The following is a 115,343-nucleotide window of genomic DNA, read 5'->3' as shown; positions in this document are numbered from 1 at the left end:
TAGGCGGTACCGAAGCATTGGATGAGCCCTATCTGGATACCTCTATTTTCAATCTGGTTAGAAAAAGGGTAGGTTGGTTAGCGATTTTAATGCTTGGAGAAATGCTCACCGCAACAGCCATGGGTTTTTTTGAAGGACAGATTCATAAAGCTACGGTTTTGGCTTTGTTTATTCCATTGATTATTTCATGTGGGGGAAACAGTGGTTCACAAGCCTCCACCTTAATTATACAGGCCATGGCGCTTGGAGAAGTAACCATTAAAGATTGGTGGCGGGTAATGCGTAGAGAACTTACTTCTGGCTTTTTATTAGGTTTTTGTTTAGGTATTATTGGTTTTGCAAGAATCTTTTTCTGGCACTTAGCCTGGCCTAATGCTTATGGCGAACATTGGGTATTAATTGCGCTTACCATTAGCGTTTCACTGGTTTTCGTGGTGCTATGGGGATCTTTAAGCGGATCAATGTTGCCAATCATCTTGAAAAGACTTGGCGCCGATCCTGCAACTTCATCAGCCCCTTTTGTAGCAACGTTGGTAGATGTTACCGGCCTGATTATATATTTCAGTTTTGCTTTACTATTTTTAAAAGGCGTTTTACTTTAAACTCATATTATGCAAAATAAAATCACAACCCTGTTTACTGATATTGGTGGCGTATTATTAACCAATGGATGGGATAGACATGCCAGGGGAGAGGCTTCTGTATTGTTTAATCTCGATTCTGTAGATCTCGAAGAACGTCATCACCTCACTTTCGATACCTATGAAGTTGGAAAGTTAACGCTCGATGAATACCTGGAACGCATTGTGTTTTTTAAGGAACGCACATTTTCTTATGACGATTTTAAAGAATTTATGTTCAAAAAATCATTGCCTTATCCGGAAATGATCAGGTTGATCTGTGATTTGAAAAAGAAATATAACCTGAAAGTTGCTGTAATTAGCAATGAAGGAAGAGAACTGAATCAGTACCGCATTAATACTTTTAAGTTAAATGAGTTTGTTGATTTTTTTGTTTCTTCAAGTTTTGTGCACTTCCGTAAGCCAGATGCAGATATTTTTAAGGTAGCTATTGATATCTCACAAAGTGATGTGGAAACGAGTTTGTACATTGATGACCGGATGCTTTTTGTTCAGGTAGCAGAAGGTTTGGGCTTAAAAGGAATTCACCATACCACTTACGAAGATACGAAAGCGCAGCTGGCATCTTATGGATTAGAGGTTTAACAGATAAGAGTTGTTAAATTTATCGAATAAGAGTTACTAACTTTCTGTGCTATCGTGCCATAAAAAGTTAGTAACTCTGGATTTTATTTAAACATTAAACCTGAAGTGCATGATGTCTCCGTCTTCCACTACGTAAGTTTTACCTTCAACACCTAATTTACCAGCATCTTTACATGCATTTTCAGATCCTAAGGTTACGAAATCATTGTATTTAATTACTTCCGCACGGATAAATCCTTTCTCGAAATCAGTGTGGATAACTCCAGCAGCCTGAGGCGCTGTAAAACCTTTCGTAATCGTCCATGCACGAACTTCCTGTACACCTGCCGTGAAGTAAGTGTAAAGATTTAATAATTTATAGGCCGCACGGATCAGTTTATTAACACCAGATTCATCTAAACCTAAATCAGCTAAAAACTCCTGGCGCTCTTCGTAGCTTTCCAGTTCTGCAATTTCTGATTCAATTTTAGCAGAAATTACCAAAACTTCGGCACGCTCATCAGCCACGCTTGCTTTTACCAAATCCACATATTTGTTGCCAGTTACTACAGAAGCCTCATCTACATTACAAACGTACATTACAGGCTTTTGAGTTAATAAACCCAAGTCTTCAATAAAGTCAAAATCATCCTGTGCCAAAGCAGCCGTACGGATCGATTTACCGTTTTCTAAATGTGCTTTAACAACGGTTAAAATTTCGTAGGTACGTTTAGCATCTTTATCACCACCCGTTTTAGCCATTTTCTCTACTTTTTGAATCCGTTTATCAACGGTATCCAAATCTTTAAGCTGTAATTCTGTATCAATAATCTCTTTATCACGAATCGGATCTACAGAACCATCAACATGGATTACGTTTCCATCATCGAAACAACGCAAAACATGGATAATGGCATTTGTTGCACGGATATTTCCTAAAAACTGGTTGCCTAAACCTTCACCTTTTGATGCACCTTTAACTAAACCAGCAATATCTACAATCTCAATGGTATTCGGTTGTACTTTATTTGGCTTAACCAATTCTGCCAGTTTAGTTAAGCGGTCATCAGGAACTGTAATTACGCCAACATTTGGTTCAATAGTACAAAAAGGGAAGTTTGCCGCTTGCGCTTTTGCGTTTGATAAACAGTTAAAAAGTGTCGATTTCCCTACGTTTGGTAAACCAACTATACCACATTGTAATGCCATTTATATTATAGTCTATAGTGTTTTGCAAAAATTAATTATTTTTAAGCGTTTCTAGTCCGTCGTTGTTCGTTTTTCGTCGATCGTTGTTCGTCCAGCGTTTTTCGTTCATCGTTTATGGTTGTCCATTTTCCCTTCCCCATTCTCCATTTTCTTTCCGCTTTCCGCTTTCCGCTTTCCGCTTTCCGCTTAAAAATCGGGCAAAGATAAGCTTTTAAACTGTTTAATTAAAGCTGCTAATTTGTCGTAAAGGGATATTTTATCTAAGTTTATCGAAAATTACAGATTATAAATATGGAAGATTTAGAAAACGAAGTGCCGCAGGAAGTGAAATTGATTGTAACGGAGGAAATGCGGAGCTATATTTATGATATCACCAAATGGGCAAAATTTTTGTCGTTTGTAGGGTTCGCGCTCGCCGCGCTGTTGGTTTTAGTTTCATTTAGCGTTTCATCACTTTTAGGAAGTAATCCTGCATTGGCAAAACAGTTTGGTGCGTTAGGGCAAAGCGGCTCAATAGCAATAACAATTATATATTTATTATTGGGTTTATTTTACTTCTATCCAAGCCTATTACTTCTCAGAATATCTAATCACGGTAAGCAAGGTGTGTTATTTGGAAGTCAGGAGAGTTTAAACACTGCATTACAAAATGTGAAATCGCTATTTAAATTTTGGGGAATCATTACCATTGTGGTAATTGTTGGTTATTTTTTCTTGATATTTCTGGTTGGAGCCGGAATGGCCGCTGTTTAACCTTTCCAAATAGCCGATATAAAATCATCGCATAACAAAAAAGCCTTTGTTTTTAGCAAAGGCTTTTTTGTTATATTTCTATTTAGAACGAAAAATCGTCGTTTGCTTTTGTATTGTGCTCACCATTTTCAACATATTCATAGCGTTTTTCAACAACATCCTGGTGAGATTTAATGTAATCAACAGTTTCATTTAAGCCTTCGGTAAATTTCTCAAAGTCTTCTTTGTATAAGAAAATTTTGTGCTTTACAAATACGCCGTCTTCTAATCTTTTTTTACTTTCGGTAACTGTTAAATAATAATCACCTGAGCGAGTAGCCTTCACGTCGAAGAAATAAGTTCTCTTGCCTGCTCTTACTTTCTTTGAAAAAACTTCTTCTCTTTCCTTGTTGTCGAATTCTCCCATGGTTGGTATTGATGTTGGTTTTTGGTTTCGGTAAATATAAAGCAAATATTTAAAGTTCAAAATACAATTTCATACAAATTAAATACTTCGTCCTTCTTCCTCCAAAAGTTGATTGTTATAAAGTTCCGTATAACGTGCATTTAGGCTAAGTAATTCACTGTGTGTACCTTGTTCGATGATTTTTCCATTATCCAATACCAAAATCTTATCTGCGTTTTTTATAGTGGAAATTCTGTGTGCAATCAAAATACTGGTTTTTCCCTTCATCATTTTTCCCAGATTTTGCAGAATTTCTTCCTCCGTTTTCGTATCTACAGCCGAAAGGCAATCATCAAATATTAAAATTTTAGGCGATTTTATGAGTGCTCTCGCAATCGATACCCGCTGTTTTTGTCCGCCAGACAACGTTATTCCGCGTTCTCCGAGCATGGTTTCAAACTTTTCATCAAAATCAATAATGTTATGGTAAACCGATGCATTCTTAGCCGCATCATAAACCTCGTCATCCGTAACCTGATCTAAACCAAAGGCAATATTGTTTCTAATGGTGTCAGAAAACAGGAAAACTTCCTGTGGAACAAAGCCAATCTGGGTTCTAAAGTTCTTTAAATTCAGCGACTTCAGGTTTTTTCCATCGGCGGAGATGGATCCATCCTGAACGTCGTACATCCGCATCATCAAATTAGCTAAAGTAGATTTTCCAGACCCGGTTTTACCGATAATGGCTACAAATTCTCCTGCTTTGATCTCAAAATTTAGATTTTTCAGTGCCTGGATGCCGGTATCAGGATAAGTAAAACTAACATTTTCGAACTTTAAATTACCCGTTATTTCTGTGTCGTCTAGTTCGTTCGATTCAATGTCTGATGGAATGTCTAAAAATTCGTTAATTCTTTTCTGTGAGGCAGCAGCCCGTTGAATGAGTGAGGTAACCCAGCCCAGCATGGTAACCGGGAAGGTAAGTTGGTTAATATAAATGATGAATTCTGCAATATTTCCGGTCGTGATGCTCCCATTCATTACCTGGATACCGCCGATATAAATGGTTAAAATAGTACTTAAGCCAATTAAAAGTAACATGGTTGGATAAAACAACGCAGAAACTTTTACCAAACTCATCGAGTCTTTCTTGTATTCGTTGCTTTGAATCTCGAACATGTTCCTGGTATAATCTTCCCGAACATAAGATTTTATAATCCTAATCCCCGAAAAGCGCTCTTGCACAAAACTGGAAAGCTCAGAAAGTCGTTCCTGAATTTTACCACTTTTCTTAAAAATCAATGTGTTTACATAATATATGATGATCACCAGAAAGGGGAGGGGCAATAAACAATAAATTGCCAGTTTGGAGTTTACATCAAACATAGACCAAACAATCAGTACTGATAAAACAAAAGTATTGATGGTATACATTATGGCTGGGCCAACATACATCCTAACCCGGTTTACATCTTCAGTTGCCCGGTTCATCAGGTCGCCTGTGTTATTCCTTCTGTAAAAACCTAAACTCAACTCCTGGTAATGCTGATAGATATCGTTTTTCATGTCGAATTCGATATGCCTCGACATTAGAATTATGGTTTGACGCATAAAAAACAGGAATAAGCCCCTCATGATATAAAGTGCAATCACTAAAAAACCAAAATAAAGAAGGTTGCTGCTAAATATACTGTAGATGATTTCTTGTCGCTCAAAGCCCTGAAAAAGGTTATAGATCTGTACATTTTCAGTAATTAAATCTACCGCATAACCGATTACCTGTGCTGGTACAACGCCAAAAATATTGGAAATGATCACAAAAATACTTCCAGGAATAATCCACCATTTATATTTTAGAAAATATTTATTTAGTCTGCGCAGATGTTTCATGTAATACAAACTTAGATAATTTTGTTATTTCAACCCGAATAATTATTCAATATACAGGCTTATAAAACTGAATAGGTTTACAGTAGCTTCTTATAAGGCTAAAGTAAATATCAAATCGATTAATTATTGCCAGATATGCTTTTGATAAATTAAAACTTGATTAGCGAAAGATTAGAATGAAATTAATTTCGTTATAGTTACTGAAAATACACGCATTAATGGTTTTTTTATTTTAATTTTGTAGCAAGTTAGCCGAACGTTCATATGCCAGCAAATTCTTCGTCAGATTCATCAATTTTAGAGCAATTAAGTGCTTATGGGCACAAGAAATTGGTTTTTTGTAATGATCCTGACACAGGTTTAAAGGCAATCATAGCCATTCACGATACCACTCTGGGGCCAGCTTTAGGCGGAACACGCATGTGGAGTTATGCTACTGAAGGAGAAGCTTTAGAAGATGCCTTGCGTTTATCCAGGGGAATGACGTATAAGGCTGCTATTACAGGATTGAATCTGGGTGGTGGAAAGGGCGTAATTATTGGTGATTCCAGAAAAGATAAAACTGAAACACTAATGCGCAGCTATGGCAGGTTTATTAAAAACCTGAATGGCGAATTCATTACCGCAGAAGAAATGGGAACCAATACGAAGGATATGGAATATATCCGGATGGAAACCAATCATGTTACCGGCGTGCCCGAGTCTATTGGCGGTGCCGGAAATCCTGCTCCATTTACTGCTCAAGGTGTTTATTTAGGAATCAAAGCCAGTGTTAAAGAGGTTTTTGGAACAGATATGCTTGCCGGAAGAACCATTGTAGTGCAGGGAATAGGAAACGTTGGAGAACATTTGGTTGCACTGCTTAGAAAAGAAAATGCCGAGGTATTAATTAGTGATATTAACCAGGAGCAACTTACCTATGTTGCACGAAAGTACAAAGCGAAACCAATAGAAGCGGATAAAATTTTCGGTATCGATGCCGATGTTTATGCACCTTGTGCAATGGGGGCCACCGTGAACAATAAAACCATAGCGCGGATGAAATTTGCAATTATTGCAGGTTCTGCAAATAATCAGCTTAAAGATGAGGTTCTGGATAGTGAATTGTTATTGAAAAAAGGAATTTTGTTCGCGCCTGATTACCTTATTAATGCAGGAGGACTAATTGCCTGTTATTCTGAGTTAACAGGTTTTGGTAAAAAACGAACTGTTCAGCTTACTGAAAATATTTACGATGCCACAAGGAGCGTAATTAAGTTGAGTAAGTCTGAAAAAATATCAACAAACATTGCTGCAAATCGAATTGCTGAAAAACGAATTGCCGACATTAAAAAAATTAAATCATCATATTAATAATTATTAACAACAGGTTTTATAAACCGCACTCGTTCTTACATTCATGTTAAACAGAAGGCACTTAAGAATCAAAGCTTTGCAAAATATTTTTGCTTGGCAGATGGCAGACAAAAAAGACATTAAAGGAGATTTAAAACTTTTAATGCAAAGCATCGACAGCGTGTATGAAATGTACATCTGGATGTTATCGCTCATGGTAGAAGTGACCGAGTTCACTGCCAACGACGCCGCAGAGCGGGCGAATAAACACTTAAAAACAGCAGACGATTTAAACCCAAATTTGAAATTGTTGCATAATAAGTTTAGTGTTTTAATGCAGCAAAACCCTGAATATGTATCAGCGGTTAAGAAATACAAAGTTGATTGGGGTTTCGATCCGGAGATTCGTAAAACGGTATTCAATTCTTTAAAAGCATCTAAAGAATATGCGGATTATCTGGTAGATCCTAACGAAAGTTTGGAATCATCGAAAGATATTATTAAATATATTTTCAGAAAAATCATTCTGAAAAACCAGGCTATTATTCAGGTTTTTGAAGAGAAATTTATCAACTGGCAAGTTGATCACGAAGTGATGAAAGGCATGGTTGCTAAAACGTTGAAAAATTTCACTTTTGATGATCCTTTCAAAAATAAGTTGACTGAAATTAGTGCCGACTGGACGGAAGACAGCAAATTTGTACAAGATTTATTTGTACATACTTTGCAAAATGACGTGAAGTATCAGGAAATGATTGCGGAGAGAACTAAAAACTGGGAATCTGAACGGATAGCTTTAATGGATACAATCTTAATGAAAATGGCTATTTGTGAGCTGCTTAATTTCCCCTCAATTCCGGTTAAAGTAACCATCAACGAATATTTAGAGTTATCAAAAGATTACAGTACACCGAAGAGTAATTCGTTTATAAACGGTATTTTGGACAAAATTTTAGGCGATCTGAAGAAAAACAATACCATCAAGAAAATTGGTCGCGGGTTAATAGAAGAGTAATTATGAAAAAGGTATTCATTCTCGCCATTGCTGCATTGTCTTTTACAGCATGTCGTAATGCAAATAATTCAACTGCAGAAGTTGCTGGTTCGAACAATAAAACAGTTGTTTCACCTGATGCACCTGTAATCGTATTTGAAAGAGAGATTTTCGATTTTGGGAAGATAGCACAGGGAGAAAAGGTAAATCACGAATTTAAATTCAAAAACACTGGAAAAAGTCCGCTGATCATATCAAATGCAACGGCAACTTGTGGTTGTACTGTTCCAGAGTTTCCAAAAGAACCAATTTTGCCTGGTAAAGAGGGTGTAATCAAGGTGACCTTTAATAGCCAGGGCAAAGAAGGAATGCAGGATAAGGTGATTACTGTAAATTCTAATGCAAACCTGGCAACAGCAAGCGTACACTTGGTAGGCGATGTTCGTGTGGCAAAATAAAAAGTAAGGCTAATTTTTAGCCGATTAAATGTTAACATACAAATCAAATAAATAAGAAATGACATCAACAGTAATTTTACAGGCAGCAGGTGGAGGCAACATGCTAACTACGATTGTACCAATGGTTTTAATCATGGTAGTATTCTACTTTTTCATGATCCGCCCGCAAGTTAAAAAAGCTAAAGAGCATAAAAAATTAGTAGCTGAATTGAAAAAAGGCGACAAAATCATCACTACTGCTGGTATCCACGGACGTATTGCAGATATGAATGATACTACGTTTTTAATAGAAGTAGAAGGTGGTGTTAAAATTCGTTTTGATAAATCAGCAGTTTCTTTAGATGCAACCAAAGCAGCAACCGCACCTGCGAAAGTTTAAAACATTCACTTACAATGGAAAACCGTCGTTCACCAGAGCGACGGTTTTTTTGTTTAAACTTTAATGAGAAATGTACAGCATTTTCTGAAAATGTAAAACTTCAAGATCAGGAACTTCTTTTAAGTCTTTGCATCATTTCTATTTGAGCACCTGTTTACTTTTGCTACATTTGGCAATATTGTTGTAAATTGTTTCGCATCGATAGTCAATTAGATCATAAAATATGCCTTTTATTAGATTAACCCAAATAGAGAAAAGACGTGTGTTTACACTCTTGGCTTGTTTGTTTCTGGCAATTGCAGCATGGCTTTTTATGGCATTAAACAACAAATATATTTATACAGCCAAAACAGTTTTGGTTTTTAAAAATACGCCCATCCGCCGAGCATTTTATCCTTTACAATCAGATACTGTAGATTTGCAGGTAGAGGGAACTGGTTGGCAATTATTGTTTTCACGCTTAAGGATCAGCCCACCTTCCATATCGGTTAGCCTTAGTCAGCTCAATACAAAAGATTTTATTACGTTCTCCGATCAATTATATAACGTAAACCGGCAGCTTGAAAGCACGCAAAAAGTGATTTCTGTAAAGCCGGATACCCTGTATTTTGATTTTACTAAGAGAACGGTTAAAAAGGTTCCTATAAATCTGATAAGTAAATTGGATTTTATTAGCCAGTATGGAGTATCGAGTGATATCATTTTGAACCCAAAATACGTAAAGGTTGCAGGGCCTGCCGAAGAATTAAGTAAAATAACTTTCTGGCCAACGGATACTTTGAAATTGAGTAAAATTCAAGGTAGTACTACCGTTCGGGTAGGTTTGCAACATAGCATTCATAAAAATGTGAGTATTTATCCATCATCCGTTGAAGTTAAATTACCTGTAGATGAGTTTACGGAAAAAACGATTGAAGTACCATTAAAGATTAGTAATAATAAGAATTACAACAACATCCGGTTGTATCCTAAAAAAGTAAAGGTTACTTTTTTAGTTGCATTGGGTAACTATAGTCAGGTGAATGAAAATTTTATCTCTGCAATGGTAGACGTTAACGAATGGCGGGATCTGGCTCATAAGCAGTTTACGGTAAAGATCACTGCATTTCCCGATTATTGTAAACTGATTAGTATCAATCCATCAAAGGTAGATTTTGTAGTAGAAAAATAATGTATAAAGTAGGTATTACAGGTGGAATAGGCAGTGGCAAAACAACAGTATGCAAAATTTTTGAAGTTTTAGGCATCCCGGTATTTTATGCTGATACTGCAGCTAAACAAATCATGGTATCAGATCCATTGCTGGTTGCAGGCATCACGTCCACGTTTGGTGCAAAAAGCTATACTCCAGATGGTAAACTCAATAATAAACACCTGGCTGAAATTGTTTTCAATAATGAAGCAGAACTGGCTAAACTCAACGCTTTGGTTCATCCCGCTGTATTCAGGGCATTTGAAAATTGGGAAAATCAATTTGATTCTACAGTACCTTATACATTGAAAGAAGCCGCGCTACTATTCGAAAGTGATTCTTATAAAATGTGTGATACTTCTATTCTTGTTACTGCCCCCTTTGATTTAAAGTTAGCCAGGGTAATGCAACGGGATCAGGTTTCTGCAGATCAGGTGAAAGCCAGAATGGATAAGCAAATGACCGATGAAGAGAAAGCAAAAATGGCCGATCATTTTATCTTTAATGATGAGAAACAATCTATCATTGAGCAGGTTTTGGCTTTGCACAAACAATTTCTAAAACAAGCAACAGATACGCTGATTTCAGAATAAAAAGTACCTATTTAATAATGAAATTTAAAAATATAATCTGCGATCTTTGGCATCTTTTTATCATAAAATTCTTACCTATTCTTAAATCTTATAAATGATTTTAGACGATTTTATCACCATCACACCAACTGGTTTATATTGTGTATATGGAGATTTCTATTTAGATCCACAACAGCCGGTAACAGAAGCTGTGGTTTCTCACGCACATGGAGATCACGCTATTGGTGGAAGTCAGAATGTGTACTGCACAGCGGCCACCGAATCATTTATGAAACACCGTTACCGAAAATTTGCAGCTGTAGATTTTCACATCAAAACCTATCATCAGTCATTCAAGATTAAGGATGTTATCATTACTTTCTACTCTGCCGGACATATTTTAGGTTCTGCACAGGTGCTGATGGAGTATCAGGGCATAAAGTACCTTTATACAGGAGATTATAAAATTGAACCCGATCAAACCTGCGAACCTTTTGAGTTTGTAAAGGCTGATGTTTTAATTACAGAGAGCACATTTGCGAATCCCGATACCAAACATCCATCACCAATTGATGAGATTAAGAAGTTAAATGCAACCAATGCCAATATCATGTTGGGTGCTTATGCATTAGGGAAGAGCCAAAGAATTATTCAATTACTTAATCAATATTGTCCGGAGAAAAATGTGATGGTTCACCACAGTATCATGCCTTTTGTGAAAATTTATGAAGATTATGGAATGAAACTGGGGAACTATAAAATGTACGACAGAAAGGTGATGAAAAATATTCATGAGCAGCAGGTTTACATTGTTCCGCCTATGGTTTTCCACAGTTATCATAAAGCTATTAATGTGGTTCGTGCTTTTGCTTCCGGGTGGAAAAACCTGCAACAGCAAAATGGCATTTCATTGTATATTTCTGATCATGCCGATTGGGATGCAATTCTGGAAACCATAGAAAAAGTTGCACCACAACAAGTATGGACATTGCATGGTGATGGCACACAACTAAAAGACCATTTTAAAGATCGGTTGGAGGTTAAAATATTGAACTAAGTGACAGGATTTGATAGGAATTTCATCATTTTCAAGATAAACAAATAGCTAGCAACCAATCATTCATTCATTTACACATCAATAATCCACACATTCAAAACTCACTCATTCATTCAATCCCCCACTCATTCAAAATTTAAACATGAAAGAAGGCGAAGATTTTTATTTCAATGAAGATGGCCTGATGGTTTTTACTGAAGCTTACCATTTAAAGCGTGGCTCTTGCTGCAAGAATAAATGTAAGCATTGCCCATGGGGATATGGGAAAAAGAAAGAGAAAAAATAAGTGATTGCTTATATCTGTCAATAGCTAAACCTAACATACTGGTAGATATCTTTTAGCTTGACATTGAAACCGAGGCTAAAAAAGTTTAAACTTTCATCTACATTTTTATATTCATTTAGTTCCCAGTTTTGATTCTCATTGATGTGAAAAGCTTCAACCGAAACGGCTGTAGAATCGATCATGATGTATTCTTTTAGTGATGGAATATCTTTATAGAGGTTAAATTTTTTACCCTTGTCGTAATTTTTGGTTGAAGGAGATAGAATTTCTATGATTACTGTCGGCAGAATTGAGGTGTCTTCGTCAAATTCGCTATGTATTAAGCCATTACAATAGATAGATGTGTCAGGATAGGTAAATAACGTATTCTTTGGAATAGTCATCCTTTTATCACTCCCATAAGGTCTGCAGGGTTTTTCTTTAAGTTTATTAACAATTTCCCCGAAAACATTACTAAAGATTTCATTATGATTATCACCAGCACCCGACATCGCAAATATCTCACCCTCAAAATACTCGTGTTTTATTGATGATGTCTTTTCCATTTCCAGGTATTCCTCAACGGTATAACGTCTTTTTTGATAGGCTATAGCCGGTTCATTTACAATTTTATCCATGTACTAATTTAAATGATTTATTGTTGAGGTTGAAAAAATTAAACGATTAAACGTTTAAAAACGGATAGTGTTGTAACTGTTTGTTATACAGTTTTTTTCGTGTTGTTGTTTAGCTGTTTAAATGGAGAATAAAATTTTGGTGCCTGATTTTAGATAATAACATGCTGATAGATATCTTTCAGCTCGACATTAAAACCTAGGCTAAAAAAGTTCAGACTTTCATCTATATTTTTATATTCGTTTAACTCCCAATTTTGATTCTCATTGATATGAAAAGCTTCAACCGAAATGGCTGTAGAATCAATCATAATGTATTCTTTCAATGATGGAATTTCCCGGTAAAGTTTAAATTTATGACCTCTATCATATTCTCTCGTAGAGGGCGAGAGAATCTCTATGATAACAGTTGGTAGCAGAACTGTATCTTCATCTTCCTCCATGTGTTTCATTTCGTTGCAGTAAATGGATATATCAGGGTAGGTGAAAAGTGAGTTTTCAGGAATGTTCATTCGCATATCGCTACCAAAAGGCATGCATTTCGAGCCTTTTAGTTTATTGGCTATTTCGGTAAAGAGTTGCGTAAAGATAAAATTATGATTCATCCCGGCACCAGACATAGAAGTAACATCCGGTCTGTGAAGTGGAAAAATCTCACCCTCAAAATATTCGTGCTTTTCTTGTGAAACTTTTTCCATTTCCAGGTATTCCTGAACGGTGTAACGTCTCTTTTCGTAGGCTACAGCAGGCTCATTTACAATGTCATCCATAAAGCAAGATAATCAAAATTATAGATTCTTTTACTGCTATTTTTCCACCGGATAATGATAATTTTAGTGGTGACCTGCAAAAAAACCAATTAGTGCAACACCAATTCCCAATAAAACAGCGATCATTTTACGGAGATTAATTTTATGATCTGCACTGGATTCGAATAATATAGTTGTAGAAATATGGAGGAAAATCCCAATAACCACACCCATAATTTTATTAAAGTAAGCCTCAACGCCGCCGATGCTTCCATTACTTAAGCCCAGGCTCACATAAAATCCCAGCGGTGCCATTATAGCAAAAACGCCAAGGTAGATGATAATGCTACCTTTTTTGAAATGATTTTGCAGTAAAATGCTTCCTAGTGCAAATGCCGCAGGGATATGGTGTAATGATATACCAAAAATTAATTCATTATGCTGTTCTTTTGCCAAAGGCATGCCCTCTAAAAATGCATGCAAACAAAGGCTGATCATGATCCCAAAAGGGAAGATATGCCCGTCGTGATGTTTATGGATATGGCCATGTTCCACCCCTTCAGAAAACTGTTCCAAAAATACCTGCAAAAGAAAACCTACCAGAATAAAGATTCCAATTTCTCTTTTATCTGGTCCGCTGAAGGCATCCGGAATTAAATGCAAAACAGTAATGGCAAATAAATAGGCGCCACTAAAAGAAAGAATCAGTTTAAGCAATTTTGATTTATCACTTTTCACCAGGAAAATTGTGGCTCCCCCCAGGAAGGCACAAAAAAATAATACACAAAATTTCCAGATTTCCATAGCTTAAAAATCAGGTTGTAGTTTTTTAAACATTTTTGAACAGATAAACCCAATTAAGGTTCCGAGTAATGCGCCTGCGGTAACATCTACAGGGTAATGAACACCAACATACACTTGTGCAAAACTTATTATAAAAGCCCAAAATATACCAATTGGTAAAATAGGTTTCCATCGGCTATAAAAAATGCCAATCAGAAAAACAGCAATGGCAAAATGATTGGTGGCATGTGCAGATGGAAAGCTCATGCCTGTACCACAGGGTACACGGTGAATAATCTCGTTGGCCAGACTAAAATCATTGCATGGACGAACTCTTGATACTAACGGTTTGATAAGCCTGGCAGAAATTAAATCACCTGCTGCAAAGGTGAAAAGAAGCATTGCGATAATATAATAGCCTTGTTTTTTATACTGCCTGATGCAGAAGATAACAATAAAAGCGTATAGTGGCGACCAGAAATAGCGATTACGCATAAGTGGCATCAGCCAATCAAAAAAGCCATTGGAAAGCCCACGGTGAATTTTAAGAAACAATTCCAGGTCAAATTGCTGTATGCTCTCTATCATGCTTTTTTACAAATTAGAATCAACCTGTCTGATGTGCATTCATCGAAATCTTCCAATTCATAATTGCCAAATGTTTTATGAATGGTCATTCCTGCTTTCGTCATCATGCGTTCAAAATCTTCAAAGCTAAAGGCCTGCACCCGCTCTTCGAAATTGTAAATCTTTCCTTTATCATCAAAATTAATTTTTTTAATGATTTTTCCTTCAACTACGTTTTTGGTAATATTGAAAGTGATTCCGTCTAATGACTTCACCTCGCAAGAATTGAGATTCCTGATGATTTTTCCGGTGTTGAAATAATCAATAACTAAAATCCCCTCAGTTTTAAGGCACTTTCTGAAAGTTTTCAGGGCATTTACATGCTCTTTCTCTGTGTCGAAATAGCCAAAACTGGTGAAAAGGTTTAAGGCAATATCGAAATAATTGATATAGAAAAGCTTGCGCATGTCGTGCACCAGAAAATGAAGTTTATTATTTTCAAATTGTCTGGCATACTTAATACTTTGTTCTGAAAGATCGATTCCAGTTACATCAAAGCCTTTTTTGTTGAGGTAAATGGAATGCCGGCCTTTTCCACAGGCAATATCCAGCATTTTTGAATCGGTATCCGGATGAAGAAATTCCGTTAGCTTATCAATAAAAAATTCGGCTTCAGCATCATTTCTTTGTTGATAAAGAATATGATAATATGGCGAATTAAACCAATATTGAAACCATTTGCGCTGCATAAAAAAGCTGTTTGTATTTTAAAAAGTTGCAAACTTAGATAAAATTGGATTAACCGCAGAACATTAAATTCACAACCGAAGCCGTTTTAACACTCTTTGAGCAATCATTAAAATAACCAAATTTGCGCAAATATAAGATTTTACTATTGCTTAGAAACGAGTATCATGTTTTTATGCAACAATATTGCAATATTATTGATGTTAAAAAGTAAAATCCACTGAGATGATTTTCAAAAACCATATCAAATTGGCCGAAGTTGGTAAAGTATTTCTACTAAATACATCGTATAAATAGATATAAACTAAATGTAAATTAAGTTTAGTAAGGGCGCTAAAATGGCTGTCGTCTTGTTTTTTTTCTTATTTTTGATGCTTATCATTAAATATAATAAGTGACTTTAATAAAATCGATTTCAGGAATAAGGGGAACAATAGGCGGGCAGGCAGGAAATGGCTTAACGCCGATTGATGTAGTGAAATTTACTGCTGCTTTTGGAAGTTGGGTTATTCAGAAAACAGGGATTAAAAGAATTGTTTTAGGTCGTGATGCCCGTATTTCCGGCGAAATGATTAATCATTTAGTGATTGGCACTTTACAGGGCTTGGGTATAGAGGTGATTGATTTAGGTTTATCAACCACACCAACTGTTGAAATTGCGGTACCAGATGAAAATGCAGGTGGCGGGATCATTTTAACGGCCAGCCATAACCCTAAACAATGGAATGCATTAAAGTTATTAAATGCAGCCGGTGAATTTATCAGCGATGCTGATGGAAAAGAGGTTTTAGACCTTGCCGAAAGTGGTGCATTTGAGTTTGCTGATGTAGATAAATTAGGGAAGGTAATCAATAACGACACCTACCTTCAAAAGCATATAGATAAGGTTTTAGCATTGCCATTGGTAGATGTTGAAGCTATTAAAAATGCAGATTTCAAGATTGTTATCGATTGTGTGAACTCTACCGGTGGTATTTTCATCCCCGCTTTATTAAAAGCGCTGGGTGTTAAAAGAATAACAGAATTGTATTGTACGCCGAATGGTCACTTTCCGCATAATCCGGAGCCACTGCCAGAAAACCTGGGTGATATTGCCAAAGAAGTGCAGAAGCAAAATGCAGATTTGGGCATTGTTGTAGATCCTGATGTTGACCGTTTATGTTTCGTAAACGAAGATGGCAGCATGTTCGGCGAAGAATATACTTTGGTTGCCGTAGCAGATTACGTATTAAAGAATACACCCGGAAATACGGTATCAAATTTATCGTCTACCCGTGCACTACGCGATGTTACTGAAAAGGCAGGTGCTGAATATCATGCTGCTGCAGTAGGCGAGGTGAACGTGGTTAATAAAATGAAAGCTTGCAATGCCATCATTGGCGGCGAAGGGAATGGCGGTATTATCTATCCGGAATCTCATTATGGCAGAGATGCATTGGTTGGAATTGCCTTGTTTTTAACGCATCTGGCTAAGTTCGGTAAGTCGATTTCTGTTTTGAGAGGCAGCTACCCACAATACTATATCTCTAAAAACAAAATTACGCTTACGCCAGAAATGGACATCGACAATTTATTAAAACAAGTTGAAGAGAAGTATAAGAAGCAGCCGCACAGCACAATAGACGGCTTAAAAATTGAATTCGATAAAACATGGGTACATTTGCGACGTTCAAACACAGAGCCAATTATCCGGATTTACAGTGAGGCTGAAAACGAAACCGTAGCAGAAAGCCTGGCAAATAAAATTATTTCTGATATCAAAGAAATACTGCATTTGTAAAATAACATTAAGATCGCTCCAAAAAATAGAATAAAATTAATTCATGAGATCATCTGCAGGGATGAAATCATTTAAATGGTTAGAACACATATGAAAAGGGTTTATTTAGATAATGCAGCTACAACACCATTAGATAAAGAAGTAATTGCAGAAATGAGTAATGTAATGGAGAATTATTTCGGTAATCCCTCTGCCATTCATGCACTTGGACGTGAAGTAAGAACTTTAGTAGAAAAAGCCCGTAAAACTGTTGCTAACCTTTTGGGTGCTTCTCCATCAGAGATTTTTTTTACTTCAGGCGGCACCGAGGCAGATAATACCGCTATTCGTTGTGGCATTTCTGCTTATGGAATTAAACATGCCATTACCTCTAAAATAGAACATCATGCGGTAGAGCAGACTTTAAATATAATGCTCAAAAATGGTGAAATAGATAAGCTGAGTTTTGTTAATATTGATGAAAGGGGCAATATTGATTATGCACATTTAGAGGAATTGTTGCAGAATAATGATCGTACTTTTGTTTCTTTAATGCATGCTAATAATGAATTAGGTACGCTTACCGATATGATTAAAGTGGGTGATATCTGCGAAAAATACAATGCAATTTATCATGCAGATACGGTTCAAACTATGGGCCATTATGTTCATAATGTTCGCGAATTAAAAGCGCATTTTATTGTTTGCGCAGCTCATAAACTTCATGGTCCGAAAGGCGTTGGTTTCTTGTTTGTAAACAGTAATGTTAAAATCCCACCGATGATTTATGGTGGTGCACAGGAGCGTAATATGCGTGGAGGAACTGAAAATGTTTACGGCATTGTGGGTTTGGCAAAGGCATTGGAAATTGCTTATTCAGAAATGGATGCGCATCAAAACTATATTCAATCTTTAAAAGATTATTTAAAAAATCAACTTATTGCTGAAATTCCAGGGATTACGTTTAATGGGGAAACTGATGCAGATAAAAGCCTTTACACCGTTTTAAACGTATCATTTCCAGAAATGGATATGGCAGATATGTTATTGTTTAATCTGGATATAAATGGTATTTGTGCATCAGGAGGTAGCGCTTGCTCTTCAGGATCGAATATTGGTTCGCATGTTTTAAATGGTATTCACGCCGATCCTAATCGCCCTTCCGTGCGTTTTTCTTTCAGTAAATACACTACTAAAGAAGAATTGGATTACGTTATAGAAAAAGTTAAAATGGTGGTGAAGCAAAATGCATTAGCCTAAAAATATCAATAACCAAATAGAATAGTCCCGATGAGAGTCGGGATTTTTTTTTGAATAAGTTTTTTGCTTTTAGAAAGCAAATGCAGTTCCCTGCTTATTGTTAGTCCTGCTTTTCGTTTCAAGTCCTCACCTGATAAAAAATCGGGTTTGCGGGCTTTCCACTACAATCAGGTTTAAACTCTGCAAAACTGTGGTGCTATTTAAGGCCGTTCCGTTCTATAGTTTAGAAATATTTATTATCTCATTCGTAATAAATAAGCAAGAAATTAAATTTATAGCGCTTGTAAATCTGAAATTAAAACCTTAGATTTAATTAAGACAAAGGCAAACCAAAAAGCCAATACATCCTGTTCCTCAACGATACCTTATCAAATCCCATGGTATAAGGTGAAGCAAATTTTAAAATAACTTTTTTGCAGGTTCTCTGGCAGAGAACTTTAATCACGTTTGAAATTTATCTAACCATGGGGGTGTAAGCTTCCTTTAAACCCGTAGCTATGGAAACCAATCAAGTCACCCAAAATCAAGACAATGTTCAATCAGAAAGTAAATTGATTGAAGAAAGAAAACACATTTACAACTCATCTAAATTTTCTTTCGAATCCTCTCATCATTTTGATAAAGTCCATAAAAGAAAATTTCATTCTTTTGGTTCAATACATGAATTAGTAAAACTCCCGGGAGCGATGTTTTAATTAATTTAACATACTTTAATGTTTTGAAACTTCCCTCAAAAGGGGAGGTAGAACAATGTTATTGTTCAAGCTAAAACTATTCCCAAAACAGCTATCAAAAACAAAATAATTTTTTGCTTGTTCCTTAAATACATCAATATTAAAAACTATGGGAACCGATAAAGAAAAAGGCAAAATCATTGAGAATGAATTGCTTGATAAAACTGCTGAAGATATTAAAGAAAATAGAAACCTTGATGATAATAAATCATCAAAGGTGGCAACAAATCTATTCAACAAGGATAAAGGCAGGAAGAATAATGCCTTTGGTCCAGGACATGAGCCGGGTACAACTCCAGGATCAGGGATTTAAGAAGTTAATTCTTCATCAGAAATTATTAAATTTAAGCCACAGCACGCGTTGTGGCTTTTTAGTTTTAGCTTAAATATGGAAAGAAGAACATTTATTAAAAATTCTGCACTGGCAATGGCCTTGCTGTCGGTTTATAAAACCGATGTTTTTGCTCAGCAGGAATTATTCAGGGCTTATAATTTTAAAGCCTTGAGAAACAATGTAGGCATCTTTACCGAGCAAGGTGGAACAATTGGCTGGTTAAATTCATCGAGTGGATTTGTAGTGGTAGATGCCCAGTTTCCCACTTCTGCGCCACATGTTATAGAAGAATTAAAAAAACTTGGCGAAAAACCTTTTAAATATTTAATTAATACGCACCATCACGGTGATCATACTGCAGGTAACATTGCATTTAAAGGATTGGCAGAGAAGGTAGTATCACATCAAAACTCTTTAGTGAATCAGAAAAGAGCAGCAGAGAAAGCCAACAACCTGGATAAACAATTATTACCCGATACCACTTTTGGAACGGGATGGAAAGCACCTGTTGGTGGTGAAAAAATAAGTGCTTATTATTATGGTTCTGCCCATACCAATGGTGATGCCATTTATCACTTTGAAAACGCCAATACAGTACATGTTGGTGATTTGGTATCCAATCGGAAATATCCATATATCGACAGAGAAAATGGGGCGCACATTGGTAATTGGATCACTGCCTTGGATAAAATTCATAACCAGTTTGATAATGATACCCTGTTCATCTTTGGGCATAGCCGAGAACCTGAGAAGGTAACAGGAAACAAAGCAGATGTAAAGGCTTTTCAAAACTATCTTCAAAACTTACTAACCTTTGTTAGTACAGAAATAAAAGCCGGAAAAAGCAAAGAAGAGGTTTTAAAGGCAACTACCATCCCGAATGCACCGGAGTGGCAAGGTGAAGGAATTCAAAGAAGTTTAACTGCCGCCTATGATGAATTAAAGGGGAATTAAAATTACGCTGTAGATCATCAGACTATTGAAATACAAAATCTGCGAATCTGCGGTCAATATCTTGTTATAATTAATGGCCACAGATTCGCAGATTAATATTTATCAATATATAATTAGCTGCCTAACTTCAAATCTATTTTCAATTTATAAACGTTCCATATTTAAAATAAACCTTGCCAGTGCGTTAAAATTGACACTAACTCCATCCATATCTTCTATATTTGCGATACACCAAATCCAATATCAGATATGGATGATTTTTTAGCGGCACGATCCCAAATGGCCTTATCATTAGGCTTCCACATTGTTTTTTCCTGTATTGGTATGGTAATGCCTTTTTTTATGGCAGTATCGCATTATAAATGGTTAAAAACTAATGATGAGGTGTATAAAAACCTGACTAAAGCATGGAGTAAGGGTGTGGCCATTTTCTTTGCTACGGGTGCCGTATCAGGAACAATGTTGTCTTTCGAACTGGGGTTGTTGTGGCCAAAATTTATGGAGCACGCCGGACTGATTTTTGGAATGCCCTTCTCTTTAGAAGGAACAGCTTTCTTTATCGAAGCCATAGCCCTAGGGTTTTTCCTTTACGGATGGAACAAACTAAATAAATGGTTCCACTGGTTTACCGGAATGGTGGTTGGAGTAAGCGGATTGGCATCAGGAATCTTAGTTGTTGCCGCTAATGCCTGGATGAATAGTCCGGCGGGATTTGATTTTGTAAACGGACAGTATCTCAACATCGATCCCATTCAGGCCATGTTCAATAAAGCCTGGTTCTCACAGGCACTACACATGTGTTTGGCAGCATTTACGGCAACTGGTTTTGCTGTAGCAGGGGTGCATGCCTTGATGATTTTAAGAAATCAAAATAAGGAATTCCATTCGAAAGCCTTTAAAATAGCGGCCATATTTGCATGTATTGGCGCTATATTACAACCACTAAGTGGCGATATTTCTGCAAAGGATGTGGCTAAAAGGCAACCAGCAAAACTTGCTGCAATGGAAGCGCTTTATAAAACAGAAAAGCCAGCTCCCTTACTTATCGGTGGAATTGTAAATGAAAAAGATAAAACGGTAAAGGGGGCTATTAAAATTCCTGGTGCATTAAGTTTTCTTGCGCATGGCGATTTTAAAGCCGAAGTGAAGGGATTAGATCAAATCCCTAAGGATGAGCAACCATCAGTAGCCATAACACATTATGCTTTCCAAATCATGGTTGGAATAGGTACGTTGTTGGCGCTCATTTCATTGGTGTATTTTATTAATCTTGTTAGAAAGAAATCTATTTTAGAGAAACGTTGGCTCCTGAAATTATTTGTGCTCGCCATTCCTTTAGGTTACGTAGCGTTGGAGGCAGGTTGGGTAGTTACAGAAGTTGGCCGTCAACCCTGGATCATTTATGGCATTATGCGAACCAAAGATGCCGTAACTCCGATGCCGGGAATTGCTTATTCATTTTACATTTTTTCAGCGATTTATTTGTCTTTAAGTATAATTGTAACTTTCCTTCTTTACCGGCAGATTAAAATGGTTCCGGTATTGTATAACGATTCTGCATCCGAAACCTCAAATCATTAATTATGGAATATGTTGTAATTACTTTTTTATGTTTGGGCATATTGCTGTACTTTTTACTTGGAGGAGCAGATTTTGGTGCCGGAATTATTGAACTTTTTACCTCCACCAAGAATAGAAGCAGAACCCGAAAAACCATGTATCAGGCCATTGGCCCGGTTTGGGAAGCCAACCACATGTGGCTCATTATTGCCATTGTAATTCTTTTTGTTGGTTTTCCGCACATTTATACCACCATGTCAGTTTATCTGCATATTCCTTTGCTCATTATGCTTGTTGGAATTATTGCCCGGGGTACAGCATTCGTATTTCGCCATTATGATGCGATAAAAGATGATATGCAGTGGCTTTACAATCGCATTTTCAAGTATTCCAGCTTTATCACGGCTTTATTTTTAGGTATTATTGCCGGCAGCTTAATTTCCGGGCATATTGATACGGAGGCTAAGGATTTCGTTTCTGCTTATATCTACAGCTGGCTCAATTGGTTTTCCATTGCGGTAGGCTTATTTACGGTTTCGCTTTGCGGTTTCCTGGCGGCTATTTATCTGATTGGTGAAACTGATGATACCCACGATAAGGGCAGGTTTATCAAAAAAGCCGAATACATGAATATTGCAGCGGTAGTATTTGGAGCTATGGTTTTCATTGCCGCACAGCTTGATAAAATTCCATTAATTGATTGGGTTTTTAAAAATCCTGTAGGCTTAAGCGCGATTATATTAGCAAGTTTATCGTTGATTTTACTTTGGTATCTTCTAATTAAGGGAAAAACCAAAGTGTTGAGGATTTTAGCAGGTTTCCAGGTTACGATGATTTTGGTAGCCATTAGTTACGCACACTTTCCCAATTTTATTCGCTTAAAAAACGGAGATGCGATTTCACTTTTCGAAACCGTTGGACCCGAGAAAACCATTTATAGTTTAGGCTTAGCGCTGTTGTTAGGGAGTATTTTGATTTTACCTTTTTTAGGTTATTTATTTTATAAGTTTCAGAAAAAGGAAGAATAGGTATCAGAAATTCGTCACTGCGTACTTTAATTTTTCATTAAAGTGTGGCAATCTAATTTCCTGAATTTTCTGAAAAGCAATTGCCATAGTTCTATTAAATATTTAAAAATCAAATAATTACAATAACTTCACTTATATTGATTTTTATGAAATAAATTATCCCCTCTAGATGATAGCAAGGTGGGAGAGTTATTTCATCCCTGGATTAGCACTTTGCTCTATGCCCCTGCTTCTGGCGTAGGAAATGATGGAAGGAGAAAAAGCCCCTATCCGCCTGATGGCACCTTTTCCCGGAAGGGAAAGGGCGAAAGATAAAACCATTTTTCGCACTCTGCAATTGGCACCTACTATTTCCACCCTGTTATCCGGCATAGGAGATGATGGAAGGAAAAGCCGTTGAAATTTTGCACCCACTTTCAAATACTTCAAACCCAAGGTAGCGCGAACGGCTCTTAAAATAAAATCTCTATTAAAACAAATCGAGTCCTTGTGCTACCGCCATTTAAATTTTGACGAGCTAATCCGACGTCAGATCCAAGCCTTGGGTTTTTGTTACTTTTGGGCCAAGCCAAAAGTAAAAGCCCTTCGGCGGCCAGCCGAGGCAAGGATAAAAGTGGTTGGTGAGCCACCAACCACTGGGTGGTTGTAGATGACAAGAAGCTATATCAATCTTGGGTTCTTCGTATTCTATTAATGTCTCTTAAATGGAAAAATAAATAAAGTACATACGTGACTAAGAATAGTACAGTAGGATAGATAAATGCCGGATAATTGTAAGCATTAAACGGTATATAAAATAAAGGAATTGTTATAGGTAATAAGATTAAGAAAAAAGCAATAACTTTTGAATTGATTTTTAACTGCTTCAATTCGTGTTTAATTAAAATTAAAACTAGACCCACAATTGCCAAAACTGATAGCAATTGATTTATCGTTCCTAAATCAAACAAAGAAAAAAGCAGGTAGAAAATAAGTGGAATGCCAATAATTTGACCTTTGATAATAATAAAACAATAAAAAATTACTGTTATAAATTTAAATATTGAGCTCGTTTTCAAAATTTTAGTTAATAACTAAATTTTAAAAAAGGAGCATCTGTTTCCAAATGCTCCTTTTAGAATATGTTCAATTGTTATTTATAATCCACCTTTTCTGGTTGATTTTCTTTGTACAGGCCAGGTTGCTGGTTTTCCAGTACGCTCATTGACTGGCAAATCTGTGGCTTTTTCTGTGGAAGTTTTTTCAGGATCTTCGCAAGCCATATAAACCATAATCGCTGCTAAAATTACATTGCTACGAATTTCATCAAAAACTAATTTGTCATAGCTATCGCGATTGGTGTGCCAGGTATAAGTTCCATAATCCCAGCTGGTAGAACTTAAGGAATAACCTAATGCACCTGCTGCTACAAAAGAAGCAAAGTCAGATCCACCTGCACCCGGCATGCCGGGGAAGCTTGTTTTAATCTGATTTTTAATTGTATCCGGAACGGCAGCTAACCAACGGGTGATGTAGTCTTTTGATTTCGCAAAACCTTGTCCACCGATATTAACCACGCGACCTGTTCCATTATCCTGATTAAATAAGGCTTGTAGATTTCCAACAATTTCCGGATGATCTTCAACGAAAGCTCTTGAACCATTTAACCCTTGTTCTTCGCTCCCCCAATGTCCTACTAAAATGGTACGTTTTGGATTCGGATAAAATTTCTTTAAAATACGCATGGCTTCCATCATCATAATGGTTCCAGAACCATTATCTGTAGCGCCACTTGCACCATCCCATGAATCGAAGTGAGCCGATAACATTACATATTCTTTGGGTTTCTGCTTTCCTTTTATTTCTGCAATGGTGTTGAAAGTTGGTACAGCACCTAGTTTTTTAGATTCTGATTCGATTTTAAGCATTGGCTTGTCACCATTTAAAGCCAGGCGGTACACTAAACCATAATCTTCCACTGATAAATCTAATGTTGGTACTTTAGTGGTATTGGCTCCAAATATTTTATCTACGCCAAATCCTTGCGACCAGTTATTAATCACCACGGCAACTGCCCCGGCATTTTCCAATGCCACAGGAAGTGTTTTTGCATTGTAACCCGTTTTAGCTATACCTGCTGTCCATAATTTCAATGCATCAGCTTTTTCTCTTTTGAATTTTTCGAACAAATCTTTTGTCGCAAATTCTTCCCAGTTCTTTTCCGGTCGGCCAGAAAGTTGGTTCATGGAAATCAGAACGATTTTACCATTTACACTTGGCAACCATTTCTGAAATGCTACCGAATCGGTAATTGTTGGAAGAACTATGGCTTCTGCATTGATCGTTTTTCCATTGGTAGATGGACTCCAGGCCAATTGTGTGCCTTCTAAAGTGCGTACTCTCGGGCTTACTAAATCAATATGTGTAATGCCGCGTTCCCAGCCAGCCCATTCGCCCCATTTCTCATTTTTGGCAGAAATTCCCCAGTCGCTGTATTTTTTTACCGCCCAATCATTGGCTTGTTTCATTTGTGGAGAACCCACTAAACGTGGCCCGACTACATCTAAAAGTTCGTGAGCGAGTTTTTCTAACTGGGTGTTTTCGTTTACTTCTTTTACAATGTTATCGATTACTTTTTTGTCTTGCGCAAAAGTGAAAGCGGAGGTAAATAGGAGTAAGGTTGGTAAGAGTAGTTTTTTATTCATAATAGGTTAGTTAATGATGTGCTAATTTAATGAATAAGCACCGTGGAAATGGATGTTAATGGAAATGTTGCAGATGGCACAAAATAAACCTATAAGGTCTTAAAGATCTTATAGGTTTTATATGGAAACAAAAAGCAGGACTGAATTAACCGAAGTTATTCAAGCCCTGCTTTTCTTATTATAGTTAGGGTTCATTTTGTCATTTGTTTATTAGGAGATTTGCACTAATGAACAAATGACTATTGAACTACTGAACCAATCTAATTATTCATCATTTTAATAAAAGCGCCAATTTTAGCCTTCATGGCTCTTCTATCCACAATAAAATCCAGGAAACCATGTTCAAGAACAAATTCTGAAGTCTGGAAACCTTTTGGTAAATCCTTTTTAATGGTTTCTTTAATTACCCTTGGGCCGGCAAAGCCAATTAATGCGCCTGGTTCTGCAATATTGATATCACCAAGCATCGCGTAAGATGCCGTAACGCCACCAGTTGTAGGATCAGTTAATAAAGAGATGTAAGGAATTTTAGCCTGACTCAATAAGGCAAGTTTCGCCGAGGTTTTAGCCATCTGCATTAGTGAAAATGCAGCTTCCATCATTCGTGCGCCACCTGATTTGGAAATCATTAAAAATGGAACCTTGTGTTTAATGCTATAATCGATTGAACGGGCAATTTTTTCACCAACTACCGAACCCATAGAACCACCAATAAATGCAAAATCCATACAGGCAATTACCAATTCCTGCCCTTCAATTTTACCAACGCCAGCACGAATGGCATCTTTTAAACCAGTTTTAGCCTGGCTTTCTATGATTCTTTCGGTATAAGGTTTATTATCATTGAAGTTTAAAGGGTCGCCAGATGTGAGGTTGGCAAATAACTCTTTAAATTCGTTGTTGTCAAATAGAACTTCAAAATATTCTTTAGAACCTACTCTCAAATGGTAATCGCAGTAATGACAAACGTATTTGTTTTCCTGCAATTCTGTTTGATGTAGCGGTTTTTTGCAATTGGGACATTTATTCCACACACCATCCGGTGCCTCTTTTTTCTCTTCTGTTGTGGTGATGATACCTTTATTTTCTCTCTTAAACCAAGCCATATAATTTTTTAAAGAATTGGATTGCAAAGAAACGAAAAATATAATAAAGTAGACCCTTATTATCAGTAAAATAGTCATTGGCCAATAGTTAACTTGCAATTAGAGAAATGATCCGTATTTAATTAAAAGCTGCCCTCTCGGTTTGCGAACTGGAAATTGCCGGCAAGAGTGTGTAGTTTCTACACTAAGGATAATGTGATTTTTACACTAAACAGCCTCTATTTAGTTGTTAAGCAAATAATTCTGTTGTTACAAAAGCTTGGAATGTTATTTTTTTTTATAACTTCGGACTTAATAAAATTAACAAGAGATGAGTTTAAAAGGCTACAAAGGCGTAATTTACGGAGATGCCGTTCAAGAATTATTTGAACAGGCTAAAAAACATCAGTTTGCTTTACCAGCAGTAAACGTAACCGGTACAAATACGGTTAACGCGGTATTGGAAACTGCTAAGGCAGTAAATTCGCCTGTTATGATTCAATTATCTAATGGTGGTGCGCAATTTTACGCAGGTAAATCTTTAGATAATGAGAAATTACAGGCATGTATTCTAGGTGCAGTATCTGCAGCTAAACATGTACATTTATTAGCAGAGCATTATGGGGTTGCTGTGGTTTTACACACAGACCATGCTGCAAAAAAATTATTGCCCTGGATTGACGGCCTTTTAGATCACGGTGAAAAATTCTTCGCTGAAACAGGAAAGCCTTTGTTTTCTTCGCATATGTTAGATCTTTCTGAAGAATCTATCGAAGAAAACATGGAAATTTCTGCGAAATACCTGGAACGCATGTCTAAAATGAACATGACGATCGAAATTGAATTAGGTGTTACCGGTGGTGAAGAAGATGGTGTGGATAATAGCGATGTTGATAGTTCAAAATTATATACTCAACCAAGTGAAGTTGCTTATGCTTACGAAGAATTGAGCAAAGTATCGCCACGTTTTACGGTTGCTGCGGCATTTGGTAATGTTCATGGTGTTTATAAACCAGGTAACGTGAAATTACAGCCTGTTATTTTGAAAAACTCTCAGGATTTCGTGAAAGAGAAATTTGCATTAACGGCTGAGAAACCAATTAACTTTGTATTCCATGGTGGTTCTGGTTCTTCTCAGGAGGAAATCAGAGAGGCAATTTCTTATGGCGCCATTAAAATGAATATTGATACAGATATGCAATGGGCATTCTGGGAAGGTATTTTAGAATATTACAAAAAGAACGAAGCTTTTCTTCAAGGCCAGATTGGTAACCCTGATGGCGATGATAAACCAAATAAGAAATATTACGATCCACGTGTTTGGTTACGTAAAGGTGAAGAAACATTTGTAAAGCGTTTAACTGCAGCATTTGAAGATTTAAACTGCATCAACGCAAACGATAAACTGTAAGTAAATTTGATTTTTGATATTAAATAATCTTATTCAATCATTCAAAAATCATTCATTCAGTAATTAAATAAAAGCGCCATTGGTTGGAAAACTTATGGCGCTTTTGTTTGTTTTTATAATTACATTTAAGGAAACGAAATGTGATGATAAAACCTAAAACCAACGTTAAAAAGAATAATTTTTTCGAGAAATTTGCTAATGCAGCAACCAAATTCACAGGCAGTTCTTTTGCTTTTATTGCGGCTACCTTAATCGTCTTAATATGGGCGGTAACAGGTCCGGTATTTCATTATTCGGAAACCTGGCAGCTGGTGATTAACACCGGAACAACAATTATTACTTTCCTGATGGTTTTTCTGATCCAGAAAGCGCAAAATAAAGATGGGAAAGCCATTCAGTTGAAATTGAACGAACTCATTGCTGCTCAGCAAGGTGCGAGTAACCGCATGGTTGATATTGAAGATCTGAGTGAGCAGGAACTGGATCAGTTACATAAATTTTATGTTACGATTGCTACACTTGCCAAAAAAGAGGCCGATATTCATTGCTCACATTCCATTGACGTTGCAAAGGAATTGAATGAATCGAAATTAGAAACAAATAAACATTTTAAACACCATAGACCATGAGTTTACAGGTTCAAAAAGTTATCCACCCGGAAGAGTTAGATAAAGTATTCGCCATACGTAAAATTGTTTTTGTTGATGAACAAAGTTGTCCGCCAGAATTGGAATGGGAGCATGAAGAGGAATCTATCCATTTTTTAGCCACTCATAATGGTCAGCCATGTGGTGCCTGCCGTTGGAGAAAAACTGATGCAGGTTATAAATTAGAGCGTTTTGCCGTGCTCAAAGATTTTAGAGGGCAGGGTGTAGGAAGGGCTTTAATTGCCGAAGCATTATCTGATTTACCAGAAGATGCTCATTATATTTACTTGAACTCGCAGCTTGATGCCATGAGCTTATATGCTAAATTTGGCTTTGTTGCGGAAGGAGAGCAGTTTGAAGAAGCGGGGATTCAGCATTTTAAAATGGTGAAGAAGGTTTAACTTTTATTAGCCACGGAAACACGGAATACACAGAATTTTTTCCGTGAAAATCTGTGTTTCTGTGGCAAAAGAAGGAGGCTACCTAAATACCTTCCCTGATAAAACCATTGCCTCATTCCATTTATCCATATTCAGATTTAAGTTCTCGCCTTTAGAATTTAAAAAACTTATTACCTCTTCTGTTGCAATGTTTCCGGTTAAATCATCTGCAGCCATCGGGCAACCACCAAAGCCCTTCAATGCACTATCGATTCGTTTGACGCCAGCATGATAAGCTGCTTCGATTTTTTCGAACCGCTCGGCAGGGGTGGAGTGCAAATGGATGCCAATTTCTGTATGGCTAAATCTTGATAAAAGCTTTGGTAAAATTTCGTTTATTTTTTCAGGGGTTGAAATGCCCACCGTATCTGCGAGAGAGATAATTTCCACGCCTTTATCTACCAAAACATCTGCCCATTTTTCTACAATTTCATAATTCCATTCATCGCCATAAGGATTTCCGAAACCCATAGATAAATAAACAACAGCCTTTTTGTTGTGTTTAACACATAAAGAAAGCATTTCTTCTGCGGTTACTAACGACTGCTTAATGCTGGAATTGGTATTTCTTTGCTGGAAGGTTTCTGAGATAGAGAAAGGGAAACCCAGGTAGCTAATCTCCTGATGTTTGATAGCTGTTTCTACCCCCCTCAAATTAGCAACTATAGCTAAGAGTTTGGTGTTGGTAGCATCCAAATCCAGATTAGCCAGAACCTCAGCTGTATCTGCCAACTGTGGAATTGCTTTCGGGGACACAAAACTGCCAAAATCGAGCGTATCAAATCCAACCTGCAAAAGCAAATTCAGGTATTGAGACTTTAATGCTGTAGGCACAAAATCGTGTAATCCCTGCATGGCATCACGCGGACATTCGACTAATTTGAATTCGGTTTGGCTCATTGTTTCAGGATCGTTTAACGGCAAAATGCGCAAAGTTTTTCGCAAAGAAAAGAAGTAATGGTAAAATTAAAGTATAATATGTGAGTTGCCTAAAGACTAAAGCTATGCTAACGATCTCTAATAAACGAAAAACGACTTGCGAAAAACGTTCAACGCCCTCCCTAATTAACTTCCTTCACACGCTCTGCTTCCTGACGGTAATCAACACTTCTATCCTTAACAAATGTTCTGATGATTAATCTGGTTCCTCGATCGTAACTAAAATAACTCCAGAGCCAATTTACGAAAACAATAATTTTATTTCTAAAACCAACTAAACTCATCAGGTGGACAAACATCCAGGTAAACCAAGCAAACACACCTTGAAAACGGATTTTACCAATATCTACAACCGCTTTATTTCTGCCTACGGTAGCCATAGAGCCTTTATCAAAATATTTAAAGGGTTCTAAAGGCTTGTTCTCCTTGATGTTAACCAGGTTTTTAGCCAGTTGATGTCCTTGTTGTATGGCAACAGGCGCTACTCCGGGATGGCCATTTGGGGTTTCATCATTAATGATTGAAGCAACATCTCCGATAGCATAAATATTTTGATAACCTACAATAAGGTTTTGAGTATCTGTTTTCAGGCGACCACCACGAACAACTTCAGCACGCTCTAAACCAGCGACTAATTCACCTTTCACTCCTGCACTCCAGATTACGGTTGAAGCCATAACAGGGGCTTTATCTTGTAAGGTGAGTGTTAATCCATCGTAACCCAAAACCCGGGTTTCATTCATCACCTGGACACCCATTTTAATTAAAAATTCTTTGGCCTTTACTTGTGCCTGCGGCGACATGGGACCTAATAATTCCGGTGAATTTTCAATCAGATAGATATTCACTTTGCTTAAATCCATCTCTGGATAATCATTTGGAATCACATGCTTTTTAAGTTCTGCAATGGCGCCAGCAGTTTCAACACCAGTTGGTCCGCCGCCCACAACAACAAAGTTTAACAAGGCATTTTTTTTAGTTACATCAGTTTCAATGAGCGATTTTTCGAAGTTTTGTAAGATCATGCTCCTTAAATCCAGTGCTTCAGGAATAGATTTCATTGGCATAGAGTTTTGTTCAATCTCTTTATTGCCAAAAAAGTTACTTGTAGAGCCAGTAGCGAGCACCAGATAATCGTAACACACATCGCCGATATCGGTCTTTAAACAATTTTTCTCCGAATCGATTTCAGTAACCTTCGTTACCCTGAAAATAAGATTTTTTTGTCCCTTAAAGATTTTACGAAGCGGGAAGGCAATAGATTCTGCTTCCAAACCTCCGGTAGCTACCTGATAAAGTAGCGGTTGAAAAGTATGGTAATTATGTTTATCTAACATCACTACTTGGAAAGGTTTGTTTTTCAGTCGCTTAGCAAGCTCAATTCCGCCAAATCCACCACCAACAATTACTATTCTAGGGTATTCACTTTTAGGAAGCTGTAGATCCATTCTGTATCGGTTTATTCTTTTGCTAATCTAACAAATAGATATTGAAAAGGTTTAATGAATGAGGTTCAGAGAGTTTTCTATCTTCTCTTAGGCCCGATGGTAGGGGGTGATAGATGTAGGGGCAGTTTTTTCCGCTGCGCTGGCATGCCGCCGAAGGGCTTCTTCTTTATCCTTTATGATAAAGAAGCAAACAATCAAGGCTTGGATCTGATGTCGGATGAGCTCGTCGAAATTTAAATGGCGGTAGCACAAGGGCTCGATTTGGTTTGTAATAAAGATTTGTTTTAGGAGCCGTTCGCGCTACCTTGGCTTTGAGGTATTTGAACGTTTGTGCAAAAATTTCAACAGCTTCTCCTTCCATCATCTCCTAGGCCGGATAGCAGGGTGGAAATGGCGGTGCCGATTGCAGGGTGTGATAGATGTAGGGGCAGTTTTTTCCGCTGCACTGGCTTGCCTTGGCTAGCCGCCGAAGGGCTTCTTCTTTATCCTTGATGATAAAGAAGCAAACAATCAAGGCTTGGATCTGATGTTGGATGAGCTCGTCGAAATTTAAATAGCGGTAGCACAAGGGCTCGATTTGGTCTGTAATCGAGATTTGTTTTAGGAGCCGTTCGCGCTACCTTGGCTTTGAGGTATTTGAACGCTTGTGCAAAAATTTCAACAGTTTCTCCTTCCATCATCTCCTAGGCCGGATAGCAGGGTGGATATAGCAGGGTGCCGATTGCAGGGTGTGATAGATGTTTTTTTCTTACGCATTCTCCCTCCCGGGGAAAGGTGCCGAGAGGCGGATAGGGGGCCGGCTTCTACTTCCATTATTTCCTATGCCATAATAAATCCCCTAAAACTTAAACAGAATGAGGCGCATAAAAAAAGCGTCCCGATTACTCGGAACGCTTTTTTTTAAGGATCTTAATTTCTTATTTTTTCTTTTCTGCAGAACTACCTAAATCAATTACGATAGGAGTAGAGATGCATAATGATGAGTACGTACCAATAATACGACCGATCAATAAGGCAAAGATAAACCCGCGGATACTGTCTCCACCGAAGATAAAGATTACCAATAACACGAAGAACACCGTTAACGAAGTTAAAATGGTACGACTTAAGGTACTGTTCAATGCAAAATTGATTAAGTTATTACGCTCTTCGCCATGTAAATCTTCTTTACCAGATTCTTTTAGTTTCTCACGGATACGATCGAATACCACAACTGTTTCTGTCATGGTGTAACCCATTACAGTTAAAATCGCTGCAATAAAATCCTGACCGATTTCTAATGAGAATGGCATCACGCCATCTAAAATCGTGTAGAAAGACAATACCATTAAAACATCATGCGCCAGTGCAATTACTGCACCTAAACCATACTGCCATTTTTTGAATCGAACAACAATGTAGATAAACATGAAAATACATGAAATCAACACGGCATAAAATGCACCGTTTACAATATCACTGGCAATAATCGGGGTAACTTTTTGAGAACTTACCACTTCATATTTGGAACCAGCTAAGCCTTTATTCAAGGCATCTTCAACAACTTTATCCGTTTTAACATCCTGATCTTCGATGTGGTAAGTGGTCGTGATTTTTACCTGATTATCTTCACCAGCAGTTTTAACCTCTGGGGTTTCATCTCCAAAAACAGATGTTAATTTTGATTTTAAATCTTCAGTATTTACTGCATTATCGAAGTGAACTAAATAAGTTCTGCCACCTTTAAAATCAACACCAAGATTTAAACCGCCATTTTTGAAGTACATCCCGATACCTGCAATGATAATTACAGTAGAAATGATGTAATAAATTTTACGACGACCTACAAAATTGAATGCTAAATTTTTAAATGCATTACGGGTGAAGTTATTATCGAAACTGATTTCGACTTTACGATCTAACATCCCCTCAAATACCACTCTTGAAATGGCAACTGCTGCAAATAATGATGAAAGAATACCAATACATAAGGTAGTTGCAAAGCCCTGAACCGGACCGCTACCAAATACGTAAAGAATAGCACCTAATATGAATAATGTAACGTTCGAATCGATAATAGAAGGCATTGCATGCTTGAAACCTTCTTTAATTGCTAACGAAACTGTTTTACCGTGGGCAAGTTCTTCACGTACACGTTCGAAAATCAGGATATTCGCATCTACTGATAAACCAATCGTTAGTACGATACCAGCAATACCAGGCAATGTTAACACTGCACCAAGTGATACTAAAATACCAATGATGAAGAATAAGTTGATTAACAAAGCAAAGTTAGCCACCCAGCCTGCACGGTGGTAATATAAAGCCATGAAGATCAGGATCACAATAAACGCAATCACGAAAGAGATTAAACCATCGTGAATAGCTTGTGCACCTAAAGTAGGACCAACCACGTAGCTACCAGCAATACGTGCCGGAGCTGGTAATTTACCTGCTTTTAAGATGTTAGATAAATCTTTCGTATCTGCTTGAGTAAAGTTACCAGTAATTGAAGATACACCACCAGCAATTTCATTCTGAACAGTAGGTGCAGAATAAACCTGATTATCTAATACAATAGCGATAGATTTTTTATTGTTTGCATCAGCAGCAGCTTCAGCAGTAATTTTTTTCCATTTCGCAGCACCTTCGCTGGTCATGTACATGGTTACCTCTGGCTTACCTTTTTGATCGAAATCATCTTTCGAATCACTAATGGCCTCGCCACCTAAATCAGGTTTACCATCAGCACTTACTGCTTTAATAGCATAAAGTTCGAAAACTTTAGAACCTTCTCTTGGTTTAACGCTCCACATAAATTTCATCGTAGATGGAATTGCAGCAGCAACCTCAGGCAATCTTAAATATGAATTAACTTTAGCAGTATCTTTTTGTAAAGACATACCCACAACAGCACCTGGCATTAATTGTTGTTGTCCGTTTTCTCCCTGGTAAACAGGAAGGCTAAGCACAGCATATAATGGGTTAGATTTTGCTAACTCCGCTTTTACAACAGTAGAATCTTTTTTACCTAAACCAGCAAGCTTACCACCTTTAGCAGTAGTATCTTTCGTTGCTGCTTTTTCTAAGCCAGCCAATTTGCCACCAGCAGGAGCTGCTGTGGTATCTTTAGCTGTTGCTGGCGCATCAGCTTTTAAAGTGGCCGCTAATGTTTTGTTAATGTTTTCAAGCAAAGGAACAACTTCCTGAACCTGGTATACTTGCCAAAATTGTAATTCGGCAGAACCTTGTAGAAGTTTAGCAATACGCTCTTTATCTTGTACACCTGGCATTTCGATTAAGATACGGTTACTACCTTCTTGTTTTTGCATGTTCGGGCTTACTACGCCGAAACCATCAATACGAGAACGTAAAACAGTAAATGAACGATCAATAGCGCTGGTTGCTTCTTTTTCTAAGAAAGATTCAACTTCGTTATTGCTTGCGCTGGGTTTTAACTGAGATGCATTGTCTTGATTAGAGAAATAATCTGCAAGCTTAACACCTGGGCTTAATTTTTCGAATTCATCAACAAAAATTTTGATGTAATCTTTACCACCGGCGTTTAATTGGATTTGTGCATTTTGAACCGCTTTGTTAAAGTTAGCATCAGTAGGGTTGCCCGCTAAAGATTTAACCAATTCTGCTAACGATATCTCCATCGTTACGTTCATACCACCTTTTAAGTCTAAACCTAAATTAATCTCTTTAGCTTTAACTTCCCCGTAAGTAAACCCAACAACTGGATACACTTTCTCGGTACTCATCGAATCTAAATAAGCTTTTTCTTTAGCTAGATCACCCTTCGCATAGTCTTTGGCGGCTTTTTCTACATTGGATGCTACCAAAGTAAAAGAGAGCGCATACGCACAAACGATAGCTAAAACTATCGCTATAAACTTAATAAAACCTTTTCCTTGCATTGTTTGTTTAAAATAATTTGTCTTTCGCTGTTTTTTAACAAGTCGGCAAATCTAATTAAATTTTTAAATTATAGAACCCCTTAACTGATAATTTATTAAGATTAATTTCCATTAGCGCATAATACCAATGCAATCGTTACGTTCCATCCATTTTAATGATCAAATTATACCAGTTGATTCATTTGGAAAGCAAGAGCAGCAGCATTTGGTTTGGGTTCGGTCCCGCTAAACGCTGTAGCCCGGTAGAAAAAACCGGGGCTGCCGCTTATATCGGGTTTAGGTGGCACGAAAGGTATTTCTATTTTCGGCTAAGTGGCCCAGGGCTATTGCGAAAATTACTTCCGCTTTAAAACCTCAAATGTATAATCGTACTTATTTTTTTCATCCGCCTTGTGTGAATCTGAACTTACCACATCCCATTCATTTCTATTAATTTCAGGGAAAAAGGTATCTGCATCAAATTGATGATGGATGGTAGTTAAATAAAGCAGATCAGTCTTTGGTAAAGCCTGACGGTAAATTTCGGCACCACCTACAATGAAAACAGGTTTTTCTTCCTTTTTGGTAATTTCTAAAGCTTCCTCAAAACTATTTACCACCTCAACGCCTTCAATTTTTAAAGAGGCATCCCGGGAAATTACAATGTTCCGGCGGTTAGGTAATGGTCTGCCGACAGAATCAAAAGTCTTGCGGCCCATTATGATGGTATGTCCCGATGTAGTTTGTTTGAAAAATTTTAAATCAGCTGGCATATGCCATAAAAGCTGGTTGTTTTTGCCTATTTCTCTGTTTTCTCCTGTGGCAACAGCAATGGAAAGCGAAGGGCTTTTTTGTTCATTAGTCATTGGTCATTTGTTTATTAGTGTTTGCATGGTGTATTAAGCACTGTTTAATAGGCCAGATTCAAACATGCATTCGTAGATTATTATGAATCAGGTCAGATTTTTGCCGATATATTTAATGTAAGCATTAAGCTTCAAATGAATGGTTTGTAGTTCGGTATAGAGTTCTAAATAACATTCTTCAGATATCAAATTCCTGTTTTTCGATTTCCTTAAGAAAGATTTTACTTCCAAAATAGAACCTCTGCTGTAATAGCAAAAGTTTTTATTCTCTTTAAAATGGTATCGGCCATATCCTTCTGCAATGTTAGCACTGATAGAATCGGCAGCCCTACAAAGTTGCTTACCTATGGTATCTTTTGCAAAATATTCCCATCTGGTAACTATATTCCAGATTTTATCTGAGATTATTTCTGATAAATTATACACGTCCAAATCCTCTAATTTATAATTCATTCTCTATTAAATTAATTGAAATTAAATAAGGGATGTAATAAAATAGGTTATTTAGGTATGCGCCCAAACAAATGAACCAATGGCTAATGACCAATGAACAGAAATCTACACCGCTACTATACCTTTAATATGCGGATGTGCTTCGTAGTTTTCTAAAGTAAAATCCTCAAACTTGAAATCAAAGATGCTTTTTACATCTGGATTGATTTTCATGGTAGGCAACTGTTTTGGTTCTCTGCTTAATTGAAGGTTAGCTTGTTCGATGTGATTATTGTATAAGTGTGCATCGCCCAAAGTATGTACAAAATCGCCCGCTTCTAATCCGCAAACCTGCGCAACCATCATGGTTAATAAAGCGTATGATGCAATGTTAAATGGAACACCCAGGAAAATATCCGCACTGCGTTGGTATAATTGCAAACTCAGCGTGCCTTTAGTTTCTCCCTTTAGGGGGTTAGGAGGTGCTACATAAAACTGAAAAAAAGCATGACAAGGAGGTAAAGCCATATGTTCAATCTCAGCAACATTCCAGGCCGAAACAATAATTCTCCGCGAATCAGGATTATTTTTAATCGTATTGATGATATTGGTAATCTGATCGATGTGTTGTCCATCAGGCGTTGGCCAGCTTCTCCACTGAGAACCATAAACCGGCCCCAGGTTTCCGTCTGCATCTGCCCATTCATCCCAAATGCGGACGCCGTTATTTTTTAAATATTTGATATTGGTATCGCCCGTTAAAAACCAGATCAGTTCATGAATAATTGATTTTAAATGCAATTTCTTTGTCGTCACCATCGGGAAACCTTCCTGCAAGTTAAAACGCATTTGATAGCCAAAAACGCTGATGGTTCCTGTTCCTGTACGATCATGTTTTTGAGCGCCGTTATCCAGCACATGCTGCATTAAATCTAAATATTGTTTCATATACCCCGAAACCCGAATAATCGGGATTTTAAATTTTAAGAAAATAATCTGTTGCAAATATGTGAAAAATCTTAATCCCGAAATCTTTTAGTTTTCTACAATAACGGATTTTTAAACAAGCCTGACTTTTGTATGTTTGCATCAGAACCGTATTTGGCTTTGAGGGAAAATCTCAAATCTCAAATCTCAAATCTCAAATCTGAATGTTATCTTTTCCAAACGCAAAAATAAACCTGGGTTTAAACATCACCGAGAAACGGGCAGATGGTTATCATAACCTCGAAACTGTTTTTTATCCGATCCAAATTAAAGATGCGGTAGAAATTGTGGATGCAACAGAAACATCTTGCAAAATTCATGGTATAAACATTCCCGGAGATGCGAATGATAATCTCTGTTTCAAGGCTTATCAATTAATTAGAAATGACTATGCTATTCCCGCGCAGCAGATTAATCTATTGAAAAATATCCCGGTGGGAGCGGGTTTAGGAGGCGGTTCTGCAGATTGTGCCTTTGTACTTAAACTAATAAACGAAAAATTCAGTCTGGGTTTATCCGTTAATCAAATGGAAAATTATGCCCGCAGGTTAGGTGCTGATTGTGCTTTCTTTATCGAAAATAAGCCTGTATATGCTTTTAATAAAGGTGATGAATTTGAAAAGTGTGAGGTTGATTTGTCGGGTTGGTTTATAGTTTTGGTAAAACCACCTATACACGTGAGTACCGCTGATGCTTATGCCCTGGTAAAACCTCAAAAGCCTTTGCAATCTTTAAAAGAAATCATACATTTGTCTCCAACAACATGGAAAGATAAGGTTATCAACGATTTCGAGCAATCGGTATTTGTAAAGTATCCCCAAATTCATCAAATAAAAACCAGTTTATACGATGCAGGCGCAACATTCGCTTTAATGAGTGGCAGCGGCTCGTCTGTTTTTGCAATTTTTAACGAACCTGTTAAATTGCCCGAACTGGAAAAAAACAACTTAGTTTATTATAATATTTAACAAAGGTAGAAGGTTATAGGGTAGAAGGCGTAAGGTCTTGATACTCGATACTAAATACTCGATACTAAAAAATTGAATTTACATGGTTAGCGTAAAGTCTTAATACTCGATACTAACTACTTGATACTAACAAATGAATATAAATCTCATCCGCAAGAGCGGGAAATTTAATTTTGAAGCAGAAAACGAAAGCGGTTTTACTGTAGAATTAGATGCAAAAGCTACTATTGGTGGCGAGGGCAAAGGTTTCAGGCCAATGGAAATGCTATTGGTTGGACTTGGAGGTTGCAGTGGAATCGACATGGTGAATGTGTTAACCAAACAGAAAGAACCCTTAGATGATATTAAAATTGCCATCAACGCCACCCGAAAAGACGAAGAGATGCCACCCATCTTTGATGAGATTGAAATTCACTTTGAGTTGTTCGGTGATTTAAACACTGGAAAAGTAGAACGTGCACTTGCCCTTACTTTTGATAAGTATTGCTCTGTGTCGAATATATTAGGACGATCTGCAAAAATTAATTTTACTTACGAAATAAAAAAATAGCGGGATGTAAGTATATAGTAGTGAGTATCAGGTATCAAGTCTGGGAGGCGAAAATACATGATGCCAATTTTATACTCCATACAAAATCTTGATACTTGATACTAAAATCTCGATACTCAAAATCAATACTCAAATCTTGATACTTTAAAAATGAAATCCGAAAACTTTGAAACCATAGCGATCCGCACGCAAACCGAACGAAGCTTACATAAAGAACACTCTGCGCCAATTTATCTTACTTCGAGTTATAAGTTTGATGATGCAGAGGAAATGCGTGCCTTATTCGCCAATGAAAAAGAGGGGAATGTTTACAGCCGATATTCAAATCCGAACACATCAGAATTTATAGAAAAGATGTGCCTGTTGGAAGGTGCTGAAGATGGTTTTGCCACGGCTACAGGTATGGCAGCAATTTTTACTACTTTTGGCGCTTTCTTAAAAAATGGCGATCATATCGTTTCCAGTCGTTCTGTTTTTGGTTCTACTCACCAATTGTTAACTAATGTGTTTACTAAATGGGGCGTAACATTCGATTATGCCGATTTGGATAAACCAGAAGAATGGGAAGCTTTGATTAAGCCAAATACAAAAATAATTTTTGTAGAAACCCCATCAAATCCCGGGATTGATATTATCGATTTGGAATTTCTTGGTCAGTTGGCAAAAAAGCACAGCCAGCTTTTAGTAGTTGATAATTGTTTCGCTACGCCTTATTTGCAACAGCCGATTAAATTGGGAGCACATATTTCTATCCATTCGGCGACCAAGTATATCGATGGGCAAGGACGGGTTTTAGGTGGTGTAATCTTAGGAAATAAGGAATTGATTGCAGAGGTGATCGGTTTTGCCCGTCATAGTGGTCCGGCTTTATCTCCGTTTAACGCATGGATTTTATCTAAAAGCTTAGAAACCTTAGCTGTCCGGATGGATCGCCATTGCGAAAATGCCTTGAAAGTAGCAGAATATTTAGAGAAACATCCAAAAATTAAACTGGTTAAATATCCATTTCTGCCGTCGCATCCACAATATGAAATAGCCAAAAAGCAAATGAAGCAGGGTGGAGGGATCGTAACCATAGTTGTTGATGGTGGCATTGATGCTGCCCGTAAATTTATGGATAACCTGCAGTTATTCTCTATTTCAGCAAATTTAGCCGATACCCGTTCAATTGCTACACATCCGGCAACGAGCACACATAACAAGCTTACTGAAGAAGAACGTAATATCGTAGGGATTGAACAAGGATCGATTCGTTTATCAATAGGTTTAGAGCATATTAATGATATTCTGGCTGATATTGAGCAGGCATTAACCCCCTAGTCCCCTGGAGGGGGAACTACAGGCGAGATGGACAAGCATGGCTTAGTGATCTCGCCTTTTTTATGAAGTTGATTTCGAGTAATTTTTTTAAACGATCTAAATTGATCGAAAATAGATTTAATCATTAATCACGCTAAAACGCACAGCTTACAACAAAAACGACCAACGAAAAACAATCCCCTCCTTAAAACTTCTTTCTTACCCTACATCAATGCACAGGTTCTGCACCAGCAGTACATTTGTATCATAAACAAGAAAGGAAATTTATGTCACAGTTTATTTTGTACAAAGAAGACACCAGAGGCCATGCTAATCATGGATGGTTAGACGCTCACCACTCATTCAGTTTTGCTAACTATTACAATCCTGAAAGAATGCATTTTGGTGTTTTAAGAGTTTTAAATGATGACTTGATTGATGGTGGAATGGGTTTCGGTGCACATCCACACGACAATATGGAAATCATTACGATTCCATTAGCTGGTGCTATTGCGCATAAAGATAGCATGGGTAATACAGCAGAAATTAAAGCAGGAGAAATTCAGGTAATGAGTGCGGGTACAGGGGTAAGTCATAGTGAGTTTAATGCTTTACCTGATGTGCAGTTAAATTTATTGCAGATCTGGTTGTTTCCAAACAAAAAGAACGTTACGCCAAGATATGATCAACGGGCTTTAGATGTGGCTGCCCGTCACAACAATTTTCAGCAGATTTTATCTCCAAACAGTGAAGATGATAATGTTTGGATTCATCAGGATGCCTGGTTTTCATTAGGTAAATTTGATGAAGGCTTTGAAACCGATTATAAAATTAAAAAACAAGGCAATGGCGTTTATGCTTTTGTGATCAGTGGAGAAGTAACCATCAATGGACAAACATTAAATAGAAGAGATGCAATTGGTGTTTGGGATACAGATCGCATCAGCTTTAAAGCAATCTCTGCAGATGCAGAAGTATTGTTAATGGATGTTCCGATGGAATTATAAACCAGTTATGTGTTAAGGTTTGCGAGTTATGGGGCTAATGGCTAGGACTCGCAACCTTTAACTTTTAACCTTTAACTCAAATTATATGCAGAATACAATACTTTATATCGGTAGAGATCCTGAAATTACTGTGGTGATGAATCGTTTACTAAATGCCCGGCCAGAATGGAAAGGTATTTGCGTTTGTACAGATGCAGAAGCCGTGTCAATTTTTGAAGAGCAGGTTGTTGATCTGGTTTTATTAGGCAATGGTATTGATCAGGAATGCGAACAGGCCTTAAAATCAAGATTTAATGCGATTAAGCCGGATATTAAAATCATTCAGCACTATGGTGGCGGAAGTGGTTTGCTATATGGCGAAATTATGACTGCGTTGGATTAGACAATTAACGACCGTTTATATAAAATTCATTCATATTAGCTAGTGAGATTAATCCCTTTATTATAGAAAAGCCGATTATATATTAAACACCAAACCCAACCTGTCGTCCTTGCGAGAATATTCTCCGATTCTTCATCGGTAATATTCGTGGCAATCTCCTTCTGGATTTTATTGGCCGCAATGAGGTTGCAACGAAACGAAGAAAAATCGTTTCACGATTTCTGTTATGATAAGATTTAAGATTTTCCTCGTCAAATGCCTTTAACGGAAATTTTATATTTTAACCGTTCTGGCGTTAAAATAGCCTAGCCGTAGCTAATACTTAAGATATGAGAATTACTTTGATCTTAAGTACTTCAAATCATATAATCCTGCAATCCTTAAAATCCTAGCTAATGTACTCCCTATCCTCATCACTCAATTCTTTTTTATTTGGAAGCGTCTGGTTTCTTTCAATCTCATTGTCATAACTGCTGATTGTTTTTTTAGGGCGACCAACAATGTAACCGATGATGAAACCAATAATCACACAAATTCCGATGACCAAAAGTTTGGAGACAGGAACCGTGGCTACCAGAAAATCAAAATCAACAGGGTCTATGTTGGCAGTTAAAAAGATGGTTAGCAATACAGTTAAGATGATGATGAAGATGGTTTTAGTGCTCATGTTATTTTTATTTGCCTTTGTTAAAGGGGTTGGGTTAAAAGCTGTAATTGAATGAAAACTCTAATATCGGATTTTGATTGTATATCTTATTAACGAAAACCAATCTTGTACCAAGATCTACAACAGGTTGATACCGTAAAATGTTTACACTAGTATTCAATTCTATGCCATAAGTTTTTGGCTCGCCAATGTTGGTGTCTTTTCCGATGTTTTCGTAGTGAGAAAATAAGCCAGCTCTAAAATTCCTAACGTAAGCAAGCGGTCCCAATTCCCAATCAGGAAAGACAAAGGGAAAACGATAATTAAGAAGCAGGCTGTTTTGTAATTTGCTTTTTGCGAGAATATTGTTGTAGCCGTAAACCGTGGCAATTTCGGTAGCGTACTGGTTTACGCCGCTCGCCTTTTGGTAATTAAAACTTGCCAGGAAGGAATGGTTTTTTGCAATCCCAGGGAAATAGAAAAAACTTTCGAGCGCGATGATTTCACCCTTTAGATTTTTATCGAATGGTTGGTGATTATAGGTTGCCCGTAAAACCTGTGCCCATCTTGGAGCGATATCCCTTTCGGTAGTTCTTATGCTGTGGTTGAAAGTTAAATTATATTCCATCGGGAATCTTAATGCTTTGATAAAATTAGAAGGCATGTTCTCCGGTAGATACCGTTGTGTAAAACTGGTTGCAGTGTTTAGCGTAAAAGCATAGGTCTGGTTCCTGGCATTAAACGATAAGGGAAGCGATGCATTAAGCTTCACATAGTTCTCTCGCCAGTCGCCTTGCTGAATCACGTTTTTAGTGCGGTAGAACGTTCGCTTTGGACGGTTCCTGTAAGTTACGCTTAAAACCGGGTAAAGCGCCTTATAGCGAATATCTGCGCTGTATTCAAAACGCTTCAGGTCGCGGTGATATTTTGCGCCAGTATAGAAGTCCATCGTGTTCAATAAATTGTTGGATTGAAGTTCTAAGCCAAAAACATATTCATTTTCGATAACCGGAATAAGGCTATGTACACTAAAGAGATTTAATCCTTGGTGATAGCGTTTTGATTGGAAAGTGGTATCTGGAATATCATTAAAAACGTTTCCAACATTTTCCTGTTTTTCTGCTGCTTTTGCAAAATCTACAAAGCTGTTTTTTTCGATTGATTTTTGATCAGGTAGAGCTTCTGCTATTTCATATCCATTAATTTTATAATCGTTGAAAATGATTTTTCCGTCTGCCGTTTCAGAAGGATTAAAGGCTCCATATCTCGCCGCCGTTAATGCTGTTATTTTTTTAGTGTTGATATTTATTTGATAAATATTATCGATGCCATTGAAGTGTGCATTGAAAGCAATTTTGTCGCCAATAAAAATTGGCCGGCTCAGTTGTTGTCTGCTTTCTGAAATGAGTACAGTCTTTTTCTCGCCTTCCATTATCCATAAACTTTTTCCCTTTTCACTTACGCTGATGTAAGCAATCCTATTTCCGGTTTTGTCAAAACTTGGGGTCTGTAAGATTTCGTTTTCGAGGTTAGGGAAAGTTTTTAAAATCTTTCCATTGAGTGCATCAATTTCTACGAGGTTGAATTGATTGTTCAGTTCAACTTTTACAGCGATTATTTTCTTTCCATCATCAGATAGGGTGGGGGAGAAGAGTCTACTTTGGCTGCTCAGTTTATTGAATTTTTTAGTCTCTAAATTGTATGAACAGATTACGCTGTAGCTCCTTTGTTTGTACCGGGGATCATAACGGATTTCATCCCAAACGAGCAGGTTATTTTTTAAGCTAAACCAAGGTTGTTCCTGGTAACCAATACTAAATAATTTTTGTTCGGGCTGATCTTTATTGATGAGTACAAAATGCCTTGCTTCCTGCTTACTTTCTTTAAGTGCCAAAACCTGATTTTTATTCAATCGCACTGGCAGAAAATAGTTGGTTGCCAACGCTGTTTTTTTATTTATTGATTGATAGTTTTCTGTAACTAAAAGTCTCTGTTGATTTGTCCATTTATCAGCTACGTTATCCTGAGTAGCGAGGAAGTATTCTTTCGTATTTTTTGTAGTGTATTTTTTTAAACTTTTTGAGAATGGATAAATCCTGATAGGCCGTTTTCTGATATCTCCAAGTAAGCTGTCTGATAGGAACTGACCGAATTTTTCTTTCATGTCTGCAACCATCAAATACCCGGTTTGGTAGTAGCCTGGAGTAACATCTTTATTAGATCCAAAATAGGCTTTACTGTAAGATAATTTTTTGCCTTCTAAAATTGATGCCCGATAAGGCATGATCCAATTTGGCTGTCGGCCCCGGCCCGACTCGGTTAATGCGGTTTCATTCACTACGGCGTCGCCTTCAAAAAACCAGGTAGGGATGCCAGCACCGAAGTAGGCGAAGTATGCGAGTTCTGGAAATGGATGTTTCTTTGATCCTGTCAATTTGTCAAACTGTGCGATGTGTCGAAGCTCATGAACAGCGAGGTTATTCAGCCAATCCTGGCTGTCGAAATACTGCGGTGGCGTAGTATAGAACTCAGACTTCTTCGGGCCAAGCTGAACAAAGCCGTTAGCAATAGTTCCTTGGTTTTGAAGTAGGAGTGGGATTGACGTCTTCTGCTGTCTTAGGCCCAGTCCAACTTTAGGATAAATGAAGGGTAAGGTTCTCGCCATTCTTTGCGCATCTTTTTCAAGTTCTTTGGGATAAATGATTTTGAACCCTCCCGATTGAATATAGTTCCAATGTACACTAAGTGGGTTCTGTGCCGTACTGAATATTTGACCAAAAACAGGATATGAAATAATACTTAATGAAATTGATGTTAAGTATCTGATAATAAGTCTTTTGTTTAGTTTATTTAACTTCATTTAAATACCTTGCTAAAAATATTAGTTTTTAAGATTTTAGTGTGCTTTGCTTAATTGTATTATAGATTTAATCAGATGATTTTTTTAAACTGATTTTCAGTTGTTTGTGTGTTTTATTTAAATTCATTATTTTGCATAATAAGCTGTGATTTTAATTGTATTTTGCTTGCTTAAGCGTATTTAAACACATCTTTTTAATGCATTGAATTCAGTGCTTTAATTTACACTTATTAATCGATTTTAAGCAAAAATTTTCTTGAGTTTTCTGAAAATATGATACGGGTGGTATGAGAAAATTATCACCATTTTATAGAAGAAATTAAATTCTTTTTCCATCCTTGATAACTGGTTGTGCAGGCGTGCGAAATCTTAGGTTAAAAACTCGTTTGATTATCTTGATCAATCTGAATATTTAGATGATCTATTAATATCCTCACTCCTGTTGATGATGATATATTTTCAGGGATTTGTGATGCTATCTTCAACGTTTAATTAGTTATTATAAACTGGTTTAGAAATATGATTACTGTCTTTGTGTCATATTTAAGATTTAGAATTTTTCAGATTACTTGAATAATATTATATCATAACATCTGCAGAGTAGGAGTGTTCTGAGTTTTTGATGTCGTTTATTTTTGATCGATAACTTAATAATATGCGTTATCCGGTTCCTGCATTTGCTTTTTAATGATCAATTTTCTTTTAAATTCTACACGCTGATTGAGAAATTTGTATGTTTTTTGGACGTTAGGATCAATAAAATAGAGCAATTTTATGTTTCATAATGGCAATTCTATTGAATATTCAGCTATCGATGTCTATTTTTATATTTTCATCTTCATATTTTAATAGAGTAGTTGATTTGTATTTAACTATCTGATAATAAGTCTGTAGCGTCTTGTGTGTTTGCTCAAATTAAGCTTTTTAGATTAGTAGCTGTACCTTCTCTAATTGGAGAGATTTAGAATAGAAGTATTGAAAATTCGCTCTGAATATGGCTGCATTTCCCTTAATTTCTAGTGCATTTATAAGTCAGTTTTTGCAATATATTTGCATGGATAAGCGTTCTTTGCTGATCCAGATTTGCAATATCTTTCAGCTAGAAAATAATCTATTATTTAAAGTTATCTGGAGTTTTTAGTGGATAATTACTAAAGAAAATGTTTTCAAAAAAGCATCTTTTTCTGGGGGGAAACTGATACTTTATAGATCATTATTTTGTTCGTAATGTCGGTGTAGAATAGTTATAATTTCAGTAAGGAATGATAGCTTTTTAATGCCGGATTTAGTTTATCAAAATAAGTGTTTTTTTAGTAACCATGTGGGCATTATTCAATTGGTAAAAGGTAGGTGAGAAAGGTTAAATTATTAAAGCTTATTCTTCCTTTTTTTGTAGATGGGATAGAAGAAAATGGTGCTTAAAATAATGGCCGCTCCAATGTAAAATCCACCAGTCATTTGCTCTCTATCCTTGAAGAAAATAAAGGCTAAAATTATACCATAAACGGGCTCAAGATTAGTTACCAAAGCCACACGAAATGCAGATAAGGTTCGCATTACAGAAACGCCTGCAACGTAGGCTACCGAGGTGCAAAGCGTACCTAAAATGCCTATGTAAAACCAGTCATTTAAGCTTAGATTGAACGAAGAATTGATTAGCGATCCGTCATACAAACGGTATAATGTAATCCAGAAAAGTCCGCCAACCAGTTCATAAAAACCAATGATAGAGGGTTCACTTTTTTGAACAAGTGTAGAATTTATGGTAGAGAAAAGACTTGATGCAACGGCTGCAAGTAATCCGAAAATGATACCTAGAGTATATTGACTTTCGAATTTGAAGATCATATAAATGCCTAAAATAATAATCAAACCAACTAAAATATCACCGATCTGGATCGGTTGTTTTTTGATCAGTGGTTCTAGAATTGCAGTGAATAAAGTGAAGGAGGAGAGGCATACCAATGTAACAGAAACTGTTGAAACTTTGATCGCGTGAAAGAAAAATATCCAGTGTATCGCAACAATTGCACCGGTTAAAAAGAACTGGATAAATTGTTTTTTAGAGATTCTGATGTCTTTTTTCGTAATTAAAAACCAGGCAAAAAGTGTTGATGTCGCGATCAAAACCCGGTACCAAACCAATGGTACTGCGTCGATAGAAATCACTTTACCAAGTACGCCGGTAAAGCCCCAGATTAATACAGTGAAATGAAGAATTAATAAGTTTTTTTTGGTGCTATCCATGATTACTTAGGCGCTCTCTTCAATAAATAAATGCCAAGTAAACCAAAGGCAATAGTAGGTGAGATCACGGCAATTACAGGCGGTAATCCACCCTTAGTAGAAAACATCTGAGTGAATTGATTGAATACGATGTAAGCGAAGCTAATGAAGATTCCAATCCCCAGTGAAACCCCTACACCACCGCGAACTTTACGCGATGATAGTGCTACGCCAATCAGGGTTAAGATGTAGGCTGAAAGTGGGTGTAAGAAACGTTTATACTGCTCAAACTCCAGGTCGTTCATGATACCTGTTCCCCTGATTTTTTCCTTCTTGATTTTGTCGGCAAGTTCTTGTGTAGACAAGTTTTGAACCACATTTGCATAGGCAGAAAAATCATCGGGGCGCATATCAAGGATGGAATCTTTTAGTTTACCATTGCCGTAAATCATAGACTCTTTTAAGCCATCTATTTTGCGGATAGAGTAATTGCTAAGCTGCCATTTTCGCTTTGTAGAATCCCATTTAATATTATCTGCAACGATTTTTTTTACCATTACATCACCATTAAAATTATCTAAAGAAAAGCGGTATCCATAATTGGTTTTGTTATCAAAACTTTCCAAATAGATGTAAGTTTTGTCATCCAGTTTCATGTGGATATTTGTTTTTGTGGAGGGGTCGTTACGCTTGACGTAGGTATTTTCGAAACTGTTTTTTAAGGTATTGGTGTAGGGTAAAACGTAAAGATTTGAGCCAAGATTTGCGGCAAATATCACTGTTGCGGAAACAAAATAAGGGAGGAGAAACCTGTTGAAACTTACGCCACCACTTAATATGGGAACAATCTCTGTTTGATCGGCCATCTTAGCCGTAAAGAAAATCACCGCAATAAAGTTAATCAGTGGAGAAAGCATGTTCACGTAGAAAGGAATAGAACCTGCATAATATTTAGAAAGAATGCCCCAGAAACTGAGTCCACTTTTCATAAAATCATCCATTTTTTCGGATAGATCAAATACCACAATAATGATTACGAAAATAGCCAGGGTATAAATAAACGTACCCAGATATTTACCGATAATATATTGATCAATGATTTTTATCTTCCCTTTTAACAGACTCATGCTTATAATTTTTGGCCTAAAATCTTCACCATTTTGTTTTTCCAGTTGTAAAATTCACCAGAAATTATTTTCTCTCTAGCTTGTTTTACCAGCCAAAGATAGAAGTGCAGATTATGTAATGTAGCAATTTGCGCTCCAAGCATTTCTTTGCTATGTACTAAGTGTCTTAAATATGCTTTACTGGTTACCTGGTCTGCATGTAAATCACTCTCAGCATCCAATGGAGAAAAATCATTTTCCCACTTCTTGTTTCTAATATTGATGATGCCATTTCTGGTAAAGAGCATCCCGTTTCTAGCATTTCTAGTTGGCATTACGCAATCAAACATGTCTACCCCAAGGGCAATGTTTTCTAGAATATTAATTGGTGTACCCACGCCCATTAAATAACGTGGTTTTTCGTACGGCAAGATGTCGCAAACTACTTCCGTCATGGCATACATTTCTTCAGCAGGTTCACCAACAGATAATCCGCCAATTGCATTACCTTCACGATTCATGCTCGCGATAAATTCAGCAGATTTTATTCTCAAGTCTTTGTATACCGAGCCTTGAACAATAGGAAATAATGTTTGATCGAAACCATATTTTGGTTCTGTATTATCAAAATGCGTACAGCAACGTTTCAACCAACGGTGCGTCATTTTGATAGATTGGGCAGCGTAAGTATAATCGCAAGGATAAGGCGTACATTCATCGAAAGCCATAATAATATCAGCCCCAATGGTGCGCTGAATATCCATGGCATATTCAGGGGTGAAAAGATGTTTAGATCCATCAATATGCGAATGGAAAGTAACGCCTTCTTCTTTAATTTTACGCACTTTACTCAATGAATAAACCTGGTATCCGCCGCTATCAGTCAAGATCGGACGATCCCAGCCAATAAATTTATGTAAACCTCCGGCTGTTTCCAGTATATCCAAGCCTGGTCTCAAGTACAGATGATAGGTATTGCCTAAAATAATTTTAGCATCGATGTCATCCTTCAATTCCCGTTGGTGAACGGCTTTAACCGTTCCGGCGGTGCCTACTGGCATAAAAATAGGAGTTTGTATTTCGCCGTGGGCAGTGGTAACGGTCCCAGCTCTGGCTTTTGATAGTGGATCGTTTGCCTGTAAAGTAAATTTCATATAGGCTACAAAAGTAACAAATTTAACACACCTATATATACTGTTTATGAGTTTAATGGCCAAAACCAAACAATTCTAATAGCCGTTCTTAACCCAATGCAGTATCATTAATAGATGGATCAGGCCTTGAATGGCATGAGCAGAATAATATTTCCAAGGTTTTTTAAAATATCAGGCATATTGCAGATTAAAAATGCGAAATTTGCGCCTATTTATTTTACCACTGTGATATTAACCTTACCCGAAATTATCCTGCTCTCCATATTGGCTTTCTGCCTTTTAGTTCAGCTTTATTATGTTTTATTTGTTCACCTGAAGTTAGCCAATGCTGTTGTTGAGGAAATCCCATTCATAGGCAAAAAACCTTTAAGCGTAATTGTATGTGCCCGGAATGAAATCGCAAACTTAAAGGAATACCTGCCTACGCTAATGACCCAGAATTACCTTGAATATGAGGTGGTCGTGGTGAACGATCGTTCCTGGGATGGTACGGAAGAATTTCTGGAGCAAATGGCGGAAAAATACAGCAACCTGAAGGTTGTTAAAATCTTGGATAATGATAAGTTCTTAGCCGGAAAAAAGTTTGCCGTAACGATGGGCATCAAGGCTGCTAAACATGAATGGTTGGTTTTTACGGATGCAGATTGTACCCCGGCATCAGATCAATGGTTGATGGATATGCAACAACCTGCTGATGAAAATATAGAAATCGTTTTGGGTTATTCGCCATATATTAAAAGGCGTGGGTTATTAAATGCGCTGATTCGTTTCGAAACTTTTTTTACTGCAGTAAACTATCTTTCATTTGCCTTAAAAGGAATGCCTTATATGGGCGTTGGCCGGAATATGGCTTACAAAAAGTCGCTGTTTTTTAAAAATAAAGGATTTGCGGCACATATGCATATTCCATCTGGTGATGATGATTTATTTGTAAATGCACATGCAAACCGATCCAATACTGAAATTCGGATCAACATGGATAGCCATGTGTGGAGTGAACCAAATCGCACCTGGGGAGGTTATCTAAAACAGAAAAAACGCCATTTTGGTGCTGGAAAAATGTATAAAGCAAAACACAAATTTATATTAAGCTTGCAAATTATCTTTCAGTTTCTATTTTATGGCTTTTTTGTGGCGAGTATGTTTTTAGGTAGGGAAGCACAATATATTGCTGGCGGAATCCTTTTACTTAGCATCATCATCAAAAGCTTTATTTATCCAAAACTGCTGAAACGTTTAAACTACGGCGATTTACGTTGGTGGTTCCCAATATTAGATATACTTTTGTTTCTGTTTTTAACCTTAAACGGATTCTTAGCCATGTTTGGTAAGAAAAAAGTAAATTGGAAATAAGTTACAATCATTAAGAGTTACCCCTATGGCTGATGTAAAACCAGATATCATTTTAAAATATTTTCCGGACCTCACAGAAAAACAGGTTGCACAATTTGCGCAACTGTTTGATTTATATAGTTACTGGAATGCTCAAATTAACGTGATATCCAGAAAAGATATTGAGGAATTATACGAACGCCATGTTTTACACTCCTTGGGAATAGCCAAAGTTTGTACGTTCAAAGCCGGAGAATCGGTTTTAGATGTTGGCACTGGCGGCGGTTTTCCGGGCATTCCATTGGCTATTTTATTCCCTGAAACGCAATTCCATCTTGTAGATTCTATTGGGAAAAAAATTAAAGTAGTTAAAGAGGTTGCTTCAGCTTTAGGATTAGATAATTTACAAGCTGATCATTTGAGAGCGGAGCAGATCAAAAACAAGTTCAACTTTGTTATATCCAGGGCAGTAACCCGTTTAGGAGAATTTTATCCATGGATTCAAGGGAAGTTTAAAAAAGATTCGATCAATGCCATTCCGAATGGAATTCTTTATTTAAAAGGTGGGGATTTGGCCGAGGAGATAAAAGAATCAAAGCTGAAAGCAGAATTATATCCGCTTTCAGACTATTTTGAGGAAGATTTCTTCGATACTAAATTTGTGGTGTATGTGCCTCAGTAATACTTAGCTTTTTGGAAGTACTTCTACATAAACTACCTCTTTTTTAGCAGGTGATTTTATCTGTAAAGGCTCGCTAATTTTAATAGTTAATTCTTCTGGCTTACCTACGGCTTTCGCATCCTTAGCTGGCTTGATACTGCTTCTCGATTCTTTTACTTTTCCCTTAGGTTCAACCGGAGGTGGCGGAGGAAGTGGAGGAGTATTGGGCGATTTCGGAAGTTTGAAATTTGGTTTTACAGGCGGCGGTGGAGGTGGCGGCGGTACTTGTTTCGATCCTTTCGTTTTAATTTTCGGCGCAGTTGGAACTGGTGCTGTCTTAATTTGTTTAACATTTTTCTTTCTTGTAGTATCCTGAAGAGTTATTGTAAGTCCGGTACTTTTTTTCGGATAAAGATCCACCACTCCGTAATTCTTGGTGAATGCCATCGTTGATGCGCAAAGTAATGCTCCTGTAACGGGCAATACCAACAGCAATCTGAGCCTTGCCCATTTCGCAGATTTTTTCTGATTTAACATGTTTATTCTTCTTTTTAAAATGGATGAATTAAATATCTGATTCGTTAATTGAATAGATTGGTCGCCATAAGAGTTTTGAATCAGGAACATCGCATATTCATATTTTTCGATTCCTTTACCAGTGGTTTCTTCGTCGGCAAGGTATTCATGTAATAATTTAATGTCGTTTTTAAGCCAATAAATAATCGGATTAAACCAGTTCAGGCTTCCAATAATTTCAAAAAGCAATACATCTAGACTGTGTTTTTGCCTGATATGTGCCATTTCATGATTCATTATTGTATTTATATGCGGTAATTCAGGATCAATAAACAATAAGTTGAAAAATGAAAATGCAGATTTTGTATTCTTTAATTCTATAATGGTGACATCATTTTCAATTCTACCATTTGATAGTTTAAGTAGCCTAAAAAGGTTTCTAAATCCCCAGGCCAGCCTTGATAGAAAAAACAGTACTGTGAGCGAATAAATAATAAAGATAATTTGATCGATAGTTAAGATACTTGTGCTGGCCTCGGTTTGTTGAGTGATCATTAATTGACTTTCTACACCGTTTGCTTGCAAAAATCCCAACTGGAAAAAAGGAATCGTGAAAGCAGTTAAAGTACTTAAAATCAGAAAATATCTGTTCAAAGTATAAAAGGTTTCCTTGTGCAGAAATATTTTATAGAACCCATAAAATATAATGAGGTACAAGTTGGCTTCGAGTAGATAACATATCAAATTCATGATTGATCTTTTTTAAGTTTTTCTGCAAGCCGAATTAATTCAGTTAATTCATCATTGCTCATAATCTTATCTTTTACCAGGAATGAAACGAGACTTTCATACGAATTTTCAAAATAATTGTTCATCACCTTATCAAGTGCAAATTTTTTATAATCTGCTTCTTTAATAACAGGGAAGTAGATATAAGTGTTACCTATCGCTTTATGGTCTACAAACCCTTTGCCTTCTAAAACCCGAATCACCGTAGAAACGGTATTATATGCGGGTTTAGGTTCGTTCATTTTTTCAATCACATCTTTAACCAGTGCTTCTTCCATTTCCCAAAGAATTAGCATAATCTGTTCTTCAGCTTTAGTCAGTTCTTTTATCATTGTAACTATTTATATAGTTTGCTTAATTGAAGTTACGACTATAAAACTAGTTTACGAACTATTTTTATAGTTTATCTTTAAATGGCTGTAAATCAATTCAATAATTTCGGTGTGTGAAGCTTTATTGCATAAAAAAACCTGCCTTATGGGCAGGTTTAGGATTTTTAATGAAAAACTATCTATGTTAGTTTTTCATTATCATTTTATCTTTCAGCGATTGTTGCAGGCCTGTTTGTCGGTCGATGTTTTTAACTACATCTAATACCGTAGCTGCGGCATCGCTAAAGAATTGTTTAGTGATGGTAGAATATTCATCGGTTGCTTTGTGATAATCTTTATGGTCTTCAACGCCGAAGTAGAGGAACGGAATATCCTTCGCATTGAATGCACCCTGGTCGCTTTGATTTGTCCAGTCATCATGACCGAGTTTTGGATCATCATGCCCTAAAGAGACTTTGATCTCTTTTCTGGTGGTATCTATATATTTTTTCAGATTTGGATATTTAAACGTTCCAGAAACATATAATTCACCTTTTTCGCTATGCCCGATCATATCCATATTTAAGTTTACGGCAATTGTGCTGATGGGTATTGGTGGATTGGCAACAAAGGCTTTAGCACCCTGCAAGCCCATTTCTTCTGCGTCGAAAGAGGCAAAAATAATCGTATTGTTCGGTTTGTTTTTCGCGAAGTAGGCCGCAATTTTTAATAATCCGGCAGTTCCAGAAGCATTATCGTCTGCACCGTTAAACACTTCATCTTTCACTGTTCCCAGATGGTCGTAATGAGCGGAAACCACAATTACATTGCTTCCTTTTCCTTGAATATAACCGATTACATTCGTTCCATTCACTTTTGCACCATTTCTTGAGTTAAAGGTAAACTCCTGTGCATAGTTTACATGTTGAGGATAAGACTTTAATCCCAGCTTTTGAAAACGCTCTATGATATAGATTCTTGCCATTTCTGCGCCTTTGGTTCCGGTTTTTCGGCCCTGATAAGCATCAGAAGAAAGTACTTCAACATCTTTTAGGAGCTGTGTATCTAATTTGCCAGAACCTGCTGTATTTTGATTTTTAACTGACGAACAGCAACTGAGCATCATGGCTAAGGGGATGATATATAGGATTTTCATGGTTTATTATTATGGCTACCAAAGTAGTTTTAAGATATTGGGATAAAGTTTGAATTTTTCATCAGCAGATAATAAAGTCGCGTCATTTTCTATGGCAGCAGAAATTAATAGTCTATCAAATGGGTCGCGGTGATCATTTAACAAGGGGATCTTTCCATAATTAAAGATGGATACATTCTCTATTGGCAAAAACGTAAAGCCATCTGTAAGTGCTTGGTTATATATATCCTCTACTGTGATATTGAAGTGGGTTAACTTGCCAAGAGATTGTTTTATCGAAATCTCGAACAGACTTATCTGGCTAAAATAAATAATGTTGTTAATGTTTTCAATGATGTCCATTACCCCTGATGGTATTCTCGGATTATTTTCCTGAAACCAGATTAAGCAATGTGTATCTAAAATGTAAAGGTCAGATGGCATTACATATATTCCTTTAGATCATCCAGCGGTTCATTAAAGTCATCAGTTATAGATATTTTTCCTTTAAAAGCACCAGGAATTCTCTTTGTAATTTCCGCTTTCTCATTGGTTAGGAAAGTAACGATCACATCGGTTTTTGAATCGACAGGTGCTTTTTCTTCCAATATAATTTTTCCTCCTTCGTAGTATCCTTTAACTGTAGCTAACATATCCTTCTTTGTTATTAACAAATATACCTTTTTTGTTATGCTATTCAAACGATGTTAAATAGGAGTATTGTATAGTTTTTTCGGTAACAAATCAAAAACAGATTGCTTAATCAGCTCAAGAAGCCCTTTCGCGATAATAAAAATACCAAGGTTCGCTTTTGGCTTTGATCTTTAACCTTTCGGCTTTGGTTTTTATTCTTTGCTCCTTAATCTTTGCTCTTTGTTCCTTGATTTTTACTCCCTTTCCCCTAGGCTGCAACCTCCCTCAAATCTACAGCTACCACCCTCGAAACACCTTGTTCTACCATAGTCACCCCATAAATAATATCGGTGCTGGCAATAGTACGTTTGTTGTGTGATACGATAATAAACTGCGATTGATCAGAAAATTTACGGATGATGTTATTGAACTTATCAATATTCGTATCATCCAATGGCGCATCAACCTCATCAAAAATACAGAACGGAGCGGGCTTTAAAAGGTAAAGTGAAAAGAGGAGGGCCGTAGCGGTAAGTGTTTTTTCACCACCTGATAACTGGTTGATTGATAGCGGTCTTTTTCCTTTCGGGCGGGCAATGATATCGATATCGGCTTCCAAAGGATTATTGATATCCGACAGGATTAAATCACAACTGTCTTCTTCATTAAACAACGAGCGAAAAACCACAATAAAATGTTCACGGGCTTGTGTAAAAGCCTGCATAAACTTTTCTTTTGCAGTATCATCAATCTCTTTAATGGTTTGTAACAAGTCTGACTTTGCCGCATTTAAATCTTTTTTCTGATTTTGAATAAATACGTAACGTTCTTCCATTTCTTTGAAAGCTTCCATAGCCATCGAATTAATGGCGCCAAATTCATCTAGCTGGCGTTTCATTTTCTCTACTTTCTGGCGAATTTCAAACTCACTTTCCAAAGCATTCAAATCAGTTTCTGTCTCTAAAAGATCGTTGATGTCGATGTTAAACTCAACGGATAAACGTTCCTTAAGCGAGTTTAAATCAATTTTGAGGGTGTTCTTTTTATCTTTAATTTCAGTTAACAGAAAATCCGTCTCCTCGCGGCTCTTGCGGATATTGGTCAGGTTGTTTTCTAAATCGTTAATATTGCCTTTGCTTTCGAAATACTCTTTTTCTGCGTCCGCAAGGCCTTTTTCCATCTCTTCCCGCTGTTGGTACATTTCTAAAAGCGTATCATCGCTTAGATCGGTGTGCTGTAAGGTAGCCGTAATCTGTGCCAGCGTTTCCTGTAATTCTTTATCATTCTGGGCAATTCTTTTATTTAAAGCTTCTTCCTGTACAAAACGATAATCAAGGTCCTTCTCCAGGCTGGATAATTTATTTTGCTGTTGATGAAAACGGATATTATCCTGGTTATATTTCTGGGCACTGTCATTTACCTGATCTGCAATATCCTGATAGTTTAATTGCTGTTCCTGAAGGTTTATGTGATCTTGTTGCTGTTTTTTTTGCAACTCAATCAGGGCTGGTAACTTTTCGGAAAGCAATTGCTCAATGGAAACAATTTTTTGCGCAATATCTGTCTTACGGTTCTCACTCGTGGTAATAAACTCCTGATATTGATCCCGACGCGTTTGAACGGAAATTTGCTCGTTACTCAATCGGTTAAGTTCCTGTTGTAAGCTACTGATCTGATCAATTTTGGAAGATTCTTTTAAATGCAGCGTTTGTGATGTCGCAGCTGAAATAGCTTGATTATATTGATTAATGAGCGATTCAGATTGTTTAATCTCTTTTGCTAAGTTCTCTAAATTCTTTGCACGACCGATTCTTTTACCCTCGAACAAGCCTACAGAACCACCTGATAAAGTAAATTTCGTTTGGGCATATTTCCCATTTCTAGCCAGAATGGTTAAACTTTCAGTCGGCGGTTTTTTGAAGATATTTTCCTGCTCATCAATTGCGATGTATACATTTTGCAGAAGCAGATTACAAAGGTGCTGGTATTTTTTATCAACTTCGATTACAGAAAGCGCCGGGATTAAACCTTCATGAGTGCTTACTGAGGCACTTTTCTCCGGAATATGCGCTAAAATAAAGAAGTTCGCTCGTCCACGGGTAGCATCGGTTAAAAGATTTACCGCCTGAACGGCATCTGCGTAATGATCAACAACATAATGGTTCATCACAGGTTCGAGATAATTTTCTATCGCAATGCGGTAATCTTCGGTACAAAATAAAATGTCTGAGAGGAGCAAGGCACTCTTTGCGAAAGCATTGTTCTTTTTAAGGAAACGAATCGATTCAGGGAAGCCTTCCAGGCTATCTACCAGCGATTTTGTGAGGTTATATTCATTTTGTTTAGCGTCCTTTTTACGATTTTCGGAAGTCAGTTTTTCTTTGTTAGCAGTCAGGCTCACCTCTGTTTCTGCCAGCTGATCTTTTAAAATCTCTTCTGCTTCTTTAAGCTGTTTAATGGTTCGTTGTTTTTCGGCAATCTGAATATCAAGTTCGGCCAGAGCGTGGTCGAACGCTTTCAGTTCTAAAGTTTTGGTTTCGGTATCGTCAACATTTCTATTGGTTTCCTGTACCAAGGCATCTTTTTGTATATTGAAAATGTCAATCTCTTTTTGGACCTGATAAACCTGATTTTGTAGTTCGCCAACAGATTTAACCAGGTTATCAATCCTGTTTTTTTCTATTTGCTGTTGTTCTCTTAAAGTTTCAAGTGTGGTTTTGAGTGATTTTAAATCGCTTTCCAGGCGGTTAAAAACCTCCGTTTCCGTCAAAACTTCTTCATTCAATCGCTTGATGTTGTATTTGATGTGATTAAGCTGATTCCTGTCTTTTTCCAGCTCACCAGCCAAGCGGGTTTCCTTTTCCTGAAGGAACCGCATCTGTTCATTTTTTACTTTCTTTTCACTTTCGTAGGCACGAATTTTCGAAACCAATTCATTCGTAGCTTTCTGCTGTACAGATAGGTTTTTTTCCTGATGAATGCTGCCTAGCTTCAGTTTTTGTAATTCGGCTTCGCTCTGATCAATCTTAGTGCTCAGTTCCGTCCGGCTTACCTGTTGATTTTGCTCCTGGTTTTCAATTACATCCAGGTCGGTACGGAAAAAAGCAATTCTATGTGTAGCCAGTTGAATACTCAGTTCGCGGTACTGCTCTTTTAATTTATAATAGCGTTCGGCTTTTCGCGCTTGATTTTCTAAAGTTTTAAGGTTCTTTTCTATCTCGAAAAGTAGGTCTTCAACGCGTTCTAAATCGGCTTCTGTATCTTTTAATTTGTTGAATGTTTGCTTTTTACGAAGCTTATATTTCGAAATACCCGAGGCTTCTTCAAATAACGACCGGCGACTATGTTCTTTATTGGTGATGATCTCGTCGACCATTTTTAGCTCAATGATAGAATAACTGTCTGAACCAATTCCGGTATCAAGGAAGAGATCTGTAATGTCTTTTAGTCTGCATTGGACATCATTTAAACGATACTCGCTATCACCATTACGATACAGTTTTCTTGTTACCGTAACTTGCGAATAAGCGGTAGGAAGAATGTTTTTAGTATTGTCAAAACTTAAGGAAACTTCAGCCAACTGCGCTTGTTTGCGGTTTTTGGTGCCATTGAAGATGATGTTTTCCATCTTTTCTGAACGTAAAGCTTTGGTACTTTGCTCACCCAACACCCAACGCATGGCATCGATTACATTCGATTTTCCACAACCATTCGGACCAACAATAGCGGTAACTCCTTCATTAAAATTGATGGTCACCTTGTCGCCAAAGCTCTTGAAACCCTTAATTTCTAATCGAGTAAGTTGCATGGTTTTTAATCGGAGGAACCGAACTCAATTATAAGGAAAATTTTGAGGTTTTTCAAGGGATGATCTAGATTTAACCGCAAAGAAGCCTCACCCTATGAAAGATAGGCGGTAGGCAGATGTTGTAGCTGCCCTCTCCGGGGGAGAGGGTTTTAAAGTGTAGCGGTTTGAACCAAGAGTAAAAGAAGAGCTTCATCAAAAGTATTGCCACGGAAGCACTAAACGCACGGAAAATTTTGATTGGATTTTAGTGTAAATCTGTGTTTCCGTGACAAATATATCTGCATAATCTGTGGCTAAAAAAACTCTGAGCTAATTAAAGCTAGGATTAACAGGAGAGCTTCATCAAAAGTATTGCTACTGAAGCACTAAATGCACGGAAAATTTTGAGGTGAATTTCCGTGTAAATCTGTGTTTCCATGGTAAATATATCTGTATAATCTGCGGCAAAAAAAACTCTAAGCTAGGATTAACAGGAGAGATTTATCAAAAAGTACTGCCACAGAAGCACTAAATGCACGGAAAATTTTGATTGGAATTCCGCGTAAATCTGTGTTTCCGTGGCAAATATATCTGCATAATCTGTGGCTAAAAAAACTCTGAGCTAAAGATTGGATAAAGGGATAGCTTCATTAAAGATTATTGCCACGGAAGCACTAAATGCAAGGAAAATTTTGAATTTAATTCCGTGTAAATCTGTGTTTCCGTGGCAAATATATCTGCAAATCTGTGGCTAAAAAACTCGGATCCAGATAGTACGTAGCTGTAACACACACGGGGTGAGGCCTCCTCTCTTTTACCTCACAATCATCAACTTTGCAAATTTTAATAACAATTGTTTATTCCCTAATCCCTGAAAAAATACAGTTGCTTTTACATCAGGTAAATTGCCTTCTAAACTGATAATTTTTCCAAAGCCAAATTTCTCGTGCTCCACTTCCATACCACCTTGAAATTCATTTGGTTGAGAAGGCGTAAACCCCGGTGTTGGTACGTGTGCTTTCGCCAGTAATGAAGTTGTTTTCGGGCGTTGTGGCGCAGATGTAGTGGTTGTTGGTTTCGGTTTGCTCAAGAAATCGCGGGGCTGTGAAGTCCAGGTTTTACGTTCATCGTCAAAATTGCCTTCAATCATATTGCTTTTGGCAGGTTTAACATCCAGCTCTAAAAACCTTGGGTTAATTTCATTAATAAAACGACTCGGTTCACAGTTGGTTAACGTTCCCCAGCGGTAACGCGACGTAGCATAAGTGATGGTTAATTTTATTTCAGCACGCGTAATGGCTACATAAAATAAACGGCGTTCCTCTTCCAAATCAGAGCGGGAGTTTACCGACATTTGTGAAGGGAAAAGGTTCTCTTCCAAACCTACAATGAATACATTTTTAAATTCCAGACCTTTGGCCGAGTGAATCGTCATTAACGAAACAGTATCTTTATTTTTGTCGCCATCCTTATCATCATTGGTTAAAAGTGCTACATCCTGCATAAAAATATCAAGACCTTTTTCTTCGATATCTTCACGCTCTGCAAACTCTTTTATACCATTTAATAACTCCTGGATATTTTCATATCTCGACCGACCTTCCACGCTGTCATCAGTGTAAAGCTCTTTTAAAATACCGGCATGTTGGGCGATAAATAAGGCGGAATCATAGGCATCTAATTTTTTCGCTTCCGCCTGAAAGCTTTGAATCATCATCGAAAAATCATTCAGTTGATTGGCTAAACGGCCGTCGACGTATTGATGTGCATTGGAAATTACATCCCACAAGGTTACATTGTTCTGATCAGCAGCTACAATAATTTTATCTATGGAAGTATCTCCAATACCCCGTTTAGGGTAATTAATTACTCTTTTTATCGCTTCTTCATCTTTCGGATTAAAAGTTAACCGGAAGTATGCAATTAAATCTTTAATCTCTTTACGTTGGTAGAACGACTGCCCGCCATAGATTCTATATGGAATGTTCAGCTTACGTAAACCTTCCTCCATCGCCCTACTTTGCGCATTTGTTCGATAGAGAATGGCGAAATCGCTGTGTTTATAGCCCTTTACTCCGCGTTCCTGAATAATGGATTCTGCAACAAGTTTCCCTTCCTCGTTATCCGTAAAAGCACGCGCTACTTTAATTCTGTCACCTTCAGCATTTTCAGAGAAAACATTCTTCTCCAACTGATTTTTATTGTTGGCAATGATGCTACTTGCGGCATCAACTATATTTTGTGTCGAACGATAATTTTGCTCGAGTTTATAAACTTTTAAATCCGGATAATCGCGTTCAAAATTCAAAATGTTCTGAATATTTGCACCACGGAAAGCATAAATACTTTGTGCATCATCACCCACCACACAGATATTCTGGTAAGCTGCAGCCAGTTTTTTCACGATAGTATATTGCGAAAAGTTAGTATCCTGGTACTCATCCACCATCAGATACCTGAATTTCTGCTGATATTTATTTAAAACTTCCGGATGTTCTTTTAATAGAATATTGGTTTTGAAAAGCAAATCATCAAAATCCATCGCCCCACCTCTAAAGCAGCGCTTGGCATATTGTTCATAAATCTGACCAATTAACGGACGTTTATTTTGGATATCCTCCGCCTGGATCTGATCGTTGGCCTGATATTCACCCCAGGAAATTAGATTGTTTTTTGCCGAAGAGATTCTGCCAAAAACAAAGTTAGCCGCGTATAATTTGTCATCAAGCTGCATTTCTTTCAAAATGGCACGGATCACACTTTTGCTATCATCAGTATCGTAGATGGTGAAGTTATTCGGATAACCTATTTTCTCTGCTTCTACACGTAAAATTTTCGCAAAAACGGAGTGAAAGGTTCCCATCCAGATGTTTTTCGCCTCAGCCCCAACCACTTTGCCAATCCGCTCCCGCATATCTTTACTGGCCTTATTGGTAAAAGTCAAAACCAGGATATTAAATGGGTCGGTACCAGTTTGAATAAGGTGTGCCACACGGTAAGTAATTACACGTGTTTTACCCGAACCAGCACCCGCAACAATCATTACCGGTCCTTTTGTATTTTCTACTGCTGCTCTTTGTTGTGGGTTTAATCCTTCTAAATAATCCAAATCGGCTCCTGTTTTTTTGAGGCTCAAAAATAACAATTCTCCGGTCTTTTTGCTAAAGTTGTTGGTAATTAGTTAGGTGTTGTGAATTGAATTTTATTTTGAGGAAAGCCAAACCTGTATTCCATTGTTTCGTTCGTCCTTTGCTTTGCTCATACGCCTGCAAGCCTTAAACACATGGCCGGTATCCGCTTCGCCAAGGTTTATTTAAATTAAGTTTGTGCTGCTATTGAGGGTTTAAAACCCAAAGTAAAAATTAAACTCTTGAAAAATAAGATGTTCTACAGACTCACAGACCTTGGTTAAAAGAAAATAACAACCATAATTATACATTTTCACCTTCTACCTCAAACCCTCTACCTTAATTACATCCAATCTTCATTACCATCTTCTACCTGATACAGCCAATAATTAACCAGCTGTTTAATCTCCGAATAATTTCCATATTTAAATCTGATCTGCCCTGCAGCGGTGTGCAAACACAAATGACCGACATCTATACTTCTATGCCATGGATATTGTGAAGTAGTGATGGACTGAATTTTCGATTGTATTAAGATTTCATTGGAAATATCCCAGATGCCACTTGTTTTGATCACAAATTCCTGGTTAACTGAAAGCCGGTGTTTACGATAGCTGATAAAAATCATCAAAAAACCGATCAGAAAATAAGCAATTGCGAAACCTATAAATGGCTTCACTTCCGGGATTTTAAATGCCACAATTAAAAAAATAGCAACTGGCATTACCAGTTTAAAAAAAACGGGTAAATTCAAAAATCGCCAGTCAGGGATGAAGGTTTTACCTTTTAACGGCACTTTACCTAAAATCATTTTCAAGAGTTCATCCCGTTCTACGGGGTTACATCCTACAACTTCCAAAGTATTCCCCTGAATCTCATTGCCCTTTTTACTTTCGCCAAAATGTGCCTGTTTCAAACTCATGTTGAGCATATTTAACTTTTTCTGAAAATAGTTCTGACTATAGCTGGTAACCTGCACCTTGTTCGGATTGATCAATGTATTCTTTTTGGCAATTAATCCGCATGATAGCAGGAGCGAATGCTGATGCTGAATAATCTCCAGTTCAAAATATTTATAAAACGTACGGGCAATATTGAAAATTAAAAATGCAATAAGGAGCACACCCACAATAATCGCGATTGAAAATATGGTTGCGAAGCCGATGAAAGTATTTTTGATTACCCCCTTATCAATTTGGAATACATCCATAATATGCCTGGCCTCTTGTATAACATATAAAAAGAAGGCGGTGATCAGGGCCAGACTTTTTCCATAATTGGAAGTTAGTCCTACTTTAAATAATGTCCACGAGCTAATCTTCAATACGGCTTCAGGGGTAGGAATGGTGTGATCTTCCCGTGTTTGTTCGATTGTCTCTGATCGTTTGCTCAGTAAATGATCCTTTAAATTATAAGCTGAAACCTCATCTATCGCTTTAATACTTACTTCTTCCCCTTTAGCGCCAGCGGTATCTATCTTCAGCCCATAAACTCCAATAATCTTTTGTAAAATGCTTTGATTGATGTTTACCTGTTGGATTTTATCTAGTTTAATAATAATTTGATCACGATTAAAAATTCCCTTGTTCACTATAAATTCTTGCTTCTCTTTATCAAGAAAAAAGGTGAATTTTAGATAGGAAAAGTAAGCGTAGATTAAACAGAGCAGCATTATAACTGCTATTCCCAAGAGCGTATAACGGGTGTATGTGCCACCCATTTTAATAAAGGCATAAATCAAAAAGAAAAAGAGTGCTTTTGTAACCTTTATCATGGTGTGAACTGCCATCACAATAATGCCAAAGGCCGATTCACGCTGGGGCTGACTAAAATCCTTATTCATATCAAGCCTCAGGTTCAGTGGAAGGATTTTCAATTAAATCGAGTTTTTTCAGTAGCAAGTCTCTGATACTTTTTGCTTCAGCTATCGGAATGCCTGATATGCTTAGATGCCCCGTATGGCCACCTGCGGTAAAGATCTGTAAAGTACCCAAATGGTACATTCTGGAAAAAACAGCTTCATTAAGTTCGATATGTTGGATTCGATTCAGCGGAACAATTGTAGTAGAATCTGAAATGACCCCGCTTTTATAGATCACATCTTTAGCCCTGACAGCGTAGCCTCGTTTTTTAAAACCGATATAATAAAGCAGGTAAGAAATGAATGTAATAATAACATAAGCGCTGATGATCAATGGGGTGTAGGCCCTGAAATCATCAATAAAAAATAGGAGCAAAGCGGCTAAGATAGCCAACGGTACGAAAAACAAAACGAGGTTAATACAGATGATTTTCCAATAGTCGGGATGTGGCTTTCTTAAAATAACTTCCTCAAACTTAGGAAGCGCACCGATGTCTATTGGTTCGTTAGTGAAATTCTCTGCAGGCATGGCTTTAAAGATATAAACAATTTAATCTCTTGTAAGACTAATTATAGCTATTTAAGTTACCTCGCAACGATAAATTTTTTGGCAGTATTATATTTGCCAGAGTCTGATGTGATTTTGAAAAAGTAAACTCCAGGTACAAAAGAAATGGTATTAATTTCAAGTGTATGCTTTCCGGTATTTAAATATTCATTAACAACGGTTTTAACCAGGCGGCCCATCAGGTCGAAAATCTGGACATTAATTTTATCCGTCTCTGGTAAAACGATGTCTACAGATGTTTGAGTAGATGCAGGGTTTGGATAGTTTTGCGATACAACGAACATCAGAAACCTATCGAAGATAGCCTTATTAATGGCATCAAATATTACATAGCTGATGAGTCTGTAACCTCGAGCATTTGGGTGAAATACATCCTGGTAAAGAGAAAAATCCCGTCTCATGGCCGCATTTATGTCAGCGAGATAAATTTTGTATTCCGTTACCAAGCGTCTGTAAATGGTGTTCAAAGCCCTGATATTTGCATTGGTAGATACTAATGGCGCATTATTTCTATCGTCGACATTTTGCAAAGTGCACAATATAGGAATCAGGTTTTGCTTCAGGCTGATGGTAATTAACTGACGCATATTCGCCTCAGATTCAGCTAAACTACCTCTTCCATTACTAATTGCGATGGCATCGTTAATCCCCATAGAAATTACGATAAAACCTGTTCGATCTCTTACTGAATTATCAATCCTTAATAGACCTTGTCGTGTAGTCTGGCCCCCAATCCCCTGATTGGTAATATCAACTACTTTATTAATGTAGCAGTTTTCGAAATTGCTTTTTAGCATAGACTGAAAGCCCACGCCGCCTACACCTTCAACGGTACTGGCACCGAAAGTTACAATATTGATACTGTCTTTTGCATAGAATTTAGCAGCCTCTGGACAGCTTACCCGAGGCGGATTTTGAGCATGTGCAATACCTGATATACCTAAAGAAAAAAGCAACAGCAGAAAAAAAATCAATCTCGTGCTAAATTTCATTACAAATCATCATTCTAGTTGGTTTTAGGATATCTGTTAAGGCCGCAATTTACAGAAAAATGGGTTAAAACGATTTATGAAAGAGAAATTTTCTTACTCCAAAAATTCTACATCATCCAGGTTTAAACTTAACTATCAGCTGTTTAAAAACGTAATAAAAATTTAACTTTTTTAGCCGGATTATTTTTGAGGGTTTCTGCCCCAATTCATTTATTGGCTAATGCCTTTTGCGTTAAAACCCTATATTTGTCCAAATTCATTTTGTTATGCAAGAGATTAAAAATTATGTAGAAACGCACAAGCAACGCTTTTTAGATGAGTTGTTCGAATTATTGCGTTTTCCATCGGTTAGTGCCGACCCAAAATATAAGGATGATGTACTAAAAACTGCAGATTACGTTGCCCAAAAATTGAAAGATGCTGGTGCAGATCATGTAGAGATATGCCCTACCGCTGGTTATCCGATCGTTTATGGTGAAAAACTAATTGATTCTTCATTACCAACTGTTTTAATTTATGGCCATTACGATGTACAGCCAGCAGACCCTTTGGAACTTTGGCATACACCGCCTTTTGAACCAACTGTTCGCGATGGCAAAATTTACGCCCGTGGTGCCTGCGATGATAAGGGACAATTTTACATGCATATAAAGGCGTTTGAATTGATGATGGAAACCAATACGTTGGCCTGCAATGTGAAATTTATGATTGAAGGTGAAGAGGAAGTTGGATCTGCAAATCTTGGTATTTTCGTTAAAGAAAACGCCGATCGCTTAAAAGCTGATGTTGTTTTAATATCTGATACTTCAATGATCAGCATGGAGCATCCATCAATTGAGACTGGCCTGCGAGGTTTAGCTTATATGGAAGTGGAGGTTGTTGGTCCGAATCGTGATTTACATTCAGGTGTTTATGGTGGAGCAGTAGCTAATCCGGCAACAATTCTTTGCAAGATGATTGCATCGCTGCATGATGAAAATAACCACATCACTATTCCGGCATTTTACGATAAGGTTGTGGAGTTAACAGATGAGGAGAAAAAAGCTTTAAATGCTGCGCCTTATGATGAAGCAGAATATACAAAAGATCTTGATATTGAAGAAGTTTGGGGCGAAAAAGGCTATTCTACATTAGAACGGACTGGTACTAGACCAACTTTGGAAGTGAATGGAATTTGGAGCGGTTACATTGGCGAAGGTGCCAAAACTGTTTTACCAAGCAAAGCAAATGCTAAAATTTCTATGCGTTTAGTGCCAAATCAAAGTTCAGAAGAGATTTCAGAAATCTTTACTAAACATTTTGAAAGCATTGCACCTAAAAATGTAAAGGTAAAAGTTACGCCTCATCATGGTGGTGAGCCGGTTGTTACGCCAACGGATAGCATTGCTTACCAGGCTGCTGAAAAAGCAATCGAAGATAGCTTTGGTAAACAAGCCATTCCTACCCGTGGTGGTGGAAGTATCCCGATTGTAGCTTTGTTTGAAGATGTATTAGGAATTAAATCTGTACTTTTTGGTTTTGGTTTGGATAGTGATGCACTGCACTCTCCAAATGAAAAATATGATATTTATAATTATTACAAAGGCATCGAAACTTTGCCATTGTTTCATAAATATTTTGCTGAATTGAGTAAATAAGTCTAAATACTCATAGATACTGGTCGTAGCGGGACGCTACGACCTTAAAAGCTTAAAATCCCTTTTAATCTAATGGTTGGTGTCTCACCAACCATTTCTAAATCTCAAAGCTATCACTTTGGTTTGCCTCGGCTCACCGCCGCCGAAGGGGCTCTTACTTTTTTACTTGATCAAAAAAGTAACAAAAAACCGAGCTTTTCTGCGAGCTCATGAATACCTATAAAAAAATAAACAACTTATGAATAAATCAAGGCTTGGACCTGCTGTTGGATAAATTCGTCAAAGCTTAATGGCGGCAGCACAAGCCGCGATGAAAAATCGCGGAGTACGCGCTGCCTTAGATAGTGGGGTATGAAAGTTTTTGCAGAAGCTTTAACGTTTTCTCCTTCCAGCAGTTCCTAGGCCGGATAGCACGGCGGTTATAGTGGATTGCAGAACTAAAATCTAAAACTGGTCTTAGCGAGACGCTACGACCTTAAAGCTTAAATTTCTTTCGGCTGTTGAGAAACTAACCCATAGAATGGAAATGAATGCCATAATCTAATGGTTGGTGTCTCACCACCGGCCTAAGTTATATCTCGTTAATCTGTTAAGACAATTCCTCTTGATCCGTTTTTCCTTTTATCATAAATGTGATATGAATTTCTAAACCCCATAATTTTTTCTAAATTGTACCCATGAAATATTTAATCTCATCTCTTTTACTTTTAGCAGGATTCGCTTCTTTTGCTCAATCTACTAAAACGATTCAGCAATCTGGTAATCCTATTTTTGAAGGTTGGTATGCAGACCCTGACGCAGCCATTTTCAACAACAAGTATTGGGTTTATCCCACTTACTCTGCCAAATATAAAGAGCAGGTTTTTTTGGATGCCTTTTCATCTGACGACCTGGTTTCCTGGAAAAAACATGACCATATTTTAGATACTTCAGCAGTTAAATGGGCAAATAAAGCCATGTGGGCGCCGGCGATTATTCAGAAAGATAAAAAGTACTATTTGTTTTTTGGAGCCAACGACATTCAGAATGATCAGGAAATAGGTGGGATTGGGGTAGCAGTTGCAGATCGACCAGAAGGTCCATATAAGGATCATCTGGGAAAACCTTTGGTAGATAAGTTTCATAACGGAGCACAACCAATAGATCAGTTTGTTTTTAAGGATAAAGACGGGCAATATTACCTGATCTATGGTGGTTGGAAACACTGTAATATTGCAAAACTTAATAAAGATTTCAGTGGCTTTTTACCCTTTGAAGATGGAAAAATTTTCAAAGAAATTACGCCGGATAAGTATGTGGAGGGACCATATATGTTCATCAAAAACGGCAAATATTATTTTATGTGGAGCGAGGGCGGATGGACTGGTCCTGATTATTCAGTGGCCTATGCTGTTGGCGATTCTCCTTTTGGGCCATTTAAAAGAGTGGGTGAGATCTTAAAACAAGATCCTGCGATTGCGACCGGAGCAGGACATCACTCTGTGATTATCAACGAGAAAAAAGGCACTTATCATATTGTTTATCACCGCCGTCCGTTAACGGAAACTAATGGGAATCATCGTGTAACCTGTATAGATGAAATGAAATTTGATGCAAATGGCATGATCCTGCCAGTGAAAATCACGAATGAAGGTGTTAAAGCCCAAAAAGTAAAGTAAAACTAATTTTCGTTCCCGACTGAACGTTGAGAACGAAAATTTAATTAGCTTCCAAAATAGCCTTCTCTTGTTTTTTATCGAGTAAACTAAATCCGTAAGCACATACCATAAGTACACAGGCTAAACCAAACCAAAGCCAGTTATAGCTCAGGTGTCTTGCGATAAAAAATCCTCCGAACGGACCAATAACTTGTGCACAAGACCAGCTTAACGTATAGCCCGCGGCATACAAGCCTCGGTTATGCTCGTTACTTCTGCTAATCACAACCGTGTTGATAAATGGTAAAACGAACATTTCACCAATGGTAAAAGTGATGATGGTTAACACTGCTGTTACTACATGAAAAATAATCGGTGCGCTTAATAATAAATAGGATACAGCGAAGAAAATGGAACCAATTATGATAAAGAACATGGGCGATCTTTTCTTTTCTATTTTATTGATCATAATCATTTCAAACAGCGCGATAATTGCACCATTTAAGCCGATAATAATGCCAATTGCAAATTCATCAATATGCCATTCTTCCTTGAAAAATACCGGTACCACCCTAAACATCAGGAATGCACAGGTGATAAAAAGTGTGGTTAACAAGATAAATTTGACGTAAAAAGCATCCTGCCAAGGTTTCATAATCACCAAATTGCTGCGGTTTTCTTTCGCTTTTTTCATAAAGCCCTGCACTTTCGGCAACAGGAACATAATGCCTATGCCCACCAAAATACTTACTGACCCCTCTACAACAAACAATAGTTTATAATTGATTGATGCAATAATACCGGCCATACTAATTCCAACAGACCAGCCAATATTTACTGCCAATCTGTTTAAGGAATAGGAGCGGGTGATGGTATTTTCTTTTGCATAATGTGCCACAGCCGTAAAATTTGCGGGTCTGAATGCTTCAGAAAAAAAGCTGATTACAACAGCTAAAACACAAAGTGTAGAGAAATGGGTGATGGTTGAAAATATAATGAAAAGTATTCCACCGATAATAGAGGATAGAATTTGAACGGGTCTGAACCCGATCAGATCAGTAAGTTTTCCGCCAGTTGCCGAGCCTAAAATAGAACCTACACCGAAAAGGGTAATGATTAAGCCGGCATCCATCTCTGTTCTATGCAAGCTTTGAGTAACATAAAGTCCCATAAAAGGAACTGCCATGCTGCCACATCGGTTAAACATCATTACAATACTCAAGAGCCAGGTTTCGCGGCTTAAACCACTAAATGAAGATTTGTAGGTGTTGAGAATGAGTTTGAACATGTTGTTTTTTCCAGCGCACAAAAGTACAAAAGCATTGGGGATTTGATGCTAAATATTAAGATAACTATGTGCTTTTGTGAAGATAAATTCGATGGAATCAGCTGAAAATTTTACTATTCTTTTTATCTTTCAGTATCTTTTTAACAATCTAAGCTTTCTAAATTAATGTATCAAACTCAATTTCTTAAAGAACAACTGAAAAGCATCAGTAACCATATACTCCAACCAGGAGATTTTCATGATAAACTCGTACCTGCCATAACCGCTTATACCAAGTTGTTATTTGATATAGGTAAAATAGACTCGGAGGAATCGATAGAACGTCGTCATATTAAACTGCCCTTTGGTGATGCCATTGGAACTTTTTGGGCCGCTAATTGTGTGAAAGAAGTGTTAAGAACGCAACGTTTTATTAGGGGGTTGTATTTAGCCATTCAGGATAAACTGGCTCAGAAGAGCGGCCCGATACACATTCTTTATGCTGGTACTGGCCCTTTTGCAACTTTGGCCCTACCCATAATGGTTCACTTTAGCCCTGAAGAAGTTCAATTTACTTTACTCGAAATTAATGAAACGAGCCATAACAAGTTGCTTGATGTGATTGATGCTTTTGATTTGCACAAATACGTAAGGCAGATTGAAATTACCGATGCAACAACTTATGTTTTGCCGAACACTGAAGTGGATATTGTATTAAGCGAAACTTTAAACAGGGCGCTTATTACGGAGCCGCAGGTTTTTATCATGCTGAATTTGGCCAGTCAGTTAGGTGATGGTGTGATCTATCTTCCGGAAGAAATCACGGTAAATCTTAGTGAAAAGAAGAGAAACGAAACTGAGCCCAGAATAATAGAAACGCTGATTAATTTTAACCTGGATAAGATGAAAGAGATTATCCGGCACGCTGAAAGAAACCAATGGGTTTTCGAGGAAATAAAAGTGAATATAGGTAATGTAGAACCCGCTGATCTTTATTATACTACTGAAATTAAAATTTACAGGGATAACTTCTTAGGTTATGAAGCGTCTTCTTTGAATTTATTAGAACGGGTAAAATTAGATGAAAAAGATGCCAAAGACTTAATTTTTAAATATTATGCCACTGGGAAACCGGGCTTTAGCGCTCATTCAGAAAATGTATTAATTACCTAAATGATCCATCCAAGAAATTTGAATGTTCTTAAACAAGTGAATGTTTTTTTATTTAAAAGGATTTTACTCAATTTAGCAGCTGAATAGATATGCCGCCAGAGAAAAGAATTCCCACAGATAAAAAAATAGTAATCAGAAAACCTGTTGAGAGAAAACCAACTATCCGGAAACCTGTAGGGAAGAAAAAAAAGCAGGGCTTACTTTCTGTACAAATGAAGGTGGCCATAGCAGCCTTGTTATTGATTTTGCTCTCTCCATTATATTATGGCTATATATTAAATGGATTCGTAGCCTCCTGGAGGTGGATAAAAGATTGGGGACAAGATCCCAATTACCGCACCTATAAAAGTTTTAATATCAAAATACCAAAGAAATATACAGTGCATGGCATTGATGTTTCTTACTATCAGGGTAAAATAAACTGGCATAAGGTTAAGGCGATGAAAGAAGATGAGGTTAAAATTAGTTTTGCCTTTATCAAAGCTACCGAGGGCATTTTACAAGTTGATCCTTATTTTCAGCGCAACTGGCGGGAAGCGCCTAAAGCAGGAATTGTTTGCGGCGCTTATCACTTTTTCAGACCCAAAAAAAGTGGCAGGGCGCAAGCAAAGTTCTTTTTACAGGTAGCCAACGTAGAAAAGGGAGATTTGCCTCCTGTTGTTGATATTGAGACTTTAGACGGTGTTACCCCATTAAGAATGAGACTCGAACTTTCCGATTTCCTTACTTATGTAGAAATGAAAACAGGAGTGAAACCCATTATTTACACCGGTTTAAAGTTTTACGAAGATAATCTGGAAGGAAAACTAGATGAGTATCCATTGTGGATTGCACATTATTATCAGCCAAAATTGCGTTTGGATAAAAGCCGCTGGAAATTTTGGCAACATTCAGACAAAGCTAAAATTAATGGCATCGGGCATGTGGTAGATTTCAATGCCTTTAATGGCGATAGTGTTGCACTAGAGAAAATGAGGAACCCCTAAATCCCCTAAAGGGGACTTGCCTTTCTATAGTTTATACCAAGAGTTCAATAAATAGTTCAATTCAGAATATGGCCTAAGTTTTGTTTATTTATGCCTATCCTTTTAAAAATAGGCTTTCTTTTCTAATTCAAAGAACCCCTAGTACCCTAAAAGGGACTTGCCTTTCTTATAGTTTATACTAACTGTAAAGTTATAGACGGATAATACTTCTTGCTATTTGCTCCTCGCCTGTAGGTCCTTCTTTAAGAAACTTGCTTTTTTAATTATCTTATTCAGATTTAACATCTCTTATTACATATTTTCTTTTTTTTACCTTGCTATTTGCTCCTCGCCTGTAGTTCCCCCTTTAGGGGGCTAGGGGGTTACACCCTCCAACTTTCACACTCTTCCAGGAAAAATTCGTCAGCTTCTGCCCCAATTCCGGGAAGTTCAGGGACATCTAAGAAATAACCATCATAGGTTAAACCATCAACAACAGGATCTACCAGGTGACCAAGTAAGGCTGTATCTAAATCAAAGAACTCTACATTCGGACTTGCTAAGGCAAAATGTAAATTGGCACTTAAAGCAATCCGACTTTCCAGCATGCTTCCAATCATACATTTAACCCCCTTTTGCATGGCCTCTTCATGAATTTTTTGAGCTTCCAGAATGCCGCCTGATTTAGAAAATTTGATGTTTAGGTAAGTCGTCGACTGGCTATTAATCAGTTTTCGGGCATCATGGTGGTTATAACAGCTTTCATCAGCCATTAACTTAATAGGAGAGTTTATATTCAGTTCAGGTAATTTATCATCAAACCAGGTACGCATTGGCTGTTCACAGAATTCGATGTTATATTTTTCAAGTTCGCCCAGCGCGAATAAGGCATCATCAAAACTCCAACCCTGATTTGCATCCAGGCGCAAAGTCATTTCCTCACCAACGGCGGTTCTAATTTGTTTTACCCGTTCAATATCGTCGTGAACTTTCTTGCCCAGCTTAATTTTTAAAATCCTGCAACCCTGGCTCTGGTATTTAAGTGCAGTTTTTGCCATCCCTTCGGGGGTATCGATACCAATCGTCATATCCGTTTCGATCGTTCTCTTCGTTCCGCCAAGAAATTTATAGAGCGGCAAGCCGGCGTGTTTGGCAGCGATATCAAATAAAGCCATATCAAATGCGCTTTTTATAGTACTATTATGGTCAGCATAGCCTAAAAGATCGTTCATTCTTTCAGGAATCTCCAGCGGATCTTTCCCCTTTAAAATGGCTGCAAAATCTTTAGCCATCGCAATGCAGGTGTCCTGCGTTTCACCAACAATCATCGGGAAGGCAGAGCATTCGCCAATTCCATGAATGCCCGCATCAGTATAAATTCTGATCAAGACATTTTGTGCAAAGTGCATGGTGCCAGTGGCAATCACAAAAGGCTCCATCGGGATGCTGAAGCGATATATTTCGGTATGCGTAATTTTCATTTTTTAAAATTGAAGGTAAAAAGCTGAAGGTGTGCTAATCGAGATAAAAGTCGGTGATGTGTCCAACTCAATTCGGTACGCATTGCGCATACTTTCAGACGAGATTGAATAATAACCTCCTTAACTATGCTAAATAAATCGCTTTTTAATAATTCCATGTACACAAATTGATTTCATCTAAAATAGAAAAACAAAAACTAAAATCAGCCACGTTTGTAGATAATTAATAGCTTTACAGTTCCAATTTATATCTCGAAAACCTATGTCAAATCCACATGCTGAGCCTAATAAACTGATTAACGCCTCTTCACCATATCTACTTCAACATGCTTATAATCCGGTTCATTGGTACGAATGGGGTACAGAAGCTTTAGAGAAAGCGAAAGCAGAAAATAAGCTTATTTTAGTGAGCATCGGCTATTCTGCCTGCCATTGGTGCCACGTAATGGAAAGAGAATGTTTCGAGAATCATGAAGTTGCCGAAGTGATGAATCAGCACTTTGTGTGCATTAAGGTAGATCGAGAAGAGCGGCCAGATATCGATCAGATTTATATGTATGCCATTCAACTCATGACTGGGAGCGGGGGATGGCCACTCAACTGTATTTGTTTGCCCGATCAGCGACCAATCTATGGTGGCACTTATTTCCGTAAAACAGACTGGATTAATGTATTGGAAAATTTGGCCGCACTTTGGGCAAACGAACCCGATAAAGCCATTGAATATGCAGAAAGATTAACGGCTGGTATAAATGACAGCGAAAAAGTAATCGCCGTTGAAAATAAAGAGACCTATACCCAAGCCCATTTAACAGAAATTATAGAACCCTGGAAACGCCATTTCGATATTGGTTATGGTGGCTACAATCGTGCGCCAAAGTTCCCGTTGCCCAATAACTGGGTTTTCTTACTTCGCTATGGTTTTTTAAATGATGATGAATCTGTTTTTACAGCGGTTTGTCACACCTTGGAAGAGATGAGCAGAGGTGGGATTTATGATCAGCTAGCCGGAGGTTTTGCCCGTTATTCGGTGGATGATAAATGGCATGTGCCGCATTTCGAGAAGATGCTTTACGATAATGCACAGCTGATTAGTTTATACATAGAGGCTTATCAATGCACCAAATTTGATTCATTTAAACAAACCGCAGTAGAAACGATTGGATGGGTTTTTAATGAGATGACCTCACCAGAAGGATTGTTCTATTCTGCTTTGGATGCCGATAGCGAAGGCGTAGAAGGTAAATTTTACATTTGGGATAGAGCAGCGTTCGATCAGATTCTGGGAGATGATGCCGCATTATTGGGTGAATATTACAATGTAACTGAGGATGGCAATTGGGAAGAAGAACAAACCAATATCTTAAGAAAAACAATTGATGATCAAACCCTTCTGTATAAATATGGTGTTTCGGCTGAAGATTTATTTGATAAAGTTAATCAGGCAAAAGCTAAACTACTCGAGGTAAGAAGCAAGCGCGTGAGGCCAGGATTAGACGATAAATGCCTGACCGCCTGGAACGGGATGATGATTAAAGCCCTTGCAGATGCGGCACAAGTGTTGGGTCATGAGGCATATTACCAAAAAGCAGCTGCAGCAGCGAACTTCATCATAAAAAATATGAAATCTGAAGCGGGTGGCTTATACCGAAATTATAAAAACGGGAAAGCATCTATCACTGCATTTTTAGATGATTATGCATTTCTGATCGAAGCATTAATTGCCTTGTATGAGTATGATTTTGAGGAACAATGGCTCGAGGAAGCCAAATCATTTGCAGATTACGTTCTGAATCATTTCAATGATGCGGAATCACCAATGTTGTTTTACACCTCTGCAGCAGGCGAGAGTTTGATTGCCCGCAAGCACGAAGTAATGGATAATGTAATTCCGGCAGCAAATTCAACGATGGCTTTAAACTTGAAAAAGTTAGGTTTATTATTCGATCTGGAAAACTACACTGAAAAAGCGGCAGAAATGCTGGCTGCGGTTCATCCGAAGATCAAAACATATGGCTCTGCTTATTCAAACTGGGCAATTTTATTGCTGAACGAAATTTACGGTGTAAATGAGATTGCGATAACAGGTTTAGAAACAGATGTGGTTAAGTTGGAGTTAAGCAATCATTATATTCCCAATAAAATTACATTAGGTGGAACAAAAAGTAACTTACCGCTGTTAAAAGGGAAGCAAAGCAATGAAACAAAAGTTTATATTTGCCGAAATAAAGTATGCCAGTTATCGGTTAACACTGTTGAGGAAGCATTGGAATTATTAAATTAGAGATAGAATATGTAATTTAATAATTCATATATTTGTATTATAATGGAACTTAAGACATTACATATCAATAAACCATCTGCAAAGCTTATCATTTTTGTTAGAAAACTACAATCAGAGAAGGAAGCTAAGTTGAAGCAACTTGATGCTGAGCGTGAGAAATATTTCGGAACAAAGAAATAGTTTTAATGGGTGAAAAAAGGATCATACCTTTAATAACTAAAGAGGGGCACAACTATCTTATTCAGTTCGAATTTATTGGCAAAGCGCAAATTCCAGATGGAGTTGAAACTGATATAGTTGATGTTCTTATTTCAGTAGAAAACAATGTTGGCATTAATAATAGTTCAACACTTAGTCAATTCGCATCAATCATTAGAAAATTTCTTAGCGAGAATAATGTGATTTTATATTGTTATTGTGATCACGCTGAAATTAGTAGGGGAGCTAATAAACAAAATATGAGTCCCCAAAAGTATAGAAGTAAATTATTCTCAGCGATGTTTGATAAAGAAAGTAATAATGAATATATCAATCAATTGATAGTGATTAATGATGAAGTGGACCATTATATTCATCTAATTTCTCATAGAAAAAATGAAGGAGACATTGTTTTACTCAAAAACGAAGTAATGTCACAGAAGTAATATGATTACTTTCTAACGAAATCTTGATTATTGCCAATTCTGCCTCATTTCTCCCAACAATTCAATAGTTTTTTTGTTAAACTAATTATTAGGTTATCTTTGCGCTTCGAGCTAAAAAAGATATTGCCAAAATTAATCATGCCAGTTACCGGTTAGCACTGTTGAGGAAGCATTAGCATATTTACAATAAAAAAAATCTGAATGAATATTTCACCAAACTCAGTAGTTGCATTAACTTATGAATTGCATACTACCAACGAAGAAGGACAACAAGTTTTTGTTGAAAAAGCAGACGAGCAAAATCCTTTAGTATTTTTATATGGCGTAGGCATGATGTTGCCTAAATTTGAAGAGCATTTAGCTGGTTCTAAAACTGGTGATGAATATAGTTTCGAATTATCAGCAACTGATGGCTACGGAGATATCGATCCAGGTGCTTTTGCTGATCTTCCAAAATCAATGTTTATTGATGCTGGTGGTGAAGTTCCGGCAGTGGGTGAAGTAATTCCTTTGCAAGATAATGAAGGAAACAGCTTCAGAGCTGGCGTAACAGCTGTACATGAAGAAACCGTTTCAGTAAATTTAAACCACCCAATGGCTGGCAAAAACTTATTGTTTAGCGGAACTATCTTAAATGTTCGCGAGGCTACTCAGGATGAATTGGCTCATGGTCATGCACATGGTGCAGACGGACATGAAGCGCACTAGGTCTTTCTAAAAAGAAAAATATCTAGATAAATAAATTAAAAAATCCCGATTTCGATCGGGATTTTTTAATTTATAATAATTTTGAAGCGGTGAGTTCAACTGGAGGATTGTTCATTGCATTTCCCTTATTCAGTTTTAAAGTGCCTTTTACGGTAATCGGCTGATAAGTAAATTTAATTGGCTCAGCCATTTCTACCAGTACCATAATTGGAATCCCATTTTTGCCACAGTAAAAACACTGGTTAATCGGTAAGGTAGAAAGCATAAACTTCGTTTGTTTCATACCATCCTTTATGGGAACAATATATCCTGAAAGTTCAAATGCCTTACTTTCATATTTCTGAATGCCTGGACTATAAATGGCATAAGTTTCGGTCGGTTTTACCGTCTTAATTTTTACACCACCAATAATATCCCAGTTAGGGGAGTCCATCTGGTCGCTTGGATCATGCTGTGCTTTTGCAGATAATCCAATAAATATTAATAAAAACAAGGCTAATGATCTCATATCAATTTGTAATCTAATGACAAATATACAAAAGAGATGATGGTTAGCTGGTAAATGATTGCTACACCTTTTAAAAATCTACCTTTAAACGCAAACCACCATTGGTCAGGTTTAGATTTTCTCTTGAAAAAGTTTTCATAGGGAGCCTTAAGAAAGGCTCAATGGCAATGTTATTCTTTTTAGATATTTTTTGTTTATAGCCTAAAGAGAAATTGTAAAAACCAATATATTTATCCGGATCAAGTTTAGATTCTGGCTGCGGCTCCGTTTGTTTTTCTGCCACAATAAAGCTTCTGATGTCTGTTGTTCCATTTGCTGATGGAGATGCCATACTCTGAACCTGATTCACAATATAAGTGTTTTGTTGTGAGTTGTTAATTACCGCCAATGCAGATACCCCAATACCAGTATATAGCTTGTCTGAGATTTTATACCTCAATTCAAGCGGCACATCAATACCACTCACTTTAGCATTAACAGATTCCAGGTTTCTCCCCGACAAACTTTGAGGCGCAGCAGCATTTTGAGATTCAGTTGAACTCACTGATGCATAAGAAACCCCAGAGCTAATCGATAGTTTATTCGCGATAGCATACGACAATGAAAATCCGTAATTCATATTTACTTTGCTGTCATTACCCATCGAAGGTGCTACATAAACATCTTGTTGCCACTTCTGGCTTTGGTTTCCCTTATTTTGAGCATTCTTTCCCTGGTTTGTTTTACTGTCTAACGCCAGTAGGTCCTCAAAAGTCATTTTATTATTTGCTTTTGGTTTTTCCTGTGGAACTTTAACTTCAGTATTGGAAATACCACTATTTGCAGGAGTTACATTTGCTATATTTTCGATAACATCAATTTTACGCTCATTGGTTTTATCCTGAACCTGATTAGTTGCGTAAAGTGGATTCTTGCTTACGAAATTGTTTGCCTGCGATTGATAAGTATTTTTAGCTTGTGGAGCACCTGATCTTTCATCATTTTTTAACGCAGGTTTTGAATCCTCAGCAGCAATCTGATGATCTATAATGTGGTCTTTTTTCGGTTCAATTAATGGTGAATCAGTATTTTCAGTTTTAGATTTTGCGATGGTATTCTTATTCGTTTTATCTTCATTATTAAATAAAAATAAACCCGATAAAACCAGAATTATCGCGGCGGCGGTCCACAATAGCCAGAAAACAAAGCCACCACGCTTTTTCTCTTCCTTTTTAGAAAAGCGCTCCCAGGCACCAGGAGCGTAATTCTCCTCGTGGTTTTGTAATTGGGTGGTGATATGTTTAATTAATTCCTTATCCATTTTTTTTATATGAACCAACTAATGTATTGGTGTAAAGTGCCCGTAACTTATTTTTTGAGCGGGTTAAATAAACACGGCTCGAACTTTCCGGGATATTTAACATTTTAGAAATTTCATCGTGAGCAAATCCTTCAATCTCGTATAAGTTAAACACCAGCCTTTGCGTATCCGGTAAATGATTTAACAAATTCATGATGTCGTTTACATGAAGATCTGAGGCAACAGAAACCTGTGTAGCCGGATGTTGATCTTCATTTAAATCATCAACATAAAAATGAGCTTTCGAGCTTCTTATTTTATCTATTGCCGTTCGGGATGCGATTTGTGCAATCCATCCTTTAAAAGACCGTTGCAATTCTTCAGGATTTTGAGGCGGTTTAAATCCTGATACACTTCTAAATATTTTAAGAAAAGTATCATTTACAAGCTCTTCACTATCAGCAGTATTTTTTGTATATCTTAAAATAATACCCATTAAATAGCCATAAAACGATTTATACATCATTTCTTTACAGCTATTGTCGTTATTTACACAGCCTTTTAAAATCTCCTCAAATCTGAGTATTTTTTTGATCACTCCGGTAAAGGCCTATTTAACGTTCGATTAGTTTTTTAGCTTATGCTTAGCTATTGCAAAAATATAAAATAACACCATCCAATTTACCGAATGGTGCTAAATCAACGGGTAGATATTATTTGTTTGTCATTATAGAAAGCGAAAGCTTAGTACTATCTGTTGCGGTTTTTAAGCCTTTTGCCCAAATGGTATAGATTTTTCCTTTTTCTATTTTAACATTATTTAGGTTGGCAACGGCGGCAGTTGTTCCGGTTTGTCTTATTTCGAAATTATAGCTGATTGATGGGTTTATTGATGAGAAAGCTGAAAAATCTTTAAAGGCTTTATTCGTTGTCAATAAGAAAGGAGCGGTAAGGCCTGCAGGGTCGGTATTGCTCACCTGTAAATCAAATGGCGAAGAACCCGGGCTTAAGTTGATAAAACGAATTTTTGCCTTATCTGTTTCCGGGGCTTTCAGGTCATCTTCAACCAATAAAAGCTTAGTGGATTTTAAGGTATCTACCACAAAAACAGAATAAAATCCACCTCCTTTTAACGCAGCAGTTCCATTGGTGAGGTATTTTAATGAGTCTTTTTTCGATACCCCAACCAATCTCGTTCCTGGATAAGCAGCATAGTATCCGCGATCATTGGTATAGGTGAAACTGCCTATCTTTTGATTGTCCAAGATAAAATCTAAAGGACCAGTACCCGGAGATGCATGTACAAAACCGATTCCTGCGGCTTCAATTGGATCATCATTCCAGTCTTTTTTACAGGCAGATAATGTTAATGTTATGGCGAATAAAGAGCATATAATTTTAGTAGTTAAGCCAAAGTAGTTTTTAGTTTTCATGTTGTAGTTAAATCAATTTTATAAACAAAATTGGTTAATGGCCATTAACGCTTTTTTGGGTTAAACGATTAAGGAGACAGAAACGCTACAGTTGTGGTAATTTTTCTCATAAAAAAAGCCACATGAAATTTTCATGTGGCTGATTAATAAAATATGGTATCGATTACGAATACATCTCCTCGCGAAGTTTTGCAACATCTGCGCTATTGATAAATTCATCGTAAGTCATTAACTTATCAATGGTGCCTTTAGGCGTAATTTCGATAATTCTGTTTGCAACGGTTTCCGTTAACTGGTGATCTCGTGAAGTAAATAAAACAGCTCCTTTAAAATCTTTCATCCCGTTATTCAATGCCTCGATAGATTCCAGATCCAGGTGATTGGTTGGCTCATCAAACATCAGCAAGTTGGCTTGTTGTAACATCATTCTGGAGAACATGCAACGCATTTTTTCTCCACCTGAAAGTACTTTTACATTCTTTAAAACTTCTTCGCCAGAGAACAACATACGACCTAAAAAGCTTCTTACAAATTGTTCATCAGCCTCAGTTCCTGAATATTCACGTAACCAATCAACCAGGTTCTCGTCTTTGCCAGCAAAATATTCCGAGTTATCATTCGGGATATCGGCAGTGCTGATGGTAACACCCCATTTAAATTCACCTTTATCAGCTGGCGTTCTACCGGTTAACACATCGTAAAATGCTGCGGTAGCCAAACTGTTTTGCGATAAAACAGCAATTTTATCACCTTTATTCACCATGAAAGTGATTTTATCAAATAAAATACCATCATTACCAGATTTACTTAAGTTGTCCACTTGCAAAATTTGGTCACCAGCCTCACGACCGGTATTGTTGAAAATAATGGCAGGGTATTTACGGCTTGATGCTTTAATTTCGGTGATGTCAATTTTATCTAAAGCCTTTTTACGGGAAGTTGCCTGCTTGGATTTCGATGCATTCGCACTAAATCTGCGGATAAATTCCTGTAACTCCTTCACCTTATCTTCCGTTTTCTTGTTCTGGTCGCTACGTTGTTTCAACGCCAACTGACTAGACTCATACCAGAAAGTATAATTACCAGTGTAGATACTCATTTTCGCGAAATCGATATCCACAATGTGGGTACAAACGGCATCTAAAAAGTGCCTGTCGTGAGATACTACCAGTACAATATTCTGGTAATCAGCTAAGAAGTTTTCCAGCCAGGCAATGGTTTCAATGTCCAAATCATTGGTTGGCTCATCCAGTAATAAAATATCTGGATTACCAAATAACGCCTGGGCCAATAACACACGTACTTTTTGCGTGTTATCTAATTCTTTTAACAGTTTATGGTGATTATCTTCAGTAATGCCAAGGTTACTCAACATGGTTGCCGCATTGCTTTCCATATTCCATCCATCCATTTCAGCGAAGATATTTTCCAATTCACCAGCGCGTTCGCCGTCTTTCTCAGTAAAATCTTCCTTCATGTAAATGGCATCTTTCTCCTTCATGATGGCATAAAGTTCTTTATGGCCAATCATCACAGTTTCAAGTACCGAAACTTCATCAAATTCGTAGTGGTTTTGTTTTAAAACCGCCATCCTTTCGCCCGGAGTAAAAGCAACACTCCCTGATGTCTGGTTAACTTCTCCTGACAAAATTTTAAGGAAAGTAGATTTACCTGCGCCATTAGCCCCAATTACACCATAGCAATTGCCCTGAGTAAATTTTAAGTTAACATCTTCAAATAATGTGCGTTTGCCGTAGCGTAAAGATAAATTAGAAACTGAAATCATACTATAAATAAATAAGCCGCAAAGATAGGGTTTATAGTCCGAAGTCAAAAGTCTATAGTTGGTTTAGTGATCAGTTTTAAATTTGAAAATGATCGTTCAGTATGATATGGCTTAAGCTGTCCCGCTTTCACTGCAATCTTTTTACTTGAGGTTACTAACTTATAATTTGTTTGAAATTAACAGTAGTCTTTTATCTTTAGCCTTTCAGCTTTTAACTTTTAGACGGTTCTAAGTGCTTTTATTAAATTTGGCTTTAGCTGGCCACTTTAGTCTTTCAGCTTTTAACTATTTTTACAAAATGAGTAATTACGATATCATATCACAAGTAATAAAAGAACGCCGCAGTATATTCCCGGCCAGTTATATAAAAAAAGAAATTCCAGTTGAAGTGATTAATCAGATTCTGGAAACCGCAAACTACGCACCTACACATAAATTAACCCAACCCTGGCGCTTTACAGTGATTAGAAAAGCTGGCCTGGCAAAGTTGGGCGAGGAGCTAGGCAGATTATATAAAGACCTGGTTCCGTCGCACCAGTTTCTTCAAAAAAAGTACGATAGCTTTGCCGAAAAAACAAGTCAATCTGATTGTATTATCGCGATCAACATGGCGGTTAGTGGTAAAATTCCGGAATGGGAAGAACTGGCAGCAGTTTCCTGTGCGGTTCAAAACATGGCTTTAACAGCCGAAAGCCTTAAGGTTGGTGCCTACTGGAGCTCTCCACCATTAATTGATGATTTGGGCGATTTTTTAGGCTTAAAAGAAAATGAAAAATGCATCGGCTTGTTTTATATGGGCTATCATAATGAAAAACCCTGGATACCCAATCGAACTGCTATGGAAGAAAAAGTGAACTGGATAGAAGGGTAGTTTTGAGTTTGGAGTATTAAGTATCGAGTATCAAGTATTGAGTTCAAAGTCTGGAGTCTGTTCAATTCCATTTAACATTGTACGTTATCCGTTTCTGCAATATTTAAGTCGCTTTTAATGGCTTGTGCAGAGGTAACTGAACACTGGAAATATGGAATGCTATTTTATTACCATAAAGGCAAAATGTTCGCCTATCTTTGGATCCACAAAAAACTCCATCAGCCCCTACATAGGTTTCGTTGATGGAAATAAGATTGAACACGAAGATTTGCTATAAGAGAAAAGAGCCCGAATGAAAATTTTATTAATTAATCCCCTCGAAGATCTTCAAGAAGAAAAGATAAAATCGATTCTGAATCAAGCTTTATCGTTGCGCAAATAATCCCATTTCCCATTAGCGATCATCCATTTCCCATTATCCATCTAACACATTTTCCATCAACTATTTCACATCTTCCCTTATCCATCTTACATCACTACCTATGTCTACCTTAAAATCTCAACTTTATCAGCTTTGCTTAAATTTTATTCAAAACAGAATAGAAAATATCGAATATTCCATGTTGCAAGCCCGTCAGGCATCTAATGACGATACCAAAAGCAGTGCTGGCGATAAGTACGAAACTACGCGAGAAATGATGCAGCAAGAAATGGATCGCAACAGCAAGTTATTGTATGAAGCCGGGCAGCAAAAAATCGCACTTCAACAAATTGAAAATGTAGATGCAGCCAAAGAAGTTAAAAATGGTAGCCTGGTTTTAACCTCGAATGGAAATTTTTATATCAGCATTAGTGCAGGCGAATTAAACGTCGATGGTCAAAAATTCATTGCAGTATCGCAAGCTGCGCCAATCGGAAGGGCGTTTGTTGGTGCAAAAATAGGAGATGAGTTGAGCTTTAACGGTAATAAATATTTAGTGAAGGAAATTCTTTAATCATTCGACTTACGAAATTTCAATGGAATGTTTGGTTGAAAAATTTCGTCTGTCTTAAGAGAGTTTTGTTGAAACTGACGAAGTTTCCTTTGCTATAGGCCTTGTAAACTTCGCAAGTTAAATCATTCGACTTACGAAATTTCAATGGACTGTGTGTTAGAAGAATTTCGTCAGTCTTAAGAGAATTTTGTTGAAACTGGCGAAGTTTTCCTTTGCTGTAGGCCTTGTAAACTTCACCAGTGGATTTATTTCACACCAATTCTTTCTGCAAAGGCAGGAACCAAATAAGCCCTTAATTCATTAAAAGGAATAAAAACAACAATTTGCCCTTGCGCATAGCTCGCCACTTCATAAGGATTATACATAAACGCTAAACCTTTAGCATTGAAGTAGAAATTTTTATTCGGCTTTAAAAAATCATCAAACAAAACTTTGTTTATACTTTCGTTAGCCTTGACATTATATTGTTTCCTTAAATTCTGCTCCAGCAATTTTTGCAGGTTATTGGAGTCAATCTTTACAATATCACTCAAAACCATTTGTTTTTTATTTTTAACATCCAGGCAATACATCAGGCTGCTATAATTTCCATGAGCGCCACCAGTATAGGCATCAGCCAGGAAATCAATCACCACGAAGTCGTTATCATTATATAAAACCGATTGCTGACTGTTATTGCTGTAATTCAGCCAGGCATCTTCGCCATCGCTTCTATCATCTTGCTGCTGGCTGGCAACCTCAGCACTATAATCTTTTAAATAGGCAGCAGAAATGGCTTTAAAGCTAATTTCACGATCTACATTTGGTTTTAATCCAGATATTTTTTTAAGTTGAATGTTGAGCCAATTGCCCGCATCATCTGTATTTGTTGCTTTTAAGTACTCGAAAGTAATTTGAGCAATTGGCGAATCTGCTTTATTTGGATAAGCTTTTACTGAATCCTGATAAATACCCGTGGTAAACTGGTAGCTGCCTTCAGGATATTTCTCCTCTAAAATTGCCGGGAAACTTTTACTTCCATCGCCACTTTTCCAGGTTCCTTTGAAACCATTACCCGTCCATTTTAAAGAAATGCGTGGTTCTTTCGCGTCTTGCTCAAAATAAGAATTGTAAAAGCTATACTCTGCAAGCACCAAACCATCCTGACCAATCACAGTATCAGTTGATAAATTTAACCAGGAACCATCGTAATAATAATCGCCGTCGATGTCGCCGTTGAGTCTTTGCAAGTGCATTACAACAGGTTTACCTGCAATCGTTCCTTCCAGGCGCTTGTAAAAATTACCCGTAAGCGTTTGCTTTGTAGCAGTTTTTACATTTGATGTCGTGGAATCACTTTTGGTATTGTTACAAGCGGTAATTACAGCTGATAGGAGGAATAGAAATAATAAATGCTTTTTCATAGATTCGATTAGTCGCGACTAATACTTGACAGTTAATTTATGATTTTGTTTTATTAAAGCTCTTATTAATGCTGTAATAAAGGTTTTTAGCCGTGTATCTTCCCGGGTCTATGATTCTCCGAATGGTATAAAGCGGATAAGTTTCATCTCTGGCGGTAGAAAGAATAAAAGCGGCTTTAAAACCGTGTTCCTTTAATTTGTGCAAAGTAGAGGCTTTGTAAACGCCATATGGGTAAGCAAAGTATTCTATCTTTTTACCAGTAATTTGCTCCAGCTTTTTGGTGGGATCATCGATTTGTGTTTTCCAGTCTTCATCGGTAAACTGAGCAAAATTTTTATGATCATACGTATGGCTCGCGATGGTATTGCCTTCATCAGCTAGCTGTTTAATCTGCTCCTTAGTCATGTAACTAATCCTGCCTTTTCTCCCGATAGAAACCGTCATGATGAAATAAACGCCTTTAAACCCATATTTTTTCAACGTAGCATTTCCGATCGTAAATTGATCTTCATCCGTATCATCAAAAGAAATGATTATTGGTTTTTCCGGTAGTTTGGCATCAAAAACCAGGTAATTATACAATTGATCTGGCAAAATAGTATGGTAGCCACTATCAGCCAGCATTTTCATATGTTCCCTAAATTTATCTGGAGCAATAATGTCATCATGAGCCCTTTTACTATCGCTGGCTATATTATTTCTAATCTGATGATAGCATAAAACAGGCACCTCGCGTTTAGCCAGAATGGCTTTGGCATCTGCAGGTTTTTGTTTTATTGTATCAATCACTTCAGTTTTTGCAACCGCTGAATTTTCAGCTTTTTTGCTTTTAGAATCTGAATGACAGGCGGTAAACAGAGCCGGAAGAATAGCAGTAATGGCTAGAAATCGTTTCATCATGTTATTAGAGTACGTGTTGTGCTAATATTTTTTGAACCTGGTAAACATCCACCGATTTATTAAACTGCTTTTCAATACTGGGGATGGGTTCGTTAGAGATCCAGATTTTTAATACCGCATCTAAATCAAAAGTCCCGGCAGTTTCTACGCTAAATCTTGTAATTGCTTTATAAACAATGCTTTTATATTCAGTTTTATTGCCCGTAATGCCTTGCTTATCAATTAGTATTAATCTTTTATTCGTAAAAATAAAAGTATCACGAATTAATTTAAAACCCAATTCAATCTGTTCACCATCAATTAATAAGGTGCCATATTGCTTAATTAAATCTTCCTGGTCAACTGCGCCTGCATTTCCAAGTAATGCCGAAAATAATCCCATTTTAAAAACTATTTTTAATGCTGTTACTCAATGTTTTCGGACTCCAGTAACCACTTGCAATAATTCTGCGAATGGTAAATAAAGGATCCCTTTCATCACGCTTGGTTGAGAGTTGAAAAGCCATTCTGAAACCACGCTTTTTTAATTCAGGAATACCTTCGGCATTCCATAGCCCAAACGGATAAGCAAACTCCGTCATCTTTTTGCCTGTAATTTCTTCCAGCCTTTTAGTTGGTTTATCTAACTGTTCCTCCCAATCTTTACCTGCATATTTTTTGAAATTTTTATGGTCGTAAGTATGTGAGCCGATGATGTTTCCTTCATCTGACAGTTGTTTAATTTGATCGCTGCTCATATAATCAACAAATTTTCCTTTTCTACCAATAGAAACAGTCATGATGAAATACACTGCTTTGTAACCCAGCTTTTTCAATGTTGGATTTACAATCGTAAACTGATCCAGGTCAGTATCATCAAAAGTAAGCATGATGGGTTTGCTTGGTAATGCTGCGCCAGTATTTAAATAGGCATAAAGCTGATCTGGCAGAATGGTATGGTAGCCACTATCAGCCAGCATTTTCATCTGATCCTTAAAATTCTGAATTTCAACGATGTAATCTTTCCCAACCTTACCATCAGTAGGTTTCCAGTTTCTTACCTGGTGGTAGCACAGAATAGGTACTTGTTTACGGGCCAAAATGGTTTTAGCATCAGCTACTTTTATTTTTGAAACATCAACAGGTGTAGTTGCTGAAGATGTTGTGGTGTTTGCTTTTGCTGAAGAATCTGTAACATTCGAAGTTTCTGGTGATGATTCTGACTGGCAACTTGTCAATAAAATTACACTTGTTGCTATTATGGTAAGTACGCTGTATTTCATAGTAAATATATATGAGTGCAAAACTATAAATTCTATCAAATAATTGCTTAGCAAATAACTGGTGTTGATAAATATTTACTAACATAAAATATTACTGAATAACGTTTTTATTACACATTTTAGCAGATTTAATTGGCTTTAATTAAATAATTTAGCCGCTCCAAACCCTTCTTAATGAACAAAATTTACAAATTATTCTTTTGTGCGCAGTTGCTGTCGCTAACTGTTGCTGCACAAACCAAAACTTTTACCCTAACCGAAAATATTCAGGCCCAACCAAAGGCTAATTATCAACTGGCATCACGTTTTTCTCCAAATAAACTGAAAAAGATGGTGTATGCAACGTCGGTTGATCCGCACTGGTTAAAATTAAGTAACCGTTTCTGGTACACTTTCGAAAGTCCGAAGGGGAAATTCTGGTATTTGGTAGATCCTGCTGCAAAAACCAAGAAGCAAATCTTTGATAATGCCAGGTTAGCGGCAGAGATTACCTTAATTGTTCGCGATCCGTTTGATGCCGAACATCTGCCTTTGGAAAACTTAAAATTTGCCGCAGATGAAAAAAGTATTTCATTCGAAGTAAAAAGTTCTGTTGATGAATCAAAGCCAGATAGGAAAGATAAAAAAGCGGCCGATTCTATGCAGAAGAAAATTTATTCTTTTAAATATGAACTGGCCGCTGCAAAATTAACTGAGGTGCCGAATTTTAGCAAGCCCAAACCAAAACCAAGCTGGGGTTCTGTTGCTCCGGATTCATCCGCTATCGTGTTCTCGCGTAATTACAATTTATATTGGATGGATAAAGAGAATTACAAAAAGGCTGTTAAAAATGAGGAAGACAGCACCATTGTAGAGCATCAGCTTACAAAAGATGGTATTAAGTTTTACTCTTACGGCAGCGATGGTGATGGCGAAAACAATGTAGAAAACGAAAAAAACAATAAAAAGAGAAGAGGCGCTTATGTGCTTTGGTCGCCAAATTCGAAATTCTTCGTTTTAGATAGAACCGATTCCCGCAAGGTAAAAGATCTCTGGGTAATTAATAGTGTAACGCCCGGGCGCCCAACTTTAGAAACATACAAGTATCAAATGCCCGGCGAGGCTGAGGCACCACAAGACGAGGTTTTGCTTTTCGATTTTGCTGCTAAATCTTACAAAAAACTAAATGTTTCGGCATTTAAAGATCAAAGTATTTCGGTGTGGAGCAAGCCCGTATTGGCTAAAGATCGCGATAACGAATTTCGCCCTTCAGTATGGTTGGGTAATGATAATCGCTTTTATTTCTCACGTACCAGTCGTGATTTGAAGCGTATTGACATTGCTACTGTTGATATTACTACGGGGAAAGTTACACCTATTATAGATGAGCGCTTTAATACCTATGTAGAAGTGAATCGCCCTGGATTGGTGAATGATGGGAAAGAATTAATCCACTGGAGCGAGCGCGACGGTTGGGCACATTTTTATCTTTTTGATGGCAATGGCAAACTCAAAAATCAAATAACAAAAGGTGCTTTTCATTGCGAAAGCATTGTTAACATTGATGAGAAAAACCGCGTGCTCTATTTTACAGCAAACGGGAGAGAGGCTAAAGAAGATCCATATTACCTGCATTTATACAGCATCAACTTCGATGGTTCTAACATGAAACTGCTTAACGCCGGCGATTTTGATCATGCTGCTTTCTTAAATGATAATAATACCTTTTTTGTTGATAATTATTCGAGGGTGAACACCGCGCCAAAGTCTACACTTTATGACAGAAGTGGAAAAAAAGTAATGGAGCTGGAAACTACAGATCTTTCGCTATTAATTGCTGCGGGTTACAAATATCCGGAGCCATTTAAAGTGAAGGCAGATGATGGGATTACCGATTTGTACGGTGTAATGTACAAACCTTTTGATTTTGATCCGAATAAAAAGTATCCGATTATAGAATATGTTTATCCAGGCCCTCAAACAGAGGCGGTTAACAAGGCTTTTAGTAAAAGTATGGATCGTACAGAGCGTTTAGCGCAGTTTGGATATATTGTAATTACGGTTGGAAACCGTGGTGGCAATCCATCGCGTTCGAAATGGTATCATACTTACGGCTATGGAAATTTGCGCGATTACGGCCTGGCCGATAAGAAAACAGCGATAGAGCAATTGGCGGCCAAATATTCATTTATTGATGAATCAAAGGTAGGTATTACAGGTCACTCGGGTGGCGGTTTCATGTCTACAGCGGCCATGTTGGTTTATCCTGATTTCTTTAAAGTAGCAGTATCAAATGCAGGCAACCACGATAACAGTATTTATAATCGATGGTGGAGCGAAAAACATCATGGGGTGAAAGAAACCATTTCTTTAAAAGGAGATACTTCATTTAAATATAGTATTGATAAAAACCCAGATCTGGCGAAGAATTTAAAAGGACATTTATTGTTAATGCATGGCGATGTAGATAATAACGTTCACCCGGCCAATTCTATTCGCGTGGCAAATGCGCTGATGAAAGCTGGAAAACGCTTTGATTTTCTCATTATTCCTGGGCAGCGACATGGTTTCGGCGATATGACGGAATATGCCTTCTGGAAATTAGCGGATCATTTCAATAAATACCTGATTGGCGATTTCTCCGAGCCAAGCGATGTCGATTTGGTAGAGATGGATAGAGATATAGAACAAACAGGAAAATAAATGATTATAGTTCATGAATTATTTTATAGCTGAGATTTTTGATCTTCCATGAATGGTGGGTTAAAACGGTCTTTATCCTGAACTTGATTCAGTACATATGGTTTAATATGATTTTCAATTTTTAGCTACGAAAAATTTTGTTTTGCATTGTGATTTGTCATCAACGAACCCATAGTGTGGTGGCTCACCAACCATTTTACCCATCACTTGGCTTGCCTCGGCTGGCCGCCGAATGGCTATCTTCTTTTTCTTGACAAAAAGAAGCAAAACTCAAGGCTTGGACCTGATGTTGAATTAGCTCGTCGAAATTTAGATGACGGTAGCGCAAGGGCTCGATTTGGTTTATAATGAAGATTTGTTTTAAGAGCCGTTCGCGCTACCCTGGCTTGGGGGGATTTGAACGTTGGTACAAAAATTTCAACGGCTTCTCCTTCCATCATTTCCTAGGCCGGATAGCGAGGTGGAAATAGCATGGTGCTTCATTAGATCTATGAGGTTTCTTAATGTGAATTGGTTTTTGGGGCATCACATAAACGGTGGGTTAAAACGGTTGTCATCCTGAGCTTGGGTAGGTATTGAAGGCACACCAGATGTTAATGTTTGGTACAGTACTAATGGCAAGTTTATCAAAGAGCTGGCCGATTAAAACTGGATATTTGTCTTCAGCAATAATTTGTTTTAACAAAAAAGCGCTCCGAAATTATTCGGAGCGCTTAATAAGGTAATTCACAATTGGTCTTTGGTTAGTAAATGTAGTTTAATGCAACAACATCATTAGAATTGAATGTGCGGTTACCACCGTTAGAGCAAGCTAACATAAAAGAAGCAGCATCTGGAGTAGATGGAGTTCCTGGTATTAGTACAGCTCCAACGTTTGATGCACCTTCGTTTCCTGCACCACTTGCGCCACAGCTAAATGCACGGTTCATATAATCTGTGTGACGGAAACCGATACAGTGACCTACTTCGTGCTGGATCACAGAAGCAAGATACAATAAGTTCGGGTTAGCACCATAAGCAGCAGCATTGGTATTCATTCTGATCTGGTTATAAGGGTTACCCGATGAAGTAGGGAAACCTGCTGAACCTAAAGTGATGAATCCACCACTTGGTGCTTCGTTAAAACCAACCACATTAATATTGCCGGTTGTGCCTGCAGCTGCTCTTTGGAAAGTAATACGTAAACCCAAAGAGTTATATCTAGATATCATGGTGTTTACGGCATCACTATATACCTGAGGTAAATTAGTAATAGATACAGTGATTACACGAGGTAATGATCTTACCACATTGGTGGTTCGGTATTGCTCAGTTTCAGCAATATTTAAGTTAGCACCTGAAGCAGCTTCAGTTAAATTAGCATCAGTTAAAAGAATATCTCCTTCAACTAAATAGCCTTCATCAATTTTACGGATATTTTCAGTGCTGAAGCCTAAAGATTTAACTTTTTCTAGGGTTGCTGTAGAAATATCAGTTTTATTTTCGGCCACAGTTTCTGTATCATTACTCTTACAAGAGTATAAAGTTGTGAACAGTAAACATGCTGCTGCTACTGATAAAAATTTGGTTTTTTTCATTTTAGTTTAGATTTAATTGGGAACAAATAGATAAGTTAGTTAATATAATTTGTGAATTACCTTATAAATGCTAATTTAGAGAAGATTTATGATGTAAACAAAATTTTACAAGAAAATATTTTTTGAGAGTCAATACTGTATATTTAATTATATTCCTTTGTGTGTGCGTATTACGTTTAAATGCACAAGGACAACCTGGTGGAGTAGAAAAAAAAGTGCAAAAATTTATTTCTGCCAACAAAAAAAAGACAGATTTACACGTAAATGATGTCCTGTTAGTTAGGTTTGATCATCAGTTAACACCAACTGAAATCAGGAGTTTACATCCTAAAAAGCAACTTACTGCCGATTATTTTATCGTTAGTAAAGCAAATATTTCTAATCTTTCTCAGGGTGTTGTTTATCAGGTTGAGGCTAATGGCCTTTGGAAAGCCAGTGATGGCTTAGCGCAACTCCTCAATAAAAGCAAAAAAAGCGATTCTATCACTGTGAGATTGGCTGTTAAGAGTAGTATTGTGCAGCCAGAGTTTTTAAAGCCGTTAAAAATTAAGTCAATCGATCAGCAGCATGCTATTTATACTATTTATATTACCGCTGATGATTTAACTTCGATACTTACCGAAGAGGAGATTATTTATGCTGATATTCTCCCTGTTGCCAAACAGGAAGTGGTTATTAATGGGCTGGATCTCAGCTTGAATCAGATTACGAATGCCCGGAGTTTATTTCCCGGGATTGATGGTACGGGCATTAATATTTCCTTTAAAGAAGGGATGTACGACTTAACCGATCTGGATCTTCTTGGCAAAACGGTTCCTGGTGCAGTTACCAGCGGTACAGCAACTTCTCACGCCACGAGTATGGCCACACTGGCGTTGGGAAATGGTAATTCTTTTATTCGTGGGCTCGGCGCTGCACCAAATGCAAAGCTGGCCTTTTCTAGCTTTGTGAATTTATTGCCAGATCCGGTTTCAGATTTAAATCGCTTGCAGATTCGGGTACAAAATCATTCGTATGGAACTGGAATAGACAATAATTATGGAATAGAAGCCGCTGCATATGATCAACAAGTTTTTGAAACTGATACGCTGATTCATGTTTTTTCTGCAGGAAATAGTGGTACACAAACGCCAGCTGGTGGTTTTTATCAGGGCTTAACAGGAAGAGCGAACTTAACCGGAAACTTTAAACAAGCCAAAAACCTGTTGGTGATAGGAGGGATTAACCGCGAAAACCTTTCAGAAAATCAGAGTAGTAAAGGTCCGGCTTATGATGGCCGCGTAAAACCTGAGCTCGTAGCCTTAGGCGAAGATGGAACATCAGGTTCTGCCGCAATTAGTAGTGGTTCCATTGCCTTGCTGGAGCAATTTTATCGCCAAAAGTTTTCGAAAGCGCCATCCGCTTCGTTAATCAGGGCAGCGCTAATAAACTCAGCTGATGATTTGGGAACGCCACAGGTAGACTATATTTTTGGTTATGGGAAGTTGAATGTAGCCCAGTCGTTAAAAACCCTCAATGAAAATCGAGTTGCATTATATAGCGCAGCAAAAGGGCAAGATCTAATCATTCCACTAACTATTCCAGCAAATGTTGCTGAAGCTAAACTAACCATTACCTGGAATGACCCGGCTGCTGCGGTAAATGCCGCCCAAAGTTTGGTGAATGGCTTGGATTTAAGCCTCGAAAGTCCTTCGGGATCGGTTACATTGCCTTGGGTGTTGAGCAGCGCATCTAATTTGGATTCGATTGCCTTGCCTGCAATAAGAAAAGTAGATCTGATCAATAATATTCAGCAGGTGAGCATTGAAAATCCGGTAGCAGGGAATTTTAAAATCCATGTAAAAGGCGAACGCATTACACAAGGTACGCAGCAGAATTTCGCGCTGGCTTATCAATACAAATATAAAAATACCTTCTCTTTTATTACGCCCGGCAAAGAGGTCTACTTTTTTGGGAGAGAGGATAATTACATCCGGTGGGAAAATACCTATCCTGAAAAAACTGGTAAACTTTCTGTGAGTTACGATGATGGCATCAGCTGGAAAGTGATTGATTCGAATGTGGATTTAACTAAAGGATTTTACAATTGGGGCGCACCAGATTTATTTTCGAAAGCTATTATTAAAATGGAAGTGGGCGGTGCTGTTTTTACTAGCCAGAGTTTCATTATTTCCTCGCCCAGGGAATTAAAAGTGGGCTATGTATGTAAAGATGGATTGGTTTTAAGCTGGAATCCGCAAGTTGGTGCCAAAGATTATACCGTTTACAGCATTATTAATAATGTATTATCGTCGGTTTTAACGGTGGCTGATACCTTAATTAAACTGGATATGAACAGTATTGCCAGTAAATATTATGCAGTTGCGGCAAATGGTACAGGCTTTACGGGCTTGAAGAGTTACACTATCGATTATACCCAACAAGGTGTTGCCTGCTATACCAGAAGTCTGCTTGCTTCCACCACAGCCGATGATAAAATTAGACTCGACCTCAGTATCGGGACCACATTAGATATCAAAAACATTATCTGGGAGAAACAAACGGGTGTAAATACGTATACCGTTTTGCAGCAAACCAAGCCAGTAAATAACGTTCTCGATTATGCTATTTTTGATGATAAACCTAAACCTGGAATACAGTTTTACCGGGTAACTTTTGAAACAGTGAATGGAAATATTGTGAGTGATCTGGTTTCGGCGACTTTCCTTAAAGAGAATGAATTTTCATTTTACCCCAACCCTGTAACTGATTATTTAACCATCTTAAGTGGATCTTTTGAAGATTACAGCCTATCTATATTCAATATTTTAGGGCAAAAGGTATTCGAAGAGAAAGCTGCGAGTACCAATCGTTTTGGTTTAACAGCACTTACTACCGGTATTTACGTTGGGGTAATTGTTAAAAATGGCGAACAAGTAAAGAAATTTAAGCTGATTAAAAGATAGTTGCCAGAATAGTTGATATGGAACGGTATTCAGATTCAAAACCTTCGTGCAGATAAGAGATAACAACGTTTGTTTTTTATTAATATTCAAATGAAAATTAATATCTTGTGGATACTAGATTTAACCATCATGCTCCATCTCTTCACTTCAAATGCTTATATATATTTTAATGTATTTAAGGCATCCCAAATGATGCAATTACAAAATATAAAACCGTTGTATTGATCAATTTTAAAGGCCTAATGTTGATAAGCAAATGAAAAAAGCCGCAATTTTAGTTTTAATTGTCATAGTTACCATTGCCGTAACTTGTGCGCTTATTAAATTTCTAAAGATAGAAAGTTTTGCATTCGCATGGGCGCTTAACTTCATGTTGATGGGGAGTGCACTATTATTTACTGAAACATTAAAAAGCCCGCTTACATCAAGCTATTTCAACGAAAAAGCATGGGAAAGAAGAGGCAAAATCTATGAGTCTTTTGGCGTAAATTTTTTCAGAAAATTATTAGTTTGGACTGGCTGGGAAAAATTGATCAGAAAGGCCAACCCTATAGAAAGGAATACCAAAGCCTTAATGCACCTTCACTACCAAACAAAACAATCTGAATTAGGACATTTAATTCTTTTGATTATCGTATTTGGTTTCAATGTTTTTGTTGCCTTAAAATTCGGAATGCTCAAATCATTGTCGTTGTTAATCTTGAATATCTTATTTCATTTATACCCAATTTTGCTTCAGCGATACAATCGGCCACGAATAGAAAGAGCTATAAATGTAAGTAAACGGAGAGCTAGAGGAACATTGGTTTCTTAAATCACTTTTAATCTATTTATTACTTTGAATTTACAGGGATTAGTTTTTTTGTCCGTGAGACGATAGATGAAATATAAGATTACTGTATATCGAATCCAGATGAATCGGCATGACTAAAATAATTTTCCCGCAGATTTTGGTGATTTCCGCAGAAGCGAAAGTTAAAATCTGCGCTGATCATTCTGATCTGCGGGACAAAGCCTTTTTATTGGTGAGACACTGAACCCATGGCTAGGTGGCTCACCAACCATTTCGTCATCTACTTCATCCTTGCCTCGGCTAGCCGCCGAAGGGCTCTAAACATTTTCTTGATAAAAAGTTTAACAAAACCGAGCTTTTCAGCGAGCTCATGAATGCAATTTAAAAAGAGGGAAAATACTATATTTAATTGATCATTCCTTTGCTTATGCTAATATACTCAATATTATGGCCACATTAAATGGAATGATCAGTTTTTCCGGTAAATTGGGCGACTTTGATTTTTACAACCGGGGTAAAACAAAAGTGGTGTGACAGTAGGTGAAGTGATAGCTTTGGCTTTAGATGTGAAAAAAGGAGATCTAAACATCGATGACTTGCGCAAAGAAATGGCCTTCAAATCTGCGTTGATACTGAGCACATTCGTCATTGAAAAACCTAACGGTGATCCGCATCCGTAGGTCTGTATGTATTTAAAAAAACAGTGCGTACCAAAATCAGTAAAAAATGTGGTTTGACACTTTCCTGAATGCAGTTGGAAATTTCTTTGATACCACCCATTTTCCGAATAATACGCCATTCTAACCCTTCCGTGGAACAGGATGTTGCCTTATCCTGGGTAAAGTGAGGAAAGATTTCAGTTTTCCGACCATTGAGGTGATCAAGTTTGCCAAACAGCCTATTCTTGCCCATCGCGTTATGGAATAACAGGATGGGATCACGCTCTATAAAGGACACAGATATGGGTAACATTCTTATTGATTTTAACGATATATTTTGGATGCTCCACTAATTATTTTGTAATTTACTTTTAGTATGAACCGTAAATTAAACTAAATGTTAAACCGTAGAAAATTCCTCAACTACGCTGCAACCGCAGTGGGAACCACTGCCATGCTTTCTGCTTTAGACAATCCTGCCTATGCTCTTTTTAATAAGACTATTGGCGCAAACGACCAAATCAATATTGGTGTGATAGGAATCAAAGGCATGGGATGGTCTGACCTCAAAGCGGCCCTCAAAGTACCGGGGGTAAACCTGATCGCCCTGTGTGACAGTGATGCCAATGTGCTTGATGAAAGGATGGCCGAATTAAAGTCGATGAATGTTGACGCCGCAAAAGTAAAAAGATATAAAGATTATCGTGCACTGCTTGATAATAAAGATGTTGATGCCGTAATTATCGGGACACCCGATCACTGGCATGCCCTGATGATGATTCATGCAGTACAGGCAGGTAAAGATGTATATGTTGAAAAGCCGGTCGGCAACTCTATTGTTGAATGCAGTACCATGGTTAAAGCGCAGGAAAAATACAATAAGGTTGTACAGGCAGGTCAATGGCAACGCAGTCAGCAACATTTTAAAGATGCTGTTGATTTCGTAAAGAGCGGCCAGCTGGGAAATATCAGAACTGTAAAAGTATGGTGTTACCAGGGCTGGATGAAACCTGCTCCGGTAGTACCGGATACCTTACCGCCTGCAGGCGTTGATTATGCCATGTGGCTTGGGCCGGCGAATAAAAGAGCATTCAATGCGAGCAGATATCACTTCAATTTCCGCTGGTTCTGGGATTATGCCGGTGGGTTAATGACGGACTGGGGCGTGCATTTATTGGATTATGGCTTGCTGGGTATGAATTCTCCTGTACCAAAAACCATATCTGCATTAGGTGGCCGCTTTGCTTATCCTGATCTGTATGAAGAAACTCCTGATACGCTGACTACCTTATATGAATTTGACAAGTTCAACATGGTATGGGATTCTGCTATGGGCATCGATAACGGCTCTTATAACCGCAACCATGGGATTGCCTATATCGGTAACAACGGCACACTGATCCTCAACAGGCAAGGCTGGGAAGTTATTGAAGAAAAGGTAAGTGGCAATAAAGTGAGCAAGCCCTTTGTTAAATCATCAGATAATGGACTAGACAATCATATGGTTAATTTCTTTAGTGTGGTCAGATCCAGAAAAAAAGAAGAACTGAACTGCTCTATACAGGATGCTGCGCATGTAGCTACCGTTGCCCAAATGGGAAATCTTGCCTTCAGAAGCGGACAAAAATTATCATGGGACAATGCCAAACACCAGTTTACAGACCAGCAGATCAACGATAAATACCTGCTGGCCCAGTATCACAACGGTTACAGCTTACCCAAAGTTTGATCCGACTAATTTATTGATATAAAATAAGGAAACAACCTATTAAAGTTGTTTCCTTATGTACTCACAGAGGTACTAAGGTCGAACCAGTTTATAGAAGATCTGGTAAAAATCGCCCTTATACTGCTATATAACGCAGAAATATGAGATGAAAAGTATACAAAAACACTAGCTATCTTGAATGAAATAGCTGGAGTAAAGGATTATGAGTCTTGTAGCCTAACCGCCCTGTTATGAGGCAAAATGTGCTCTTCTGACTTACTAAAGTAATTTACGAGGTATTATTGAAACCGCAAAATTTTGCTTCGTTACGTATTTGTTACGGTTTTTACCTAGAATTGAAATAGCATTAATGCAATATTGTATACTAACACCACGGCATAAACAATAATCGACCTTTGATTTATGCACGGACTTTGTAAAAGTGGCGTGAATAGTAGCCTTAGGGTACAAAACCTGAAGTGGTTATTGGAGGATTTGAAGTTATTCAGTGAGTTAATAGCTGCGTAGAAGTAATGGTTTATAGCTTCTGATGTTGCCGGAATTGGTCATTAACCTCACCGACTGTGAAAAATCGACCAAATAATGTAGTTTGTATTCGTTGATGGAAAGAACTCTGATCAATCGGCAACTCGACTCCGTTCCAGGAATCATTTGTTTAAATAATGCTGGATTAATTTCGAACACTTCCTCTTCGCCATTATTATGTAAATATCCTAATAAGTAATGTGGCAATAAGCCCCCTTTTAATGTAATTTCCTGCTGACCAGGAAAAAAACTTTTCTCATAAAATGGTAATCCTAAGGCCTCCATATCAATTTTTCTTTTTAAAATTCTAGAATCAGGTGCGTTCAAAATCCCCTCATATTTTTCTGGAAGCCATCCGAAAAGGATCAAGGGATTATTACTATACTTTTTCTCGTGACTCCAAGCAAATTTATTCGCTTGGGTAAAGCTAGTGGTAGTGCTAAGTAAAAACGACGAAGCATAGTAATCGCTTTTACTTATATGGTGTAAAAGAGCAAGGTAATAATCTCTAATAGGTATTTGTTTTTGTGAATCCAGCCCATTAATGATGTCAATAAATACCGACTCATTTCCCTGATTACGAAAAAATGTTACTAACACTTCTTCCGTTTTTGTGAAACTTTTTATTGCAATTCTAGCTGTACCAAAGGGTAATTCTCTTTGAAGTAAATTGTGTAGCATCCTAAATATAAGGCGAAATTCATTATTGCCTGCTTCTGCAATATCTATATTATTTGCCCCAGGTAATACTCCTTCAATAAACATACTTGCCTTTGCGCCTAAAACAAAGATTGAACGGCGAAAATCATATTCGAAACGATCCTCTGTTAAGCCATAAACTGATTGAATTTTATCTTTTTTATCACCTCGATATATGAACTTATAGTTGTTTTTATAAATCTTATTGATGCAATTGAAAAAATGTTCTTTTTGTGAATTAGATAAATTTTTTCCGTTCACTTTCAAGAAGTATGCATAGTAATTTGGTACTATATCAGGTTTCATATTCCTATCGATTTAAATCGTATGCTTCAGAGAGAAATATATTTAGGTCAATAAACATCTCATCTAAACTATTATAGACCTGCTCACAGGTATTTGCGTAATTATTTGAAACAGAATTTGGCTCTACATTCAAATCCTTTAATGCTGCATGAAACTTTGATTTTGAATCTCCCGATTTATGAGCATCTAATTGCCTTACATTGTTTAAAGCAAATAACGCTGATAAAAATTTGAATTCTTTCAGTTCTTTAATCCTTTCAATGATAGTTTCTTTATTGTTCGCTGGATCTAAGCCGGTTATCCGCGCTATATGCAAATACTTGAGAATTAGTTCAAGAAGCCTTAGACTTCTAAAATCTTTAGTCTCTACTTTTGAGAAGCCCAAATGATCAACTATTTTTCGTAGTGATTTTTCTTTGAAATTTTCAGCTAACAATATGTATAGTCTTTTACAACGTGAAATAAATTGCTCCTTGGAGAAGGATTTTAAATTCAGATGATGGGTGATAGGTTTATAATCTGGGAAGTCCGACCATCCAGTATACTCTATCCGTTCTTCGTCTATAGTAATAATGTCCAGTGCAGAAAAGTCAAAACTAAAAAGGTGATTCATGAGTTTGGAAAATAAACGGCCAAAAAGAAAATACTTTTTTGTCAAGCACTCAGCTTTTTTAGCAATATTTTCTCCTTCTATAACTTCGGAAGGGTGTATCGAAAATTTATTCCAGTAATCAATTACTTCGTAACTATTTCCCTCATATAATTTCTTTATCTCGATCTTAATAGCATTTCGCCCAATGCGTTCGCAATATGTTACACTCCATTGGTTTCCATAGCTGACACTTCCTGATTTTGGATATACTTCGTAATCGTCATCACTTTCATATTTAGATAATACTTCATCAGATACATAGATATATTCAAACGGCATCTCATGTCTTGCTCTCCATTCTGTTACTAAATTCTCTATTCCTTTCCAATGATGGCCTGTAGAGATTTCCTGTTTCACTTTTGGGTAAATTCCATTTTCAAATAGCACGTTATAACCGTTAATTTCAACACTAGCAGTATTTTCCTTATGATTATATTTCCGGATTCTTATTTCATATCGATTAAATTCTTCAATGTAGAACTCATTACCATTAAGTAGTTCAAGAATGTCTTTGTCAAGACTGATTTCTTTTTTCACCGTAAAAACTTGTACGGCAACCTTTTTTCTTAGATATAAATAATCTTCTAAGTAGTCCTTCCTAATTTTGACATAAGCCTCGGAATGCATTGGAAATTTATATTCCGATAAAAGTTTATTCTGAACTACTTCATATTGAGGTTTTGATAAATCATCCCAGTATATTTTATCGCTTAATAATCTTGGTGACAATTGAAAAGTACTTAAGAATGCTTGGTCTATATTTAATGTTGTATGATTTCCTGACTCCCATGACACTACCAACGGCTCAACCTTCTTTAACCCCAAATGCTTTGAGAGATATAGCCAGAAGGCCGGAGAATAGGTAAAATCCTTACTGTAATTTACTCCCGTGCGATTCACAAATGGGTTAACATGAGAAGCTTTTATTTTATTGATAAGATTAGGCGAAATTATCGCAGTATTTTTATCGATAGTTTCCTCTATTCCACGCTCATCTGTCATACTAAGTTCAGCCACTGTTATATAACTATCATTAGATGTTTTGAAACTTAACGAATTGCCAATGAGTTTCGCGATTAATTTCTCCTTATCTATCATTATTTATTTTGATTATTTAAATTAACTCTTTCAGAAAGTTGCGAAGAGCCAAATTGGCCATGTACATCTTCAATAAATCCCCACTTAAAAAGCGAGTTATTTAAGTATAGATGATTTCGTCGGATTTCATCTATGCATCCCCGGATAATAGTTTGGTTAGGATAGTTTTCAAAAAAACTTTCCCATAAATCAAGAGTTGGTAAAAAATCGTATAGATAGCGACATTGATCGAACACAAAAACATTCGAATACATCCATGTATCTTTTGCTTTGTATTTTAGGCCCATAGTTTTACCTGCATGGGCAATATAGGGATGCCCATAAATTCCCATCAATAATTCAATTAGCAAGTTTTTCATTGGTATGTCGCAGGTCAGATTCATGTATCTATCAAAAAAATCAAGTTTAGTGATAGTGTCTTTTAACTTTTCTCCGCAGATATTGTGGATAAATGTTTTAAAACCTGTATCAGCTTCTTCGAAACGCTTTAATAAACTACCAATATATAGAGCATCCTCTATTGTCATCTTCTTTCGAGTACTGTTGATAAATCGTCTTAGAGTATGATCTTTTGGCAAATGTTCGTTTATTAACCTAGCCCAATTTAATAGCGGATAGGCATCAATAGCCAATAAGTAATGTTGTATTTCATCAATTAATTCCTTTGTCGTTTTTGTATTAATCTTATGTGTTTTAATCGATTCCAATTCTTTTTGGAGCGACTGTTCATTAAGTAGATGATTAGTTTGAACAGACCCTAGCGAAGATAATTGCCACATTGGGATTATTTCTGACGCTATTGTAGGTATGAAATGTGTTAAAAAGGTATCATAATAAGAATCCAAATGCTGATTTATATAATTGCTATAACTTGAAAATGCTCCTGATTTTTCTAATGAACTCATTCCAAATTGATCATCTTCCGGGGGAACTTCATAAAATTCTTTTGTTGCAAACCACGTAGCTAATATATCACCCCAATTATAGTTGTCTCCTGGTTCTGCGAAATTCGTAATCAAAGCAGATAATCCCGTAAGCCTTTTATTAAGAAAGATCTGTTTAATTATTTCCAATGGGGATTGTTGTGGCGAAAGAATTGGAGTGCATGCATCAAAATAGACAATATCGAATTCGTGATTGGTTAACTCGAAAAATTCCGCCAACGACCCTCGATGGATTTTGATTTGAATTTTAGCCTCAATTAAGGATTTTAGTGCCTGCTCATATATTTTCTTATCTGATTCAATTGCCCAAATATTTTCAAGTCTAATTCCATTATTACATAAAATATCTATATCATTATATGGCTCTGGTCCTGAAAGATATAATACTTTTAATTCGCTTGCTAGTTTGGGTTTGCATTTGCTATCATAGAATTCAAACCAACTGTTTTTGCCTCCAAAGAAAAGCCAATTATATTCATTGATGAATTCAAAACTTTTGCTTCCAATAAATCTGAAAAACAGGGAATTGAAGTAATCTGTTATTTTTATAAAGTGTTCCTTAGAAACTAGAAAACTATCCGTTCTCTCACTTGTGAGTGTTTGGATAGCATGTTTTACTAGTTTTTCACGAGCTTCATTTTTAATATTTTGGTTATAAGTTTGCATTGTGGTAGGAAATTATATTCATAATTGGACAGACTTTAAGTTTAAAATGGGATTTTAATTAGACATTCAGTATCCCAAAATTTACCTTCAGAAATTCTCCTATAACTTGCCTTGCCATTCCGACATATTGTTCTTCTGGATTTAGAAACCTTTTGAGTCGCTCCAATTCTCTTTTCAAAATTTTTTCGAAATAAAATCTTAGGGCAGTATTTGGATCGTTCAAAAACTGATTAAAATTATGTGTTGCTTCTTTTACTCTTTGAATTTGAGCTTGGATATCGATAAGTACCTTCTCGCGAGCTTGGACTAACGGAACCCTTTGTAAAACGTAAGCTTCAATAGAAGTCTGCCCTTTTATACTGAAAACTCCATGTTCATCTTTTTTTGGACGAACAACGCCCTCTTTGCCATATTCCAAATGTTCCTCAGGATTATCCTCACAGGGGTTTAATAATAGCCTAAATGATTCTTCGTCTTTTATTCCGTTAGCATTTCCGTGTTGACGCACGTATTTAGTAGGATCAGACAATGGAAATTGATTCATTTTTCCCATTGTTTTTTTTGAACTCACTCCGTAAAGAGAATGTTTTAGTTTTTGGTTACAGTTACGACAAGACAGCAATAAGTTGTCCCAATCAGCTGCTAACCAATAGTAGCCAGGTTTAGTGTCCGGAAGCGCTTCTTCAATTTCACCTTTTGGTCTAAAATGTTCAACATCTCCAGAATAGACGTGTAAAAAAGTGCTTTCACAATAGGCACATTTACTCTTAAACAATTTTACAAGAGCATCTTTAACTTCTGTATTTGAATATATTTTAAACTCAAAAGCTACTTTGTTGGCATCATAGGGTGTATAATGTTCAATTGCCCTTGCAGTTTCTGTTTTGCCTTCTCTATTTTTTTTATCTAATGCTGCCGGGCGTGGAACTGAGGCTCTATCTATCTTTATCATAGATTTCCGGTTTTGCTGTCAATAGTCTTCCATAAACTCTCAACTCTTTTTATAGCCTCTGCTTTTAAGTCCTCTTTTATTTTTAAGCCATCCTCTCTGGTTTTTCTAGCCAATAACTCATCAATAACATAATAAGCCAATTCTTCCCGAAGATTGTCTCCCAAATGCTTTATTCTCGGGATAAGTTCACTTAGTTCTAGTATTCGCTTATTTTGTTCATCGGTTCGATCATCGTCGTTTAAAGCCAGAATAGTATAGTATTCATCAAACAGCCTCTCCGTTTGTGGATCAATAGTGCTTTTTAATCCGAAAAAATCTGAAGTCAAAATTTGATCAATACGCAGCTCACTTGGATCAGGTAAGTCAGTTAGAGCTATAATTTCCTTGTCTTCATCTTTTGTAAGGACGACTGCTTCACCGGCAATAAGACCTCTTAGGCAGAGAGGCTCATGGGTGGTTACAACAAATCTGATTTTAGGAAATGCTTTTCTCAATCTGCCGACAACTTCCATACGCCACCTTGGGTGAAGATGTGTTCCAATTTCGTCAATTAGCACCATACCTTCAGCTAAATCAAACGTTACGTTTTCACCAGCTAACGTTGCCATAATATCGACAGCTAAGAAAAAAATGGATTTATAGCCATCGCTGAGTTCATCAATATAGAACTTGTCGTTTCCTCGTTTTATAATGGCTTGATATTCTTCAATCTCAATAATATCATCGTGATCTAATATCATTAAATCCTTGAGGGTTAAAGCTGCACGATCGAATACCTCTTTAGGTAAAGTTGCCAGCCAATTATCAGCATCTACCAATGAAAAAGTGTAGTCGAACAAATTTTTAGCCTTGGCGCCATAAAATTCGATCTTCTCTGGTATCATTTTCCCAATTGTAGGCTTTAAGCGGATTGAATTATAAGCTAAAACGTTTACGATGGGCTGACTAATTGAAGATATAATTTCGTTATTATTGAAATGGACTTCTATAGGATTTGTTGAACCAACTAAGTGTAATTTAATATAGCCATTCTCCTCGCCATGCTTTAATATCTCTTTTCCTGTTATGGCCAGATCCTTGATGTAATCTTTTCCTGTTAAACCAATGACAATTGCTTTGAGTAGAGAGCTTTTGCCTACACCATTTTCTCCTAAAAATAACACCCAGGGTTCTATTATAGGATTTTCTTGTTTGATTTTGCTCTCCGCTATCCCACTATTATTACCAAAGTCCAATTTTAAATTTGTAAAACATTTGAAGTTCTTGAGTTCTATTTTTTCAACGTAAATATGTCGGATATCGTCAAGTTTAAGTTCACCACTAATTTTTTCTCTGACATCAATTGTTAGCTCTGTTTTATTCGCAAATTTTTCAATTTCTTGAAGAGAGAATTTTAACGGTTCGCCTTTATTAATTTCACTATCTAAGAATACTTTAAAGTCTCTGTTAACTATATAGTCATGAATTTCTAGCTCTTTGAGCCACTTAGTAAGCAATTGCCTTTGAATGCCTAAATATGGTTTGAGTGATTCTCGATTATTAAATATTTCTCCCCAGGAACGTGTAATTTCATTCACACGTTCCATATTTTGATTTGCGTTCTTAAATAATGATAAGAAGAAAGTCCATTGCTCTTTAAGTTCTTCCAACGTTCTGCGTCTTGCTTCGACGAGATCAGAACGATTCAGCTTTATAATTTCAATAGTAGTTTTACCCTTGGCGGTTAGAAAGTCTACCTCTCCGTGTTCGTTATAAGTTAAGTGTTCTTCCGGTTGATCAACACAAGGATCTATCAATAATGCCACTTCCTGAACAATGATATCTTCATATTTTGTTGCTATTGCAGATCTCGTACCCTCAACAGGGAACCAAGATGATTTATATTGATTACAGTTTGGGCAGCAGTAATAAAGATTATTCCATTCATAAGTAAGCCACCAATAGTGGTCATTGGAAAACTCCTTTTCTAATCCTCTTGCTCCACTTTTGGGGCGAAAATGGTCGTATTCAGATTTTGTAATTTCTAAAGGAATTACGGACTCACAATAAGCACATTTGCCATTAAAGGCTTCCCTCAATGCCTTTAAAAACTTATCTCTTAGCTCGGGTTCAAAAGGTTTAGAATATTTTTCCTGTGACCGAGACTCCTTTGAGCGGTTATAGAAATCTTCCAATCTTTTTTTTGCTATCTCGATTTCTGTTGAATAGAAAACCTCTGGATGCGAAATTATTGATCTGTCTATGTAAATCATTTGGCATGAGTTTTAGCGAATTTTTCCAAAATAGTTGCACTTGGGTGATTTGAAAGTGAAATTAATTTATTAGCTAGTGCTACAGGAACAATTGCATTGTCATACATATCACACCTTAGCTTTTCGATATTCCAAAGAATTACATCAATATTCTTAAAGTCTGATTTCTGAGGATTTAAAACTATATTTTCACTTTCGACTGGCAAAGTAATTACATACATTCTATTGTCCTTTGATTTGAAGATCAGCTTTGAGCTATAATACGAGGTTCTTGCGTATGGGTCAGGATTGTCAGACGGCCCAGGCAATATATAGCTATAAATGTGCTTGTTATCTAACAGCAATGCTTCACCAGGTTTCAAAAGATCTTTAATTTCATCCGCATGTTCAACGAAGGCCCCAGATTTTTCTAATCCAGCCATAAATAAATTATATTTATCAAAAAGATAGTTACAAAGCTTTCTAACCGGATCATGCATATTTGCCGTCTGCCCAAAGAATGCAAGAGGCCCATCTTTAATAAATAAAAAGCGATTAAGTAGATCAGGTTTATTCTCTTTGATAAATTTAATAGTATGAATAATGTTTATTTGCTCAATTAAGTTGGTTAAGTAGCCCAAAATCCCACCTGCCCCTAATTCATCATCCACTGCTTCATGCAATCTGAAAATATCAGTCAAGTAAATATCTTTATTGCAGACTTTGCAAGAGTTGGAAATGAAGTCACTATTAAAATCAATTCTGTTTAGGGAAACATTTCTTTCGCCACAATGAGGGCACTGAGATAGATTATAAGTATCAATAGGGGTTGAGTAGACTTCGTAGATCAACCAAAATAACGTGTCCAAAAGATTTTTTTCATCATCTTTACTTTTAAAAAACTCATATATACTTTTCCGTACAGAATGAGTTAGCGTGAGGCTTTGCTTATACGATACGTTCTTAGTAGGTAAAACTAATTTGCTTCTCTCCAGTTCTTTTAATTTTGACATGGATTCCCTCGATATAAATGGCATTTCCGAAATGTTATCAAGATCCTTGGTGTTAAGTAGTAATTCCCCAAATTGAAAAAAAGTAATTTGCGAGGAAGGGAATGTTTTTTTGACTGGCACAGTAGTGTAGCTTCCGTCCATTGCAATAATGTGTTCTATGGGGTTCTCATCAGGATATTGTAATTGAATTACAAGTGCTTGATTTAACACAACATCCTCAACAGATTTGGGATACTCGCAACTACTCAGAAATTCCCTAACATCCTGGTCATTGACAATGTGTGAATGAGAAGATTTACTCGCATACTCATCTGGTCTTTTCCCTGTTTTACTACTATATGCCATGATTATTTCTTTATATTATTGTGCTAAAAATTTATCTATCTGAACCGGAACAACAAAAGGATTTGAGTAGGTTTTCATTCTTACGAAACCTTTGTCGTTTTTAGCACTAAATCTTATTAAGGCATCTGCAAAATCGTCGAAATCGTAATATTTTCGCAACTCCTTAATTTCATCTTCATTATTTAAATGTGCAATGAACCAGTTCTGAGTATTTTTTAAAATATTAGAGCTTATAGAGCTTACTTCTTGAGTTGCATAAATCATCCCCAAGTTTAATTTTGCGCCTTCTTTTGCTATTCGATTGTAAATTTGACTTAAATCCTTATCATCTTTTTTAGGAAATAGATTATGAGCTTCCTCAAAATAAAATTGAATAAAGTTGTTTGGAAGACTATCTGTAAAACGTGCCATTGAGTCTGAAAATATTTTTTTAGAAATTCTCTCAAGAAAAATACCTTGTAATGTTGGATCACCTTGAGATAAATCTATTATTACAATTCCCCCAGTCCGAAGAAACTTTGATATTTCAACTTCAAATGAGTCATCTGTAGTGTTAGTGTGCATTTTAGCCACTCGTTTAAATTTATCAAAACCGCTTACGGACCTACCATCTTTTTTTTGAGTTAAGAATATCATAAGTGTTTTCATATCGTCGGAAAACCAATCCTTGCCGTTCGTTTTTTTATAGTCTGCAAAAGGCTTTTCATTAATGTTTTCCCATGCACATCTAAACCAGCTTTCAGCCTCCTCGATTGAAACACCTTTCTCTGTGTCAATATCTTTATATTTTGTGTTGACGAGATCTTTTATTGCTGCATCAGTCTTAAACTTAACCTTATATCCATTTGGTGGCTTAAAACCAGCCTTATTTAAGCAGCAGAAGTATATCGCTTTATTCTTATTATATTTTGTCCATTCGCTAAAGTGTTCATTGTCCAAAGGTGGTGGGATAAAGTCAAGAACTTTTAGGCTGGTTATATAATCGCCTTTGTCATCGTCCAATGATGCACATATATAGCTGAATCCTGTTGGAATGTCTTTATAAAAATTGACCTTCATTATTTTAAAATCTGGATCAGATTTCTCTAGAATACTATATCTTACTGTATTCGCCTTGTATTTCTCAAAAATAGCTGTACCCTCATCTTGTAGGTTTTTATTAGCATATTCCCCGTTCACATCAAATATTAATTGACCGACAGGGTATTTTGGAGCTCCACTTTTATCGAAAGATTTTAAATTTTCTTCTATGGGCGTGGAGCTTTCATTTTGTAATTGCAATTTAGCTTTGCCCGATATCTGAGATGTTGCCTCAATTACTTTCTTCACAGTATTTGATTTTCCCGTTCTTGTCATTCCAAACAAAGATGTTCTTTTACCTAATAGATCAGCAGGATGAATAAATACTTCTGCATTGTTCTCAATATCTTTACTTTGAAATCGTAAGCTGGAGCTATACCTTACATGCCCGATAGAAAATTCATTATCATTTCCGGGTATAATATCAGGCGAGTCACGTTGATTAACAATAAACCCTAACACATCTTTATTTACTTTATAAACACTGTAATGATGTGCCGAATAGAAGTTCTCTAAATCTGCCCCAAATTCAACTTTGTCATCAGTATTTCTATAAAAGGTTCCTAATACTCTACATTCAAGTCCAGAGAAGCTGAATTCATATCGTGTGAAGTCGTCTAATTTGGAATTATTTCCTGACGTTGGCAGATTGTCCTTATAGTACTCTATCATTGAGCTTATTACAGCACTATCGGTTGGTAATTTTGCAGGTGCAAGTGCACGTAATAAGATTGCTTCTTCTACAGTCTCTTCATTGTCGTAGAATGCTAACAGAAAAGTTCCTTGTGCGATCCCTTTTACTCTTTCTTTATCATCATCACAAACCAGAATATTTGCTCGGTTATAATCTAAGGTAAAAGGATGCCCTACAAAAAGATCAGGCTGCTTTCCTTGTTTAAGAGGATCAACAGACATCAAATTTTTTATTTTATCTACTGTTTTCATTATTTAATTTTAGTTAGAGGGGATTTAAGCGCTGGGTCGCTGAATCTAATGATTGCTTGATCTATGTACTCATCTTTTATTTCAAAAGACACCCATTTTCTTTGGAGCTTTTCTGCGCAGTAACCGGTTGTATTACTGCCTGAAAATGGATCTAATACTAAATCTCCTTCGTTAGTCAAAAATTGCGTAAAGAAGTTTATAAGCCCACCAGACATTCTCGCAGGATGGGGGCTTACATTTTTTTCTCTACAAGTTTTCAAAAAGTAGTCATTTGAATTGGTATTAGAGAAGCTTAGAACGCTATGCGGCAATCGAACCTCTCTTTTTTCATCCAGTATATCCATTTCAAAGAAGTTATGGGCAATACTTCCTCCATTGTCCTTTAAAAAACCTGCTTCACTAATATGGTGTTCGGATGGTCTTTTTCCGGAATTATATTTCTGTTTTTTAAGCAATTGTAACATGCTTTTACTGTATGGCCTAAGTACCTTACTATTATCTGCTTTAGGAAAATCTGTCTTTGCTAACCACCAAACATGGGTATAGCTGTCTACAGTTCTCAATCTATTTACAGTAACCCATTGTGCAGGCGACGGAAGTTTAGATGGGTTATAACAAATAAACTCTTGAATGAGTCTTAGATTGGCATTGGGATTTTTTACTAATCCAAATAAACATTCTAAATGTAAAAGAGATTGTACAGGCCGCTCAGGTTCCCAGGCATTTCCTATTTCTATCACAAGCGAACCGTCATCTGCTAACAGATTTGAGAAAATAGGGGCTAACTCTATAAACCACTTTAAGTATTCTTCACCCTTTTCATTACCATATTGTTTTTTATTATTTAATGGGAATGGAGGTGACGTAATTATTAGGTTCACTTTACCCTTAAGTGCCGCAATCTCATCATCAGTATCAAGCAACTCTATCGAGTTGCCTTGAATCAACATGCCAAGTTTAGATTTGTATATATATGTTTTTTTCTTTTTAGCCATTTTTCACAAAATTTTTATTCAACAACGCTTCTAATTCTCCTTTAACTACATCAAAATCAGGCAGTGTGTCTCTTTTGATTTGATGCCCAAGGCTATTGCTCCATGCGAGCTTTACCGCCCGTTCACTTTTAGGATTGATTAACTGTTCTATTCCTGTAAATTCTAAATTTTTATATTTAATTTTTACATGGAACGCCGCTATTATTTTGTTCCATTCAAGACCAGTCATATTGTTTGATAAGTACCATATATCATAGTAATCTCGTGGCGCAGTGTATGATCGTTGTATTAATGCTCTAATTTTTTCCGATAAAACTTCTTCTATTGCATAACAAGGGATAGATGTATTAATTAATAAGCTATCCGAGTACGGATGAAATAGTTCTCTTTGAATGGGCTCAAAAATCATCTTCTCGTATAGTATTATTTCAATCTTGATTTTGGTCTGCCATCTTTCTACTGGTGGAGGTGCCTCGTTTTTTGAATGGTCTGCTCCCCAGTATTTTACTATTGCTTCAAATCCTACGTGCTTGTCCTGAAATTTAATTGGTTTTAGTGATGCTATATGCGTTTTAATTCCTGCATGTGCAGTCACTTTTTCACAGATATCTAATAGATTCTTATCGGTGAAGTTGAAACTTTCATTTGTTGATGTAAAATCAAGGTCTTCTGAAAATCGATAATCATCAAACCAACATTTTCTCAAGCAAGTACCTCCTTTGAATATTAGATTATCTCTAATTTCTGGAACAGTGTACATTGCAGCAATAAAATGCCCCAGTACCCAATCCTTGTCGATTACTGTTTTTGCTACGCCCACATTCTGAGCTATATCTGCAACTTCTTTTTGGAAGATCATTAATATTGTTTATTTATAATACCTAGTATATTTTCTTCAGTAATATTTAACCTTAGTTTCCACCGATTGACAAATTCACCTTCCTCTTCACCTGCTGGATCAAAAAGATTATATTTTTCGTTGGTCTGTTTCTCTGCATATTGAATGAAATCAGTCAAATCATTTTTTTCAAATAAGGTAGCAAGGTATCCCATACGCTTTATTGCTGCGATGTTGTGGATAGCTTCACATGCAGCAATCATTTTTTTGCTATTCAAAGAGGCTTCGTTAAAAGCTCTGATTAATTCTGCATATCCACCTGAATATTGCGGTAGGTCAAAGCAGTCTGCAATGGTTTTTTCAATTGTAGTTATCCGATATTTATGGTTTCCATATCCCTCTTCTTTAATTTCCGCCTGTTTCGATGAGATGACTTTGACAAATTTGTAATAGACCCCGAAGACAATTTTGTCCTTTTTAGCTTTGCTTGTCTGGACAAATATCGAGTTCGGAAACTGTTCCGTAAGTCCATATTTATGTAAAGCCGACCAATATGAAATCACTCCATCTGAAGCCAAAAATGAACCAATGACATTTTCGTCCCTGAAATTGTATCTGCAATACTTTCCTCTTTCAATCCTTGAAAATATGCGTTTGTGAACAAGATTTTCAATTAACTCATTTATGTTATCCGCTTTATCGCCTAGTTGAGCTTTTACTTCTTCTAGTGTGAATATATCTAGCTCATAATCATCTAGCATGAGCATAAAGTCTATTTGCTTTTGAGTGAGATTTTCTGATATATATGTACTTCTCGCCATTACCTTTTGTTTCGTTTAAAACCCAATTTATTGGGGTTTTTGTCTACTTTAAAGGTAAAGATATGGATTTTTTTAAAATATGCAACACCTGCTTTATTTTCTCACCACTAGATGGCTCAACCCCGGGTCATTCAACATCCGCTCCATTTCGGACTGAATAATATCCTGTATATCCTGCTTGATTTGAAGACAGTACCATAGAACAATCGTATTGTCTAGCTTACGTGTTATCTCAATATGTTTAGACCCGCCTGGAATTGAACCGCTGACTAAAAGATTCTAAGTCTTCTACTCCAATTCCGAGCTTACGGACTATTTGCTTCGCAAATAAGTAACTTAGATCTTTTTCCAGAATTTGAAATTACGTTGTTACTTATTTGTTACGGTTTAAATCGGGAACAAGAACATATCTTTTTTGTCATAATCGGTTCGACCTTAGTACGGCTGGGTTGTTTCATATAACCTACCAGAAAATCGAACCATTAAAATCTCCCATTTTTAAAGCGATAGGCAGGTTTCAAACAAAAAAAACTCTTTTTTTTCATAAAAAGGGGCTGTACCTGGAGCCGGAGTCGAACCCAAATAGAAAAAGCCATCATTTCTGATGGCTTTCATTTCGATTTTTTTTGAAGTACTCGGGGCGGGAATCGAACCCGCACGCCTTTGAAAGCACAGGATTTTAAGTCCTGCGTGTCTACCAGTTCCACCACCCGAGCAGGCGATTAACCTTTTAAAATAAATGCCTCCTGGTAAGAAGGCATTTAGAGCGAAAGACGAGATTCGAACTCGCGACCCCGACCTTGGCAAGGTCGTGCTCTACCAACTGAGCTACTTTCGCATAATGAATACAATCGCTGTATTCCCTTTGGGGTTGCAAATATAGGAATATAAATATCAGATGCAAAACTAATTTAAAAATTATTTTAGATGCCTTAATGCAGATGTTTACGCAGGGCAGATAGTTGTCTGGTCGTTCTAGGAGATATATTTAAATGAATGATTATTCTAGTGTGCTTCTATTTATTCTTTTTGAAGCATTTTTGCCTTCGCTTTTTCAAATAATTGAGTACACCAATCCTGATATTTATAAAACGTTTTCTCACTATATTTTGATAAATACACCGCAGGGAGGATCATTTTTTTCTTGATTGAAGGGATAGGAATTAATTTAATTTTTTTATTATCAAAGTAATTCCAGTTACCAATATAATCATGAGTTAAGAGGTTAACACTTGATTCTCCACTGCCATCATTGCTTGCAGGTCCGAGTTCATACCGACTCATACCAATTAATTGCACCTGTTTTTCTTTTGGATTATACCTGAACTGGCAGGTATAACCAGAACGCATCCAGTTATTATAATACTCAAAGCCGCTCTTTGTTTTTCGGATACCAGATGAGGAGGGGTCGAGTTCCAGTTCCAGGCTTCGGATTGATTTGAATTTCTGCGTGGAGAGTTTGCAGATGATCACTGAGTTTTGTCGATCAATAGTAATTACATCCTTAATCAAATCATTGTCTAAGTCAGTGTATAAAATATCTGAATGATCTTCTTGAGCAGATGATGACATGTTAAACAAGCAAATCAGTATAAAAAAGCTTATATTTTTCATTTTCTATTAACTGTTTATTTCTGATCAGTTATGACAGCATAGATCAGTCCTATTTCATTCTATGCCTGAAATATAATTTATTCTTTTCGAAGATACTGTCTAAATTTCATGAATGAAGATCAACTTGCGAAGTTTTGGTGGCCGTTGTTGGGGGAAATACTTCGAAAGTTTGTGGTATTATCATTAAAACTGACGAAATTCTTCAGCGCACAGGCTTTGGAAATTTCGTAAGTTGATAAATTATAATTTTTAGACTGCTTCTAAGATAATTTTTAATTCCTTTCTGTGCAATTTTTGAATATGATCTTTTTGGCTTAAAATGGAAAAGCCCTGATTTTCATGAAGGCTTTAATCTCGATTTTTTTGAAGTACTCCCAACGATACAATTATACAAGCATTTTCATGAAGATTTGGACGCATTATTAAGGCTGATTGTGTAGAAATAGACTTTTGGGAGTATGGAAACGTTACAAATATCCAAACGTTTTTAATAGAACTGTTAAGAATTTTATTTTGGAAATAAAATTGAGGAAATAATTATTTTTATAGATTAACTATTTCCAATCCTCCTATACGTTCGAAATGTTTTTTGTTCAATGTGGCAATCTTTAGCTGATTACCTAATGCGGTAGCATCAATTAACAAATCTGGCAATTCAATTAATTTTGAAGCTGATTTCAATTGTTTATAAATGCTGCTTCCTGTCAAGCTTATGTTGTTTATATTGATCCGAATCCATGGTAGGAGCATTCAACAAGAAACTCTGGAATTCTGAAAGTTCGGATGTCGCCTTTTCCTGAATAAATCCCTCGTTTAATGCAGTTTTTAGCTGATTAATTTTTGCAGCAGGTAATTTTTTGATTGCATCCAAAAGCTGCTCATAGCCAATATTTACTGTAACCTCCATATGCCTAACATTACTTTACCAAAGTTACATATTATCAAATCTAAACACAAAATAAGAGAATATTAAATTGAAATACTATTGACATAGAAATGGGGTGAATAACTAGACCACCATTTATTTATCCAGCCAGTTACGATTTTTTAAGGATATCGTTTAATATCACAACGCCAATTGAACCTAGTCTAGATTACAAAAATAGTTACCAAAAAAAACTCTTTACACACTGTAAAAAGGGTTTGTACTGGGGGCGGAAATCGAACCCGTACACCTTTGAAAGCATAGGATTAACCTACTGGTAGGTGTCTCACCCAATGCTATTAACTTATCGATATAAATATTTGAAAATCAAATATTTATATCGATAAGTTAATTATTAAAAAAGCAATATAAAGATGAGTATAATTTCTTCAAATCAAAAAGTGGAGCAACATAAAGTGGCTCCTAAAAAAAACATTTGATTTCATTCAGGATAAAAATAATTTTTCTCAATCTTTTAAAGAGCCAATCTTTTTTACACGCACACGAAGTTTAAGCTTTCCGGTTGTTGTTTCTACCATATTAAATCTTTTTAAAGAATCTGTAGCGTATAATATTTCTACAATTTTGCCCAGTTTATCA

At 36.9% G+C, this 115,343-nt stretch carries 98 protein-coding genes and 2 tRNA genes (1 of these 100 running past the window's edge); 42 read left to right on the top strand and 58 right to left on the bottom strand.

Annotation, left to right across the window (positions count from 1 at the left end; genetic code table 11):
• Both mgtE and ACN1CD_RS12385 read left to right on the top strand, forming a co-directional pair.
• Window positions 1–602: the 3' portion of a magnesium transporter gene (gene mgtE / locus ACN1CD_RS12390; RefSeq protein ID WP_419130702.1), read on the top strand. Its footprint begins 775 nt before the window's first position; the window shows 602 of its 1,377 coding nt (coding positions 776–1,377); its start codon lies beyond the left edge, outside the window; the stop codon is at window positions 600–602.
• 9 nt (window positions 603–611) lie between these two features.
• The gene (locus tag ACN1CD_RS12385) at window positions 612–1,226 is read left to right on the top strand and encodes an HAD hydrolase-like protein (protein WP_419130701.1); all 615 of its coding nucleotides are present in this window, start codon (window positions 612–614) and stop codon (window positions 1,224–1,226) included.
• Between the two features lie 87 nt (window positions 1,227–1,313).
• Here ACN1CD_RS12385 and ychF read toward each other — a convergent pair whose 3' ends face one another.
• On the bottom strand, window positions 1,314–2,414 hold the full coding sequence (gene ychF / locus ACN1CD_RS12380) for a redox-regulated ATPase YchF (RefSeq protein ID WP_419130700.1): 1,101 nt from the start codon (window positions 2,412–2,414) through the stop codon (window positions 1,314–1,316).
• A gap of 291 nt (window positions 2,415–2,705) precedes the next feature.
• Between ychF and ACN1CD_RS12375 the strand changes: the two genes are divergently transcribed.
• A complete protein-coding gene (locus ACN1CD_RS12375; RefSeq protein ID WP_419130699.1) occupies window positions 2,706–3,167 on the top strand; it encodes a DUF5362 family protein in 462 nt (153 codons plus the stop codon).
• Between the two features lie 82 nt (window positions 3,168–3,249).
• On the opposite strand, the gene ACN1CD_RS12370 is transcribed toward ACN1CD_RS12375, so the two are convergent.
• Together ACN1CD_RS12370 and ACN1CD_RS12365 are read right to left on the bottom strand one after the other, a co-directional pair.
• Window positions 3,250–3,573, bottom strand: a complete 324-nt coding sequence (locus tag ACN1CD_RS12370) for a DUF3276 family protein (RefSeq protein ID WP_419130698.1) — start codon at window positions 3,571–3,573, stop codon at window positions 3,250–3,252.
• A 78-nt stretch (window positions 3,574–3,651) separates the two neighbouring features.
• A complete protein-coding gene (locus ACN1CD_RS12365) occupies window positions 3,652–5,442 on the bottom strand; it encodes an ABC transporter ATP-binding protein (RefSeq protein WP_419130697.1) in 1,791 nt (596 codons plus the stop codon).
• Window positions 5,443–5,706: 264 nt separating this feature from the next.
• On the opposite strand from ACN1CD_RS12365, the gene ACN1CD_RS12360 reads away from it, so the two are divergent.
• The 8 genes from ACN1CD_RS12360 (at window position 5,707) to ACN1CD_RS12325 (ending at window position 11,715) form a co-directional block, all read left to right on the top strand.
• Complete coding sequence (locus ACN1CD_RS12360; protein ID WP_320465363.1) at window positions 5,707–6,795, top strand: Glu/Leu/Phe/Val dehydrogenase; 1,089 nt, start codon at window positions 5,707–5,709, stop codon at window positions 6,793–6,795.
• A 46-nt stretch (window positions 6,796–6,841) separates the two neighbouring features.
• On the top strand, window positions 6,842–7,792 hold the full coding sequence (gene nusB, locus ACN1CD_RS12355; protein WP_419130696.1) for a transcription antitermination factor NusB: 951 nt from the start codon (window positions 6,842–6,844) through the stop codon (window positions 7,790–7,792).
• A gap of 2 nt (window positions 7,793–7,794) precedes the next feature.
• Window positions 7,795–8,229 carry a DUF1573 domain-containing protein gene (locus ACN1CD_RS12350; protein WP_419130695.1) on the top strand — a complete coding sequence of 145 codons (435 nt, stop codon included), beginning with the start codon at window positions 7,795–7,797 and terminating at the stop codon, window positions 8,227–8,229.
• A gap of 58 nt (window positions 8,230–8,287) precedes the next feature.
• Window positions 8,288–8,608, top strand: a complete 321-nt coding sequence (gene yajC, locus ACN1CD_RS12345) for a preprotein translocase subunit YajC (protein ID WP_320465366.1) — start codon at window positions 8,288–8,290, stop codon at window positions 8,606–8,608.
• Between the two features lie 223 nt (window positions 8,609–8,831).
• Window positions 8,832–9,779 carry a CdaR family protein gene (locus ACN1CD_RS12340; protein WP_419130694.1) on the top strand — a complete coding sequence of 316 codons (948 nt, stop codon included), beginning with the start codon at window positions 8,832–8,834 and terminating at the stop codon, window positions 9,777–9,779.
• A complete protein-coding gene (gene coaE / locus ACN1CD_RS12335; protein ID WP_419130693.1) occupies window positions 9,779–10,393 on the top strand; it encodes a dephospho-CoA kinase in 615 nt (204 codons plus the stop codon). The genes ACN1CD_RS12340 and coaE overlap by 1 nt, the downstream gene beginning before the upstream one ends.
• Before the next feature lie 94 nt (window positions 10,394–10,487).
• A complete protein-coding gene (locus tag ACN1CD_RS12330) occupies window positions 10,488–11,429 on the top strand; it encodes an exonuclease (RefSeq protein WP_419130692.1) in 942 nt (313 codons plus the stop codon).
• A gap of 142 nt (window positions 11,430–11,571) precedes the next feature.
• Window positions 11,572–11,715 (top strand): DUF5522 domain-containing protein, encoded by a 144-nt coding sequence (locus ACN1CD_RS12325; protein ID WP_167515635.1) that lies wholly within the window; start codon window positions 11,572–11,574, stop codon window positions 11,713–11,715.
• A gap of 17 nt (window positions 11,716–11,732) precedes the next feature.
• On the opposite strand, the gene ACN1CD_RS12320 is transcribed toward ACN1CD_RS12325, so the two are convergent.
• The 5 genes from ACN1CD_RS12320 to ACN1CD_RS12300 form a co-directional block, all read right to left on the bottom strand.
• Window positions 11,733–12,332, bottom strand: a complete 600-nt coding sequence (locus ACN1CD_RS12320) for a Uma2 family endonuclease (RefSeq protein WP_419130691.1) — start codon at window positions 12,330–12,332, stop codon at window positions 11,733–11,735.
• Between the two features lie 149 nt (window positions 12,333–12,481).
• Entirely contained in the window at window positions 12,482–13,099 is a 618-nt protein-coding gene (locus ACN1CD_RS12315) for a Uma2 family endonuclease (RefSeq protein WP_419130690.1), read from the bottom strand.
• 63 nt (window positions 13,100–13,162) lie between these two features.
• The gene (locus ACN1CD_RS12310) at window positions 13,163–13,882 is read right to left on the bottom strand and encodes a ZIP family metal transporter (RefSeq protein WP_419130689.1); all 720 of its coding nucleotides are present in this window, start codon (window positions 13,880–13,882) and stop codon (window positions 13,163–13,165) included.
• 3 nt (window positions 13,883–13,885) lie between these two features.
• Window positions 13,886–14,449, bottom strand: coding sequence for a phosphatase PAP2 family protein (locus ACN1CD_RS12305; RefSeq protein WP_419130688.1), 564 nt, complete (start codon window positions 14,447–14,449; stop codon window positions 13,886–13,888).
• Window positions 14,446–15,177 (bottom strand): class I SAM-dependent methyltransferase, encoded by a 732-nt coding sequence (locus ACN1CD_RS12300; RefSeq protein ID WP_419130687.1) that lies wholly within the window; start codon window positions 15,175–15,177, stop codon window positions 14,446–14,448. The genes ACN1CD_RS12305 and ACN1CD_RS12300 overlap by 4 nt, the downstream gene beginning before the upstream one ends.
• A 392-nt stretch (window positions 15,178–15,569) precedes the next feature.
• Here ACN1CD_RS12300 and glmM point away from each other — a divergent pair, with 392 nt between their 5' ends.
• From glmM to ACN1CD_RS12265, 7 genes are all read left to right on the top strand, one after another.
• Window positions 15,570–16,955, top strand: a complete 1,386-nt coding sequence (gene glmM, locus ACN1CD_RS12295) for a phosphoglucosamine mutase (RefSeq protein ID WP_419130686.1) — start codon at window positions 15,570–15,572, stop codon at window positions 16,953–16,955.
• Between the two features lie 90 nt (window positions 16,956–17,045).
• Window positions 17,046–18,194, top strand: coding sequence for a cysteine desulfurase family protein (locus ACN1CD_RS12290; RefSeq protein ID WP_419130889.1), 1,149 nt, complete (start codon window positions 17,046–17,048; stop codon window positions 18,192–18,194).
• Window positions 18,195–18,691: 497 nt separating this feature from the next.
• Window positions 18,692–18,889, top strand: a complete 198-nt coding sequence (locus ACN1CD_RS12285; RefSeq protein WP_419130685.1) for a hypothetical protein — start codon at window positions 18,692–18,694, stop codon at window positions 18,887–18,889.
• 148 nt (window positions 18,890–19,037) lie between these two features.
• Window positions 19,038–19,241: a hypothetical protein gene (locus tag ACN1CD_RS12280; protein ID WP_419130684.1), complete on the top strand. Its 204-nt coding sequence runs from the start codon at window positions 19,038–19,040 to the stop codon at window positions 19,239–19,241.
• 75 nt (window positions 19,242–19,316) lie between these two features.
• Window positions 19,317–20,216, top strand: a complete 900-nt coding sequence (locus ACN1CD_RS12275; RefSeq protein WP_419130683.1) for an MBL fold metallo-hydrolase — start codon at window positions 19,317–19,319, stop codon at window positions 20,214–20,216.
• Window positions 20,217–20,465: 249 nt separating this feature from the next.
• Window positions 20,466–21,797, top strand: a complete 1,332-nt coding sequence (locus tag ACN1CD_RS12270; RefSeq protein ID WP_419130682.1) for a cytochrome ubiquinol oxidase subunit I — start codon at window positions 20,466–20,468, stop codon at window positions 21,795–21,797.
• A 2-nt stretch (window positions 21,798–21,799) separates the two neighbouring features.
• Window positions 21,800–22,804 (top strand): cytochrome d ubiquinol oxidase subunit II, encoded by a 1,005-nt coding sequence (locus tag ACN1CD_RS12265; protein WP_419130681.1) that lies wholly within the window; start codon window positions 21,800–21,802, stop codon window positions 22,802–22,804.
• A gap of 189 nt (window positions 22,805–22,993) precedes the next feature.
• Here ACN1CD_RS12265 and ACN1CD_RS12260 read toward each other — a convergent pair whose 3' ends face one another.
• From ACN1CD_RS12260 to accD, 3 genes are all read right to left on the bottom strand, one after another.
• Complete coding sequence (locus ACN1CD_RS12260) at window positions 22,994–23,233, bottom strand: hypothetical protein (RefSeq protein ID WP_419130680.1); 240 nt, start codon at window positions 23,231–23,233, stop codon at window positions 22,994–22,996.
• A 707-nt stretch (window positions 23,234–23,940) separates the two neighbouring features.
• Window positions 23,941–25,488 (bottom strand): M20/M25/M40 family metallo-hydrolase, encoded by a 1,548-nt coding sequence (locus ACN1CD_RS12255; protein WP_419130679.1) that lies wholly within the window; start codon window positions 25,486–25,488, stop codon window positions 23,941–23,943.
• Between the two features lie 260 nt (window positions 25,489–25,748).
• Window positions 25,749–26,594: an acetyl-CoA carboxylase, carboxyltransferase subunit beta gene (gene accD / locus ACN1CD_RS12250; protein ID WP_419130678.1), complete on the bottom strand. Its 846-nt coding sequence runs from the start codon at window positions 26,592–26,594 to the stop codon at window positions 25,749–25,751.
• 310 nt (window positions 26,595–26,904) lie between these two features.
• Between accD and fbaA the strand changes: the two genes are divergently transcribed.
• The 3 genes from fbaA (at window position 26,905) to ACN1CD_RS12235 (ending at window position 29,032) form a co-directional block, all read left to right on the top strand.
• Window positions 26,905–27,984 carry a class II fructose-bisphosphate aldolase gene (gene fbaA / locus ACN1CD_RS12245; protein WP_154279366.1) on the top strand — a complete coding sequence of 360 codons (1,080 nt, stop codon included), beginning with the start codon at window positions 26,905–26,907 and terminating at the stop codon, window positions 27,982–27,984.
• A gap of 143 nt (window positions 27,985–28,127) precedes the next feature.
• Window positions 28,128–28,613, top strand: coding sequence for a low affinity iron permease family protein (locus ACN1CD_RS12240; RefSeq protein WP_419130677.1), 486 nt, complete (start codon window positions 28,128–28,130; stop codon window positions 28,611–28,613).
• Complete coding sequence (locus ACN1CD_RS12235) at window positions 28,610–29,032, top strand: GNAT family N-acetyltransferase (protein ID WP_419130676.1); 423 nt, start codon at window positions 28,610–28,612, stop codon at window positions 29,030–29,032. The genes ACN1CD_RS12240 and ACN1CD_RS12235 overlap by 4 nt, the downstream gene beginning before the upstream one ends.
• A gap of 78 nt (window positions 29,033–29,110) precedes the next feature.
• Here ACN1CD_RS12235 and ACN1CD_RS12230 read toward each other — a convergent pair whose 3' ends face one another.
• The 6 genes from ACN1CD_RS12230 to ACN1CD_RS12205 all read right to left on the bottom strand — a co-directional run bounded on the left by ACN1CD_RS12230 (window position 29,111) and on the right by ACN1CD_RS12205 (window position 37,585).
• Window positions 29,111–29,971, bottom strand: coding sequence for a hydroxymethylglutaryl-CoA lyase (locus tag ACN1CD_RS12230; RefSeq protein WP_419130675.1), 861 nt, complete (start codon window positions 29,969–29,971; stop codon window positions 29,111–29,113).
• Between the two features lie 161 nt (window positions 29,972–30,132).
• Window positions 30,133–31,458, bottom strand: a complete 1,326-nt coding sequence (locus tag ACN1CD_RS12225; protein ID WP_419130674.1) for an NAD(P)/FAD-dependent oxidoreductase — start codon at window positions 31,456–31,458, stop codon at window positions 30,133–30,135.
• Window positions 31,459–32,375: 917 nt separating this feature from the next.
• Complete coding sequence (secDF, locus tag ACN1CD_RS12220; protein ID WP_419130673.1) at window positions 32,376–35,360, bottom strand: protein translocase subunit SecDF; 2,985 nt, start codon at window positions 35,358–35,360, stop codon at window positions 32,376–32,378.
• Window positions 35,361–35,695: 335 nt separating this feature from the next.
• On the bottom strand, window positions 35,696–36,205 hold the full coding sequence (locus ACN1CD_RS12215; RefSeq protein WP_419130672.1) for a dihydrofolate reductase: 510 nt from the start codon (window positions 36,203–36,205) through the stop codon (window positions 35,696–35,698).
• Between the two features lie 87 nt (window positions 36,206–36,292).
• Window positions 36,293–36,658, bottom strand: a complete 366-nt coding sequence (locus ACN1CD_RS12210; protein WP_419130671.1) for a four helix bundle protein — start codon at window positions 36,656–36,658, stop codon at window positions 36,293–36,295.
• Between the two features lie 105 nt (window positions 36,659–36,763).
• The gene (locus tag ACN1CD_RS12205) at window positions 36,764–37,585 is read right to left on the bottom strand and encodes a thymidylate synthase (protein ID WP_419130670.1); all 822 of its coding nucleotides are present in this window, start codon (window positions 37,583–37,585) and stop codon (window positions 36,764–36,766) included.
• Window positions 37,586–37,788: 203 nt separating this feature from the next.
• Between ACN1CD_RS12205 and ispE the strand changes: the two genes are divergently transcribed.
• The 5 genes from ispE to ACN1CD_RS12180 all read left to right on the top strand — a co-directional run bounded on the left by ispE (window position 37,789) and on the right by ACN1CD_RS12180 (window position 41,830).
• Complete coding sequence (gene ispE / locus ACN1CD_RS12200) at window positions 37,789–38,592, top strand: 4-(cytidine 5'-diphospho)-2-C-methyl-D-erythritol kinase (RefSeq protein ID WP_419130669.1); 804 nt, start codon at window positions 37,789–37,791, stop codon at window positions 38,590–38,592.
• A gap of 133 nt (window positions 38,593–38,725) precedes the next feature.
• Window positions 38,726–39,142, top strand: coding sequence for an OsmC family protein (locus ACN1CD_RS12195; protein ID WP_419130668.1), 417 nt, complete (start codon window positions 38,726–38,728; stop codon window positions 39,140–39,142).
• A gap of 150 nt (window positions 39,143–39,292) precedes the next feature.
• Window positions 39,293–40,462, top strand: coding sequence for a trans-sulfuration enzyme family protein (locus ACN1CD_RS12190; RefSeq protein ID WP_419130667.1), 1,170 nt, complete (start codon window positions 39,293–39,295; stop codon window positions 40,460–40,462).
• A gap of 266 nt (window positions 40,463–40,728) precedes the next feature.
• Window positions 40,729–41,448, top strand: a complete 720-nt coding sequence (locus ACN1CD_RS12185) for a pirin family protein (protein ID WP_419130666.1) — start codon at window positions 40,729–40,731, stop codon at window positions 41,446–41,448.
• Between the two features lie 85 nt (window positions 41,449–41,533).
• Complete coding sequence (locus ACN1CD_RS12180; protein WP_419130665.1) at window positions 41,534–41,830, top strand: hypothetical protein; 297 nt, start codon at window positions 41,534–41,536, stop codon at window positions 41,828–41,830.
• A 388-nt stretch (window positions 41,831–42,218) separates the two neighbouring features.
• Here ACN1CD_RS12180 and ACN1CD_RS12175 read toward each other — a convergent pair whose 3' ends face one another.
• The 5 genes from ACN1CD_RS12175 to tgt form a co-directional block, all read right to left on the bottom strand.
• A complete protein-coding gene (locus tag ACN1CD_RS12175) occupies window positions 42,219–42,497 on the bottom strand; it encodes a hypothetical protein (RefSeq protein WP_419130664.1) in 279 nt (92 codons plus the stop codon).
• Window positions 42,498–42,531: 34 nt separating this feature from the next.
• Window positions 42,532–45,336: a hypothetical protein gene (locus ACN1CD_RS12170; protein ID WP_419130663.1), complete on the bottom strand. Its 2,805-nt coding sequence runs from the start codon at window positions 45,334–45,336 to the stop codon at window positions 42,532–42,534.
• A 1,368-nt stretch (window positions 45,337–46,704) separates the two neighbouring features.
• Window positions 46,705–47,583, bottom strand: a complete 879-nt coding sequence (locus tag ACN1CD_RS12165; protein ID WP_419130662.1) for a DMT family transporter — start codon at window positions 47,581–47,583, stop codon at window positions 46,705–46,707.
• 2 nt (window positions 47,584–47,585) lie between these two features.
• Complete coding sequence (locus ACN1CD_RS12160) at window positions 47,586–48,689, bottom strand: LptF/LptG family permease (RefSeq protein ID WP_419130661.1); 1,104 nt, start codon at window positions 48,687–48,689, stop codon at window positions 47,586–47,588.
• A 2-nt stretch (window positions 48,690–48,691) separates the two neighbouring features.
• The gene (gene tgt, locus ACN1CD_RS12155; protein WP_419130660.1) at window positions 48,692–49,822 is read right to left on the bottom strand and encodes a tRNA guanosine(34) transglycosylase Tgt; all 1,131 of its coding nucleotides are present in this window, start codon (window positions 49,820–49,822) and stop codon (window positions 48,692–48,694) included.
• 135 nt (window positions 49,823–49,957) lie between these two features.
• Between tgt and ACN1CD_RS12150 the strand changes: the two genes are divergently transcribed.
• On the top strand, window positions 49,958–51,175 hold the full coding sequence (locus ACN1CD_RS12150) for a glycosyltransferase (protein WP_419130659.1): 1,218 nt from the start codon (window positions 49,958–49,960) through the stop codon (window positions 51,173–51,175).
• 25 nt (window positions 51,176–51,200) lie between these two features.
• Window positions 51,201–51,836, top strand: a complete 636-nt coding sequence (rsmG, locus tag ACN1CD_RS12145) for a 16S rRNA (guanine(527)-N(7))-methyltransferase RsmG (RefSeq protein ID WP_419130658.1) — start codon at window positions 51,201–51,203, stop codon at window positions 51,834–51,836.
• Window positions 51,837–51,839: 3 nt separating this feature from the next.
• Here the strand turns inward: rsmG and ACN1CD_RS12140 are convergent, their stop codons facing one another.
• From ACN1CD_RS12140 to ACN1CD_RS12095, 10 genes are all read right to left on the bottom strand, one after another.
• Complete coding sequence (locus ACN1CD_RS12140; RefSeq protein WP_419130657.1) at window positions 51,840–53,081, bottom strand: M56 family metallopeptidase; 1,242 nt, start codon at window positions 53,079–53,081, stop codon at window positions 51,840–51,842.
• Window positions 53,078–53,452 (bottom strand): BlaI/MecI/CopY family transcriptional regulator, encoded by a 375-nt coding sequence (locus ACN1CD_RS12135; protein ID WP_154279345.1) that lies wholly within the window; start codon window positions 53,450–53,452, stop codon window positions 53,078–53,080. The genes ACN1CD_RS12140 and ACN1CD_RS12135 overlap by 4 nt, the downstream gene beginning before the upstream one ends.
• Window positions 53,453–53,636: 184 nt before the next feature.
• Window positions 53,637–54,587, bottom strand: coding sequence for a M28 family peptidase (locus tag ACN1CD_RS12130; RefSeq protein WP_419130656.1), 951 nt, complete (start codon window positions 54,585–54,587; stop codon window positions 53,637–53,639).
• A gap of 15 nt (window positions 54,588–54,602) precedes the next feature.
• The gene (locus ACN1CD_RS12125; RefSeq protein WP_419130655.1) at window positions 54,603–55,010 is read right to left on the bottom strand and encodes a type II toxin-antitoxin system VapC family toxin; all 408 of its coding nucleotides are present in this window, start codon (window positions 55,008–55,010) and stop codon (window positions 54,603–54,605) included.
• Window positions 55,010–55,219 carry a DUF2281 domain-containing protein gene (locus tag ACN1CD_RS12120; protein ID WP_419130654.1) on the bottom strand — a complete coding sequence of 70 codons (210 nt, stop codon included), beginning with the start codon at window positions 55,217–55,219 and terminating at the stop codon, window positions 55,010–55,012. Before ACN1CD_RS12120 ends, ACN1CD_RS12125 begins: the two co-directional genes overlap by 1 nt.
• Window positions 55,220–55,467: 248 nt before the next feature.
• Window positions 55,468–59,007, bottom strand: coding sequence for a chromosome segregation protein SMC (gene smc, locus ACN1CD_RS12115; protein WP_419130653.1), 3,540 nt, complete (start codon window positions 59,005–59,007; stop codon window positions 55,468–55,470).
• A gap of 793 nt (window positions 59,008–59,800) precedes the next feature.
• A complete protein-coding gene (locus ACN1CD_RS12110) occupies window positions 59,801–62,095 on the bottom strand; it encodes an ATP-dependent helicase (RefSeq protein ID WP_419130888.1) in 2,295 nt (764 codons plus the stop codon).
• A 362-nt stretch (window positions 62,096–62,457) separates the two neighbouring features.
• Entirely contained in the window at window positions 62,458–63,990 is a 1,533-nt protein-coding gene (locus tag ACN1CD_RS12105) for a PH domain-containing protein (protein ID WP_419130652.1), read from the bottom strand.
• Complete coding sequence (locus tag ACN1CD_RS12100; protein WP_419130651.1) at window positions 63,959–64,504, bottom strand: PH domain-containing protein; 546 nt, start codon at window positions 64,502–64,504, stop codon at window positions 63,959–63,961. Before ACN1CD_RS12100 ends, ACN1CD_RS12105 begins: the two co-directional genes overlap by 32 nt.
• 56 nt (window positions 64,505–64,560) lie before the next feature.
• Window positions 64,561–65,535 (bottom strand): GDSL-type esterase/lipase family protein, encoded by a 975-nt coding sequence (locus ACN1CD_RS12095; RefSeq protein ID WP_419130650.1) that lies wholly within the window; start codon window positions 65,533–65,535, stop codon window positions 64,561–64,563.
• A 266-nt stretch (window positions 65,536–65,801) separates the two neighbouring features.
• Between ACN1CD_RS12095 and ACN1CD_RS12090 the strand changes: the two genes are divergently transcribed.
• Window positions 65,802–67,172, top strand: a complete 1,371-nt coding sequence (locus tag ACN1CD_RS12090) for a dipeptidase (RefSeq protein ID WP_419130649.1) — start codon at window positions 65,802–65,804, stop codon at window positions 67,170–67,172.
• Window positions 67,173–67,849: 677 nt separating this feature from the next.
• On the top strand, window positions 67,850–68,830 hold the full coding sequence (locus ACN1CD_RS12085) for a glycoside hydrolase family 43 protein (RefSeq protein ID WP_419130648.1): 981 nt from the start codon (window positions 67,850–67,852) through the stop codon (window positions 68,828–68,830).
• 40 nt (window positions 68,831–68,870) lie between these two features.
• On the opposite strand, the gene ACN1CD_RS12080 is transcribed toward ACN1CD_RS12085, so the two are convergent.
• Window positions 68,871–70,097 carry an MFS transporter gene (locus tag ACN1CD_RS12080; RefSeq protein ID WP_419130647.1) on the bottom strand — a complete coding sequence of 409 codons (1,227 nt, stop codon included), beginning with the start codon at window positions 70,095–70,097 and terminating at the stop codon, window positions 68,871–68,873.
• A gap of 165 nt (window positions 70,098–70,262) precedes the next feature.
• Here ACN1CD_RS12080 and ACN1CD_RS12075 point away from each other — a divergent pair, with 165 nt between their 5' ends.
• Window positions 70,263–71,249 carry a hypothetical protein gene (locus ACN1CD_RS12075; protein ID WP_419130646.1) on the top strand — a complete coding sequence of 329 codons (987 nt, stop codon included), beginning with the start codon at window positions 70,263–70,265 and terminating at the stop codon, window positions 71,247–71,249.
• 89 nt (window positions 71,250–71,338) lie between these two features.
• The gene (locus tag ACN1CD_RS12070) at window positions 71,339–72,235 is read left to right on the top strand and encodes a glycoside hydrolase family 25 protein (protein WP_419130645.1); all 897 of its coding nucleotides are present in this window, start codon (window positions 71,339–71,341) and stop codon (window positions 72,233–72,235) included.
• A 362-nt stretch (window positions 72,236–72,597) separates the two neighbouring features.
• On the opposite strand, the gene ACN1CD_RS12065 is transcribed toward ACN1CD_RS12070, so the two are convergent.
• Window positions 72,598–73,695, bottom strand: coding sequence for a mandelate racemase/muconate lactonizing enzyme family protein (locus ACN1CD_RS12065; protein WP_419130644.1), 1,098 nt, complete (start codon window positions 73,693–73,695; stop codon window positions 72,598–72,600).
• 262 nt (window positions 73,696–73,957) lie between these two features.
• Between ACN1CD_RS12065 and ACN1CD_RS12060 the strand changes: the two genes are divergently transcribed.
• From ACN1CD_RS12060 to ACN1CD_RS12045, 4 genes are all read left to right on the top strand, one after another.
• Complete coding sequence (locus tag ACN1CD_RS12060; RefSeq protein ID WP_419130643.1) at window positions 73,958–75,979, top strand: thioredoxin domain-containing protein; 2,022 nt, start codon at window positions 73,958–73,960, stop codon at window positions 75,977–75,979.
• Between the two features lie 42 nt (window positions 75,980–76,021).
• The gene (locus tag ACN1CD_RS12055) at window positions 76,022–76,159 is read left to right on the top strand and encodes a hypothetical protein (protein ID WP_419130642.1); all 138 of its coding nucleotides are present in this window, start codon (window positions 76,022–76,024) and stop codon (window positions 76,157–76,159) included.
• A 5-nt stretch (window positions 76,160–76,164) separates the two neighbouring features.
• Window positions 76,165–76,623, top strand: coding sequence for a hypothetical protein (locus ACN1CD_RS12050; protein ID WP_419130641.1), 459 nt, complete (start codon window positions 76,165–76,167; stop codon window positions 76,621–76,623).
• 201 nt (window positions 76,624–76,824) lie between these two features.
• On the top strand, window positions 76,825–77,331 hold the full coding sequence (locus ACN1CD_RS12045) for an FKBP-type peptidyl-prolyl cis-trans isomerase (RefSeq protein WP_419130640.1): 507 nt from the start codon (window positions 76,825–76,827) through the stop codon (window positions 77,329–77,331).
• A gap of 70 nt (window positions 77,332–77,401) precedes the next feature.
• On the opposite strand, the gene ACN1CD_RS12040 is transcribed toward ACN1CD_RS12045, so the two are convergent.
• From ACN1CD_RS12040 to ACN1CD_RS12020, 5 genes are all read right to left on the bottom strand, one after another.
• The gene (locus ACN1CD_RS12040; protein ID WP_419130639.1) at window positions 77,402–77,839 is read right to left on the bottom strand and encodes a hypothetical protein; all 438 of its coding nucleotides are present in this window, start codon (window positions 77,837–77,839) and stop codon (window positions 77,402–77,404) included.
• Window positions 77,840–77,909: 70 nt separating this feature from the next.
• Entirely contained in the window at window positions 77,910–79,139 is a 1,230-nt protein-coding gene (locus tag ACN1CD_RS12035) for a hypothetical protein (protein WP_419130638.1), read from the bottom strand.
• Entirely contained in the window at window positions 79,132–79,716 is a 585-nt protein-coding gene (locus tag ACN1CD_RS12030; protein WP_419130637.1) for an RNA polymerase sigma factor, read from the bottom strand. The genes ACN1CD_RS12035 and ACN1CD_RS12030 overlap by 8 nt, the downstream gene beginning before the upstream one ends.
• Before the next feature lie 115 nt (window positions 79,717–79,831).
• On the bottom strand, window positions 79,832–80,551 hold the full coding sequence (locus tag ACN1CD_RS12025) for a DUF4397 domain-containing protein (protein ID WP_419130636.1): 720 nt from the start codon (window positions 80,549–80,551) through the stop codon (window positions 79,832–79,834).
• Between the two features lie 163 nt (window positions 80,552–80,714).
• The gene (locus tag ACN1CD_RS12020; RefSeq protein WP_419130635.1) at window positions 80,715–82,337 is read right to left on the bottom strand and encodes an ABC-F family ATP-binding cassette domain-containing protein; all 1,623 of its coding nucleotides are present in this window, start codon (window positions 82,335–82,337) and stop codon (window positions 80,715–80,717) included.
• A 298-nt stretch (window positions 82,338–82,635) separates the two neighbouring features.
• On the opposite strand from ACN1CD_RS12020, the gene ACN1CD_RS12015 reads away from it, so the two are divergent.
• Both ACN1CD_RS12015 and ACN1CD_RS12010 read left to right on the top strand, forming a co-directional pair.
• Window positions 82,636–83,208, top strand: coding sequence for a nitroreductase (locus tag ACN1CD_RS12015; protein ID WP_419130634.1), 573 nt, complete (start codon window positions 82,636–82,638; stop codon window positions 83,206–83,208).
• Window positions 83,209–83,690: 482 nt separating this feature from the next.
• Window positions 83,691–84,143, top strand: a complete 453-nt coding sequence (locus ACN1CD_RS12010) for a 3-oxoacyl-ACP synthase (protein ID WP_419130633.1) — start codon at window positions 83,691–83,693, stop codon at window positions 84,141–84,143.
• A gap of 245 nt (window positions 84,144–84,388) precedes the next feature.
• On the opposite strand, the gene ACN1CD_RS12005 is transcribed toward ACN1CD_RS12010, so the two are convergent.
• Genes ACN1CD_RS12005 through ACN1CD_RS11990 form a run of 4 tightly spaced genes read right to left on the bottom strand, consistent with a single transcriptional unit; the run spans window position 84,389 to window position 87,709 of the window.
• A complete protein-coding gene (locus ACN1CD_RS12005; RefSeq protein ID WP_419130632.1) occupies window positions 84,389–85,546 on the bottom strand; it encodes an RsiV family protein in 1,158 nt (385 codons plus the stop codon).
• 37 nt (window positions 85,547–85,583) lie between these two features.
• Complete coding sequence (locus ACN1CD_RS12000) at window positions 85,584–86,447, bottom strand: polysaccharide deacetylase family protein (protein WP_419130631.1); 864 nt, start codon at window positions 86,445–86,447, stop codon at window positions 85,584–85,586.
• Window positions 86,448–86,451: 4 nt separating this feature from the next.
• Window positions 86,452–86,829 (bottom strand): PH domain-containing protein, encoded by a 378-nt coding sequence (locus ACN1CD_RS11995; RefSeq protein WP_419130630.1) that lies wholly within the window; start codon window positions 86,827–86,829, stop codon window positions 86,452–86,454.
• Window position 86,830: 1 nt separating this feature from the next.
• Window positions 86,831–87,709 carry a polysaccharide deacetylase family protein gene (locus ACN1CD_RS11990; protein ID WP_419130629.1) on the bottom strand — a complete coding sequence of 293 codons (879 nt, stop codon included), beginning with the start codon at window positions 87,707–87,709 and terminating at the stop codon, window positions 86,831–86,833.
• Window positions 87,710–87,883: 174 nt separating this feature from the next.
• Here ACN1CD_RS11990 and ACN1CD_RS11985 point away from each other — a divergent pair, with 174 nt between their 5' ends.
• Window positions 87,884–90,391: a DPP IV N-terminal domain-containing protein gene (locus tag ACN1CD_RS11985; protein ID WP_419130628.1), complete on the top strand. Its 2,508-nt coding sequence runs from the start codon at window positions 87,884–87,886 to the stop codon at window positions 90,389–90,391.
• A gap of 743 nt (window positions 90,392–91,134) precedes the next feature.
• Here ACN1CD_RS11985 and ACN1CD_RS11980 read toward each other — a convergent pair.
• Window positions 91,135–91,968, bottom strand: coding sequence for a M57 family metalloprotease (locus tag ACN1CD_RS11980; RefSeq protein ID WP_419130627.1), 834 nt, complete (start codon window positions 91,966–91,968; stop codon window positions 91,135–91,137).
• Between the two features lie 161 nt (window positions 91,969–92,129).
• On the opposite strand from ACN1CD_RS11980, the gene ACN1CD_RS11975 reads away from it, so the two are divergent.
• The 3 genes from ACN1CD_RS11975 (at window position 92,130) to ACN1CD_RS11965 (ending at window position 98,094) form a co-directional block, all read left to right on the top strand.
• Window positions 92,130–94,913 carry a S8 family peptidase gene (locus ACN1CD_RS11975; RefSeq protein WP_419130626.1) on the top strand — a complete coding sequence of 928 codons (2,784 nt, stop codon included), beginning with the start codon at window positions 92,130–92,132 and terminating at the stop codon, window positions 94,911–94,913.
• 256 nt (window positions 94,914–95,169) lie between these two features.
• Complete coding sequence (locus tag ACN1CD_RS11970; protein ID WP_419130625.1) at window positions 95,170–95,727, top strand: hypothetical protein; 558 nt, start codon at window positions 95,170–95,172, stop codon at window positions 95,725–95,727.
• Window positions 95,728–96,762: 1,035 nt separating this feature from the next.
• Window positions 96,763–98,094 (top strand): Gfo/Idh/MocA family protein, encoded by a 1,332-nt coding sequence (locus ACN1CD_RS11965; RefSeq protein WP_419130624.1) that lies wholly within the window; start codon window positions 96,763–96,765, stop codon window positions 98,092–98,094.
• A 492-nt stretch (window positions 98,095–98,586) separates the two neighbouring features.
• On the opposite strand, the gene ACN1CD_RS11960 is transcribed toward ACN1CD_RS11965, so the two are convergent.
• The 14 genes from ACN1CD_RS11960 to ACN1CD_RS11895 all read right to left on the bottom strand — a co-directional run bounded on the left by ACN1CD_RS11960 (window position 98,587) and on the right by ACN1CD_RS11895 (window position 114,725).
• Complete coding sequence (locus tag ACN1CD_RS11960) at window positions 98,587–99,624, bottom strand: hypothetical protein (RefSeq protein ID WP_419130623.1); 1,038 nt, start codon at window positions 99,622–99,624, stop codon at window positions 98,587–98,589.
• A 4-nt stretch (window positions 99,625–99,628) separates the two neighbouring features.
• Window positions 99,629–101,374 carry a hypothetical protein gene (locus ACN1CD_RS11955; RefSeq protein ID WP_419130622.1) on the bottom strand — a complete coding sequence of 582 codons (1,746 nt, stop codon included), beginning with the start codon at window positions 101,372–101,374 and terminating at the stop codon, window positions 99,629–99,631.
• Window positions 101,374–102,984 (bottom strand): hypothetical protein, encoded by a 1,611-nt coding sequence (locus ACN1CD_RS11950; protein ID WP_419130621.1) that lies wholly within the window; start codon window positions 102,982–102,984, stop codon window positions 101,374–101,376. The genes ACN1CD_RS11955 and ACN1CD_RS11950 overlap by 1 nt, the downstream gene beginning before the upstream one ends.
• Window positions 102,985–103,042: 58 nt before the next feature.
• Window positions 103,043–103,936: a hypothetical protein gene (locus ACN1CD_RS11945; RefSeq protein WP_419130620.1), complete on the bottom strand. Its 894-nt coding sequence runs from the start codon at window positions 103,934–103,936 to the stop codon at window positions 103,043–103,045.
• On the bottom strand, window positions 103,933–106,188 hold the full coding sequence (locus tag ACN1CD_RS11940; RefSeq protein ID WP_419130619.1) for an AAA family ATPase: 2,256 nt from the start codon (window positions 106,186–106,188) through the stop codon (window positions 103,933–103,935). The genes ACN1CD_RS11945 and ACN1CD_RS11940 overlap by 4 nt, the downstream gene beginning before the upstream one ends.
• Window positions 106,185–107,525 carry a hypothetical protein gene (locus tag ACN1CD_RS11935; RefSeq protein ID WP_419130618.1) on the bottom strand — a complete coding sequence of 447 codons (1,341 nt, stop codon included), beginning with the start codon at window positions 107,523–107,525 and terminating at the stop codon, window positions 106,185–106,187. Before ACN1CD_RS11935 ends, ACN1CD_RS11940 begins: the two co-directional genes overlap by 4 nt.
• A 15-nt stretch (window positions 107,526–107,540) precedes the next feature.
• The gene (locus tag ACN1CD_RS11930; protein WP_419130617.1) at window positions 107,541–109,550 is read right to left on the bottom strand and encodes an ATP-binding protein; all 2,010 of its coding nucleotides are present in this window, start codon (window positions 109,548–109,550) and stop codon (window positions 107,541–107,543) included.
• On the bottom strand, window positions 109,550–110,545 hold the full coding sequence (locus ACN1CD_RS11925) for a DNA-methyltransferase (protein ID WP_419130616.1): 996 nt from the start codon (window positions 110,543–110,545) through the stop codon (window positions 109,550–109,552). Before ACN1CD_RS11925 ends, ACN1CD_RS11930 begins: the two co-directional genes overlap by 1 nt.
• Complete coding sequence (locus tag ACN1CD_RS11920) at window positions 110,538–111,404, bottom strand: nucleotidyl transferase AbiEii/AbiGii toxin family protein (protein WP_419130615.1); 867 nt, start codon at window positions 111,402–111,404, stop codon at window positions 110,538–110,540. The genes ACN1CD_RS11925 and ACN1CD_RS11920 overlap by 8 nt, the downstream gene beginning before the upstream one ends.
• Window positions 111,404–112,204: a type IV toxin-antitoxin system AbiEi family antitoxin domain-containing protein gene (locus ACN1CD_RS11915; RefSeq protein WP_419130614.1), complete on the bottom strand. Its 801-nt coding sequence runs from the start codon at window positions 112,202–112,204 to the stop codon at window positions 111,404–111,406. Before ACN1CD_RS11915 ends, ACN1CD_RS11920 begins: the two co-directional genes overlap by 1 nt.
• Before the next feature lie 632 nt (window positions 112,205–112,836).
• A tRNA-Leu gene (locus ACN1CD_RS11910) sits at window positions 112,837–112,920 on the bottom strand.
• 49 nt (window positions 112,921–112,969) lie between these two features.
• A tRNA-Gly gene (locus ACN1CD_RS11905) sits at window positions 112,970–113,042 on the bottom strand.
• Window positions 113,043–113,224: 182 nt separating this feature from the next.
• Complete coding sequence (locus ACN1CD_RS11900) at window positions 113,225–113,818, bottom strand: hypothetical protein (protein ID WP_419130613.1); 594 nt, start codon at window positions 113,816–113,818, stop codon at window positions 113,225–113,227.
• Window positions 113,819–114,503: 685 nt separating this feature from the next.
• Window positions 114,504–114,725 carry a hypothetical protein gene (locus tag ACN1CD_RS11895; RefSeq protein ID WP_419130612.1) on the bottom strand — a complete coding sequence of 74 codons (222 nt, stop codon included), beginning with the start codon at window positions 114,723–114,725 and terminating at the stop codon, window positions 114,504–114,506.
• Window positions 114,726–115,343 lie beyond the last annotated feature (618 nt).

Origin of the sequence: Pedobacter sp. N23S346 (genome assembly GCF_048515415.1) — a bacterium.
In the GTDB taxonomy this organism is placed as follows: Bacteria; Bacteroidota; Bacteroidia; order Sphingobacteriales; family Sphingobacteriaceae; genus Pedobacter.
The sequence above is the reverse complement of the archived record's forward strand: the minus strand, read 5'-3'. Positions and strand labels throughout refer to the sequence as shown.

Coding starts and splice junctions, on each gene's coding strand:
- ACN1CD_RS12385 (WP_419130701.1), top strand. CDS start 612: ATGCAAAATAAAATCACAACCCTGTTTACTGATATTGGTGGCGTATTA.
- ychF (WP_419130700.1), bottom strand. CDS start 2,414: ATGGCATTACAATGTGGTATAGTTGGTTTACCAAACGTAGGGAAATCG.
- ACN1CD_RS12375 (WP_419130699.1), top strand. CDS start 2,706: ATGGAAGATTTAGAAAACGAAGTGCCGCAGGAAGTGAAATTGATTGTA.
- ACN1CD_RS12370 (WP_419130698.1), bottom strand. CDS start 3,573: ATGGGAGAATTCGACAACAAGGAAAGAGAAGAAGTTTTTTCAAAGAAA.
- ACN1CD_RS12365 (WP_419130697.1), bottom strand. CDS start 5,442: ATGAAACATCTGCGCAGACTAAATAAATATTTTCTAAAATATAAATGG.
- ACN1CD_RS12360 (WP_320465363.1), top strand. CDS start 5,707: ATGCCAGCAAATTCTTCGTCAGATTCATCAATTTTAGAGCAATTAAGT.
- nusB (WP_419130696.1), top strand. CDS start 6,842: ATGTTAAACAGAAGGCACTTAAGAATCAAAGCTTTGCAAAATATTTTT.
- ACN1CD_RS12350 (WP_419130695.1), top strand. CDS start 7,795: ATGAAAAAGGTATTCATTCTCGCCATTGCTGCATTGTCTTTTACAGCA.
- yajC (WP_320465366.1), top strand. CDS start 8,288: ATGACATCAACAGTAATTTTACAGGCAGCAGGTGGAGGCAACATGCTA.
- ACN1CD_RS12340 (WP_419130694.1), top strand. CDS start 8,832: ATGCCTTTTATTAGATTAACCCAAATAGAGAAAAGACGTGTGTTTACA.
- coaE (WP_419130693.1), top strand. CDS start 9,779: ATGTATAAAGTAGGTATTACAGGTGGAATAGGCAGTGGCAAAACAACA.
- ACN1CD_RS12330 (WP_419130692.1), top strand. CDS start 10,488: ATGATTTTAGACGATTTTATCACCATCACACCAACTGGTTTATATTGT.
- ACN1CD_RS12325 (WP_167515635.1), top strand. CDS start 11,572: ATGAAAGAAGGCGAAGATTTTTATTTCAATGAAGATGGCCTGATGGTT.
- ACN1CD_RS12320 (WP_419130691.1), bottom strand. CDS start 12,332: ATGGATAAAATTGTAAATGAACCGGCTATAGCCTATCAAAAAAGACGT.
- ACN1CD_RS12315 (WP_419130690.1), bottom strand. CDS start 13,099: ATGGATGACATTGTAAATGAGCCTGCTGTAGCCTACGAAAAGAGACGT.
- ACN1CD_RS12310 (WP_419130689.1), bottom strand. CDS start 13,882: ATGGAAATCTGGAAATTTTGTGTATTATTTTTTTGTGCCTTCCTGGGG.
- ACN1CD_RS12305 (WP_419130688.1), bottom strand. CDS start 14,449: ATGATAGAGAGCATACAGCAATTTGACCTGGAATTGTTTCTTAAAATT.
- ACN1CD_RS12300 (WP_419130687.1), bottom strand. CDS start 15,177: ATGCAGCGCAAATGGTTTCAATATTGGTTTAATTCGCCATATTATCAT.
- ACN1CD_RS12290 (WP_419130889.1), top strand. CDS start 17,046: ATGAAAAGGGTTTATTTAGATAATGCAGCTACAACACCATTAGATAAA.
- ACN1CD_RS12285 (WP_419130685.1), top strand. CDS start 18,692: ATGGAAACCAATCAAGTCACCCAAAATCAAGACAATGTTCAATCAGAA.
- ACN1CD_RS12280 (WP_419130684.1), top strand. CDS start 19,038: ATGGGAACCGATAAAGAAAAAGGCAAAATCATTGAGAATGAATTGCTT.
- ACN1CD_RS12275 (WP_419130683.1), top strand. CDS start 19,317: ATGGAAAGAAGAACATTTATTAAAAATTCTGCACTGGCAATGGCCTTG.
- ACN1CD_RS12270 (WP_419130682.1), top strand. CDS start 20,466: ATGGATGATTTTTTAGCGGCACGATCCCAAATGGCCTTATCATTAGGC.
- ACN1CD_RS12265 (WP_419130681.1), top strand. CDS start 21,800: ATGGAATATGTTGTAATTACTTTTTTATGTTTGGGCATATTGCTGTAC.
- ACN1CD_RS12255 (WP_419130679.1), bottom strand. CDS start 25,488: ATGAATAAAAAACTACTCTTACCAACCTTACTCCTATTTACCTCCGCT.
- accD (WP_419130678.1), bottom strand. CDS start 26,594: ATGGCTTGGTTTAAGAGAGAAAATAAAGGTATCATCACCACAACAGAA.
- fbaA (WP_154279366.1), top strand. CDS start 26,905: ATGAGTTTAAAAGGCTACAAAGGCGTAATTTACGGAGATGCCGTTCAA.
- ACN1CD_RS12240 (WP_419130677.1), top strand. CDS start 28,128: ATGATAAAACCTAAAACCAACGTTAAAAAGAATAATTTTTTCGAGAAA.
- ACN1CD_RS12235 (WP_419130676.1), top strand. CDS start 28,610: ATGAGTTTACAGGTTCAAAAAGTTATCCACCCGGAAGAGTTAGATAAA.
- ACN1CD_RS12230 (WP_419130675.1), bottom strand. CDS start 29,971: ATGAGCCAAACCGAATTCAAATTAGTCGAATGTCCGCGTGATGCCATG.
- ACN1CD_RS12225 (WP_419130674.1), bottom strand. CDS start 31,458: ATGGATCTACAGCTTCCTAAAAGTGAATACCCTAGAATAGTAATTGTT.
- secDF (WP_419130673.1), bottom strand. CDS start 35,360: ATGCAAGGAAAAGGTTTTATTAAGTTTATAGCGATAGTTTTAGCTATC.
- ACN1CD_RS12215 (WP_419130672.1), bottom strand. CDS start 36,205: ATGACTAATGAACAAAAAAGCCCTTCGCTTTCCATTGCTGTTGCCACA.
- ACN1CD_RS12210 (WP_419130671.1), bottom strand. CDS start 36,658: ATGAATTATAAATTAGAGGATTTGGACGTGTATAATTTATCAGAAATA.
- ACN1CD_RS12205 (WP_419130670.1), bottom strand. CDS start 37,585: ATGAAACAATATTTAGATTTAATGCAGCATGTGCTGGATAACGGCGCT.
- ispE (WP_419130669.1), top strand. CDS start 37,789: ATGTTATCTTTTCCAAACGCAAAAATAAACCTGGGTTTAAACATCACC.
- ACN1CD_RS12195 (WP_419130668.1), top strand. CDS start 38,726: ATGAATATAAATCTCATCCGCAAGAGCGGGAAATTTAATTTTGAAGCA.
- ACN1CD_RS12190 (WP_419130667.1), top strand. CDS start 39,293: ATGAAATCCGAAAACTTTGAAACCATAGCGATCCGCACGCAAACCGAA.
- ACN1CD_RS12185 (WP_419130666.1), top strand. CDS start 40,729: ATGTCACAGTTTATTTTGTACAAAGAAGACACCAGAGGCCATGCTAAT.
- ACN1CD_RS12180 (WP_419130665.1), top strand. CDS start 41,534: ATGCAGAATACAATACTTTATATCGGTAGAGATCCTGAAATTACTGTG.
- ACN1CD_RS12175 (WP_419130664.1), bottom strand. CDS start 42,497: ATGAGCACTAAAACCATCTTCATCATCATCTTAACTGTATTGCTAACC.
- ACN1CD_RS12170 (WP_419130663.1), bottom strand. CDS start 45,336: ATGAAGTTAAATAAACTAAACAAAAGACTTATTATCAGATACTTAACA.
- ACN1CD_RS12165 (WP_419130662.1), bottom strand. CDS start 47,583: ATGGATAGCACCAAAAAAAACTTATTAATTCTTCATTTCACTGTATTA.
- ACN1CD_RS12160 (WP_419130661.1), bottom strand. CDS start 48,689: ATGAGTCTGTTAAAAGGGAAGATAAAAATCATTGATCAATATATTATC.
- tgt (WP_419130660.1), bottom strand. CDS start 49,822: ATGAAATTTACTTTACAGGCAAACGATCCACTATCAAAAGCCAGAGCT.
- ACN1CD_RS12150 (WP_419130659.1), top strand. CDS start 49,958: ATGAGCAGAATAATATTTCCAAGGTTTTTTAAAATATCAGGCATATTG.
- rsmG (WP_419130658.1), top strand. CDS start 51,201: ATGGCTGATGTAAAACCAGATATCATTTTAAAATATTTTCCGGACCTC.
- ACN1CD_RS12140 (WP_419130657.1), bottom strand. CDS start 53,081: ATGAATTTGATATGTTATCTACTCGAAGCCAACTTGTACCTCATTATA.
- ACN1CD_RS12135 (WP_154279345.1), bottom strand. CDS start 53,452: ATGATAAAAGAACTGACTAAAGCTGAAGAACAGATTATGCTAATTCTT.
- ACN1CD_RS12130 (WP_419130656.1), bottom strand. CDS start 54,587: ATGAAAATCCTATATATCATCCCCTTAGCCATGATGCTCAGTTGCTGT.
- ACN1CD_RS12125 (WP_419130655.1), bottom strand. CDS start 55,010: ATGCCATCTGACCTTTACATTTTAGATACACATTGCTTAATCTGGTTT.
- ACN1CD_RS12120 (WP_419130654.1), bottom strand. CDS start 55,219: ATGTTAGCTACAGTTAAAGGATACTACGAAGGAGGAAAAATTATATTG.
- smc (WP_419130653.1), bottom strand. CDS start 59,007: ATGCAACTTACTCGATTAGAAATTAAGGGTTTCAAGAGCTTTGGCGAC.
- ACN1CD_RS12100 (WP_419130651.1), bottom strand. CDS start 64,504: ATGCCTGCAGAGAATTTCACTAACGAACCAATAGACATCGGTGCGCTT.
- ACN1CD_RS12095 (WP_419130650.1), bottom strand. CDS start 65,535: ATGAAATTTAGCACGAGATTGATTTTTTTTCTGCTGTTGCTTTTTTCT.
- ACN1CD_RS12090 (WP_419130649.1), top strand. CDS start 65,802: ATGCAAGAGATTAAAAATTATGTAGAAACGCACAAGCAACGCTTTTTA.
- ACN1CD_RS12085 (WP_419130648.1), top strand. CDS start 67,850: ATGAAATATTTAATCTCATCTCTTTTACTTTTAGCAGGATTCGCTTCT.
- ACN1CD_RS12080 (WP_419130647.1), bottom strand. CDS start 70,097: ATGTTCAAACTCATTCTCAACACCTACAAATCTTCATTTAGTGGTTTA.
- ACN1CD_RS12075 (WP_419130646.1), top strand. CDS start 70,263: ATGTATCAAACTCAATTTCTTAAAGAACAACTGAAAAGCATCAGTAAC.
- ACN1CD_RS12070 (WP_419130645.1), top strand. CDS start 71,339: ATGCCGCCAGAGAAAAGAATTCCCACAGATAAAAAAATAGTAATCAGA.
- ACN1CD_RS12065 (WP_419130644.1), bottom strand. CDS start 73,695: ATGAAAATTACGCATACCGAAATATATCGCTTCAGCATCCCGATGGAG.
- ACN1CD_RS12060 (WP_419130643.1), top strand. CDS start 73,958: ATGTCAAATCCACATGCTGAGCCTAATAAACTGATTAACGCCTCTTCA.
- ACN1CD_RS12055 (WP_419130642.1), top strand. CDS start 76,022: ATGGAACTTAAGACATTACATATCAATAAACCATCTGCAAAGCTTATC.
- ACN1CD_RS12050 (WP_419130641.1), top strand. CDS start 76,165: ATGGGTGAAAAAAGGATCATACCTTTAATAACTAAAGAGGGGCACAAC.
- ACN1CD_RS12045 (WP_419130640.1), top strand. CDS start 76,825: ATGAATATTTCACCAAACTCAGTAGTTGCATTAACTTATGAATTGCAT.
- ACN1CD_RS12040 (WP_419130639.1), bottom strand. CDS start 77,839: ATGAGATCATTAGCCTTGTTTTTATTAATATTTATTGGATTATCTGCA.
- ACN1CD_RS12035 (WP_419130638.1), bottom strand. CDS start 79,139: ATGGATAAGGAATTAATTAAACATATCACCACCCAATTACAAAACCAC.
- ACN1CD_RS12025 (WP_419130636.1), bottom strand. CDS start 80,551: ATGAAAACTAAAAACTACTTTGGCTTAACTACTAAAATTATATGCTCT.
- ACN1CD_RS12020 (WP_419130635.1), bottom strand. CDS start 82,337: ATGATTTCAGTTTCTAATTTATCTTTACGCTACGGCAAACGCACATTA.
- ACN1CD_RS12015 (WP_419130634.1), top strand. CDS start 82,636: ATGAGTAATTACGATATCATATCACAAGTAATAAAAGAACGCCGCAGT.
- ACN1CD_RS12010 (WP_419130633.1), top strand. CDS start 83,691: ATGTCTACCTTAAAATCTCAACTTTATCAGCTTTGCTTAAATTTTATT.
- ACN1CD_RS12005 (WP_419130632.1), bottom strand. CDS start 85,546: ATGAAAAAGCATTTATTATTTCTATTCCTCCTATCAGCTGTAATTACC.
- ACN1CD_RS12000 (WP_419130631.1), bottom strand. CDS start 86,447: ATGATGAAACGATTTCTAGCCATTACTGCTATTCTTCCGGCTCTGTTT.
- ACN1CD_RS11995 (WP_419130630.1), bottom strand. CDS start 86,829: ATGGGATTATTTTCGGCATTACTTGGAAATGCAGGCGCAGTTGACCAG.
- ACN1CD_RS11990 (WP_419130629.1), bottom strand. CDS start 87,709: ATGAAATACAGCGTACTTACCATAATAGCAACAAGTGTAATTTTATTG.
- ACN1CD_RS11985 (WP_419130628.1), top strand. CDS start 87,884: ATGAACAAAATTTACAAATTATTCTTTTGTGCGCAGTTGCTGTCGCTA.
- ACN1CD_RS11980 (WP_419130627.1), bottom strand. CDS start 91,968: ATGAAAAAAACCAAATTTTTATCAGTAGCAGCAGCATGTTTACTGTTC.
- ACN1CD_RS11970 (WP_419130625.1), top strand. CDS start 95,170: ATGAAAAAAGCCGCAATTTTAGTTTTAATTGTCATAGTTACCATTGCC.
- ACN1CD_RS11965 (WP_419130624.1), top strand. CDS start 96,763: ATGTTAAACCGTAGAAAATTCCTCAACTACGCTGCAACCGCAGTGGGA.
- ACN1CD_RS11960 (WP_419130623.1), bottom strand. CDS start 99,624: ATGAAACCTGATATAGTACCAAATTACTATGCATACTTCTTGAAAGTG.
- ACN1CD_RS11955 (WP_419130622.1), bottom strand. CDS start 101,374: ATGATAGATAAGGAGAAATTAATCGCGAAACTCATTGGCAATTCGTTA.
- ACN1CD_RS11950 (WP_419130621.1), bottom strand. CDS start 102,984: ATGCAAACTTATAACCAAAATATTAAAAATGAAGCTCGTGAAAAACTA.
- ACN1CD_RS11945 (WP_419130620.1), bottom strand. CDS start 103,936: ATGATAAAGATAGATAGAGCCTCAGTTCCACGCCCGGCAGCATTAGAT.
- ACN1CD_RS11940 (WP_419130619.1), bottom strand. CDS start 106,188: ATGATTTACATAGACAGATCAATAATTTCGCATCCAGAGGTTTTCTAT.
- ACN1CD_RS11935 (WP_419130618.1), bottom strand. CDS start 107,525: ATGGCATATAGTAGTAAAACAGGGAAAAGACCAGATGAGTATGCGAGT.
- ACN1CD_RS11930 (WP_419130617.1), bottom strand. CDS start 109,550: ATGAAAACAGTAGATAAAATAAAAAATTTGATGTCTGTTGATCCTCTT.
- ACN1CD_RS11925 (WP_419130616.1), bottom strand. CDS start 110,545: ATGGCTAAAAAGAAAAAAACATATATATACAAATCTAAACTTGGCATG.
- ACN1CD_RS11920 (WP_419130615.1), bottom strand. CDS start 111,404: ATGATCTTCCAAAAAGAAGTTGCAGATATAGCTCAGAATGTGGGCGTA.
- ACN1CD_RS11915 (WP_419130614.1), bottom strand. CDS start 112,204: ATGGCGAGAAGTACATATATATCAGAAAATCTCACTCAAAAGCAAATA.
- ACN1CD_RS11900 (WP_419130613.1), bottom strand. CDS start 113,818: ATGAAAAATATAAGCTTTTTTATACTGATTTGCTTGTTTAACATGTCA.
- ACN1CD_RS11895 (WP_419130612.1), bottom strand. CDS start 114,725: ATGGAGGTTACAGTAAATATTGGCTATGAGCAGCTTTTGGATGCAATC.